The following is a 113,077-nucleotide window of genomic DNA, read 5'->3' on the forward strand; positions in this document are numbered from 1 at the left end:
CTGCGGCTTGGTGGCGGCGTGCAGACGGCTGGGCACATCACGGAAGTGCAGCAGGCCCACCGCGGCCGACAGGCAGAGGATCGCGCCGAGCAGCACGAGCACGAGCACGATGACGTCGGCCACCGACTGCGGCAGCGCGAGATCGAGGAACGGAGTCATGGTGTCGGATTATCCCTTCTCGCGACGTAGCGGGCGACGGCGATCGAGCCGAAGACGCTCACCGCGGCGATGATGAGCATCACCGGGATGTTGCGGGTGTGCCCGTTGAGCGCCATGTCGGCGCCCAGCACGCACATCACCTCGGTCAGCAGCACATCGGATGCCACGGTGCGGTCCAGGATCGACGGGCCGCGCACGATGCGCACCACGCACAGCAGAGCGGCGATGCCGAAGATCACCATGATGGCGATGACGAGGACGTTCATCGGGCGCCTCCCTTCGCGGGCCCCGGGGCACCGGCATCCGACCGCGCCTCGTCCGCCTTCAGCGCCCGATACTGCGCGGGCGTGCCGACCGCGCGCACGATGCGGCGCTCCCAGCGCAGCACCTCCTGACGGAACGCGTCCACGTCGCCGCGCGTGCGCAGGCCGATCACGTGCAGGTAGAGGATGCGGCGGTCGCGGTCGCTCTCCACGACCAGCGACCCGGGGATCAGCGACCCGGTCACGGCGACGTGCGTGGTGACGATGTCATCGGCGTAGCGCAGCGGGATCTCCACGATCGCCGCACCGGGCTGGCGTCGGAAGTCGAACACCTGGATGGCGACGCTGGTCGCACCCATCACCACTGCGCCGAGGAACAGCACGATGAACACCAGGGCGTACCAGAGGTTCACCCGGCCGACCAGTTCGACAGTGGGCAGGCGGAAGACGCGGGTGACGAAGATCGCGACCAGGATGCCGGTGACCAGCGCCAGCGGCGTGAACTGGTGCCACAGCAGCATCCACAGCAGGATCAGCCACAGCAGGAACGGCAGCTGCAGCAGGATGTCGCGGACGACACTGCGCTTCGATTCGGGGCTCATCATCCGGCCTCCTCATCGATCTGCTGCAGCGTCACCGGCTGCAGCAGCCCGGCGCCTATCCGATCGCACAGGGCGTACAGCGGTCCCGCGAACACGGTCAGCGCCAGGGTGACCGCGACCATCCCGCCGGTCGCGACGGTCATGATCGCCGGGATGCGGCGGGTCTCCTGTTGCTCGTCGGCGGCGGGCGCGCTGCCCAGGTACCCGACGCGGCCCTCGATCTCGGCGAGGTCGTCGCCCTCACGCCAGAACGCCAGGTTCCACGCGCGCATCAGCGCGTACAGCGTGAGCAGCGAGGTGAGGATGCCACCGAAGATCAGCACGATCATGATGGGCGTGCCCACGTCGGCCGCGGCCTCGAACAGGGCGATCTTGCCGATGAACCCCGAGAACGGCGGCAGGCCGCCGAGGTTGATCGCCGGCACGAAGTACAGCACGGCCAGCAGCGGCGCCGCCTTCATCAGACCGCTCACTCGCAGGATCGACGTGCTGCCGGCCTTGCGCTCGATGAGCCCGACCGCGAGGAACAGGGTGGTCTGCACGACGATGTGGTGCACGATGTAGTACACCGTGGCGCCGATGGCCTCTTCGGTCGCGATGGCCAGACCGAAGATCATGTAGCCGACGTGGCTGACCAGGGTGAACGACAGGATGCGCTTGAGCTCGGCCTGCGCGACCGCGCCGAGCACCCCGATCACCATGGTCGCCAGCGCGACGATCAGCAGCAGAGTATCGATGCTGTTCTCGGCGAACAGCTGCGTCTCGGTGCGGATCAGCGCATACACGCCGACCTTCGTCAGCAGGCCCGCGAACACCGCCGTCACCGGCGCAGGCGCGGTGGGATAGGAGTCCGGCAGCCAGAACGACACCGGGAAGATCGCCGCCTTGATGCCGAAGGCGATCAGGAGAAGGAGATGCAGCACGAGCTGCGTCTCCTGCGGCAGCTGCGCCACGCGCTCGGCGACCTGCGCCATGTTCACCGTGCCGACCGCGCCGTAGATCATCGCGATCGCGGCGAGGAAGAGGACCGACGAGACCAGCGAGACGACGATGTAGACCGCGCCTGTGCGGATGCGGGACTCGGTGCTGCCCAGGGTGATCAGCACGTACGAGGCGACGAGGAGGATCTCGAACCCGACGTACAGGTTGAACAGGTCACCGGCGATGAACGCATCGAAGATGCCGGCGGCCAGGATCAGGTAGGTCGGGTTGAAGATCGAGATGGGGGTCTCTTCGATGCCGTCGGCGGCGCCCTGCCCGATCGAGAACAGCAGCACCGCCAGCAGCACGATGCTCGAGATGAGCACGAGCAGGGCGGCCAGACGGTCGACGTAGAGCACGATGCCGAACGGGACCGGCCATCCGCCCACCGAGATCGCGAAGGGGACGCCTGCGGCATCCACCGACACCAGCAGCACCGCGGCGATGATCGACACGGCCGCCAGGGTCCCAGCCGTCACCACGATCTGCAGGCGCGGATTGCGCCCGTAGACGAGGGTGATGGCGGCACCGAGCAGCGGCAGCATCACGATGAGGGGGACGAGTGCGCTCATGGGCGGTCCCCCCGATCGGGCATGTCCATCGGCGCATCGTCCTGGATCGCAGGGTGGTCTCGGCGGTGCAGCACGGTGATCGGCGCGGTGACCGTGCCGACGAAGTCCGTGGTGGCCTCCTCCTCTTCCGGAGTGGACTCGTCGTCGAAGAGCTCGTCCTCGGCATCCGTGCGCTCGCGCAGTGCGATGTCGACCTCGTCGTCCTCGACCGTGTCGGCCTGCCCGAGCTGCCAGGAGCGGTAGATCAGGGCGAGCAGGAACGCCGAGACGGCGAAGGTGATCACGATGGCGGTGAGCGTGAGTGCCTGCGGGAGCGGATCGCTCATCGCGCCCTCCTCGCCGAAGAAGGGCGCCTTGCCCGGCACGCCCATCACGATGAGCAGCAACAGGTTGGTGGCGTTGCCCAGCAGCAGGAATCCGATGAGCACGCGGGTCAGGCTGCGCTCCATCATGGCGTAGACGCCGGCGGCGAAGAGCACGGCCATGACGATGATCAGGGTCAGGGAGACATCCATCAGACGCGCACCCCCCGGTTCCGCATCTCGATCGCCTGCCGGTCGACCTCGGCGCCGAGGCTGCGCAGCACGTCGAGCACCAGGCCGATCACCGTCAGGTAGACGCCGATGTCGAAGACGGTCGACGACACGAACTCCAGATGTCCGAGGATCGGGATCTCCGCTTCCCAGACGCTGCTCTGCAGCGGCTGCATGCTGAAGAACATCGGCAGCAGCGCCGCGCCCACGGCAAGGATGAGGCCGAAGCCCAGCAGGCGACCGGCATCCGTCGGCGCCGCGGCGCCGAGCTCCCAGCGCCCGCCGGCGATGTACCGCATGACCAGGGCCATTCCCGCGACCAGGCCACCGGCGAAGCCGCCGCCCGGCCCGTTGTGGCCGGCGAAGAGCAGGTAGATCGAGACGACGATGATCGTGTGGAAGAGCACGCGGACGATGACCTCGAGCAGGATCGAGCGGTTCTCGGCCTTCATCTGCTGCCCGCTCACGAGCCACGCGCGCGGAGCGCCGCGGTTCTCGGCGGTCTGGAAGCGCAGCCCGTCCTCGGTCTCCACCAGGGGACGGCGGGCTGTGGCGCGCCGCTTGGTCTCGGGCAGGTCGCGGGTGGCCGACAGCAGGTCCGCGCGATGCGTGACGAAGACCAGGGATGCCACGCCCGTCGCAGCGAGCACGAGCACGCTCAGCTCCCCCATGGTGTCCCAGCCGCGCAGATCGACGAGAGCGACGTTGACGACGTTCTTGCCATGACCCAGGTCGTAGGCGAGCTGCGGGAAGTCGATCGAGATCGGATCGAACATGCGGGCCTGCGTGGCGATGATCGCCACCAGCGCCATCGTCACGCCGACGCCGATCGCGAGGACCGCGCGGGGGATGCGGCTCACGGATTCGTTGTGCTCGCCCATCCGCGAGGGCAGTCGTCGCAGCACCAGGGCGAAGGTGACCATGGTCACCGTCTCGACGAGGATCTGGGTGAGCGCGAGGTCGGGGGCGCCGCTGGTGGCGAAGAGCACGACCATGCCGAGCCCGGTGACCGAGACCAGGACCACGCCCGTGTAGCGCTTCTGGGCGCGCACGGCGACGATGCCCGCGATCGCCATGACCGGCGCGATCACGATCTGCGCCGGGGTGTGCCAGGCCGACAGGGCCATCCGCTCGGGCGCGGCGCCGACGAGCGCTGTCGCCTCGGCCGCGAGCAGCACGACGAAGATCGTGCCGACGTACAGCGGCAGCGAACCGCGCTGGGTGAGGCTGGTGGTGAGCACCGAGAGGCGGTCGACGCCGCGCATCACGACGTAGTACACATCGCTCGCGGTGAATCGCACCAGACGCGGATGCCGGTCCCAGCCGGAGCGGATGCTGAGCAGGAACACTCCGATGCCGAGGGCGACGGCCCCCAGCGACAGGAACAGGGCCGGCTCGAACCCGTGCCAGAGGGCAAGGTGGCCGGGCTCCGCGCTCACCTGGGCCCCTGAGTCTGTCGAAGAGCTCGAGCCTGTCGAAGAGCTCGAGCCTGTCGAAGGGTTCACCGATCGCGCATACCCCTGGAGCATGACGTCCAGTGCGGGCGCCCCGATGCCCACGGCGATGCTGAGCCCCGCCAGGATGATCGGCGATGCGAGGAATCCGACCGGCGGATCGGGCCATTCCGTCTGCGGCATATATGCCCCGGAGGCATCCTTCTTGCGCCAGAAGGCGCCCCAGAGGAACCGGCATCCGTACGCCGCGGTCAACACGGCCCCGACGATGACGCCGATCAGAGCGACCCAGCCCCAGGCTTCACCGTGCTGCGCGTCTTCGAGGAGCGCGGCGAGGGTGGACTCCTTCGCGACGAACCCGATGGTCGGCGCGACGCCCATCATCGAGGCGATGGAGATGAACGCGGCGGTGGCCATCACGGGCGCCTGCCGACCCACGCCGGAGAGTTCGGTGATGTCTCGGGTGGAGAGCTGACGGTCGATCACGCCGACGATGAGGAACAGGGCCGACTTGAACAGCGCGTGCCCGATCACCAGTGCGAGCCCGGCGAGGGCCGCGCCGGGGGTGCCGTAGCCGATCACGACCGAGAAGAAGCCCAGCTGGCTGACGGTGCCGAAGGCGAGGATGCGCTTGAGGTCGGTCTCGCGCAGCGCCTGGATGCCACCGAGCAGCATCGTGAAGACGCCGAGGGTGATGACGATCGGCCGCCACGGTGCGGACAGCGCGAAGATCGGCGCGAAGCGCGCGATCAGGTAGATGCCCGCCTTGACCATGGCGGCGGCGTGCAGGTACGCGCTGACCGGCGTCGGCGCGGCCATCGCGCCCGGCAGCCAGAAATGGAACGGGAAGAGCGCGGACTTGGAGATCGCACCCACGAGCAGCATCACGACGGCCGCATCCACGATCGGCCCGGTGGGCGCGATCTCGAGCATCTCGCGGATGCTGCCGGTGCCTGCGGCCACGACCAGCAGCACCGCGCCGACGAACAGCACCAGCCCGCCGAGCGTGGTCACCAGCAGTGCCTGCAGCGCCGCACGACGGCTGGCCGCGCGGCGGCGGTAGTGGCCGATGAGCAGGTAGGACAGGATGCTGGTGAGCTCCCAGAACATGACCAGCATGATGAGGTCGTCGGTGAGAACCAGCCCGTACATCGCGCCGGCGAAGCCGAGCAGCACCCCGGCGAACTGGCCGATCTCGGCCGCATCATCGTAGAAGTACCAGCGGCAGTAGAGCAGGACGAGCGCGCCGACGCCGGTCACGATGAGCGTCAGCACCCAGCCGAGCACGTCCATGCGCATCGAGAGATGCAGCCCGAGCTGCGGAATCCATTCGTAGTCCTCGAACGGAACCGTCTTCGGGCTCAGCACTTCGGGAGTGAGGGTGAGCGCGTGCACGAAGGCGGCGGCGGGAACCAGCGCACCGACCACGAACGCCTGTGCTCCGAGCCATCGAACCAGCACGGGGAGGAGGAGGGACCCGAGCAGGAACACGGCGAGGAGCATCAGCATAAGCGGCTCCCTCAAGCTCGTCGAGGCCTTCCGGCGCGGGCGGGCGATTTCGTCCAGTCTACCGGTGCGGCTCTTCGCCGGTTCCCCGGATGCGCGAATTCGTGAGTGCCGGTGCTACGGCAGCAGCGCCTCCAGTTGGGCCACGACGAGATCAGGGCGGGTGAGGAAGGGGTGGTGCCCGGTCGGCAGCTCGACGGCTCGAGTGGCGCGCGCAGCATGGAAGCGCTGCAGCTGCACCGAGGTACTGCGGTCCTCGCCGCAGACGATGTACGTCGAGTCGACGTCCGTCCAGCCGGCGGCGGTGGTCGGCGTCGTGAAGGCCGTGGCCGCCTGCGCCGTGACGCGGTCCCAGCCCTGTCGCTGCGTCTCGGCATCCGCATCCTGCAGGAAGCGGGCGCTGAAGGAAGCGACGTCGTAGCCGGTGACCCCGAGTGTGCCGTCGCCGTTGTCGCCGATCGACACCGGATCGGCCTCCCCGCTCATGATCGCGCCCTGGCTCTGTCCGATGTCGGGCAGATAGGACGACACGAAGAGGAGGTGCTCGACGGCCGGGTGGCGGCCGGCCTCGGCGATCACGGTGCCGCCGTAGGAGTGGCCGACGACGATGGCGGAGTCGACGCGGTCGAGCTCGGCGCGAAGCGCCGCGGCATCCGCGGCCAGACCTCCTGATACCTGCTCGGGCACGCCCTCACCGCAGGACGGCAGCGCGACTGAGCGGCTGCGGACGCCTGTGCGCTGCTCGAGCAGATCGGCAGTGCGGTGCCACCACCACTGGCCATCTCTCACCAGCGCGCCATGGACGAAGATCAGTTCCATCGTGTTCCCTTCACAGAGCACTCGGGAGGGCGAGTCGAGACCGTCAGTCTTCACCGCCCTGGGGTGTGGGTGGGTCCGATCGCACAGATTTCGCCGTCATTACGCTGACCGCGCACCGCACTCGGCGCGCGCACATCTCAGCGTGCGGGTGCCGCCGCGGTCTCGCCCTCACGGAATGTGCACGTGAAGTGCACGGACTCCCCCGGCTCGCCGGCCAGCATTCTGACGACCTGCTCCCCCGCCGCGCGGCCCTTCGCGACGGCGGGCTGCGCGATCGTCGTGAGCCGCAGAGAACCGAGCCCATCGGCGTTGATGCCGTCGAAGCCGACCACGGTGAGCTCCTCCGGCACCTTCAGCCCCAACTCCTCAGCGGCGCGGATCACACCGACGGCGAGCAGGTCGCTCTGCGCGACGACGGCCGTCGGGCGGTCGGCGCGCAGCGCGCCGCCGGCATCCGTCAGCAGCGATCGAGCGGCGACCATGCCGTCATCCACCAGGCTCGCTCCTGCGGTCACGCCCGGCGCATCCGGGTACACCTCGCGGAAGCCTGCGAGCCGGTCGAGCGTCACGTCCACCGTCGCCGCCGCGACGCGCTCGTCGGTGATCGGGCCGCGCTCGCGGTCGGCATCCAGCGGCAGGGTGACGGTCGCGACATCTGTATGCCCGAGGTGGAATACATGCCCGGCGATCTCGGCGCTCGCCCCGCGGTTGTTCAGGGTGATCCGCGGGATCCCCTCGCCGGCATCCCCCTCGATCACGACCACTGGAAGTCCGCGCTGCCGGACGATATCCAGCGCAGCGCGAGTGCGCGCCGAGCATCCGATAAGCACCAAGGCGTCCACCGGCGCCTCGGTGATGGGCGGCGCCTCGCCCTCCTGCGGGTCATCGCGCAACAGCAGGATGCCGGCGCTCACCGCGGCGAGCGCGTCGGTCAGGCCGTCCATCATCGCCGTCGTCACCGGATCGAGGAACGCATGCCGCAGCTCTCCCCCGAGTACGACGCCGACGATGCCGCTGCGTCCGAGCCGCAGCGACGCGGCGCGCGGATCGGGGCCGGCGTAGCCCAGAGCGGATGCCGCTGCCAGCACCTTCTCGCGCGTGGCATCCGCGACATTGACCTTGCCGCTGAAGACCACGGATGCCGTCGAGGTCGACACCCCGGCTTCGCGGGCCACGTCGGCGATGGTCGCACGTCGCGGCGGAACACTGCTCATGCTCCGAGGATAACCCGATCCGGTGGACAGGGATCGAATCGATTCGATACCCTGTTCCGATGGACACCGCGCTCACCCACTCGCAGTTCGTGCGCTGGCGCGCGGCCATCTTCGCCGTCTTCCTGGCCAGCGGCCTCTCGATCGCCACGTGGGCCTCGCGTGTGCCCAGCATCGGCGCCGCGCTCGACATCGACAAGGCGCAGATCGGCCTGCTGCTGCTCGGGATGGGGATCGCCTCCATCATCGGCATCTCGACCGGTCCGCTGGTCATGGCGCGCACCGGCGCACGCCTCGGGATGCTGATCACCATGATCACGTTCGGTGCGGGCGTCTGCCTGGTGGGACTGGGCACCGACGTGTTCGGCTCGATTCCCGTCGTGGTGCTGGGCATGGTGCTTTTCGGCTTCGGCAACGGCTCGGTCGACGTGATGATGAACGTCGAGGCCACCGCCATCGAGCAGCAGATGGGCAGGACGATCCTGCCGGTGTTCCACGCCTTCTTCAGCTTCGGCACCGTGATCGGTGCGGGTGCAGGGGCGCTGGCCGCGCACCTCGGGATGAACGTCGCCGTGCACGCGGGGATCGTCAGCGCCGTGATCGTGCTGGCCGCGGTGGCCTGCTTCTTCCAGGTGCCCGTACGCGAGGCGGCGCTCGACCCCACGCCGGAGGTCACGCCGCGCTGGACCACACGGATGCACACCGCCCTCGAGGCCTGGCGCGAGCCGCGCACCTATGCACTGGGCGTGGTCATGCTCGGCATGGCGTTCGCCGAGGGCGGCGCGAACGACTGGATCGCCCTGGGCGTCGTCGAAGGCCACCACCAGGAGGCCGGGATGGGCGCACTCGCCCTGGCCGTGTTCTCGATCGGCATGACCGTCGTGCGCCTGTTCGGCGGCCCGCTGGTCGACCGCTTCGGGAGCGGGTCGCCGTGCTGCGCGTGCTGTCTGTGGCCGCTGCCGGCGGCATCCTGCTCTTCATCCTCGCCGAACCGTTCCCGCTGGTGCTGCTGGGGGCGGCGCTGTGGGGGATCGGCGCGTCGCTCGGGTTCCCGCTGGGGATGTCGGCCGCGGCCGACGACCCGGCCAAGGCGGCCTCGCGGGTGAGCGCGGCCGCGACGATCGGCTACATCGCGTTCCTCGGCGGCCCGCCCGTCCTCGGATTCATCGCCAACCACATCGGCCTGCTGAACACGCTGTTCATCCTGGTCGCGCTGGTCGTCATGTCGGGTCTGTTCTCGAGCGCGGCGTCGCCGCTGCGGACCGGATCGCCCGTCGCCGCAGAGCACCCCGACCCCGCGACGCGCAAGTAGCGTGGTGTCGACTCGTCGTGCGCGTCTCCACAGCCGTGCCCGGCGATCCGAGTAGGGAGAGATGATGTCAGACGCGCTTCCCGAGGCGACACCGGAGAGCCACGGCCTGCCGGCGGCCGCAGTGCTGCGACTGATCGATGACCTGGAGCAGTCCGGGCTCGACCCGCATGCGCTGGTCATCGCGCGGCACGGTCACGTGCTGTTCCGCGGCGCCTGGCAGCCCTGGACTCCGCACACGCAATCGCTTGTCTACTCGGTCTCCAAGACATTCACGGCGATCGCCATCGGGCTGCTCGAGTCCGATGGCCTCATCGACGTCACCGCTCCCGTCGACCGCTACCTGGACCTGCCGAACCCCCACGGGCTGACTGTGCGCCATCTGCTCACGATGAACACCGGGCACAGCGCTCAGCAGGTCGAGCAGCTGCCGTTCGATGCCGCCGCACTGCTCACGACGGCGCCCGCGCACATCCCGGGGGAGCACTTCGCCTACAACTCCCCGGCGAGCTTCGCGCTCTCGGCGATCGCGACCGCCATCACCGGCCGATCGCTCACCGACCTGCTGAAGGGTCGGCTGTTCGACCCGCTGGGCATCGGCAACCGCTGGTGGAAACCACTCGACGGCATCGACGAGGGTTTCTCGGGGCTGCACCTCGACATCGGCGACCTCGCCCGGATCGGCATCGCGCTGGCGGACGACGGCGTGTTCGACGGGCGCCAGGTGATCCCTCGGGACTTCATCCGCGCCGCGACGACGCCGTGGTCGGACACCAGCGGATCCGAGAGCTCCACCTTGGACTGGACACTCGGCTACGGCTATCAGCTCTGGCGGAGCCGGCACGGCTTCCGGCTCGACGGGGCCTACGGGCAGTTCTCGCTGATCGTCCCGGAGAGCGGGGTGGTCGTGGCGTATCAGGGTGCGACCACCCGCACGCAGGAGACCTTGAATGCGATCTGGCGGCTCGTCGAGTCGTTCCAGGACTCCGCGCTCGCGGAGGACCCCGCCGACGCATCGCGCCTGGCGGACCGCATCGCCGCGCTGGATTCGTGGCGCTCGCGCGATCGGCTGATCGTCGACGCGACGCCGGTCCCGGATGCCGCCGACTGGTCGCTCACGGATGCCGGCGAGGGCCGCTGGATGCTGACGACGCCGCACGGGCCGATCGAGGTCGACGAGGACTGGAGTCGCACCGTGCTCGGCGATGTCGATGGCGATGTCGACGGCGACGGCCAGGAGTCGCTGGCGGTGGCCGCCAGGGGAGAGGCGCGCGCTGACGGCTCCGTCCTGGTGCACCTCGTGGTGCCCACCTCACCGCATCGCCTGATCATCACGCGCGATGCCGAGGGGCTGCATCTCGGCTGGCACGCCGTTCCGCTGTGGGCTCCCGTGATCGACACGCTCCTCGTGCCCGAGCACGTCGCCCGCGTCTACTGACCCTCGCGGGTCGCCCGCCCGTCGCGACGAAGTAGGCTCGTCGGGTGCGTCTCGTCATCGCCCGCTGCTCCGTGGATTACACCGGGCGGCTCAATGCTCACCTTCCCCTCGCCACCCGTCTGCTGGTGCACAAGGGCGACGGCAGTCTGCTCGTGCACTCCGACGGCGGCAGCTACAAGCCGCTGAACTGGATGAGTCCGCCGTGCACGCTCGCCCCCGAGGTTCCGGGCGAGGAGGAGGCCATCGCCGGCGTCGTCGAGGTGTGGCGGGTCACCCACAAGAAGACCGGCGACGCGTTGCGCGTGCAGATCTACGAGATCATCCACGACTCCAACCATGACCTCGGCATCGATCCCGGTCTGCAGAAGGACGGCGTGGAGGCCGACCTGCAGCGGCTGCTGGCCGAGCAGGTCGACCTGATCAGCGAGGGCGGCACGCTGGTGCGCCGCGAGTATCCAACGGCCATCGGTCCGGTGGACCTGATGATCCGGGATGCCGGTGGCGCTGCCATCGCCGTGGAGGTCAAGCGCCGCGGCGACATCGACGGCGTCGAGCAGCTCACCCGCTACCTGGAGCTGCTGGGCCGCGACCCGCACCTGTCGCCCATCACGGGCGTGTTCGCCGCGCAGGAGATCAAGCCGCAGGCGCGCGTGCTGGCCGAGGATCGCGGCATCCGCTGCGTCGTGCTCGACTACGAGGACATGAAGGGCACCGAGTCCGGCGCCCCCCGCCTGTTCTAGCCCCCCGCGTCCCACCCCTCTCCCCTGTCGACAGCACGGGACCTCGCCGAGCGCACGGATTCTTCACGCGGACAGCCCGTGCACTCGACAGCATCCCGTGCACTCGGCGCATCTCGCCACGGTCGCGGGGCGCGCGCGGCCGCAGCCATAGGCTGGATGCATGTCTGAATCGTCCTACTCCTGCATCCTCTGGGACGTCGACGGCACCATCGCCGACGCGTCGGCCGGCATCCTCCCGCGACTGCGTCAGGTCTTCGCCTCCTACGGGCTCGCCGACCCCGACCCCGCCGAGCTGTCGCTGTGGATCGGTCCGCCCATGTACGAATCGTTCCGGCTGCGCGCCGGCATGAGCGATGCGCAGTCGCACGAGGCGGTCGACCGCTATCGCGAGCTCGCGGCGGCCGACGGCTACGCGTCATCCGTCGATCTCTACCCAGGGGGTCGCCGAGGTGCTGCGCGCGGTGCAGGATGCCGGCATCCCGCAGTCCACGGCCAGCACCAAGCCCGAGAACCAGGTGCAGGCGATCCTCGAGCACTACGCACTGATGGATATGTTCACCGCGATCTCGGGCGCTCGCCCCGGACCTGACGGCCGCACCGACGGCAAGTCGTTCGTGATCGCGCAGGCGCTGGAGCGGATGCGGGCGGCCGGCGTCGACACCTCCCGTCCCGTGCTCGTGGGCGATCGTCAGCACGACGTCGAGGGCGGCGCAGAGCACGGCATCCCGGTGATCTTCGTCGGCTGGGGATTCGGCGAGCCCGATGAGGCCGACGGCGCACTGGCGCACGTGACGAGCCCCGCCGAGCTGCAGAGCCTGCTGCTCGGCTGAGCCGCCCTCACGGCTGCCCGGCTCACCCGCCGGCGAAAACGACGGATGTCGGCTCAGATGCGGCATTTCGGCCGACATCCGTCGTTTTCGCCGACATCCGTCGAGGAGAACGCCGCCGCACACGCAGAACTCCCCATCGGAGGCCGCCGAGGCAGCATCCGATGGGGAGTTCGGTTCCCGCCTCAGAGAGGGCGGATGTTCTCAGCCTGCAGGCCCTTGGGGCCCTGCGCCACATCGAACTCGACGCGCTGGTTCTCGTCGAGTGAGCGGTAGCCGCTCGAGGTGATGGCGGAGTAGTGCGCGAAAACGTCGGCGCCACCGTCGTCAGGGGAGATGAAGCCGAAGCCCTTCTCCGAGTTGAACCACTTGACCGTGCCCTGGGTGCTCATTTACTGCCGTTCTGCTTGTTGCTATGCCGACGCAGGATGCACCGACTGCGCTAACGCTATCCCAGCAGACCCGTTGCGCAACAGACGTCGGCAGAAGGTGACCGAAATGTTGCATCCGGACGCTTGCGAAGAATCGACCGATGCGCTGGGCGTCCACGGGGGCGAACGATGCGCCCGAAGACGAGGTTGGCCCCCACCGCGGGGGGAGCGATGGGGGCCGAAGACGACCGGAGGGTGCGTCAGCCTTCAGGATACAACACCGATCCAGAATTTGTCCCCCATATGGGGGACAAAATCTCGATTAAGTGTCATGATGAGAGCGGACCTCCCGTATAGCACACCTAGGGGTGTTCTGCAGGAAGGACCGAAGCGCATGTGTGGATCGTCGAGTGGCTGGGGAGCGCATCACCTACTGGGGTAGATGATTGACGATCGATTTCCCACACGCATGCACCTCCCACTCGAGAAGGGGATGTTCGAAGTCCACGGACCTCGGCATCGCGGGCCGGGAGGCACCTGAGGGGAGATCAGCAGCACGGAGCAGGAGCGGCCGCACAGCGAGGCACCGTTCCTCTCCGGGCTGCACCCCTCGACGAGTGCGCGTGCCGTCGGCTCGTGGTCGTAGTCTGACTCTGACCGCCACTGCCGAGGAGATCGATGACGGCTCCCACCTCGCCTCGTCCGCGCACCTGGACCGCGAGCACCATCGTGTTGCTCATCGTCTGCATCCTCGTGGCATCCGCCGCCGTGACGGCCGCGGCACTCCTGCCCGGCTATCTGCGCGACGGCCCCCGGCGTGAGGCCGAGAGCACCCTGCGCGCCTTCCTCGATGACGCGACGGCGTCGGACGCCGACTGGCAGGACACCGCGAGCACGCAGCTGCAGGCACTCGTTCCGATGGGCGCACCGCTGCTCGGGGAGCGAATCACGGCCGATGCGCTGAAGCTGTCGGCACGCTATGAGATCGGCGAGCTGAGCTTCTCGCGCGACGACCTGCGCCGCAGCGACGTCGCCAGCGCCATCGTCGTCGTGCATTACCGCTACACGATTCTCGGCGAGACGGGACGCGCGTCGGTCACGCAGAAGGTGTGGCTCACGCGCCCCTTCTACTACGGGGACGATCAGCCGCAGCAGGCGGATGCCACGGAATCACCCTCCGCGGTCGGGCCCTGGCGCGTCGCCGGCCTCAGCGTCCCGTCATCCGAGGACGGCAAGGCCCCGGCATCCGAATTCGACCTGGCGTCCGAGGAGCGCCCGTCCGACACGCTCGCGTGCTACGCGCCGGTCAGCGCGCTCGTCCAGGTCGCCGACAACGCGCGGATCGACGGGGTGTTCGCGTCGAGCTGCTTCCTGGGCGAGGACGACGGATCCGACGTGCTGGGCGACGGAGTCGACCCCGCCGCACTGCTCGAGGCCTTCCCCGCCATCACGGATGGCGACCCCGCGAGCCTTCCGCCGGAGCTGATCCGGGTGGATGCCGACATCATGCACGCGATGCGTCCGCCCTTCACGCAGTACCTCATCGGCGATCGCTATGTCGTCACCTTCGCCGCCGTCTCGACCGGTCCGGGCCACGATGCGGTCCGGCTCGTCAGCATCCAGGATGCCGAGGCCGAAGATGAGTGACCTGACGCCGCAGGACGCGACCCCGCCCGTCAGCGACCCGGATGCCGTTAAGGGGCACCCGGATGCCCTCGAGGCACACCCGGATGCCGTCGAGGGGCCCTCGGCGCCGGCGCCAAGACGCCCGCGCGCCAAGCTGATCATCGCACTCAGCACGGCACTGGTGGTCCTGGCCAGCGCAGGGTGGACCGCGTCTCAGTGGCCGACGGCCGTGGCATCCGGCCCTTCCGCCGACTTCACGTCCCCCGATCCGCTGGCGCCGTGGATGCCGGACCACGTTCCGGACTCCGCCCAGTACCCGCACGCCTGGACGTCGATGAACGAGGCGCTGCGCGCCAAGGACCGCGACGCATTCCTCTCCCACGCGACCGGCGACGCGAAGGACCAGCTGGCGCTGTGGTGGGACAACACCGAGAAGCTCGGACGCGGGACGGCGTACATCGTGCCCGCCATCGGCGCCGACGGGGGAGAGGGCGCCTTCCTCGGCGCGGAGCTGGCGTTCTCGTCGCGGCCGCTGCGCGGCAGCGGGGACACGGATGCCGGGTACCGGCTCACCCAGGGGTTCGGATACGACATCTCCACCACCGGCGACGGCGACGACCTGCGCATCACGCGCTTCGAGCCGTGGACGCCGATGCCCTGGGACGAGGGTCCGCTGTACGCCGTCACGCGCGATCATGTCGTGCTCTACGGGATGGCCGATGAGAAGGCGATCGTCGACGCCACCGTCGACACGGCCGAGAAGGGTGCGGTGATGGCGATCGAGGCCATCACCGACCTCGGCGGGTCGGTGCCGATGGTGGGGTTCGTCTCGGGGATCACCGACGACCAGGAGCGCATGGACCGGTGGCAGTTCGGCGATGATGCACCCGAGGGCGATCCGCTCATCGCGGGCTATGCCACGGCGACGAACCGCCCTCCCGGCCGATCCGATCTGTTCGAACCCGACATCGCTGTCGGCGACAACACCTCCGGCGTGCTCGTGATGATGGGTCCGCTCAGCGCCGATCAGCGCCTGACCACGTTCACGCACGAGTTCGCGCACGGGCTGCACTACGCGGCGGCGCCGCTCAGCAGCTTCGACGAGCCCCCGGTGTCCGTGTACGAGGGCTTCGCCACGTACATCGAGCTGCGCACGGGTTTGACCCCGATCGAGTGGCTCCAGGACCGGCGGGTGCAGGATCTGGTCGCCACCCGCGGCGCGGCGGCGATGGACGACGACCTGTTCGGCACCGAGGACGGCTGGCTGTCGTACCTGGCGGCGGGCTCGTATTACCTGTTCCTGGCCGAAAACGGGGGCGACCCGTGGAAGCTCGCGCTCGACGGCGCCGACACCTCGGGCCGGAGCCTGATCGAGATCGCCGGCGACTCGGCCTTCAGCGAGGCCCGATGGAAGGCGTGGGTCGCGTCCCGATAGTGCGGCCGCTGAGCGATGTCAACCCCTTGGGTGTCCGGCCTCGCCGATGTCATGCTGGCCCTTCGACAACCGGAGGCGGAGAACCGCCACCTCACGAAGGGAGCGACTCATGGGACTCATGGACGATGCGAAGCACAACATCGAGAAGGCCGCCGGTAAGGCCAAGGAGCACATCGGCGATGCCACCGACAACGAGAATCTCCAGGCCGAAGGCAAGATCGATCAGGTCAAGGCCGATGCGAAGAAGGTCGGAGACGACGTCAAGGACGCCTTCGACAAGTAGCAGGCCGCATCGCGGACGATGATGGTCCGCGCACGCATGCGCAACACCGACGGGTGCGCCGCCGGTCCCGATGGGGCCGCGGCGCACCCGTCTTCACTCCGAGGAGAACACGATGTCGCGGAGCACGCGGTTCGGTATCGAGGAGGAGTTCGTCCTGCTCGACAGCCGGACGCTCGCGCCGGTCTCCGCGCATGAGCTGCACGACCGGGTGCTCGGCGAGGTCGAGGGCGGCGGAACGCTGGCGCTGGAATTCGTCACGAGCCAGATCGAGGCGGCGACCACGCCGGTCTCGTCCCTCCGGCAGGCGGGGGAGCAGCTCGGTCGGATGCGGCGGATGCTGGCGCAGAATGCGCAGCACGGCACCCTCGTGGCGGCGACCGGGTCACCGTTCATCGTGATCGGGGCCGCGCAGATCTCTCCGAGTCCGCACTACGACGACGTGTCCGATCTGATCGGCCGGCTGGCGTCGGAGCATGTCGTGAACGGGCTGCACGTGCACGTGGAGGTGGCCGACGATGAGGCGAGGGTCCGGGCGCTGCGGCGCGTGCGCGAGCATCTCGCCGTGCTGCTCGCTCTGAGCGCCAACTCCCCGTTCGCGGGCGGCGTGCCCGCCGGACTCGCCAGTTGGCGCAGCACGATGATCCGGCGTCTGCCGGTGTCATGGGGGCCGCCGCCGTTCCGGGACGCGGACGACTACCACCGCACGGTCGATCGGCTGTTGGAGATGGGGGCCCTGCCCGCCCGCTCATCGGTCTCCTGGGCCGTGCGGCTGTCGGCTAGGTACGAGACCGTCGAGACCCGCGTGTGCGACGCGCAGTTGAGTGCCGATGACACGCTGCTGCTCGCCGCGCTCATCCGAGCCCTCGTGGCCGCGGACGACGTCGTCGAGCATCCGATGACGCCCGAGATGCTGGACGCGTCGCTGTGGCTGGCCGCACGGCACGGCATGGACGCCCGTCTGCCGAGCGCCCGGGGCGATGCCCAGGGCGCGTGGTCGGCGGTGGAGCGGATGCTGGACGGCATCGGCCCGGTGCTGGAGGAGCTCGGCGACGCGGAGTTCGTGCGTGCGCACCTCGATCGTGTGCGTGTGGAGGGCACCGGGTCCCAGCGGCAGCTGCGGGCATACGAGGACGGGGGAGCGCACGGGCTCGCCCGGCTGTTCCTTCAGCCCTGAGACCGCGCCGGAGCGCCTGTGCGCGGCATCCGCCGTCGTCAGAGGAGATCGTCCTCGTGGGACCGCGGGCCGTGCGCATCCTGGTTCGCCAGCACCAGCGCGATGATGGTGAAGGCGACCGTGAGGATCCCGGCCGGGTTGGCCACACCGATCGCGACCTCGAGCCATGGCTGCGCGGCACCGGTGAGGATCGTCTGCAGCCCGTCCGGCGTGAGGTCGGGGATCGTGAGGCCGAGCAGCACCCCGCATCCCCATGCCGCGATGACCGTGCCCCGGGTGGACGGCCGAACGCCGAAGCCGCGCGCGGCGGCGCATGTCAGGGCTCGGCCGATGTACACGTGCAGGATGACGATGAGGACGCCGATCAGCAGATAGGCGATGGCGAGCTCCCCGCCGATCCCGAACAGGAACCGGCCGGCGACGATCCAGAGCGCGAGCACCACTCCGGCCAGGAGGACACCGACGCCGCGCGCCGTGCCCGCCTGTTCCACCGGTCCCCTCGAGTCCATGATCCGAGCCTACGAGGGGCCCGGTCGGCGACCGAATCCCCGGGGATCACGCGCCGTCCTCGCACCGCACCCCGGGCCGTGACCCGAGGGTGCAGTGGAGGAGCAGGTCAGTTCAGCGCGGTGAGGATCGCATCGCGGTACGCGGTGGCGCCCGCCGCGTTGGGGTGCATGAAGTCGATGACGTCGGTGGAGTCGCCGCCGAGCCAGGGGGCCTCCGAGCCGCCGATCGCGTGCTCACCGAAGGCGACAGGGGCGAAGGTCACCGTCGCACCCTGTGCGGCGGCGCCCGCCACGGCGGCCTGCAGTGCACTGTTGAGCGCACCGGCTGCGGCATCGACCGCGCCGGCGACGGGGACGGCGGCCGCGTATCCGGGTGCGAACGGGGCGGGGTAGCCGGTCACCACGATCGTCGCGTGCGGAGCTCGGGACTGCACGGCGCCGATCAGGGCGCCCATCTTCGGCGCGATCGTTCCGATGGCCGCGCTGCCCGCGGCAAGCGCGGCCTGGCATGCCTGCGAGGTCAGATCGGGAGCGCACGCGACGAACGCCTGCGCGATCCCCAGGTCGTTCGCGCCTGCGGTGATGGTCACCAGTGTGGTGCCCCGGTTCACCGAGGAGATCTGTGCTCCGAGGACGTCGTCGATCAGAGCGCCCGAGCAGGCCGGCTGACGCAGCAGGTTGTAACGCGGCACGGCATCGAGCTGGGCTGCGTACCCGTTCGGGCTGCGCAGGCAGGGGTCGATGTAGGAGCCGGCTCCCTGGCCGGCGGCGTACGAGTCGCCGAGCGCCACGTACGTCGCGATCGGGGGCGGCGGAGCGGCATAGGCCGGGGCGGCCGCGAGGGGGAGGGCGAGCAGGGCGGTTGCGGCGACGATGAGGGCCGCGAAGCGGCGTCGTTGCCTTGATTTTTCGGGTCTCATGGCCGGATGCTACTCCCGTCGCGGTGCCGCGGACAGGGCATCCTGAGACCGTGGAGCCGGAGCTCGCGTGCCGCACTGATCAAGCCCGCACGGAATGAGAGAGAGCCCCGACCCTTTCGGGCCGGAGCTCTCCGTCATATCTGTGTGCGCGAGGGGGGACTTGAACCCCCACGCCCTTGCAGGCACTGGCACCTGAAGCCAGCGCGTCTACCTATTCCGCCACTCGCGCATCGCCGTGTTCCGGAGAACACAACCTGAAAAGACTATCACGCGCGTGCGCGCGCTTCGAACACCGCCAGGGCCCGACATCAGCCCGGATGACGCCTCCACAGGCGCATATTCAGCGGGGCTGGCTACGATGGCCGTATCCGTCGGCATGCCAGAGGAACCTAGTGGGACTACTTGACAGCTTTGAGAGAGGTCTTGAGCGCGCCGTGAACGGCGCGTTCGCGAAGACCTTCCGCAGCGGCATCCAGCCCGTCGAGATCGCTTCGGCCCTGCGCCGTGAGGCCGACACGAAGGCGGCCGTGGTCAGCCGCGACCGCATCATCACCCCCAGCGACTACCTCGTGCGCCTGAGTCCTGAGGACCACGAGCGGATGCTGACGCTCGGCCACGCGCTGAACGACGAGCTCTTCGCGCTGCTCACCACCCACGCCCGCACGCAGGGCTACAGCTTCGCCGGCGTCCTGCACATCTCTCTCGAGGGCGACGAGCGCGTCTCCACCGGCACCGTGCAGGTCAACTCCTCCTCCGTCGAGAGCAGCGTCTCCTGGCGGGGCGTCATCGAGATCGACGGCCGCCCTCACGATCTGACCAGCGCCCGCACGGTGATCGGACGCGGCAGCGACGCGGACATCACCATTTCGGATGCCGGCTCCAGCCGCCGCCACGCCGAGGTGCTCTGGGACGGCGAGCGCGCCATGCTGCGCGATCTCGGCTCCACGAACGGCACGAAGGTCGACGGACAGAAGGTGCGCGAAGCCGCTCTCACCCCCGGCACCGTGTTCACGATCGGCCGCACCGAGCTGACCTTCCGCGTCGTTCCGGCTTCCAAGGGGGTCTCACGATGAGCGAACTGATGCTGCTGGTGCTGCGCATCGGCTTCCTGGTGCTGCTGTGGTTCTTCGTCTTCGCCGTGGTCTACTCGCTGCGCGCCGATCTGTTCGGCGTGCGCGTGCGCAAGATGCCCGCAGCCGAAGCCCCGGTTCCCGCGCCGATCCATCAGGCCCCGCGCCCCGCCGGAACCCCCGCGAAGGCCGCCACCCGCCTGGTCATCACCTCCGGCCCCAAGGTCGGTCTCGAGGTGCCCCTCAGCGCCACCGATCCGATGTCGATCGGCCGATCGAGCGAGTCGGGCCTCGTCATCCGCGACGACTACACCTCCAGCCATCACGCCCGTCTCTCGCAGCGCGGCGACATCTGGATGCTGCAGGATCTCGGATCCACCAACGGCACGTTCCTGAACGGACAGCGCCTGAGCGACAAGCCCGTGCAGGTGCAGATCGGCACACCCATCAAGGTGGGCGCCACGACGTTCGAGCTGCGAGCGTAGGGGCACCGCACCAGATGGTCTTCGAGGGCTCGAGCGCCGCGATCTCCCACACCGGGAAGGTCCGCTCCAACAACCAGGACTCCGGGTACTCCGGGGCGAACCTGTTCGTCGTCGCGGACGGCATGGGCGGGCACGCCGGTGGCGATGTCGCGTCGACCCTCGCCATCCGCCGCATCGAGAGCCTCGACCACGCCTACGCGAGCACCGACGACGCCCAGGCCGAACTGCAGGCGGCGGCGACCACCGCTGCCGCCGACCTGATCCGCGCCTCGAAGGAGCGCCCCGAGCTCGCGGGCCTGGGCACCACGCTCAGCGCGATCGTGATGTTCGAGGAGTACGCGGTCATAGGCCACATCGGCGACTCGCGCATCTACCTCTACCGCGACGACGCGCTGACGCAGATCACCACCGACCACACCTTCGTGCAGCGTCTGGTCGACTCCGGTCGCATCACGCTCGAAGAGGCCCGCTACCACCCGCGTCGCTCGGTGCTGATGCGCGTGCTCAGCGACATGGACATCGACCCGGACCTGGACATGTTCGTCATGCCCACCCGCCCGGGTGATCGCTGGCTGCTGTGCTCCGACGGTCTGTCGGGCGTGGTCGACGACATCCACATCGCCAAGGCGATGAGCCTGGGTCTCGCCCCTGGCCGCACCGCCGACTACCTGCTCAAGCGGGCGCTCGACGGCGGTGCACCCGACAACGTGACCATGGTGCTCGTCGACGTGGGCGGCGCGCATCCGCTCTCCTCCGGCACACCGACGGTCGTCGGCGCGGCATCCAACCCCTCGGATCTGCCCGTCCCCGCTCCGCGCAGCTCGCTCACCGGCTGGCTTCACCCGGTGCTGCAGGCCGCCAACGAGCCGAGCCACTTCGAACCGGACTCCGACTACTTCGAGGAGATCATCGAAGAGGACCGGCGCCGGCGCACCCGCCGTCGGGCCGCCTGGCTCGCCGCGCTCGTCGTCGCCGTGCTCGCTCTGGTCGGCGGAGGCATTCTCGCCTACAACTGGACCCAGACCCGCTACTTCGTGGGCGCTGACGACGACAGCGTCGTGATCTACCGCGGCGTGCAGCAGAACCTCGGCCCGATCTCGCTGTCCACCGAGATGAAGGACACCTTCATCCTGCTCGCCGACCTGCCGTCCTACCAGCGGGCGGCCGTCGAGCGCACCATCAACGCCCGGTCGCTCGCGGATGCCATGGCCATCACCGATCGCCTGCGGGCCAGCGTGCTCCCCGTGGTTCCCGAGCCCGAGCCCACCCCCACGCCCACTCCGGTGCCCACCACGGCGCCCACGACGGAAGCTCCGGCACCGTGACCGACGTCAGCGCCGACACCAGCGTCATGAGGGCGCTGAAGAAGATCCGGATGCCGCAGAAGCAGCGCAACCGGGAGTTCTGGCTGCTCCTGTTCGCGCTGGTCGTCGCCGGCGCATCGCTCACCCTCGTGCAGCTCGGCGCACGGGGCGCGATCGACCCGATGATCCTCGCCATCGGCGGGGGACTGGCCGTGCTGGCGTTCGCCCTGCACGTGGTGCTGCGGGTCGTGGCATCCGATGCCGACCCGTTCGTGCTGCCCATCGCCACCGTGCTGACCGGCCTGGGCATCGCGATGATCTACCGCATCGACCTCGCGGGCAAGCTCAGCGGCTGGGCGATGTTCTCGAACAAGCAGCTGGCCTGGGCGGCGATCTCGATCGCGGGCGCCATCGCGCTGGTGGTCGCGCTGCGCAACTACCGGGTGCTCTATCGCTTCACGTACCTGTCGGGCCTGGCCGGCATCCTGCTGCTGGTCCTGCCCTTCATCCCCTTCCTCAAGGCACGCGGAGCGACCGCGGACGTCTGGGTCTCGATCGCGGGTGTGTTCTCCTTCCAGCCCGGCGAGCTGGCGAAGATCTGTCTGGCGATCTTCTTCGCCGGCTACCTGGTGCGCACCCGTGAGAGCCTCAGTTCGGTCGGCACGAAGTTCCTCGGCATGACCTGGCCGCGCATGCGCGAGCTCGGCCCGGTGCTGGTGGTCTGGATCCTGTCGCTGCTGATCATCGTCACCCAGCGCGACCTCGGCACCGGCGTGCTCATCTTCGGCATGTTCATCGCGATGCTGTACGTGGCCACCGGCAAGACCAGCTGGGTGCTGATCGGTCTGGTCGGCGTCGCCGCCGGAGCGTTCTTCGCCACCCGGATCCTGGCTTACGTGCAACGCCGGTTCACGAACTGGCTGGACGCCTTCAACCCCGACATCATCAGCGCCAAGGGCGGCAGCTACCAACTGGTGGAGGGCATCTTCGGCCTGGCCCACGGCGGACTCATCGGCACCGGATGGGGTCAGGGCCGCCCGCAGATCACGCCGCTGGCCAACAGCGACTACATCATCCCCAGCCTCGGCGAAGAGCTCGGCATCGTGGGACTGTTCGCCATCCTCTGCCTGTACATGGTGTTCGTCAGCCGTGGGCTGCGCATCGGCCTGGCAGGCCAGGACGACTTCGGCAAGCTGCTCGCGACCGGCCTGTCGTTCACGATCGCCCTGCAGGTGTTCATCATGGTCGGCGGCGTCACACGCGTCATCCCGCTGACCGGCCTGACCACGCCCTTCCTCGCAGCCGGCGGATCGTCGATGGTCGCCAACTGGCTCATCGTCGCGCTGCTGCTGCGCATCAGCGACGGCGTGCGCCGCCAACCGAGGGTGGTGATCGGCTGATGACTAAAGAGTTGAGAAGACTGAGTTTCGTGATCCTCGCGATGTTCATGTCCCTGTTCATCGCCACCAGCTGGATCCAGGTCGTCGACGCCGACAACCTGGCTCAGAATTCGGCGAACACCCGCACGCGCCTGGACAGCTATCAGATCCAGCGCGGCTCGATCATCGTCGACGATTCGGCGATCGCCACCTCGGTGCCGACGGACGACCGCTACCAGTACCAGCGCGTGTACACGGATGCCGAGATGTGGGCCCCCGTCACCGGATACTTCAACCCCGCTCTCCGCGTCTCCACCGGCATCGAGCAGGCGCTGAACGCCGACCTGTCCGGCACCGGCTCGAACGCGTTCTTCGCCGAGATCGAGCGCATCCTCTCCGGCCAGCCGCAGCAGGGCCTCAGCGTCGACCTGACCCTGAACGCCAAGGCGCAGCGCGCCGCCTGGGATGCTCTGCAGGGCCTGCAGGGCGCCGTGGTGGCCATCGAGCCGGCCACCGGTCGCATCCTGGCGATGGCCTCCACGCCGGGCTTCGACACGAACAAGCTCGCCTCGCATGACGGAGCGGCGGTGGACACGGAGCACGACCGTCTGGCCGCCGACCCGACCAAGCCGCTGTACAACCGTGCGATCGCCGGCAACCTCAACCCGCCCGGCTCCACGTTCAAGGTGGTCGTGGCGGCCGCCGCCCTGGCATCCGGCGACTGGACCCTCGAGTCCACACTGCCGAATCCCGCACGCTACACGTTGCCCGGATCGAACAACCAGGTCTCGAACGCGTGGGGCGGCACCTGCGGCGAGGGCCCGACGGCGACGATCGCCGAGGCTCTCCGGCGCAGCTGCAACATCCCGATGGCAGAGCTGGCCGTCGAACTCGGCGACAAGGCGATCCGCGAGACGGCCGAGAAGTTCGGCTTCAACACCGCGTTCGAACTGCCGCTCGAGTCGACCGCCTCCAGTTACCCCGCAGACCTGAACGACCCGCAGACCGCCCTGACCGGCTTCGGTCAGGGGCAGGTGACCGCGACGCCTCTGCAGATGGCGATGGTCGCGGCCGGCGTCGCCAATGGCGGCGCAGTGATGAAGCCCCGGATGGTGGATGCCGTGATCGGCGACGACTTCGCCGTGCACACGCAGTTCACCGATGAGGCGTTCGATCAGGTGCTCAGCGCCGCGGACGCCAAGGCGCTGAGTGCGGTCCTGGTGCAGGGGGTCGATTCCGGGGCGGCGACGGGTGCAAGAATAGACGGCGTCGATGTCGCCGGTAAGACGGGCACAGCGGAGAACGGCTCCGGGCCGTACACGCTGTGGTTCACAGGTTTCGCACCGGCGGAGAATCCGAAGGTTGCGGTGGCAGTCGTCGTCGAAGACGGCGGTGGAAAAGGACAGTCGGGTTCCGGCAATGCGATTGCCGCCCCGATTGCGAAGAAAGTCATAGAGGCGGTGCTGGGCAGATGAGGCCGACGCAGGGTGTGTCGTTCGGTGGGCGTTACGAGCTGCTGTCGCGGATCGCGATCGGCGGCATGGGCGAGGTGTGGGAGGCCACGGACCACGTCATCGGACGCACCGTCGCCATCAAGATCCTCAAGGACGAGTACATGGGGGATCCGGGCTTCCTGGAGCGCTTCCGCGCCGAGGCCCGTCACGCGGCGCTCGTCAACCATGAGGGCATCGCGAGCGTCTTCGACTACGGCGAGGAGAACGGCTCCGCCTTCCTCGTCATGGAGCTGGTGCCCGGCGAGGCGCTGTCCACCGTGCTCGAGCGCGACGGCTCACTGAGCGCGGACAAGACGCTCGACATCGTCGCGCAGACGGCGTCCGCACTGCAGGCCGCGCACGCCGCGGGCCTGGTGCACCGCGACATCAAGCCCGGAAACCTGCTGATCACGCCCGACGGACGGGTGAAGATCACCGACTTCGGCATCGCCCGCATCGCCGACCAGGTGCCGCTGACGGCCACCGGTCAGGTGATGGGCACGGTGCAGTACCTGTCGCCCGAGCAGGCATCCGGCCACGCGGCATCCCCCGCGACCGACATCTACTCGCTGGGCATCGTCGCGTACGAGTGCCTGGTGGGAAAGCGTCCGTTCACGGGCGAGTCGCAGGTCGCCATCGCGATGGCCCAGATCAACGAGAAGCCCCCGGCACTGCCCGCCACCGTGCCCACGCCGGTGCAGAACCTGGTGATGGCGATGATCGCCAAGAAGCCGGCCGAGCGTCCCTCCTCGGCGGCGACCGTGTCGCGCGCCGCGCAGGCGCTGCGCCGCGGTGATCTGAACTCCGCCGCGATCGCCGTGCCGGCCATCGCGGGCATCGGCGTCTCGGATGCCGATGACGCCACCCGCATCCTGACCGGGATGGGCGACGGCGACTCGACCCGCATCCTGCCCACGACCGCGCAGCTGCCGACAGAGCAGGCGGTCGCCACGGAGGAGCCCGCGAAGAAGAAGCGCAGTCCATGGACCTGGCCGCTGGTCGCCCTGATCGCCCTGCTGGTCATCGCACTGGGCGGCACGCTGGTCGGGCTGTTCCTCAACCAGGACGACAAGACGCCGGTGAAGACGAAGTCCTCGTCGTCGGCGCCGTCGACGCCGCCGACGCCGGAGGACACCACTCCGCCGCCGGTGGACGTGGATGCGCTGAATCTCGTCGGCATGACCTGCGATGCGGCGACCGCTCTCCTCGCGGAGAACGAGCTGAAGGCGAACTGCGTCACGGGTGACCCCGCGAGCAACGAGCAGCAGACGGGTCAGATCTACGAGGTCCGCACCGGCGGCAACCAGCCGGTCGGCTCGACCATCGATCTGCTCGTCTACGGCGACCAGGTCTCGATCCCGGCTCCCGAATCGGCACCGAGCATCTCCGGTCCCGTCACCGAGGGCCAGGAGGCGACCGTCAGCTGGAACACCTACGCCTGCCCGTCCGGCACGGACCCGCTCGCCGGATACGAGGTGACCGTCGTGAACGCCACGTTCAACGACGGCTCGACGACGAAGAACTTCACCCCCGGCACCGGCTCCGAGGTGATCACGGTCGACGAGGGCTCCGCCGGCAAGACCGTGACGGCCACCTACCGCGCGTTCTGCGGCGACCGCGCGTCCGGAATGTCGAACTCCGGCACGTCCACCTCCATCCAGCCGGCGCCACTGCTGCCCGTCGATCCCAGCGACGGGCCCACGCCCCCTCCCGCCGACTAGTCAGGTTCGGCCGGGTAATCTGGCAACAGGATTCGAGAAGCAACTGGGGGGACAGGACGTGTCGACAGAGCCGCGCATCCTCGCCGGGCGCTATCGCGTGGACGAGGTCATCGGGCACGGCGGAATGGCCAAGGTGCACCGCGGCTACGATCTGACCCTCGGCCGCGAGGTCGCGATCAAGATCCTCGACCCCGAACTCGCTCGCGACACCGCCTTCCGCACACGGTTCCGGATGGAGGCCCAGGCGGCCTCCCGCATGTCGCATCCGTCGATCGTGCGCGTCTTCGACGCCGGCGACCCTTCAGCATCCGGCGCTTCGGACGCGCAGGCGGGCTCCGAGCCGTACATCATCATGGAGCTGGTGCACGGCACCCTCCTGAAGGACATCATCGCCGCCGGTCCCCTGTCGGTCGAGGATGCGATCCGCTACGCGGACGGCATCCTTGAGGCGCTGGATTACTCGCACCGCGCCGGGGTGGTGCACCGCGACATCAAACCCGGCAACGTGATGGTCACCGACAACGGCACCGTGAAGGTGATGGACTTCGGCATCGCGCGTGCCGTGTCCGACTCCTCGTCGACAGTGGCCGAGACCACGCAGATCATCGGCACCGCTGCGTACTTCTCGCCCGAGCAGGCCAAGGGCGAGTCGGTCGACGCGCGCACCGACCTGTACTCGACCGGCGTGGTGCTCTACGAGATGCTGACCGCCCGTCAGCCGTTCCGCGGCGACTCACCGGTGGCCGTCGCCTACCAGCACGTCAGCGAGACCCCGGTTCCCCCGTCCGAGGTCAACGAGGATCTGCCTCGATCGCTGGATGCCATCGTGCTGCGGGCGCTCGCCAAGGACCCGTACCAGCGGTTCCCGGACTCCGGTTCCTTCCGCGCGGCGCTGCATGCCGTCACCTCGGGCGACGCCCCGTCGAAGAAGCAGATCGGCGCGCTCACCAGCGAGCTTTACGGCGCCAACCCGCGGCAGGCCCAGGAGACTGCCCGGTCGCTGCGCCAGCTGAGCACGGACACCACGATGACCCGCACGCAGTCCGGCCCGCCGGTGGCGTGGATCTGGGCCGGTGTCGCTCTGCTCGCGGTGCTGCTGATCTCGGTGCTGTTCTGGGTTGTCAGCCTGACGGCCCGCCCGGTCGATGTGTCCGGCGCTTCGGTGACCGTCCCGAACCTCGTCGACATGCCGCTCGACCAGGCCGAGGGCGAGCTGAAGGATGCCGGCCTCATCGCCGACGTGCGCGACGAGGCCAGTGCGGACTTCGCCGAGGACCGCGTCATCCGCTCGCTGCCCGGCACGGGTGCGAAGGTGTCTCAGGGCGAGTCGATCATCGTCTACGTGTCCACCGGTTCCGACACGATCGAGATGCCCGTTCTCGAGGGGCTGTCGCAGGATGCCGCCAAGAAGCTCATCACGGACTCGGAGCTGACGCTCGGCACGGTCAGGCAGCAGAACGATCCGCGCGCGCAGGCCGGCACCGTGCTCGAAGCCAGCCAGACCGCGGGCGATCAGGTCCCTCCCGGCACACCCGTGAACCTGGTGGTCGCCAACGGCAAGGTCACCATCGAGGACATGACGGGCTGGACCGTCGAGTCCGCGCAGAAGTCCCTCGAGAAGCTGGCGCTCACCGCCACGCCGACCGAGCTGGGTCCGTGCGCCGACGGACAGTCGCCCAACACGGTGATCTCGATGTCGGCGGCGCCGGGTGAGGTCGACATCCTCTCCACCGTCGAGCTGCGCTACTGCACCGCCGAGTGATCCGCGCGGTCACCGGCTGAGAGCACCCCGGCCAGCCAGTTGGCGAGCAGTCGATGGCCGTCCTCGGTGAGCACGCTCTCGGGATGGAACTGCACGCCGACGATCGGCAGGCTCTCGTGCGCGATCGCCATGATCGTGCCGTGCTCGGCGCGCGCGGTCACGCGCAGCACGCCAGGCAGGTCGGCTTCGGCGAGTGCGAGGGAGTGGTAGCGCCCGGCGGCGAAGGGCGAGCGGATGCCGTCGAACAGCGCCGAGCCGTCGTGAGTCACCTGCGACACCATGCCGTGCATCAGCTCAGGAGCGCGGCCCACCGTGCCGCCGAAGGCCCCGCCGATCACCTGGTGCCCGAGGCACACGCCCAGCAGCGGCATCCGTCTCTCCGCCGCCGCGTGGACGACCGCCGACGACGCCCCGGCATCGCCCGGGGCCCCGGGCCCGGGCGAGATCATCACGGCATCGTACGCATCCAGCAGCAGCGCGTCCTCACCGGCATCCGCCTCGACCATGGTGATCTCGGCTCCCAGCTCCCGCAGGTAGCCGATCAGCGTGTGCACGAAGCTGTCATGGTTGTCGACGACCAGCACTCGTACGGTCATTCCAGATCGACCTCGCCCGGGGAGACGTACGGGCTCACCCAGGGGAACACGTAGAAGAACAGGCCGTAGAGAACGGTGGCCACCACGACGAGCAGGATCAGCAGGCGCACCCACCAGGGTCCGGGCAGCAGGCGCCACAGGGCGGCGTACATCAGGGTGCTCCTTCGGCTGAGGGCGGGGCGACGTCGACTTTCGCGAGAGACGCCGGCGGCCCCTCGGAGCGCGGCTGGAAGCCCTCGAACACGCCGTACGCGATGATGCGCTCGGCGAGAGAGTAGAGCGGCGAGCAGGCCGTGAGGGTGATGTAGCGCTCACCGGTCTGCTGGGCGGGCATCTGCGGCACGTCGGCGAGCACGTCCACCTGCGTGGGCTTCACGTACTCGAGCGTCCGGAAGCGGTAGGTGTACCAGCCGCCGGGAGTCTCGACGACGATGGCGTCGTTCACCCGCAGCTTGTCGAGCTTGTTGAACGGCTTGCCCCACGTGGTGCGATGCCCGGCGAGCGAGAAGTTCCCCACCTCGCCCGGCATCTTCGACTGCGTGTACAGACCGATGCCGATGTGATCGAGCGTCCGCGAGCGGGAGGTGCCGCCGGCGATGTCCTTGACGTAGTCGTCGCCGAACCGGGGGATGCGCATGACCGCGAAGCGCTCGGCGTCGGCCGGATGCTGCAGGACCGGCAGCGCATACTGGGTCCGGCCGTCCGCATCCTCGACCACGGGAGGCGGCTCCGGAGCAGGCGCCTCGGCCCACTCCTGGATCCTCGCAGCACCCTCGGCGTTCTTCTGCGCATCGATGATGATGTCGCCGATCCACATCTGCCAGGCCACGAACAGCAGCACCACGACGCCCGCCGTCAGCAGCAGCTCGCCCAGCACACTGGTGAACGTCGCGCGAGACCGACGTCGCCCGCGACGCGAGGCCCGCCTGGACGCGACAGCATGCATGAGTGGAAGTCTATTCGTCCCCGCTAGACTGAACCTCATGGCACGATCCCGCGTACCCGAAGAGCCCGTCGAGCGCCCCGAGGGCGACACCAACGCCCCCAATGCGGTCTGGTTCAAGCCCGTCATGGTCGGCTTCATGCTGCTCGGGCTCGCCTGGATCCTGGTGTACTACATCTCCGGCTCGCTGTACCCGGTCCCGGGCCTCGGCGGATGGAACCTCGGCATCGGCCTCGGCATCGCCCTGATCGGCTTCCTCATGACCACGCGCTGGCGCTGACCGGGCGCTGCGATTCGAAGGACCTCTCGCTGATGCGAGGGGTCCTTCTTTTTTCTCTCTCTCTACAGATGACGGGCAGAGAGCGGGCGGAGGGATGCTCCCGAAGCGAGCATCGGGGAGGGACCCGCGAAGCGGGAGGGGCACCCGCTCTGCGAGCGGCGGGAGCATCCCGTAGCCCGCGGACGCATGACCTCATCCCCGAAGTTATCCACAAGACTATCCCCAGATGGGGAGAATTACACGGTTGTTATTCACAGGGCGGGATAACCCTGTTAACAACGTCTGATCAGGACAGATAGATCATCGGGGGGATGACGAGCACGAGGATCATCAGCAGCACCGCCACCGCGGACAGCAGCGCGATCTGCCAAGTTCGCTGGGTTCGCTTGCGCGTGCGGGTGTAGATGTACGCCACCAGCGCCCCCACGATCGCACCACCCAGGTGCGCTTGCCAGGCGATACCCCCCAGCGTGAAGCCGAGCACGAAGTTGATGCCGAGCACCACGAGGATCCCGGTGACGTTCGCGCCGACATGGCGACCGATGATCAGCAGTGCGGCCATCAGGCCGAAGATCGCACCAGAAGCGCCCACCGTGGCAGTACGTGGATCCGCGAGGAGCGCGACGGCGACGGAGCCGCCGAGAGCGCTGATCAGATAGAGCGCGAGGTATCTCACGCGTCCGAGCATGGGCTCGAGGCTCTGTCCGAGCATCCACAGCGCGAGCATGTTCAGGCCCAAGTGGAGGAAACCGCCATGCACCAGGGCTGTCGTGAGGAGCCGCCACGGCTCGAAGGGGACGCCAGGCAGATCGAGGTAGACGTAGAGCGGCGCGAAGAGCAGCGCGTTCTCGATCCCGCGCCCGATGCCGGGAACCATCTGCAGCAGGCTGATAGCGGAAGTGACGGCCAGCAGCGCGTACGTCACGACCGGGCGGCCGGTGCGGCCGGCCATGGTGACGGCGCCGGTGGTGCGGCCGCCCCAGCGGCGCTGGGCCTTGCGTTGGGCGGGCGACTGGTTCTTGCGCTGCTCCTTCATGCACTCGGGGCAGATCACGCCGACCGGGCCCTGAGTCTGGCATTCGGGGCAGATCGTGCGCATGCAGCGCTGGCAGAGCACGAAGCTCTGCCGATCCGGATGCCGATAACAGAAGTTGTCTCGATTGCTCGTGAACTCTGGTGTCGTCATCCGGATCGGCTCGGCTCTCTCGTCGGCTCCGAGGAGCCCGTACGGGTGGGTTGCGTCAGGCGGCGACGATGTCGACCGAGTGCAGGACGACGTCCTCCACAGGCTTGTCGCCGGCACCGGTGCGCACGGCGGCGATCTCGTCGACGACCTTCTTGGACGCATCGTCCGCGACCTTGCCGAAGATCGTGTGCTTGCCCTGCAGCCACGGCGTCGGGTCGGTGGTGATGAAGAACTGCGAGCCGTTGGTGCCCTCGGCCTGGCCGGTGATGGCGTTGCGGCGCAGGCCCGCGTTGGCCATGGCGAGGATGTAGGGCTCGGTGAAGTCGAGTTCCATGTTGATCTCGTCGTTGAAGCTGTAGCCGGGGCCGCCGACGCCCTGACCGAGCGGGTCGCCGCCCTGGATCATGAAGTTCGGGATGATGCGGTGGAAGATGACATCCTTGTACAGTGCGCCCTCACCGGGCTTGCCGGTGGCCGGGTGCGTCCAGTCCTTGGAGCCGTCGGACAGGCCGACGAAGTTGGCCACGGTGTTCGGGGCGTGGTCGCCGAACAGGTCGATGACGATGTCACCGTGGTTGGTGTGCAGTGTTGCGACATGAGAAGCGTGAGGCATGCCTCTATTCTCGCAGAGGCGGGCTGTGCGAGAGCGAATAGTCGCACATCTTCAGGACCTGCACCAGATCCCTGCCCGCATACAGTCTCGTCTGGCAAGATGAGTCACCTACGAACTCCGACGGACGGGAGAGCAACGTGAACCTCAACCGCAAGCGCAAGAAAGAACTGCGCAAGCTTCAGGACGATGCGGGACAGCTGTGGGAGGCGCAGCAGGTGCTCGTCGGCCATGCCGCGGATGTCGCCCGCGAGGCGGGCCGACAGCTCGGCAACTTCAACCGCGAGCAGGTTCTGCCTGTCGTGCAGGACACCTATAACCGCCGTGTGGCGCCCACCGTGGACCGCGGGGTCAAGATCGGCCGCCACGTCGTCGACGATAAGGTCGTCCCGATCGTGGGCGGCGTCGTCGGCAGCGCGCTGTCGGCATGGGATGTCGCCAACAACAAGCGCCAGGGGCTGATGCACACGGTCGCACCGGCGCCCAAGAGGAAGAGCATGGGCCTCGGCTCGGTCGTGGCGATCGTGCTCGGCGCCGCTGCAGCGATCGGCGTGGTGGTCGCCGCCTGGCAGGCGCTGCGCGCGGACGACGAGCTCTGGGTCGCAGACGACCCGCTTTCGACGCCCAACGCGTGATCGCTTGAGCGAGCAGAACCAACGGGTGCGCGCCGCGGCGGCCGCTCGAGGTCTCGAGATCGAGATCATCGAGCGGCCGCCCGCGGGCAGCCTGGAGGAGGCCGCGGCCCTGCTGGGCCTGCAGGTCTCCGACATCGTCAAGACGCTGGTCGTCAAACGATCCGACGACACCTTCCTGTTCGCACTGATCCCTGGCGGCCGCTCGATCTCGTGGCCGAAGCTTCGCGCCATCGTGGGCGTGAACAGGCTGCGCCTGCCCGATCCCGCGATCGCGCTTGAGGCGACCGGCTACGAGCGCGGCACGATCGTCCCCATCGGCAGCACGACGGACTGGCCGGTGTACGCCGACGAGACGATCGTGGGTCGGCGCATCGCGATGGGCTCGGGAGCCCACGGCTTCTCGCTGTTCATCGACGCGGACGATCTGATCCGCTCCTACGGTGCCACGGTCGCCGACATCTCCGTTCCGGAGACGGCCCGCGACTGACGCCGCGAGTGCTGCCCTCAGACGGTCTCGACGTCGAGGAACAGGCCGGTGATCTTTCCTCCGGTGGCCTGGATCACCGCGCCGAAGAACGCGCCGCCCTCCGGTGTCGCGGTGCCCGCGGAGGCCTCGTCGTAGCCGTCGAAGGTCAGGGTGATGGTGCGATGCGCCGGCGTGGGAGTGCCGTCCTCCTTGGGCCAGACGCGGCTGGACTCCAGACCGCGCAGTCCGGGCACGGCCCGCGCCTTGGTGAGGATGTCGGGCAGAGCGGCCTCGAGGACGTCGGCCGACTCGAGGTTGTCGATGATGATCTCGACCTTGGTGGACATGATTGTTCCTTCCATCGTTTGTAGAGTTACTAGTTAGTCTACATACGATGGGGAGATCTGTCACTCAGAGGATTCCTGCCATCCTCAATGCGATGTCGACGAGCTTCACGCGCCGCAGTTCGGCCACCTCGGGCAGCGTGAACCATCCGGCCATGTCCGTGGAGCCGTTGGTCTCGAACCGCAGCCGGCCGCCGGTGATGTCGGCCCGGTAGACGATGCGCAGGGTGTGCAGTGGTGAGCTGGCCTTGTGCACGCGCTGCGAGCCCGGGATGACACGGGAGTGGATGCCGAGCAGTTCGGTGGGCTGGACATGGAATCCGGTCTCCTCGCGCAGCTCGCGCCGCACCGCGACCTCGGGATCCTCGCCGTCCTCCAGTCCTCCGCCTGGCATGGTCCAGGCGACGCGTCGCCCCTCGGTCCAGCGTGCGAGAAGGACGCGGCCCTCGTCATCGGTGACGACCGCGTAGGCGGCGACGCGCAGATCCATGACTTCACAGTAACGCCCACCCCGCGCGGCGGACATCGCGGGCATCGATCAGGAATCGAGAAGCACATCCGTGCGACACCCTCGTAGCGTGGATCGCAGACACGAAGGAGACCGAAATGGCTGAGAAGAGCAAGACAGCGAACTTCACCGATGTGGAACTCGCCGCGATGAAGGAGACGGCGGCCGAGCGGCGCACAGCGCGCTCCCGCTCGAAGAAGGACCCCGAGCAGATCCGTCGCGAGGGCGAGGAGGAACTGCTCGGCAAGCTGGCCGAACTCTCGGACGACGACCGCGAGCTCGGCGAGGCGCTGCACAAGCTCGTCACGGAGACCGCGCCGCACCTGGTCCCGCGCACGTATTACGGCATGCCTGCATGGGGCAAGGACGGCAAGGTTCTGTGCTTCTTCCAGGCGGCGTCGAAGTTCAAGGTTCGCTACGCCACATTCGGCTTCGATCCGACCGCGGCGTTGGACGACGGCAACGTGTGGCCGACCTCGTTCGCCGTCACGAAGCTCGGTGCGAAGGAGCTGGACTTCCTGGGCGAGCTGATTCGCCGCGCCGCCTCCTGAGCGATCACGCTGTCCTGAGCCATCACGCGAGATCGAGTGCGTCCGCCGACCGCGTCAGCGCACTCTGGTTCTCAGCGCACGACGGCGGTGACCGATGCCAGCCGCTGCAGCACCTCATGGCTGATGGATCCGAGCAGGAAGCGGCGCACGACGCCGTGCCCACGGCTGCCGACCACGGTCAGACGCGCGCCCTCGGCGAGCTCGTTGATGATCAGCGACGGGAAGCCCTCGGCCACCGCTTCCTCGATCTCCAGGTCGGGGTAGCGGCTGCGCAACCCGCCCAGCGACAGAGCGAGCGCTTCGCGGGCGTTCTGCTCCATCCCATCCCGGTAGCCGTGTGGGCTGACCATCAGGGCGTTGCGCGGTGCGGAGATCGGGGTCCAGACGATGACCGCGGTGAGGGGCTCCCCCAGACGATCTGCCTCGGCTGCGGCGAAGGCGATCGCGTCCTCCGAGACGGGCGAACCGTCGACGCCGACCACGACACCGCTGCGCTCGTCGTCCAGGTCGAAGTCGGGCACGACCACGACCGGGCACTTCGATGCGGCGGTGATGCGGATGCCGTGGGCGCCGCGCGCAGGTCCCTTCCCTGGGCCGCGGTAGTCGCTGCCGATGACCAGCAGAGCGGCATCCTCCGACGCGACGGCGAGCTGCGCGACAGGATCGCCGACCTCGACCCGGGTGGTGACGGTCACCCCCGCCGCGGCGATCCGATCCGCCTCGGCGGCGAGCAGCTGCTCTGTCGCGGAGGTCGCGGCCTGGATCAGGGCGGCCTCGCCGATCATGCCGACCGCACCGCCGACGACGCTCAGCAGTTCGATGCTCTGATGGCGCGCGCTCGCGCGTGCGACGGCCCAGTCGACCGCCCGCCGGCTGTCGGATGCGGCGCTGACCGCGACGATGAGCTTCTCAGACATGGCGACTCCGTCCCCTGGTGGTCCTCACTCTATGCCGTTGTGAGGGGTTCCGCTCGGGCCGCCGCCAGCACCATCGGATGCCGAGGTCAGAGGCCCATTCCGCGCAGGGCGGACTCGAGCCTGGCGACCGTGCCGTCGACGTCGTCGAGCTTGTCGAGCCCGAACAGCCCGACCCGGAAGGTGCTGAACGACTCGGCCTCTCCGCAGTGCAGCGGCACGCCCGCGGCGATCTGCAGGCCCTGCTCGCGGAAGCGGGCACCGGTGCGCAGTGCGGGCTCCGTCGTGTGCACCACGACCACGCTCGGTGCGGCGAATCCGGCGGCGGCGACCGAGGGCAGACCGCGCGCGGCCAGCAGCTCGCGCACTCGGGAGCCGAGCTCGACCTGCGCCGCGCGCAGTGCGTCGAGCCCGCGGTCGCGGGTCTCGATCATCTGCGTGAGGTTGTGCGCGATCGAGTCGGTGGGCATGGTGGCGTGATACGCGGCGGATCCGTCGCGATAACCGTCCGAGATCGCCAGCCAGCGGTTCAGGTCCAGCGCGAAGCTGGTCGGAGTTCCGGATGCCACGGCATCCCGACCCTTCTCGCTGAGCATGACGTACCCCACGCCGGGCGTGCCGCTCCAGCCCTTCTGTGGGGCGCTGATGAGCACGTCGACGCCGAGGTCGCGCATGTCGACCCACATCGCACCGGAGGCGATGCAGTCCAGAACGAGGACGCCGCCGACCTCGTGCACGGCGTCGGCGAGTGCACGCACGTAGTCGTCGGACAGAAGGATGCCGGCGGCCGTCTCGACGTGCGGGGCGAAGACCACCTCGGGCCGTTCGGTGCGGATGCTCTCGACGACCTCGTCGATCGGCGCGGGGCTCCAGACCGCCTGAGAGTCATCGCTGTCGGGGCGGGCGGTGCAGACCGTGACGGCGGACGCGATGGAGCCGGTCTCGAGGATCTGAGACCAGCGGTACGAGAACAGGCCGTTGCGCACGACGAGCGCCTTCTTGCCTGTGGCAAGGTGACGCGCGACGGACTCCATGGCGTAGGTGCCACCGCCGTTGATCACCACCGCGCTGTCGGCGCCGTAGGTGTCGCAGAGGATGCCGAGGGTCTGCTGCATCACGTCGACGAAGCGCGCCGACATGTGGTTGAGGGAGCGATCGGTGAAGACCACCGAGTACTCCAGCAGGCCGTCGGGGTCGATGTCAGCGCGAGGAAGATCCATGTCACCAGGGTTGCACCGCGCGCGAGTTTCGGAAAGCTTCTTCCACGAAGTGGAGTGCGCGACGGCGGCAGGGGTTCGCGGGGCGCATCCCATCCCGCGCGCGGAAGCGGCCATCCGAGCCCTGCGAAGCACCCGCGCAGCGGCGGCCGGCGGTTCTGATCACGATCGGCGCCGCGGCTTACGCTGAAGGGGTGACCGCCGCCGAGGATTCCGCCGCCACCCTGCGCTCGTGGACGCCGATCCGCGAAGCGGACCGCCGCCTTCAGTGCGAGTACGTGGAGTTCGCCGACGAGCCCGCGCACACGCATCGGGAGACCTCGTCCGGGCAGCATCTGACCGCGAGCGCGTTCGTCTTCGACGCGGCTCTCGAGCAGGTGCTGCTCTGCTTCCACGGCAAGGGCCGCTTTTGGGTGCAGCTCGGCGGTCACATCGAGCAGTCGGATGCGTCTCTGGCGGATGCCGCGCTGCGCGAAGCGCTCGAGGAGAGCGGTCTGGACCGGCTCACCCCGGTGCTCGGCGCCCCGGTCGATCTCGACCGCCATGCACTGTCATCCGGCTTCGGCAGCTGCCAGGTGCACTGGGACGTCGGCTTCGCGTTCATCGCCGACCCGGATGCGACGCCCCTGGCCAGCGAAGAGAGTGAGAGTGTCGCATGGTGGCCGGTCGCCGGCCTGCCCGAGGGCAGCGTGTCCGGGCTCGCCGGACGGATCGAGCGCGCGCTCGCGTCGATCAGCGCTGCGTAACGCCCTCAGGCGCTGCGCAGCGGATGCCGCATCCGGTCGCCGAAGAGCCAGCCGAATCCGACGATGATCAGCACACCGTCAACAGCGTGCAGGAACCCGAACCACCTGCTCACTCCGAAGCCCAGCCCCACGAGCAATCCCTGCACGAAGTACAGCAGCAGGAACAGCACAAGTGGAATGACCCACACGCGCCAGTTGGCTCTGGACAGCAGGCCGAGGATCAGCAGCACAGCAGCGATCCCGTAGAGGACCATGCCGTTGATGCCATGCGGTTCGAACGCCGCCATGCCCCACGCCTGATCGCCGGGCTTCTCCTCCGCACCCCAGAAGCCGAGGGCGGCGAGTGCCACCTGCAGCAGGCTGAGGATGAGGCCGAGCAGCGCGACCCATTTGAAGATCTGATCGCATATGACCCGCCAGCCTGCGACGGCCGTGCGCGTCTTTCCGTTGGAACTCATCTGCGATGTTCCTTTCCGGCGCCAGCCGATCCGAAGAAGCGGTCGGGCCCTGTGACTTCACTCTCGTGGTCGTCGGGGTTCCGGCTGGCCGGGGCAAACGCTACTCTTCCGACGGCGCGAGCACCACAGGTCCTCAGAAAACAAGAAGACCCCGCCGAGGCGGGGTCTTCTTCACTGTCTCAACACAGTGTGGAGCCTAGGAGATTCGAACTCCTGACATCCTGCTTGCAAAGCAGGCGCTCTACCAACTGAGCTAAGGCCCCGGACGGGTATTCATTTGGGAGAAAACTGTGGGGCTACCAGGACTTGAACCTGGGACCTCTTCATTATCAGTGAAGCGCTCTAACCACCTGAGCTATAGCCCCGTCAACCTCCAAGACTTTACCGGATCCGACGGGTCAAAGCGAATCGAGCCCGGCCTCTCGCCGGCCGGGCTCGATCCGGTGTCGACGGTCAGTCGGCGGCGGGGTGCAGCCGGACGGATCCCGCGGATACGGACGCGGTGATCCGGTTCGCGCTGTTCGGACTCTGCTGCAGGTGGCTGTCCAGGGAACCGGCACTGACCTCCTGCCGCAGGTCATACTGCTCGTCGGGCAGGGTGAGGTCCAGAGCACCCGCTGAGACCTCGATCGCGACCTCGGACGGCACGGTGTCGAGCGTGGCGACGATGCGTCCTGCGTTGACCGTGAACTCAGCCGTCCGCACGTCGCCGAGGTCGATGTCGGCTCGGCCGGCATTCAGTTCGGCGTCCAGGTCACGAGCAGTTCCGTTCAGGTTCAGCGAACCGGCATTCAGGTTCACATCCAGCTCCCCGAAGTCTCCGTCGACCGACAGCGAGCCCGCCTGCAGCGTGAAGTCAGCGTCGATTCCGCTCAACCGGTCGGGCAGGACCAGCGTCGCCCGCTGGTCACCCCGCATCCAGTCCGGACGGAACCAGTCGAAGCCGTTCTGCGGTCCTCGGACCTTGAGCTCGTCACCATCACGGCTGAGCGACCAGCCGTTCGATGACCCGCCGTCGATCTGCAGCTGCGCCTCCTCGGCGCCGGTGCGGAACTCCACCGTCACCTCGGCCGCATCCACGTTCAGATCGAGCGAGGTCACACCCTGGGTGTCAGCCTGCAGCGATCCGGACTGCGCGCCCATCCCGCTCACCCCGGCCACGGCGGCAGTCGCTCCGGTGCCCAGCAGCACCACGCCGCCGAACACCGCCAGCACTACCGTCAGTGCGCCGATGCTCTTCTTCGTCGTGCCGTTCATCGCACGCCTCCCTGGTTGTCGCGGCCCGCGTCGACGGAGCCGTTGTTCTCGATATGGGCGAGTGCAGCCAGCACTCGTCGGTTGCCGTCTTCGGGATCCAGTCCCAGCTTCTGGAAGATCGAGGTGATGTGCTTCTCGACGCTGGCCTCGCTGAGGAACAGCAGGCCGGCGATCGATGCGTTGGACTTGCCCTCCGCGATCAGCGCGAGCACCGTGCGCTCCCGCTCGGTGAGACGCATCATCCGCTCGTCACGGTTGCGTCGGGTGAGCAGCTGCGCGACGACCTCGGGGTCGAGCACCGTGCTGCCCGCCGCGATGCGCTGCACCGACTCCAGGAACTCGGCCACATCGGCGACCCGGTCCTTGAGCAGGTAGCCGATGGCGCCTCCCTGTGCCGATCCGCCCTTCGCCGGATGAGTCTGGGCCGTGATCAGTTCGCTGGCGTAGCGCTCCTCGACGTACTGGGACAGCACCAGCAGCGGCACGGACGGATGGGCGGCGCGGATCTCCAGCGCGGCACGGATCCCCTCGTCCGTGAAGGTCGGAGGCAGCCGCACGTCGAGGATGCAGAGCTCGGGGTCCTTCTCGGTGACGGCGTCCATCAGTCCGTGAGTGTCGGGGAGGGCGGCGACCACCTCGTGGCCGGCGTCCTCGAGCAGGCGGACCAGTCCCTCGCGGAGGAGAACCGAGTCCTCGCAGATCAGGATGCGCATGGGACCGTCACCTCCAGGCTGGTCGGACCGCCGACGGGGCTGTCGAGACGGAACGTGCCGCCCGCGGCGAGCACTCGATTGGTGATGCCGTCGAGTCCGCCACCGGGCTGCACCTGAGCGCCGCCCATGCCGTTGTCCTCGACGCGTGCCCACAGGCCTCCGTCGCGACTGCGCACGACCACCCGGCACTCGCTGGCGCGGGAGTGCTTGGCCGCGTTGGTCAGCGACTCGGCGATCGCGAAGTAGACGGCGGCCTCGGCATCCCGGCATCCGGCGCCGGTCCCGGTCAAGCCCGGCTCGATGCGCACGTCCAGCTGCACGGGGATGTGCGAGCGTCCGGCGAGGGCCGACAGCGCGGCATCCAGTCCACGGTCGTCCAGCACTGATGTGTGGATGCCGCGAGCCAGCTGACGCAGCTCGGTGATGGCGGCCTTGGTGGAGGTGTGCGCCTCGTCGATAAGGGCCTTGGCGGCGACCGGGTCGGAGTCGATCTTCTGCTGCGCGAGCCCGAGGGTCATGCCGACGGAGACGAGCCGCGGCTGGACGCCGTCGTGCAGGTCGCGCTCGATGCGCGTGCGCTCCAGTTCGGCGGCGCGCACGGCGCCGGCGCGCTGGGCGGTGGTGGTCTGAACCCTGGCGGCCAGTTCGGCCTCGCGGTTCGGCACCACGAGGGTGCGGCTGAGCAGGCGGTGCAGCATCGCGAGTCCGATGATGCCGGCAGTGCAGGCGAGCACGCCGAGGATGCCGACGACCGGCGCCCATTCGACGGCGACGTCGCTGCCGAGGGGACCTGCGGCGACGCCCTGGGTGTGCAGCGGGGTGAACGCGAAGAACGCCGACCAGATCGCGCCCCAGAACAGACGGATCAGGAGTGCGCCGGCGATGCATGCGAGCACGAAGTTGACGATCACCCGCCACATCGGACCGTTGATCGACTGCTTGCCGACATTGCGGAGCCAGCCGCCGAAGCCGGGGTGGGTGCGTGTGGTCCACTGCAGGTCAGGGAGCTCCTCGCCGTACAGGCCGCTGACGCGACGCACCTCGAACCAGGCGACGCCGAACAGTGCGTACACCAGTCCGAGCAGGATGAAGATGCCGATGCCGAAGACGAACAGCATCCCGAGTCCGACGCCGAGCATCGCGCTCAGTGCGGCGAGAATGCCGGAGCCGACCACTCCGAGAGCGGCGAGTTCGAGGATGGTGAGGAAGAGACGATGCGGACGCTTCGCCGTGTCGCCGGCAGTGGCCGGCTGGGAAGAGATGGGGGCGGCCGGTCCGGCTGCGGGAGCGGCCACCTGCGGTGCCGCGGGCGGTGCCGGCGGCTGGGAAGGTGTCGGATTCGTGGTCATGTCAACAAAGCTACGGTGCCCCGCGAGATCGCGACACGGAGGCACCCGGACACCCTGGTTCGGGTTTTCCCTACTCTCGGTCGCCCGCTCGAGGTGCGCGAGGTGGTTCACTGGGCACCATGACGGATTCCGACGCCACTCACGCCGCCGAACCTCATGGCGGTGGCGTGAGTCAGAAGCTCAACTGGCTGCGCGCCGGCGTGCTCGGAGCCAATGACGGCATCGTCTCGGTGGCATCGCTGGTGGTGGGCGTCGCTGGCGCCACGACCGACAATGCGGCGCTGCTGATCGCGGGCCTTGCCGGCCTGGTCGGCGGGGCGATCTCGATGGCGCTGGGCGAGTACGTGTCTGTGAGCAGCCAACGCGACTCGGAGCAGGCCCTCATCCACGAGGAGCGCGAAGAGCTGCGCACCATGCCCGAGGAGGAGCTCGCCGAACTCACCCAGTTGTACCGCGACCGCGGTCTCAGCGAGCAGACCGCCCACCGGGTGGCGGTCGAGCTGACCGAGCACGACGCCCTCGCCGCTCACCTGGAGGTGGAACTCCGCATCGATCAGAACGACCTGGTGAACCCCTGGCACGCCGCGGTCTCGTCGGCGATCGCGTTCACGATCGGTGCGCTGCTGCCCCTGCTCGCCATCCTGCTCCCACCTCCCGAGTGGCGCGTGCCCGTCACCTTCGCCGCCGTGCTCATCGCCCTCGCCGCAACCGGCACGATCGCCGCCAAGGTCGGCGGCTCGAGTCCGGTCCGTGCATCCGCCCGCCTGGTCATAGGCGGCGCGCTGGCCCTGCTCGCCACCTGGCTGATCGGCACCCTCCTAGGCACCACCGGCGTCGTGTAGGGCTTTCCTCTCTCCCCAACTCAGCCTGCGAGCTCGGCGAAGCTCGAGCCCCCTCGTGCAGCTGAGGACGGAGAAATCCCTCTTTCGAGAGCATCGGGGAGGGACCCACGAAGTGGGAGGGGCACCCGTTCTGCGAACGAAAGAGGGATTTCGGAGTCCGACCCACCGGCCGGAGAGAACTCAGTTCGACATGAAACCGACGAGCAGCCCGCCCGTCACCTTCACCGCCAGGTTGTAGATTCCGGCGACGACAGCGCCGAGCACCGTGAAGACGATGAGGTTCAGGATCGAGACGACCGCGCCGAACGCCATCACCTGCGGCAGCCCGATGAGGCTCTGCAGGTCGACCGCCCCGTCGCTGACGGAGTCGAGGATCTCGCCCGCCTGGCTGATCACGTTGGTGGCCTGCAGCACCATGAAGATGAGGAAGAAAGACACCATCGTGACGATCGCGAGGGCCACCGCTCCGAGGAACGACAGCTTCACCGCGGACCAGAAGTCCACGTAGACCAGGCGCAGCCGGACCTGCTTGCCACCGCTCTTGCGGGTGGACTTCTTGGCCAGCTTGTCTGCGACGGTGCTCATCGATCAGCTCTCTTCGGGGGACTCGGCTTCAGGGGCCTGTTCTTCAGGATTCTGGGCTTCTGGATTCTGGGCTTCTGGATTCTGGGCTTCGGTGGCCTGAGACTCGGGTGTCTGCGCCTCTGAGTTCTGAGACTCTGAGTCCTCGGCATCCGTCTCGTCTTCGTCGTCGATGCCGCGCTCACTGTTGCGTGCCACGGCGAGGATGCGATCGTCACCCGTCATCCGGGCGAACACGACTCCCATGGTGTCGCGACCCTTGGCGGGCACCTCGGCCACGGCAGAGCGTACCACCTTGCCGCTGGAGAGAACCACCAAGACCTCGTCGTCCTCGGAGACGATCAGACCGCCCGCGAGAACGCCACGCTCGTCGCTCAGCTTGGCCACCTTGATGCCGGTTCCGCCGCGCTTCTGCACCTTGTACTCCTCGACCTTGGTGCGCTTCGCGTACCCGCCGTCGGTGACGGTGAAGACGAAGGAGTCCTCGGCGACGATGGATGCCGACAGAAGGCAGTCCTCGTCATCCTTGAACTTCATGCCCCGCACACCCTCGGTCGCGCGGCCCATCGGGCGCAGTGCGTCGTCGGTGGCGTGGAAGCGCACGGACATGCCCTTGGCACTGATGAGCAGGATGTCCTCGTCGGCGTTGGCAAGCTTGGCGCTGACCAGCTCGTCGCCCTCGCGCATGCGGATGGCGATCACTCCGCCCTGGCGGTTGGTGTCGTAGTCGCCGAGGCGGGTCTTCTTCACCAGGCCGCCGCGGGTGGCGAGCACCAGGTAGTCCTTCGCCTGGTAGTCGCTGATCGCGAGCACCTGGGCGATCTTCTCCTCGGGCTGCAGCGCGAGCAGGTTCGCGACGTGCTGACCCTTGGCATCCCGACCGGCCTCGGGCACCTCGTACGTCTTGGTGCGGTAGACCCGGCCCTTGTCGGTGAAGACGAGGAGCCAGTGGTGCGTGGTGGTCACGAAGAAGTGCTCGACCAGGTCGTCGGCGCGCAGCTGCGCACCCTTGACGCCCTTGCCGCCGCGGTGCTGCGAACGGTAGTTGTCGCTGCGGGTGCGCTTGATGTAGCCCTCGCGGGTGACGGTGACGACCATCTCCTCGACGGGGATGAGGTCCTCCATCGACATGTCGCCGTCGAAGCCGTGCAGGATGTGCGTGCGGCGCTCGTCCGCGAAGCGGTCGACGATCTCGGTGAGCTCGGTGCGCACGATGTCGCGCTGGCGCGACTCGGTGGCGATGATCTCCTTGTAGTCGGCGATCTTCACCTCGAGCTCGGTCGCCTCGTCGATGATCTTCTGACGCTCCAGTGCGGCCAGGCGGCGCAGCTGCATGTCGAGGATCGCCTGGGCCTGGTCGTCGTCGATCTCGAGCAGGGCCTTCAGTCCCTCGCGAGCCTCATCGACCGTGGGGGAGCGGCGGATCAGCGCGATGACCTCGTCGAGAGCATCCAGTGCCTTCAGGTATCCCTGCAGGATGTGCATGCGGGCCTGCGCCTTGCGCAGCCGGAACCGGGTGCGGCGGACGATGACGTCGAGCTGGTGATCCAGCCAGTTCGTGATGAAGCCGTCCAGCGCCAGGGTGCGCGGCACTCCGTCGACGATCGCGAGCATGTTCGCGCCGAAGTTGTCCTGCAGCGGAGTGTGCTTGTACAGGTTGTTCAGCACGACCTTCGCGACCGCGTCGCGCTTGAGCACGATCACGAGACGCTGACCGGTGCGGTCGGAGGACTCGTCGCGGATGTCGGCGATGCCGGTGATGCGGCCCTCACGGGCCAGGTCGCCGATCTTCACCGCGAGGTTGTCGGGGTTCACCTGGTACGGCAGCTCGGTGATGACCAGGCACGTGCGGCCCTGGATCTCCTCGACCTCGACGACCGCGCGCATCGTGATCGAACCACGACCCGTGCGGTACGCCTCCTGGATGCCCTTGGTGCCCAGGATCTGCGCGCCGGTCGGGAAGTCCGGACCGGGGATGCGCTGGATCAGACCCTCGAGCAGCTCCTCACGGTGAAGGCCCGGGTTCTCCAGCGCCCACAGCGCGGCAGCCGAGACCTCACGCAGGTTGTGCGGCGGGATGTTGGTCGCCATGCCGACCGCGATGCCGATCGAGCCGTTGACGAGCAGGTTCGGGAACCGTGCCGGCAGGACGTCCGGCTCCTGCGTCTGGCCGTCGTAGTTCGGCGAGAAGTCGACGGTCTCCTCTTCGATGTCGCGCACCATCTCGAGCGCGAGCGGAGCCATCTTCGTCTCGGTGTATCGAGGGGCCGCGGCGCCCATGTTGCCGGGGGAGCCGAAGTTACCCTGGCCGAGCGCGAGCGGATAGCGCAGTGCCCACGGCTGCACCAGACGCACGAGGGTGTCGTAGATCGCCGTATCACCGTGCGGGTGGTACTGACCCATCACCTCGCCGACGATACGGGCGCACTTGGAGAACGACTTGTCGGGCCGGAACCCGCCGTCGTACATGCCGTAGATGACACGGCGGTGCACGGGCTTGAGGCCATCGCGCACATCGGGCAGCGCACGGCCCACGATGACGGCCATCGCATAGTCGAGATAGCTGCGCTGCATCTCGGACTGCAGGTCGACCTGGTCGATGCGGCCGTGCTCGTGAGTCGGCTCGGGGCGTTCTTCGTCAGTCATGTGTCTTCTCTTCGGTACTCGGTGCCGGGATCGAGGATGCCGCTTCGCTCGCAGAGGCGGGTCCCTCCCGCTTCGCGGGGCCCTCCCGATGCTCGCTCACGCGGCATCCTCAGTCCCTCATGTTCTGAAGTTGTGTCACCGCCGAGATCAGCGGTGGGTGTGTAAAGGGTCAGATGTCGAGGAAGCGGACGTCCTTGGCGTTGCGCTGGATGAAGGTGCGTCGGGACTCGACGTCCTCACCCATCAGCACGCTGAAGATCTCGTCTGCGGCCGCAGCATCGTCGATGGTGATCTGGCGAAGGGTGCGCGTGGTGTGATCCATCGTGGTCTCCCACAGCTCCTTCGGGTTCATCTCGCCGAGACCCTTGTAGCGCTGGATGCCGGCATCCTTCGGCAGACGCTTGCCGTTCGCGATGCCGTCCTTCATCAGCGCATCGCGTTCAAGGTCGGTGTAGACGTACTGATGCGGGGCGTTGGTCCACTTCAGCCGGTACAGCGGCGGCATCGCGAGGTACACGAAGCCCGCCTCGATCAGGCCGCGCATGTAGCGGAACAGCAGCGTCAGCAGCAGCGTCGTGATGTGCTGGCCGTCGACATCGGCATCCGCCATCAGCACGATCTTGTGGTACCGGGCCTTCTCGATGTCGAAGTCCTCGCCGATGCCCGTGCCGAAGGCCTGGATCATCGCCTGCACCTCACGGTTGCCGAGCGCCTTGTCCAGACGAGCGCGCTCGACGTTGAGGATCTTGCCGCGCAGCGCCAGGATCGCCTGGGTGTGCGGGTCGCGACCCTGCACCGCCGAACCGCCGGCCGAATCACCCTCCACGAGGAAGATCTCGCTGATCGACGGGTCCTTGCTCGTGCAGTCCTTCAGCTTGTCCGGCATCGCCGCAGACTCGAACACGCTCTTGCGCCGAGCGGTCTCGCGCGCCTTGCGGGCGGCGAGGCGGGCGGTGGCGGCATCGATCGACTTGCGGATGATGTTCTTCGCCTGCTGCGGGTTGCGGTCGAACCAGTCGCCGAGCTGATCGTTGACGATCTTCTGCACGAACGCCTTCGCCTCGGTGTTGCCCAGCTTGGTCTTCGTCTGGCCCTCGAACTGGGGCTCGCCGAGCTTGATCGAGATGACGGCGGTGAGGCCCTCGCGCACGTCGTCGCCGGAAAGGTTCTCGTCCTTCTCCTTGAGCAGGTTGTTCGCGCGGGCGTAGCGGTTCACCAGGCTGGTCAGCGCCGCACGGAAGCCCTCTTCGTGCGTGCCTCCCTCGTGCGTGTTGATCGTGTTGGCGTAGGTGAACACGTTCTCGGTGTACGAGGTGGTCCACTGCATCGCGACCTCGAGCGAGATCTTGCGCTCCTTGTCCTCGCTGTCGAAGTCGATGATCTCCTCGTTGACGACCTCGGCCTTGCGGACCTTGTTGAGGTACTCGACGTAGTCGACCAGACCGCGCTCGTAGAGGAACACGTCGGAGGGCTGCTTCGCGGTGCTCGTGCCGTCGACGTTGTCGATCTCGTAAGCGGATGCCGGACGCTCGTCTCGCAGCGCGATGCGCAGTCCCTTGTTCAGGAACGCCATCTGCTGGAAGCGGGTGCGCAGCGTCTCGTAGTCGAACTCGACGCCCTCAGTGAAGATCTCCGGGTCCGGCCAGAACGTGATGAGTGTCCCGGTGCCCTCGGTCTCGCCGACCTGCACGAGTCCCTGCTGCGGGACTCCGCCGTTCGCGAAGCTGTGCCGCCAGATGTGGCCCTGACGCTTGATCTCGACGTCGAACCGCGTGGAGAGCGCGTTCACGACCGACGAGCCCACGCCGTGCAGGCCACCGGAGACCGCGTAGCCGCCGCCGCCGAACTTGCCGCCGGCGTGCAGGATCGTCAGCACCACCTCGACGGTGGACTTGGTCGGGTCGGAGGAGTGCGGATCGACCGGGATGCCGCGGCCGTTGTCGTCCACGCGGACTCCGCCGTCTTCGAGGATCGTCACCTCGATGTTGTCGGCGTAGCCGGCGAGGGCCTCGTCGACCGAGTTGTCGACGATCTCGTACACCAGGTGGTGCAGACCGCGCGGACCCGTGGAGCCGATGTACATGCCCGGGCGCTTGCGGACGGCCTCGAGACCCTCGAGGATCTGGATGTCGTCGGCACCGTAGTCGCCGGGGACCTTCCGGGATTCAGAGGAGGAGGACTCGGTTCCTGCACCCCCTCGGGTCGCTGAGCTCGTCGTCGCGTCGTTGTCGTCAGCAGGGGTTTCAGGTGTCATCAGAAATGATTCTCCACATCGAAAGTACCCTCTCATTCTAGCGGGTTTCCGAGGGGTACATGCGCCTCAAACGCCGTGTACGCGATTCTGAGCGTCTGAGGGGTGGTTCGTGATGTCCTACCCGTAGGTATCCCGTGGGCCTCTTCCCGGCACGACCCGCGGACCCCATTTCCAGGACGGCACATCGGGACCGATAAAGCGGATGTTGACGACGCCGGCATCCGGATAACGGTTGCCGATCTCGGTCATGATCACCGCGCGCATGAACTGCAGATTCTTCGCCCACGCCGTGGAGTCGCACTTCACCGTGAGCACACCGCGCTCCAGCGAGACGGGTTCGGAGTGCTTCGCGGTGTCGGATCCGGCCAGCTCGGCCCACTGGCGCACCAGGTCCTCGGCGGCGAGGGTCTTCTCCCACCCGGAGTCCTTGGTGAGCTTGGCGAGCACATCGCCGAGCATGCCGGGGTCGCGACCCTTCGAGAACGGCGCGTTGTCATCGTCGACCTGGATGCGCTTGCGACGCTTCCAGTTCTTCGAGCTCGGCTTCAGCCCGCGCAGACGCAGGTACGTCGCGACGGTCTCCGGCGGCTGCGGGCCGGTCGCCGCGGGGCGGGCCGCGGGCTGCTGCGGGTCAGTCATCGGCATCCTGGGTCCCTGAACCGGTCGAAGGGCGCTCATCGCTGATCGTGCCGGCGCTGATCCGCACCACGTGACGGTGCAGCTGCTCCGGGATGTCGGCTTCGACCGCGGCCGTGACGATCACCTGCTCGTAGCCTGCGGTCAGCGCCGCCAGGCGCTGCCGACGCTCGGCATCCAGTTCGGCGAACACGTCATCGAGGATCAGCACCGGGTCACCGGCCGGGGACTCGTCTCGCAGCAGGGCAGCGGATGCCAGGCGCAGGGCGAGCGCCACGGACCACGATTCGCCGTGTGAGGCGTAGCCCTTCACCGGCAGGTCGCGCACCCGCAGCACGAGATCGTCGCGGTGCGGTCCGACGAGCGTCAACCCGCGCTCGATCTCCTTGGCGCGCTTGTCCTGCAGCGCCGCGCGGAAGAGATCCTCGATCTCACCGCGGACGTCGGTCTCGGCATCCGGCTCCTGCGATTCCTCGGGATCCCCACCCCGAACCGACAGCGCCCACTCGAGCTGCGGACGATGATCTGCACCGGCGATCGCCGTATACGCCTCCGACAGCGGACCCTGCAGGTCGGTCGCCAACCGGATCCGGGCGTGGATGATCTCCGACCCCAGCGAGACGAGCTTGTCATCCCAGACGTCCAGAGTCGACAGGCCCTCACCGCGAACGCCGCGAGCCCGCGCGGATTTCAGCAGCGCCGTGCGCTGGCGCAGCACACGCTCGTAGTCTGCGATCACACCCGCCATCCGCGGAATCCGCTGAATCAGCAGCTGATCCGCGAATCTTCTGCGCGAGGACGGGTCACCGCGGACGATCTGCAGATCCTCAGGAGCGAACAGCACGACATGCGCGTAGCGGGGGAGCTCATTTGTCTTGGACGGGGAGCCGTTGATCCGCGCACGGTTCGCACCCTGCCGATTCACCTGCACCTCGACGAGGACCGCCCGGCTGCCGTGCTGCAGACGGGCCCGGATGACGGCGAACTCCTGGCCGTCGCGCACCATCGGTGCATCGGACGAGACCCGGTGCGAACCGAGCGTCGCGAGGAAGACGACAGCCTCGGCGAGATTCGTCTTGCCCTGACCGTTGCTGCCGACCAGCACGTTCGGACCCCGATGCAGGGTCAGATCCGCGGTCGCGTAATTGCGGAAGTCAACCAGGTTCAGGTGCTCCACGATCACGGCTTCAGCCTACCTTCGGGGTCAGACGTCGGCTTGTTCACTGTGGGGTTCGGGTTGGGGACCTTCCCTGCGCTCGCAGAGCGGGTACCCCTCCGGTTCCTGAGCGAGCGTAGCGAGACGAAGGGCGCGGGTCCCTCCCCGATGCTCGCTCCGGGAAGATCCCCAACCCTCAGCACCTGATCGGAAGAGGGGGGAGAGAGGGCGTCAGCGCAGCAGCAGGTTCGGCTGCAGCAGGTACTTGAACGAGTCGAGACCAGCCTGGTCGACAGAGGTCTGGCTGGTCACGAGAACCGGGCTGAGCTTGTTGGCGTTGTCGCTCGAGGTGAACGTCACGCGGGTGAACTCGCTCTTGACCGCGCCGAGTGCCTCGAGCAGGTACTGCGGGTTCAGGCCGAGGGTCACCTCGTCGCCGCCGTTCAGGTGCGCGTCGACCGACTCGGATGCGCGGGCCTGCTCGCTGCCCGAGGCATCCATCGTCACGCCGTCGGCGCCGAACGTGAAGCGCAGCGGCGCGGAGCGATCCAGCACCAGAGCCACACGACGGACGGCCTCGATCAGGTCACCGGTGTTCACGACCGCGTAGTGGTCCGTCTGCTCGGGGAACAGTCGGCGCACGGGCGGGAAATTGCCCTTGATCAGGAGAGAGGTCACGGTCTTGTTGCCAGCGGTGAACGCGATGATCTCGCGGTCACCCGCTCCCGAGAACGCGATCTCGATGTTGCCGGCGTGCGCGAAGGTCTTGCCGACCTCGGTCAGAGTGCGAGCCGGGACCAGCGCGGTCTGGTCGGTGCCCTCGCCATCCCAGGGAACGTCGCGCAGCGAGACGCGGTAACGGTCGGTCGCGACCAGGCTCAGGTTCGTGCCCGACACCTCGAGCTGCACACCCGTGAGGACGGGGGTCACATCATCGCGGGATGCCGCGAAGGCCACCTGCGCGATCGCGGTGCCGAAGTCCTCGGCGGGAACGACGCCCGTCGAGCCGGTCACCTCGGGAATCGAAGGGTATTCCTCCACCGGCATGGCGGCCAGCGTGAACCGTGCGGACCCGCAGGTGACGGCGATGCCGCCATCCTCCTCGACGACGACCTCGATGGGTGCGTTCGGAAGCCGGCTCGCGATGTCGGAGAGCAGTCGGCCATGCACGAGGATCGTGCCCGGCTCATCGACGGTCGCCTCGATCGTCGTGCGGGCGGATGCCTCGTAGTCGAAGGCCGAGAGGGTGAGACCGCCGTCGGATGCCTCGATGAGCACACCGGCGAGGATCGGCTGAGGATTGCGCTGTGGCAGCAGCTTCACGACGAAGGACACAGCCTCGCTGAACACATCGCGGTTGACCTGGAACCTCACGGGCGCTCCCTCGTTGTCATTCACGCAGCGGACCTGCTGCAGGCCATCCCATGCTAGTCGTACCGGGCGAAGCCCCCGCTACCCGGATCCGGCGAGGATCCGGGTTCCGTCCACATCCGTCTGGTCATCGGATCGCCCATTACTGAGAGAGATCTCTTAACGGTGTTAACAACTGTGGATTCTGTGGATAACTCCGTGGATATCAACGAAGAGTAGGAAACTACATCCGTGTCACATGTGGACGCCCTGAGGAATCCGCGGGTTTCGGGTGCATCCGAGTCAGAACTGCGAGTGACCGTTATCCACAGGGGAGGCTGCCGGACGGCATCCGATCGTCCGGGTTTCCACAAGTTATCCACAACCCCTGCGGACAACCGCACCGATTCCGCGGGAGCGCAGGCGTGTCGGGGGCGTCAGCGCCGGCTGATCTGCGTGGTGATCTCGGTGACCTGGTTGTAGATCGAGCGGCGCTCCTTCATGAGCTCGCTGATCTTCTTGCACGCGTACATCACGGTCGTGTGATCGCGGTTGCCGAACAACTGGCCGATCTTCGGCAGCGACAGGCTCGTGCGCTCCCGGCACAGGTACATCGCGATCTGTCGTGCGCCCGCGATCTGCTGCGAGCGGCTGGAGCCGTACAGATCGTCGACCGTGAGCTTGAAGTACGCAGCGGTCGCGGTGATGATGTCCGTCGGCGAGATGACGTTGTCATCGGCGGTGTCGATGATGTCGCGCAGCACGGACTGTGCGAGCGAGGTGTCCAGCGCCGAACGGTTCAGGCTCGCGAAGGCGGACACCCGGATGAGAGCGCCCTCGAGTTCGCGGATGTTGGAGGAGACGACCGTCGCGATGTACTCCAGCACCTCATCGGGGATGTGCAGGGAATCGCTCTGCGCCTTCTTGCGCAGGATCGCGATGCGGGTCTCGAGGTCGGGAGCCTGCACGTCGGTGATCAGACCCCACTCGAAGCGGCTGCGCATCCGATCCTCGAATCCGGTGAGCAGCTTCGGCGCGACATCACTGGTGATCACGACCTGCTTGTTGTGATCGTGGAGCTGGTTGAACGTGTGGAAGAACGCCTCCTGCGTCTCGGCGCGGCCCTGCAGGAACTGGATGTCATCGATCATCAGGATGTCGACCTCGCGGTACCTGCTCTGGAAAGCGGCTCCGCGGTTGTTCGCGATCGAGTTGATGAAGTCGTTCGTGAACTCCTCGCTGGAGACGTAGCGCACCTTCACCCCCGAATACAGGGACTGCGCGTAGTCGCCGATGGCGTGCAGCAGGTGAGTCTTGCCCAGACCCGAATCGCCGTAGATGAACAGCGGGTTGTAGGCCTTCGCGGGTGCCTCGGCCACGGCTACCGCTGCGGCATGGGCGAAGCGGTTGGACTGACCGATCACGAAGTTGTCGAAGGTGTACTTCGGGTTCAGACGCGATTCGTGTCGCAGCTGCGTGGGAGCCTCGACGGCTGATTCCAGACGGACAGGCTCCGGCGTCGCGAAGTCGGGGACCGAGATCGGCGCGGTCGGCTGATCTGCGAGCTCGTGGTTCACCACCGTGCGGTAGGACGCGACCTCGTCACCGATCGCCGTGAGCGCCTCCATCAACGGAAGACGCAGACGCTTGTTGATCTGCGCGGCGGTCAGGTCGTTGGGCACATCGAGGTACAGCACTCCGGCCATGACCCCCGCCGGCACCACCAGGCTGAGGAACCCGTGCAGCTGAGGCGAGACGCGCTCATCCTGGGAGAGACGTTCGAGCAGCGTCGACCAGATCGGCACATCGGGGTGGGCTGCAGTGGTCATGGTGCTCCGGGCGAGGTTGTGGAAAGGTCGCCTGAAGCGTGGTCTCCCCCTGTGGATAACGTCGTCTGCCACGGTAGTCACCGCTCGCCGGAACAGCAAGCCGTCCCCGGAAACACGCGGGTGTGTCGTGATCCGTTGAGAAGTCCACAGGTGTGGATAATGGATGTGCGCAACCGGCAGGCAGCGAAAGAGCATCCGTCGGCGGATTTGCCCTGCGCGGCGGCAGGTCGTACCCTTAATCGGTTGACTTATGCCTATTTGGGCAGTACCCCCTGTCTCCGGATGATGAACCCCGGTGACACCATCATTTCCGGAGTGATTCCATGACCAAGCGCACTTTCCAGCCCAACAACCGTCGCCGCGCCAAGAAGCACGGCTTCCGTGCTCGCATGCGCACCCGTGCCGGCCGCGCCATCCTTTCGGCACGCCGCACGAAGGGCCGCACCGAGCTCTCGGCTTGAGCCACAGCCCGGATCCGCTTTGCTCGCCCGGCCGAATCGTCTGACCCGCGGTGTCGACTACCGCCAGGTGGTTCGCCGCGGCGCGCGATGCGGTGGGTCGCGGCTGATCACCTCGGTGCTGCCTGCATCCGAGTTGCGTGGCGCGCGATTCGGGTTCATCATCAGCAAGCAGGTTGGAACCGCCGTGGTTCGCAACACCGTTCGTCGCCGTCTGAAGGCGATCTGTGCGGAGTTCCTGGACACGGTTCCCGAGGGCACGGACATCGTCATCCGTGCCCTTCCCGCATCCGCCGGCGCCGACTTCACCGAGTTGCGCGCGGATGTCGTGCGCTGTCTGAACCGGCTCGTGGCCGGAACGGCGCGAGCATGAGCGCGCTGCCGTCCTATGCATTCGGAACAGCGCGGTTCCACGCATCCGACCTGCTGCGCAGCATCCTGATCCTGCCGCGCAACGCGGTTCTCGCCTTCCTGGTGGCGTACAGGTCTGTCATCTCGCCGCTGTACGGGGACGTTTGCAGGTATTACCCGTCTTGTTCCGCATACGCTGTAGGTGCGGTTCAGCAGCACGGTGCCGTGTGGGGAGCAGTTCTCTCCACGTGGCGCATCCTGCGCTGCAACCCGTGGAGCAAAGGCGGCGTCGACGACGTCCGTCCGCACGCTCACTTCCGATACGAACTGACTCCGCACGGATTCGTCGTACCCGCTCGAAAGGACTGAACAGTGGGTCTTGACCTTCTGCTCGCAAGCACGCCCCCCGCTGACTCGGGTGGGGGATTCGACCTGCTCGGCATCGTGCTGTGGCCACTCAAGTGGGCGGTCGAGCTCATCCTCGTCGCGTGGCACTGGCTGTTCACCGTCGTCGGTCTGTCCGCGGCATCCGGAGTCACCTGGGTCCTGTCGATCATCGGGCTGGTGATCGTCGTCCGTGCAGCTGTCTTCCCGCTGTTCGTGAAGCAGATCAAGAGCCAGCGCAAGATGATGGAGATCGCTCCTGAGCTGAAGAAGGTTCAGGAGAAGTACAAGGGCAAGCGAGACCAGCTCTCCCGCGAGGCCATGAGTCGCGAGACCATGGCGCTGTACAAGAAGCACGGCACCACGCCGATGTCGAGCTGTCTGCCGCTGCTCGTGCAGATGCCCATCTTCTTCGCGCTGTTCAGTGTGCTGCGTGATGTGGGAACGCACGCGAAGGCAGGCGGCGGAGGCGTCGGGATGCTGACGCCCGAGCTCACCAAGGAGTTCTACGACGCGAAGCTCTTCGGCACCGTGTCCCTGCATGAGACGCTCGGAGACGCGTGGTCGGCAGGGAACACCCCGGCCATCGTGCTGCTGGTGATCCTCGTCGTGCTCATGATCGGCTCGCAGTTCTACACGCAGCTGCAGATCATCTCGAAGAACCTGTCGCCCGAGGCCAAGACCGGCCAGGCGTACCAGATGCAGAAGATCATGCTCTACGTCCTGCCCCTGGGCTTCATCTTCTCGGGCGTCTTCTTCCCCCTCGGCGTCGTCGTCTACTGGTTCGTCTCGAACCTGTGGACCATGGGACAGCAGTTCATGGTCATCCGTGAGATGCCGACGCCCGGGTCCGAGGCGGCTCGTGCTCGCGAAGAGCGTCTGGCTCGCAAGGGCAAGGCGATCGCCGCTGACGGCAAGGTCGTTCCGATGGCCGTGTACGAGGCGGAGCAGCAGCGCCTGCTGGATGAGGCAGAGCGCGCGAAGGCCGAGGCCCCCAAGCGCGAGCAGCCCCTGGGCAAGAAGCGTGCGAAGAAGAAGGGGTCCAACTGATGACCGCTGAAGAACTGAAGACGTCGGCGGAGTCGACGGTGGAGGAGCTCGAGCGCGAGGGCGACATCGCCGCGGACTTCCTCGAGGGTCTTCTCGACATCGCCGACATCGACGGCGACCTGAATCTCGATGTCCGACAGGGGCGTGCGTACGTCTCGGTCGAGGCCGAGGGTGACGCGCTGGCGCTGCTGTCGGCCCCGGATACCGTTCAGGCCCTGCAGGAGCTCACACGCCTGGCTGTGCAGAGCAGCACGGGGTCGTTCTCCCGGATGATCCTCGACATCGGCGGATCGCGCGACACGCGTCGCCGGCAGCTCGAGTCGCTGGTGAATGCCGCCGCGGCTCGCCTGGATGACGGCGCCGGCCAGGCATCGCTGCCCGCGATGTCGAGCTACGAGCGCAAGCTGGTGCACGACATCGCCGCGGAGCGGGGCCTTGTCTCCGAGTCGTACGGCGAGGGTGCGGATCGTCATACGGTGATCACCCGCGGCTGAGCTCGTTCGGTGGATGTTTCACGTGAAACGGTGCGGCCCCACCCCGGTCATTGAGCGAGCGAAGCGAGTCGAAATGCCCCGCACGTGGACCGCCCCGGTCATTGAGCGAGCGGAGCGAGACGAAATGCCCCGCACCTGCATCGCCCCCGGTCATTGAGCGAGCGGAGCGAGACGAAATGCAACCCGACCAGGAACTTACATGACTGATTCGCAGCCCGTCGTTGAGGTAGAGCCCGCTGTCGCGGCATCCCTCTTCGGTGACCGCATAGTCCTCGCACGTCAGTTTGCGGCTGCTCTGGTTGCTGAGGGGGAGCTGCGTGGTCTCATCGGCCCGCTGGAGCTGCCTCGGCTCTGGACCCGGCACATTCTGAACTCGGTGATCGCCGCGCCTCTGTTCCAGGGATCCGTCGCTGATATCGGTTCGGGTGCCGGGCTGCCCGGTCTGGTGCTGGCGATCGCGCGTCCGGATGTGCAGTGGACGCTCGTCGAGCCCATGGAGCGTCGGGTCATCTGGCTGAACGAGCAGGTCGCTGCTCTCGGCCTGGACAACGTGACCGTGATGCGTGCCCGTGCAGAGGATGTCGGTCTGGAGTTCGACATCGTCACCGCCCGTGCTGTGAGTGCGCTGCGCACTCTGGTTCCGATCACTGCCCCTCTGGCCAAGGATGGGGGAGAGCTGATCTTCCTCAAGGGTCAGAACGTAGATGCCGAGATCGATGCTGCGCAGAAGGCGTTGAAGAAGCACAAGGTCACGGATGTGGCGGTCGACACCCTCGGCGAGGGTGTCCTCACCGAGACCACCCGGGTCTTCCGCGCCCGCGTGCGCGCCTGACTCGCGACCGGTTACCTCCCAATGGTCACCGGTTGAACCCGTGGATGTTTCACGTGAAACGTCCACGGCATTCTGCCTCCGGTCGGTGAGCGAGCACAGCGAGTCGAAGCGCCAGCGTTTCACGTGAAACATACGGCGCCACCTCCGGTCGTTGAGTGAGCGACAGCGAGTCGAGACGCCCGTGTTCTCCAGGGCGTGGATGGCTGCTGATGTTGCCGCATTTTGTGTCGTCGCATCGACGTTTCACGTGAAACATTGCGCGCCCCCCGGTCGTTGAGCGAGCGATAGCGAGTCGAAACGCCCGATCCTCCAGACGCATCATCTCGACAAGTAGTTCCCCCTCCACAGAGTTCCGTTTCACGTGAAACATCCACAACCATCGGGAACTCAAACTCGGATGTCGTACCAGCCCTCTAGTCTCGCCAGATGACCGGATACGCGTACCTCCTCCGTTGCTCCGATGGGACCTTCTATGCGGGAAGCACGCGCGACTTGTACAACCGCCTCGAGACTCATGCGCAGGGGATGGGCAGCGCGTACACGGCGTGCCGACTTCCGGTGGAGTTGGTTTGGTTCGCGGAGTTTGCCCGCATAGATGACGCCTTTGGATTGGAGAAGCGCATCCAGGGATGGAGTCATGCCAAGAGGCTCGCGTTCATCGAGGGAGGCTTCGATGCCATCAAGGGGTGGAGTTCCCGCGAGCGGAGACTGCGGGCAATTGCTGATCCACCGACCCCCGGTCGTTGAGCGAGCGCAGGGAGTCGAAGCGCACATCCTCAGCCAGAGGGCATTTCGTCTCGTCGCTGGCGCTCCTCGCTCAATGACCGGGAGAGCGATGTTTCACGTGAAACGTGGAGTCCCCTTGCGTGGCATCCGCGTTTCGTCTCGTCGCTGCGCTCCTCGCTCAACGACCGCGGAGTTTCGGTCGTTGAGCGAGCGCAGCGAGTCGAAACGTGGTCCCCACTCCGGGATGTCGGGCATTTCGTCTCGTCGCTGCGCTCCTCGCTCAATGGCCGGGAGGGGGATGTCTCATGTGAAACGTAGATTCCCCATGCACAGCATCCGTGTCCTCGCTCACTGTGGCGGAGTTTCGGTCGTTGAGCGAGCGAAGCGAGTCGAAACGTGCACATCCAGAGGACATTTCGCCTCGTTGCTGGCGCTCCTCGCTCAATGACCGGAGGGTTCGTCGGTGTGGGTCGGTTAGAGTGGTAGACGGTCCCGAAAGGAGTCGATGTTTCACGTGAAACCATCCGACACAGCATCGCCGAACCACGATTTCGGGATGGACACCCCGCTTGCTCGGGAGCTCGCCGACCTCTCCAGTCGCCGCAAAGCACTCCGCGATGTGAGCGTCAGCTTCTCCGGAGACACCCGCATCTTCACGGTCTCGAACCAGAAGGGTGGCGTCGGCAAGACCACGACCGCGGTCAACCTGGCATCCGCTCTCGCCGATCTCGGCGCACAGGTGCTGGTAATCGACCTCGACCCGCAGGGCAACGCCTCCACGGCGCTCAATGTCACGCACACGGCCGACACTCCGAGCATCTACGAGGTCCTCATCGACGACCTCCCCTTCGCCGACATCGTGCAGGGGAGCCCCGAATCACCGAATCTCTTCTGTGCGCCCAGCACCATCCACCTCGCGGGTGCTGAGATCGAGCTCGTATCCCAGGTTGCACGCGAGTTCCGGCTGCGTCGTGCCCTGAGCACCTACCTCGAAGAGCACCCGAAAGACATCGTCATCATCGACTGCCCGCCGTCGCTGGGGCTGCTCACCATCAACGCCTTCACTGCGGCGACCGAGGTGCTCATCCCGATCCAGTGCGAGTACTACGCGCTCGAGGGACTGAGCCAGCTGCTCGGCAGCATCCAGATGATTCAGAAGCACCTCAACCCGGAGCTCGATCTCACCACGATCCTGCTCACGATGTTCGATGCGCGCACGCGCCTCGCGCAGCAGGTGGCTGATGAGGTGCGCACCCACTTCCCGGAACAGGTTCTCGATGCTGTCATCCCCCGTTCCGTGCGAGTTTCCGAGGCGCCCAGCTTCGGTCAGACCGTGATCGCGTACGACGGATCCTCCGCCGGTGCGGTCGCCTATCGTGAAGCAGCGGTGGAGATCGCACGGCGCGACCCGCACGCAGCACAGAAGAAGGAGAAATGATGGCAAAGCGAACGGGACTCGGTCGAGGGATCGGTGCACTCATCCCGACGACGGATCACTCGGAACGCCCTGTCGACGTCTTCTTCCCCGGCGCAGTGAAGGTCAAGCCGGTCGAGTCGACCGAGACCTTCGTCGAGACGCCGTCGGATGCTGCCCTCACTGAGGTCCCCGGCATCCGACTCGTCCAGGTCGACCCGAACAGCATCGTTCCGAACCCCCGTCAGCCGCGCACCCACTTCGACGAGGATCACCTCTCAGAACTGGTGCACAGCGTGCGCGAGTTCGGTGTTCTGCAGCCGGTCGTCGTGCGCAAGAACGCAGCCGGCGAGTACGAGCTGATCATGGGGGAGCGGCGCACCCGCGCCGCCCGCGAGGCAGGTCTCACCGAGATCCCCGCGATCGTCCGCGAGACCGCCGACGAGAACCTGCTGCGCGATGCCCTTCTCGAGAACCTGCACCGGTCGGAGCTGAACCCGCTCGAAGAGGCATCGGCGTACCAGCAGCTGCTCGAAGACTTCGGCATCACCCAGGAGGAGCTGGCCACCCGTATCGGCCGTTCGCGCCCGCAGATCAGCAACACGATCCGCCTGCTGCGTCTGCCGTTGCCTGTCCAGCAGCGCGTCGCCGCAGGCGTGCTGTCGGCAGGTCATGCTCGTGCGATCCTCTCGGTCGACGACCCCGAGAAGATGCAGCGCCTCGCGGACAAGGTCGTCAACGAAGATCTCTCCGTCCGCGCGACAGAGGCAGCAGCGAAGGCCCTGCCCGCCGCCTCGGGAAGCACCTCGAAGCCCCAGGCCGGCGCCCGCCGCGCTTACCTCGATGAGGTGGGCGCGAAGCTCGGCGATCGGCTGAACACCCGTGTCCAGATCTCTCTGGGGGCACGTAAAGGCCAGGTCAAGATAGAATTCGCATCGATTCAGGATCTCAACCGAATCCTCGCCGATCTCGGTGAAGAGGAGTACGGCAAGCGCTGAAGGAGGTCGGGGGAGCGGGCGCGTCGAAGCTGTCGAGCCCGCTCACTCGACCACCGGACGCCCATGCACCGTTTCACGTGAAACATCGCGAAGACAGGTCGACGTTCACTGTGATCTCATCGGCATCCGCTGACACACGCGGGATCCGCGGGCGCGCGGACAGATGACCTCCATACCCACTCACCTGCGTAGGCTGGAATCATGAGCGAATCAGTCCCCCGTCGCGCCAGTCTGGAAGTGCTTCGCGCGGAGGCCACGGACGAACTCGCCGTCCTGATCCAGGAGCGACTCCGCTCCGGTGAGGATCCCTGGGACTTCATGGAGGATCTGCCGAGCGTCGATGAGCTCGTCGTGTACCTGCTCCGGGCTGAGAACATCACCGCGAACGACGGTGTGCGCCCCAACGCCGCGCGCCACTACCGCGTGCTGCGCCAGATCGCCTTGGAGTATCCCGAGCTGACCGGCACCGTCTGGCACATGCTCGGCGAGCAGCGCCACCGCCGCTGGGATCCGACGATCGCTGACGCGTTCTGAGGCGGCCGAGGGTGCTCGCACCATACGATCCGCAGTGGCCGTCGCTGTTCGAAGAGGCCCGAGCAGCGTTGCGCGCGGCAGGAAATGCGGCGTGGGAGATCGAGCCCATCGGTTCCACCGCGGTCCCGGGGATGTCGGCGAAGCCGGTCATCGACATCGCAGTCCGGTCCGACGGCGATTTCGACGACTACCGTCCTCTTCTGGAGGAGGCCGGGTGGTGCGTCGGGAGCAGCGTGCGCACGCATCCGGTGATGATCTTCGCTCCGGACGGCCGACGCACGCGCATCGCCCATTTCTTCACCCCGTCGCAATGGCCGCTGGCCCATCAGAGGGTCCTGCGCGACTGGCTGCGCACTCACCCTGAGGATGCCGCCCTGTATGAGCAGGCGAAGGCGGATGCCGCAGTCAGCGCGACCGATCGTCGCAGCTACAACGACGGAAAGACCCTCGTGATCCAGCAGATCATGGACCGTGCGCGCGCAGCGCGCGGCCTGGCATCCGTCATCGCCTTCGAGAAGTAGCTGTCGGATCCGAACATACAAGAAGCCCGCCACCCCGAAAGGGCGGCGGGCTTCTTCACGTGATCAGCCGGTCAGCCGATGAACGCCTCGAGGTCCTTCTCGAGCGCGAACTTCGGCTTGGCGCCGATGATCGTCGTCTTGACCTCACCGCCGTGGAACACCTTCATCGCGGGGATCGAGGTGATCTGGTACTGCATCGCGAGGTTCGGATTCTCGTCGACGTTCAGCTTGAGGATAGTGATCTTGTCGGGGTTCTCCGACTGGATCTCGTCCAGGACCGGCGAGACCATGCGACACGGGCCGCACCACTCGGCCCAGAAGTCGACGAGAACCGGGCCATCGGCCTGGAGCACGTCCTGCTCCCAGGTCGCCTCGGTGGTTGCCTTGGCAGTCATGAAACTCTCCTTGTCAGTTGTCATCCGGTTGAACACCGGATGCGGTGAAACTGTTCCCGCCGGCTCAGCCGACGATGACCTCTGCGGCCTCAGCGGCCGGCTCCTCGACGGAGGCATCCTCGAGGGATGCAAGGAAGTGCTCCACGTCGAGGGCTGCGACGACTCCGGAACCGGCAGCCGTGGCGGCCTGACGGTAGGTGGGGTCGATCACGTCGCCGGCGGCGAAGATGCCGGGAACGGAGGTCAGCGAGGTGCGGCCGTCGACCCAGATGGTGCCGGCCGGGGTCAGCTCGAGCTTGTCGTGCACGAGGTGGGTGCGGGGGTCGTTGCCGATGGCGACGAAAACGCCCTGCAGGTCGAGATCGCGAGCCGAGCCGTCGACGGTCGAGCGCAGGCGCACGCCGGTGGTCTCGAACTCGCCGAGGATCTCCTCGACCTCGCTGTTCCAGATGAACTCGATCTTCTCGTTCGCGAACGCCCGCTCCTGCATGATCTTCGAGGCGCGCAGGCTGTCCTTGCGGTGGATGACGTAGACCTTCGACGCGAAGCGCGTCAGAAAGGTCGCCTCTTCCATGGCGGAGTCGCCGCCGCCGACCACGGCGATCGTCTTCTCGCGGAAGAAGAAGCCGTCGCAGGTCGCGCACCAGGAGACACCGTGGCCGGACAGTCGCTCCTCACCCTCGATGCCGAGCTTGCGGTACGCGGATCCGGTCGCGTAGATGATGGTGGATGCCTCGTGCACGGCGCCCGAGCCCAGCACGACCTTCTTGACAGGGCCAGACACGTCCAGCTCCACGACGTCGTCGTACAGCACCTCGGTGCCGAACCTCTCCGCCTGCTCCTGCATCTTGACCATCAGATCGGGGCCCTGGATGCCCTCGGGGAAGCCCGGGAAGTTCTCGACATCCGTCGTCTTGGTCAGCTCGCCGCCGACCTCGACGGAGCTTGCGACCATGAGCGGCTGCAGGTTCGCGCGCGCCGCATAGATCGCGGCGCTGAACCCGGCCGGACCCGAACCGATGATGATGACCTGACGCATTGAATCTCCTCTGCCGGCAGACGGAACATCGGATGCGATGAACCCGCCACGACTGCTTAAACCAATGGTAACCGGGGGACATTCCCTCGGGCTGAGCGCTCGACATCCGGATCTGAGCCGCGTTGCGGAGCCCGGCTCGGCATCCGGGATCAGCGGGAGGGCAGGAACCGCGTGACGAGACCGCGGGGGGAGGCCAGTTCGGGCGCCCGGATGACGATGAGGACGAGCGCGTAGACGATCACGGCCACGAGGCCGATGACTCCGGTGCCGACCGCGCCGAGCAGCTTGTCGACGAAGACCGAGCCGGTCTGGCCCGCGGTCCACCCGTCGTCGGCGCCCATCAGCACGAACACTCCCCAGCCGGCGAACCCGGCGGGAATCGCGGCGATCGTGAAGCGCAGCATCGACAAGAGCGTGCGAGGCAGTTCGAGACCCCCCAGCCGGTTGCGCAGGATCCAGATGGCGATCACGGTCTGCACGATGCCGGCGATGGACTGTCCGAGAGCCACTGCGGCGGCGAGCTGACCGAGCGGCGCGAGGGCGGCGGCGAGCAGCGAGAACCCGATGATGAGCGCGACCTGAACGAGGGTGAAGAGGAACGGCGTGCGGGTGTCTCCATAGGCGTAGAAGGTGCGCTGCACGATGAACAGCAGCGACAGCGGCACGAGCCCGACGAGATAGCAGATCAGTACCGGGGCGGCCTGCACGGCCTGTTCGGGGCTCTCGGTGAAGATGCGCGTCGCGGGGACAGCGGCCACGGCCAGAGCGACGCCGGAGCCGACGACGAACAGCAGCACGAAGCGCATGCATCGGGCGACGTCGCTGCGCACCTCGTCGTCGCGCTGCGCGGCCGCGTGCTCGGCGATCTGGGTGAAGTAGGGGGTGCCGATCGAGATCGCGAAGATCGAGTACGGCAGCATGAACACCAGCCAGGCGGCCATCATCAGGGCTGTCGAGGGGTGATCACCGGACGCCGCTGTCACGACCTGCGTCTGGATGAGTCCGGCGATCTGCCCGGCGATGACCATCAGGAAGGTCCATCCGGCCAGCGAGCCGACCTGGCCGAGTCCGACACCGCGCCAGCGGAAGTCGGCGCGCAGCTTCAGCCCGGTGCGCTTCCAGGCGAACAGCAGCAGCGCACCCTGCAGGGCGATGCCCGCGGTGGCCGTGCCGCCGAGGACGGCGATCATCGAGGGGTCCCACGTGCCGACCTGGTTGCGGTTCCCACCGAACAGGGCGATGAACACGAGGAATCCGAGGATGGAGATGATGTTGTTCGCGACCGGGGTCCACGTGTACGGGCCGAACACGCGCTTGGCGTTGAGGGTCTCGCCGATCAGTGCGTACAGGCCGTAGAAGAAGATCTGCGGCAGGCACCAGTACGCGAACGCGGTGCCCAGCGCCAGCTGCTCCGGGGTGAACTTCTCGGCATAGAGCATCACCAGCCAGGGTGCGAGCAGCATCGCCAGCACGGTCGCACCGAGGAACACCACGGTGCCGAGCGTGAACAGCTTGGAAATGTAGGCCCGGCCGCCGTCCTTGTGCACGGCGGACTTGACGATCTGCGGGATGATGACGGCGGTCAGGATGCCGGTCTGGATGATCGTGAAGACGTTGTTGGGTAGCTGGTTGGCGACGGCGAACGCGTCGGCGGGGCGCCCGAAGCTGCCGATCGCCGCGACGAGCACGATCGTGCGCACGAGCCCGGTGATGCGTGAGATCAGGGTCCCCGCGCCGAGGATGGCGCTGGCTCGGCCGAGACTGGTCACTCGTCCTCCTTGGTCGGGGCGGGTTCGGTCACAGCGGCATCCCCGTCAGCATCCCCCGCGTCCCGGCGCCTCCGGCGCACCGTGCGGATGAGTCCGAAGACGAACAGCAGCCCGATCGCGGCACCCAGGATGCCGATGCCGATGCCCTCCCAGTCGGCGCGCAGCGTGACATCCGCTGAGGTGGACTGGCCGATGGCGACGCCGTTCGCACTGGTGAGACGGAAGGCCACCTGCACCTCGCCGCTGGCCACACGCGCCTCGATCGGCACGTCGACGCGGGCGACGCTGGCGCCGATCACCTCGACCGGAGTCGTCGGCGCGATGTCCAGTCGGGGATCGGAGGGCTGGCTGTGCAGCACGACGCGCACGGTCCACGGCAGGTCGTTGCGCACCCAGACCGGCAGCGGAGCGGCCGACGTGATCAGCTGCACGGGCTTGGGCTGCTGGATGCTGACCGAACGCAGCGTGGTCTGCACGCTCTTGGCCCGGGCGGCCGTGCTCGCGACGAATTCGTCGGAGGATGGGCCGACGCCGATGGTGCGCAGCATCCGGATGCGCTCGGGCGCCAGCAGCACGGCGGGCACATCGAGGATCGACGAGAACGCCTGCAGTCGCTTCTCATCGGCGAGCATGCTCTTCAGGCCGGCAGCGCGTGTGGTGTCGGCGGTGCTGGTGAGCCTGGCGGGGGTGGCGGGCGTGGACTTGAGCGAGGACAGACTCACCGTGGGGGAGGCGAACGCGCTCAGCAGGTCGCGCACGGCGACCGGGGAGCGCGTCTCGGAGCGGTCGAGGCCGACCAGGACCGTCGGGGACTTCTGCTCGGCGAAGAAGAGGTGTCCGGCCGCACCGGCGAGCTCGCGGGCGATCGCGGGGGCGTCGGTCAGCTCCGCCGCCGCGGACAGGCGAGCGGATGCCGCCGCATCAGTCACCAGCACATCGTGCCCACTGCCGCTGTGCTCGCCGACTGTGCTGTGCGCTGCGGCCCCGTTCGAGACGGAGGTGGAGGGCAGGATCGTGGTCGCCGTCCCGCCCAGGTAGGAGTTGAACGCGTCGAGGTCCTCGTCGACCACGTCGGGGCGCGGCCACACGATGTGGGTCTGCGCTCCCGAGACGGCGGACAGTGCCGCGTTGTCGGGAAGGACGGGCGCCGCGGAGGGCGTGGTGGTCGGCTCGGGCGTCGGACCGGGGGTGCTCGGCGGGAAGTCGTCGGGCTGCAGCAGCGGCGTCAGATCGAGCGGTCCGAGCAGGCCGGGCTGTGCGGCGTGGGCCTGCGTGGCGGCATCGGCGTCGCCGAACTGCAGGGTGAACACGTCGTTCGGCAGGCGCTGCAGACGTTGCAGCCAGTCGACGGCGCTCTGCGGGGCTCGCGCGCCCAGAACCCGGATGGATGCCGGAATCGCCGGGTCGACCGCGAGGATCGCCGATGTACCGGTGACCGCGTCGAGCTGACCTGTCAGGTCACCGTCCGCAGCGGTCAGTGCCGTCAGCTCCTCCGCGGTCAGGAGCCCGCCTGCCGCGGGGGTGGCGGTGATGGGGATGAGCACCCCGACGACGGGTGTCCCGGGGGCCGACACCACAAGGACTGTGGTGGCGGAGAGGTTCCAGACGGTCGTGTCGGCGTCGTCGGTGGACGCACCGGTCAGTCGCGCACGCACAGGGTAGACGCCGGGCTTCAGGCTGCCGAGGCTCACGGCATCCGCGATCATGTCGACTGTTCCGGTCGTTCCGCGGGACAGTGCGGGCGACGGACCGGTCGCGACCGAGTGGAAGTCGCCGGATGCGGCGCCGTCGTCGAGCCAGGCATCCAGTGCCCCGCCGTCGCGCAGCGGCGTGCTGTCCACCTCCAGCGACACGGAGCCGGCACTCAGCGCGTCGTCGCTGTGGTTCGCGACCGTCACAGTGCTCACCAGCGGGCCGCCCGGATCGATGGACGCCTCGGTCGACACCATCAGCTCGACGCCGGCGGTCTCGGGCTCCGGGTCATCGGCGGCCGTGGCCGGCAGGGCGCCGACGAGGGCGCCGCTCAGCGCGAGGGAGCCGACGACGAACACCGCGGCGAGTCGGCTCAGCAGCCTGGACGCGCGCGGGCGGGAGCCGTCGCGGGGGGAGATCGCAGTCATAGTTCAGGTCGGCCGTGCCGAAGGATCGGCACAGTCGACGCCCCCGATTCTAGGCGGCGAGCGGGCGGGAACCCTGAAGGCGCGTAGAGTGACGGCCGTGCCGGATCATGCCCAGCCCTTCCCCGACCTCGTGCTCGCGCAGGCGCTCGCCGCCGATCTGGACGCCGCGGACTTCCGTTCCGACCCGCTGCGCGGGCTGTGGGGCGAGGAGGCGGACGATGCTCTCGCGCGCGGTCTCCGGGAGCCGATCCTGCGGGTGATCGCCGATCAGACGGGTCCTGCCGCGACGCTGGGACGCCTTTTCGTGCTCGGGATGCCGCAGCCGCAGGATGCCGTGCAGCGGGCGCTGCCGCGACTCGGGGTCGACGGGCTGGTGACCCTCGGGCTCGCGAGCGCACAGGGGGACTCGGGTGGTGGGGGCGGCGAGGTGGTGCCGGTGGCGAGCATCCGGCCGCAGTCCTTCGTGGACGTCGACGGTGTCGGCGAGTGGTGGATCGCCAGCGACCTCGACGAGATCGCCCTGGGCACCTCGCTTCCGGCGGACCATGTTCTCGGGGTGGGCGGTGCGTCCCGCACTCTCGCGGAGCTGGTGATTCCGGAACCCGTTGAGCGCGCCCTGGATCTGGGCACCGGATGCGGCATCCAGGCGCTGCTGGTCTCCCGGCACGCGCAGGTCGTGGTCGCGACCGACATCTCCGAGCGGGCTCTCGCTTATGCCGAGCTGAATGCGCAGCTGAACGGCGTGCACAACATCGAGTTCCGTGCGGGCAGCATGTTCGAGCCGGTGGCCGGGGAGGCGTTCGACCTGATCGTGTCGAACCCGCCCTTCGTCATCACGCCGAGGGCCACGGGCGTGCCCGAGTACGAGTACCGCGACGGCGGTCTGGTCGGCGATGCGCTGGTCGAGCAGTTCCTGCGCTCGGCGCCCGAGCACCTGCGGCCGGGCGGGATCGCGCAGCTGCTGGGCAACTGGGAGTCGCGCGGCGGCACGGCCGGGCTGGACCGCGTGAGCTCATGGGTCGGTGAGGATCTGGATGTCTGGGTGATCCAGCGCGAGGAGCTCTCGCCGCTGGCGTACGCCGAACTGTGGATCCGCGATGGGGGCACGCTGCCGCGGGATGCCGGGTTCACCCGTCTGCTCACCGCCTGGCTCGATGACTTCGCCGCGCGTAGCGTGACCGCGATCGGCTTCGGCTACATCCTGCTGCGCCGTCCGGATGCTGAGGGCGGCAGTCGCCTTCGCCGCTTCGAGACGGTCACCCAGCCGGTCTCCAACCTCGGTCGCGCCCTCGGGGCGGGGCTGGCTGCGCATGAAGTGCTGGCCGACGGCATCCCGGACACACTGGTCGTCGCCGCCGACGTGACCGAGGCCCGCCATCACATGCCGGGCAACGGCGACCCCAGCGTGATCGAACTGCGTCAGGGCGGCGGCTTCGCCCGCACGATCGGCGTCGACTCCGCGCTCGCCGGATTCGTGGGCGCCTGTGATGGGGAGCTGACGGTGATCCAGATCGTGCAGGCACTGGCTGACATCTTCGAGGTGCCGCTGGAGGACCTCTGGGCCGACCTGGAGCCCCGCATCCGCCGCCTGGTCGAGGACGGGCTGCTGCTTCCGGCATCGTGACACGCGTGTCCGCGGAGGTTTCAGGTCGCAGTTCGTCCCGCTTCGAGGCGGTCATTCCGGGACGAATCGCGACCTGAAGCACACCGGCGCCGCGATAATGGGACCAATCGCGACCTGGAGCGCGGCTCCCCGCGGCTCTCGCGGAATAGCATCCACAGTGCATTCGTTTGGATAGAACATGAAGGCTTTCGGATTCCTCTCCTTCGGGCACTACGCAGACGTGCCCGGTTCCGTCACGCGCACGGCCGGCGACATGCTGCGACAGAGCATCGAGCTCGCCGAGGGCGCCGATGAGATCGGGGGTGAACGGCGCCTACGTGCGTGTGCACCACTGGGCCCGCCAGGCGGCGTCTCCGATTCCGCTGCTGACGGCCATGGCCGCACGCACGAAGCGCATCGAGGTCGGCACCGGCGTGGTCGACATGCGCTACGAGAACCCGTTCCAGTTCGCCGAGGAGGCCGCGGCGCTGGACTACATCGCCGACGGGCGCCTGGCCCTGGGCATCAGCCGTGGCTCACCCGAGACCGCGCTGCGCGGCTACGAGGCCTTCGGCTACGTGGACGGCGAGGACACCGAGCGCGGCAGCGTGATGGCCCGCGAGAAGTTCGACCTGTTCCTGCGCATCATCGACGGTGAGCGCATCGCCCCCGGCGACCCGCGCATGGTCGGCGCCGGTCAGTACCTGGCCATCGAGCCGCAGTCGCCCACGCTGCGCGACCACATCTGGTGGGGAGCGGGCTCCCGCGCGACAGCCGAGGACACCGGCCGCAAGGGCTTGAACCTGATGAGCTCCACCCTGCTCACCGAGGCCACCGGTCAGCCGTTCCACGAGCTGCAGCGCGAACAGATCGACCTGTTCCGCGCCGCGTACAAGGATGCAGGGCACACCGGCTCCCCGCGCGTCTCGGTCAGCCGCAGCGTCTTCCCGCTCGTCAGCGCCAAGGACCGCGCCTACTTCGGTATGCGCTCGTCGGAGAACGGCGACCAGATCGGCATCATCGACGGCTACCGGTCCACCTTCGGCAAGACCTACGCCGCCGAGCCGGATGTGCTCATCGAGCAGCTGCTCGCCGACGAGGCTGTGATGGCCGCCGACACGCTCATGCTCACCATTCCGAACCAGCTCGGCCCGGAGTACAACCTGCACGTGCTGCAGGCCTTCGCCGAGCACGTCGCCCCGGCTCTGGGCTGGAAGCCGAACACCGAGGGCCCCGTCCAGGGCGATCCGGTCGCCTGACACTCGCGTCGTCTGCCCCGCGCGCTCCGCGAGAAACCACATTCCGCATGACAAACCACGTCTCAACGGGTGTCTCATGCAGAATGTGGTTTCTCGGGTGACGGAGTGCGCGACGCTGATCGCACGAACGCGCCCCACCCGCCCCGGTAACCTGGAACCCATGCTCAACATGGCCGAAGGCCTGGCCCGCCTCGGCGCGCTCGCCGCGAATCCCGTCGTCGCGACGCTCGCCGACGCCTTTGCCGGCGCCGGTTTCGAACTCGCCGTGGTCGGCGGTCCCGTGCGCGATGCGATCCTGGGCCGCCCGATCCACGACCTCGACTTCACCACGAACGCCCGCCCCGACGACATCCTCCGCATCGTCAAGCCGATCTCCAGCACGCACTGGGACATCGGCCGCGCGTTCGGCACGATCGGCGCGAGGGTTCAGGGCGAGCAGGTCGAGATCACCACGTACCGCGCAGACAGCTACGACGGCGTCACCCGCAAGCCCGTCGTCGAGTTCGGCGACAGCATCGACGGCGACCTGCTGCGCCGCGACTTCACCGTCAACGCCATGGCCCTGCAGATTCCTGCCGTGAAGCTCATCGACCCGACCGGTGGCGTGGAGGACCTGGTCGCAGGCCGCCTGCGCACCCCGATCGACCCGCAGGTCAGCTTCGGCGATGATCCGCTGCGGATGCTGCGCGCGGCGCGTTTCAGCGCGCAGCTCGAGTTCGAGGTCGACTCCGACACCCTGGGTGCCATCGAGCAGCTGCGTCAGACGCTGAAGATCGTCAGTCCCGAGCGCGTGCAGAGCGAACTGATCCGGCTGATGCAGACCGACGACCCCGTGCGCGGCATCCGCGTGCTGGTCGACACCGAACTCGTCGAGGAGTTCCTCCCCGAGGTCAGCGCGCTGCGCCTCGAGGTGGACGAGCACCACCATCACAAGGACGTCTACGAGCACTCGCTCACCGTCCTGCGCCAGGCCATCGAGCTGGAGCACGCGCGCAACCCCGGCGCCGCCCCCGACGTGCCGCTGCGACTGGCCGCGCTGCTGCACGACATCGGCAAGCCGCGCACCCGCAAACTGGAGCCGGGCGGGGCAGTGAGCTTCCATCACCACGACGTGGTCGGCTCGCGCATGGCGCGCAAGCGGCTGCAGGCGCTGCGGTTCGACGGCGACACCACGGATGCCGTCGCCACCCTCATCGAACTGCACCTGCGCTTCTTCGGCTACGCGGAGGGCGCGTGGACCGACAGCGCCGTGCGCCGCTACGTGCGCGACGCCGGCGACCTGGTCGAGCGGCTGCACATCCTGGTGCGGGCCGATGTGACCACCCGTAACAAGCGCAAAGCGGCACGCCTGGCATCCGCCTACGACGACATCGAGCGGCGCATCGCCGAGCTGCGCGAGCAGGAGCAGCTCGACAGCATCCGCCCCGAGCTCGACGGCAATCAGATCCAGCAGATCCTGGGCATCGCCCCGGGTCGCGAGGTCGGCGAGGCCTACAAGTTCCTGCTCGAGGTGCGTCTGGATGAGGGAATCATCGGTGCGGATGCCGCCGAGCAGCGCCTGCGCGACTGGTGGGCCACGCGGTCGGAGTGACCCGCGTGACGCGTGTGTCGGTCTCGTTACGATCCTGACCGATCGGTTGGGTAAGTCCATGCCCGTGATTAGATTTGAGCCGAACCGCGTCGATGATCCGCGCGGAGTACCCGAACCATGACAGGGCAGGTCATATTCATGAAGATCTCCAGGGGCCGTATCGGCCTTGCGATCGGGGCGCTCGGCGTCTCGGCACTCGTCCTCTCCGGATGCGCCACCAGCACCGGCGATACCGGCGGCGACACCGGTGATGCGAAGGGCGGCGACATCGTCGTCGGCACCACCGACAAGATCACCTCGCTCGACCCGGCCGGCTCCTACGACAACGGCTCGTTCGCAGTGATGAACCAGATCTACCCGTTCCTGACGAACAGCAAGTACGGCACCGCCGAGGTCACCCCCGACATCGCCGAATCGGCGGAGTTCACCTCGCCGACCGAGTACACGGTCAAGCTCAAGTCGGGCCTGAAGTTCGCCAACGGCAACGACCTCACCTCGAGCGACGTGAAGTTCTCGTTCGACCGCATGGTGAAGATCGCCGACCCGAACGGCCCGTCCTCGCTGCTGGGCAACCTCGCCTCGGTCGCGGCTCCCGACGACACCACCGTCGTGTTCACGCTGAAGAACGGCAACGACCAGATCTGGCCGCTGATCCTCTCCAGCCCGGCCGGTCCGATCATCGACGAGGACGTCTTCTCACCCGACGCCGTCACCTCCGACGACGACATCGTCAAGGGCGAGGCGTTCGCCGGTCAGTACACGATCGACTCGTACAAGCTCAACGAGCTGGTCTCCTACAAGCCGAACCCCGACTACAAGGGCGTGCTCGGCGCGGCCGAGAACACCGGCGTGCAGACCAAGTACTACGCCGACGCCTCCAACCTGAAGCTCGCGATCGGCAACGGCGACATCGACGTGGCCTTCCGCAGCCTGTCGGCCACCGACGTCGCCGACCTGGCGACGAACGACAAGGTGCAGGTCGTCGACGGCCCCGGTGGAGAGATCCGCTACATCGTCTTCAACATCAACACCATGCCGTTCGGGGCGACCACCGCCGAGGCCGACCCGGCGAAGTCGCTCGCCGTCCGCCAGGCGATGGCCGACCTGATCGACCGCGCCGCGGTGGCGAAGAACGTCTACAAGGACACCTACTCCCCGCTGTTCTCCTACGTGCCCGAGGGCATGCCCGGTGCGACCACGCCGCTGAAGGACATGTACGGCGACGGCAACGGCGGACCGGACGTCGACAAGGCGACCAAGGCGCTGGCGGATGCCGGTGTCACCACCCCCGTCACGCTGAACCTGCAGTACAACGGCGACCACTACGGCCCCTCGTCGGGTGACGAGTACGCCGCGTACAAGACGCAGCTCGAGAAGGGCGGCCTGTTCAAGGTCAACCTGCAGCAGACCGAGTGGGTGCAGTACTCCAAGGACCGCAGCTCCGACGTGTACCCCGAGTACCAGCTCGGCTGGTTCCCGGACTACTCGGATGCCGACAACTACCTGTCGCCGTTCTTCCTGAAGGAGAACTTCCTCGCGAACCACTACGACAACCCTGCCGTCAACGACGCCATCGTCAAGTCGCAGACCGAGACCGACTCGGCCAAGCGTCTGGAGCAGATCGGCCAGATCCAGGAGATGGTCGCCAAGGACCTCTCCACGCTGCCGATCCTGCAGGGCAAGCAGGTCGCGGTGGTCGGGAAGGATGTCACGGGCACCACGCTCGACGCCTCCTTCAAGTTCCGCTACGCACCGCTGAGCAAGTAACGCGTTCCACACCCGGGGGTGCTGCCTCACCGCAGCACCCCCGGGTCGTGCTCGCCCGAAGAACGCAAGAAGAGGTACCCGAATGGCCGTCGACATCGGCGAGGCTCTCGTCCCCGTTCAACCCCGCAGTCGCTCCAAAGGCGGAGGACTCTGGCGCTACGTCCTTATCAGGCTTCTGCTGATCATCCCCACGGTCCTCATCCTGGTGAGCACCGTCTTCTTCCTGATGCGGATCACCGGCGATCCCATCACCGCCGCTCTCGGCGGCCGGCTGCCCGCCGACCAGCTGCAGGAGCGCATCCATGCCGCAGGCTACGACCGGCCGCTCTGGCAGCAGTACGTGGAGTACCTCGGCGCCATCCTCCGCGGTGACTTCGGCACCACGATCACCGACCGCCGGCCCGTGGTCGAGATCATCCTGCAGTACGGCTCCGCGACCCTCGAACTCGCGATCTACGCGCTGCTCGTGGCGCTGATCATCAGCATCCCCCTGGGCCTCGTCGCCGCCTACCGCCGCGACCGCTGGCACGACGCGGTGCTGCGCGTGATGGCGATCCTCGCCTACGCGACGCCGATCTTCTTCGCGGGCCTGCTGCTCAAACTGATCTTCGCGGTGTGGCTGGGATGGCTGCCGGTCTCAGGACGCGGCAACACCCGCACCGAGCTGCTGATGGCCGGACTCGACACACCGACCGGCATCTATCTGCTCGATGCGATCCGCCTCGGCAACGGCCCGGCCATCGCCGACGTCCTCCAGCACGCGATCCTCCCCGCGATCGCGCTCGGCCTGCTCACCGCCGGTGTGTTCCTGCGACTGATCCGCACCAACGTGATCGGCACGCTCGGTCAGCAGTACGTCACTTCAGGCCGCTCCCGCGGCGTCAGCGAGTACCGCCTGGTCACCAAGCACGCCTACCGTCCGGCACTCATCCCGATCATCACGGTGATGGGCCTGCAGATCGCCCTGCTGCTGGCGGGCGCGGTGCTCACCGAGACCACCTTCGAATGGAAGGGCATCGGCTTCATGCTCGCCGAGTACCTGAAATCGCGTGACTTCGTGGCGGTGCAGGGCATCGTCGTGATGATCGCCGTGGTCGTCGCGGTGACGAACTTCATCGTCGACATCATCGCGGCGTTCATCGACCCGAGGGTGAGGTACTGACATGTCCGCGATCCCCGACTCCTACGACCAGATGCCGACCCCGCAGACCGCGGTGCTCGCCGCGACGCCGCCGCGCAAGAAGCGCTGGACGGAGAAGCTCCCCGTCATCTCGCAGCTGCGCCAGAGCGTCGGCCTGCAGCGCGGGATGCTGGTGACCGGCCTGGTGATCACCGCGGTGTTCATCGTGGTCGCCGTCCTCTCCCCGCTGATCGCGCCGTACACCTGGGCGCAGCAGCAGACCGCCGACGGCGTCTCGTTCGGCACGCAGCAGGCGCCCAACAGCCTGAACCTGCTCGGCACCACCGTCTCGGGCTTCGACGTGCTCTCGCGCGTGCTCTGGGGCGCGCAGACCGCACTGCTCGTGATCATCGCCGCCATCGTCTGCTCGATCTTCATCGGCATCGCGCTCGGCCTGGTCTCCGGCTACTTCGGCGGCTGGCTCGACCGCATCCTCGTCGTGATCGCCGATGCCGTCTACGCGTTCCCCTCGCTGCTGCTCGCGATCGTCATGTCGATCGTCATCAGCCGCGGACAGTCCACGCTCTTCGGCGGGATCATGGCGACCGCGATCGCGATCACCGTGGTCTTCGTGCCGCAGTACTTCCGCGTGATCCGTGCGGAGGTCGTGCGTGTGCGCGCCGAGCCGTTCGTCGACTCGGCGAAGGTGATCGGCGTGCCGACCAGCCGCATCCTGCTGCGCCACGTGCTGCGCAACTCGACCCGCTCGCTGCCGGTGATCATCACGCTGAACGCCTCCGAGGCGCTGCTGACCCTTGCGGGCCTCGGCTTCCTGGGCTTCGGCATCGAGGCGACCGCCGCCGCGGAGTGGGGCTACGACCTCAACCGCGCCGTGCAGGACGTGACCAGCGGCATCTGGTGGACGAGCGTGTTCCCCGGCGTCGCGATCGTGCTGGTCGTGCTGGGCGTCACCCTGGTCGGTGAGAGCCTGAACGACCTGAGCGACCCGCGACTGCGCACGCGCCGTCGCGCGGGGGCGAAGAAGAAGGCCACCACCGCGAGCGAAGGAGCACAGTCGTGACGAACGCACCGATGGAAGTGGCGGAGATCCGCGACCTGCGGGTCGTGTTCGCGACCGACGGCGAGCCCGTCGAGGCCGTCAAGGGGATCACGCTGTCCGCTCATGCGGGCGAGGTGCTCGCGATCGTCGGCGAGTCCGGCTCCGGCAAGACGGTCACCGCGAACACCCTGCTCGGGCTGCTGCCCGAGACGGCCACCACGTCCGGTGCGGTGATCGTGCGCGGGCGCTCGGGCGACGAGACCGACATCGTCCACGCCGGGCAGCACCGCTTGAGGGAGATGCGCGGGCGGGATGCCGCGATGGTGTTCCAGGAGCCGTCGACCGCGCTGAACCCGGTGTACACCGTGGGCTGGCAGATCGCCGAGGGTCTGCGAGCGCACACGAAGATCTCGAAGAAGGAAGCCAGGGCGCGCGCCATCGACATGCTGCATCGCGTCGGCATCCCCGAGCCCGAGCAGCGCGTCGACCACTTCCCTCACCAGTTCTCCGGCGGGCAGAAGCAGCGCATCGTGATCGCGATGGCGCTGGTGCTCGATGCCGGGCTGATCATCGCCGACGAGCCGACCACGGCTCTCGACGTCACGGTGCAGGCCGAGATCCTCGAGCTGCTGCGCACCTGTCGCGACGAGTTCGGTGCGACGATCGTGCTGATCACGCACAACATGGGTGTGGTGGCCGATCTCGCCGACCGCGTCGTCGTCATGTACCAGGGCGACATCGTCGAGGAGGCGCCCGTCGCCGAGCTGTTCGCGAACCCGCGCGAGGAGTACACCCGCAAGCTGCTGGCCGCCGTGCCGCACGTCGGGCAGGGCAAGTCGGCGACCGCGCCGGCGGCATCCGCCGTGGTCACTCCGCAGGATGAGCAGCACGTCGCCCCGCCGGTTCCCGAGGGCAGCCTGATCGTCGCGACCCGGGCCGAGATCGGCTATCCCGGACGTTTCGGACGCAACCCCGTCATCGCCGTGAAGGGCATCGACTTCCACGTCGGTCCCGGCGAGGTCGTCGGTCTGGTCGGCGAGTCCGGTTCGGGCAAGACGACGATCGGGCGCGCGGTCGTGGGCCTGACCACGGTGCTCGGCGGCTCGCTGACCGTGCTCGGGCAGGAGATGCGCGGCGTCAAGAACCGCACGCTCGCCCCGCTGCGCCCGCAGATCGGGTTCGTCTTCCAGGACCCGGCGACGAGCTTCAACCCGCTGCTGACGATCGCCGAGTGCATCGCGGAGCCGCTGATCGTGCACGGTCGCGCGTCGAGCGTGCAGTCCGCGCGGACGCGCGTGAACGAGCTGCTGGATGCCGTGCGGCTGCCGGTCAACTTCGGCGACCGGTACCCGCACGAGCTCTCCGGCGGCCAGCGCCAGCGCGCCTCGCTGGCCCGCGCGCTCGCGCTGGACCCGAAGCTGCTGATCGCCGACGAGCCGACCAGCGCCCTGGACGTGTCCGTGCAGGCGACGGTGCTGGAGCTGTTCGTGCAGCTGCAGGCCGAGCTGGGCTTCGCGTCGCTGTTCATCAGCCACGACCTGGCCGTGATCGACGCGGTGGCGGATCGGATCATCGTGCTGCAGCAGGGCCGCATCATGGAGCAGGGCACCACCGCCCAGGTGCTCGGCGACCCCCGCGATCAGTACACCCGTGAGCTGCTGACAGCACTGCCGGTGCCCGATCCGGTGGCGCAGGCCGAGCGGCGCGCGCAGTGGCAGGCCGTGCGCCGGCACTGAGCTGATCAGTCCCCGCGTTCAGCCGATCGGCTCAGCGGAGCTCGGGGATGATGATCTCGATCTCGTTCTCGAGCAGTTCGAGATCCTTCCCGTTGAAGGTCATGAACGCGGCACCGAGGGCGTACGCGTGCCCTGCGAGTATGACGTCCTTGCTTCGTGCATGGGCCGGACGCGTCGGTGCGACGACCGCAGCCATGCGTCCATAGCCCTCGGCCGCATCGCGATCGAACGGCAGCCAGGGGATACGAAGAAGGTCTTCGACATGCCCGAGCTCCTGCGTCCGTCGGCGCCGTGTGGTCAGGTCCGGTGCGTGTTCGATTCCGAAGCGGAGTTCGGCGAGCGAGAGGGCGCTGATCGCGAGCGAATCCTCCACTGACGCGAGCTCGTCGATGCGGATCAGGGCGTTCGTGTCGAGGAGGATCACTTGCCCTGCTCGTTCCGCAGTCGTTGCAGGTGCAGCTCGGCACGTTCCCAGGGGTCCATGAGCTCCTCATCGGACACCGTGTACGCCAGCCGTTCGGCCTCGATCTCCTGCGCCCAGTCCTGCGCAGCGCGCCGCTGGTCGGGGGTGCGCGGGTTCGCGGCGATCCGCGCCACGACCTCGTGCATGGGTACGGATCGACGTGACGCGACGTCGCGCGCGAGCCCGGCTTCCAGCCCGCTGTCCTTCGGTCCATCGTCCGCAGCGAGCCGACCGAGCGCTTCGCGGATCTCGGCCTCCATCGAGCGCCCGTTGCGCTTGGCGCGCTTCTTCAGCGCTTCGACGACTTCGTCGCTGAGATTGCGGATCGTCACTGCAGCCATGATGCACCTCCCGCTGGCATTGTGCTGGCACAGTCGACGCTAGCACAATGCCAGCACGCATCAGCGCAGGAAGAACATCCCGATCGCGCCGAACAGTTGCGGTACGAGCATGAAGCCGAGCACCACGATGAACGCGATGATCGTCACCCAGGAGACGCCCTTCTTCAGGCGCCGTCCCTGGAGGGCGACTCCCGGCGGGGGAGCGAGCATCCCGGCAGGGGGCGCGAACGGCAGCGATCCGGCAGGTGCGGAGGGGGTGCCGGGAACCGCTGCGAAACCCTGCGGGACGGACGCCCCCGGAGGCAGCGGCGCACCCGCGGGCAGAGAGGGTGCAGGCGGAGCGGCAGGCGCCGTCTGAGCCTGAGCCTGCCGCAGCCGGTCGTCGCGCCAGCGCGCCCACTGGTCGAACTTCGTCATCAGCGCGCCGACCGCTCCGAACAGCCACGCCCAGGTCGCGGCATCCGTGGTCGAGGCGGGGCGCTGCATGTAGAGGAACATCCAGTCGTCGACGATCTCCACGTCGAGCTGCGCGGCGTGATCGATGAAGCGCGCCATGATGTCGGGCGTGAACAGGTACAGCGCGTCGGCCTCGTATCCCTGCGGGCAGTACAGCGTGAAGTACTTGTCGAAGTCGCCCTCGAGCGACAGGCGCTGGTCGCGGGAGAACGAGGCGGGCAGGTTGGTGCCCAGGGTGTTGTTGCCGAGCGCGTCGAGCACGATGTTCGGCAGGGGCACGTCGAGCTTGACGGCCACGTAGCCCCAGGTGTGCGTGGACTTGTTCTTGCCCGAGCCGGTCGTGTACCTGTAGTTGCCGAACTCCACGAATCGCGGCTGGTATCCCCTCAGCAGGGAGGACGACTGCCGCGACGACCCGCGCCCGAAGATCATGCCGGGCAGCTGCGGGTCGGCGATCTCGTGCTCGTAGACCATGCCGTTCGCGGTGGCGAAGTGGGCGAGCCGGTAGGCGGTCTCGCGGCTGCGCCGGTATGAGCGGATGCCGAGGGGGATGCCGATCGCGGCGAACCCGACGACGAGGAGCAGCGGCAGAGTGAATGCGAAGCCGACCCCACCGCTGTCGCGGAAGGCGAGTGAGCCGACCAGCAGGAACACCAGCGCTATGCCGGCGAACATCAGGCCGACGAAGACGAGCAGGACGATCGCGAGCACGTTCGCGCCGGAGGTCGGGTGCTTCGCCTTGAGCTGCCGCCAGAACTCGCTCACTGCACCGGAGCCGACCGGATCGGTGAGCGGCTTCGTATCGAAGGGGTACGCCTGCGCGGGTGCGGGGGTCGTCATCGGTTCACCTCATCCATCCGTAAACGGTACCTGGTGCGGCCACCGGTTCTGGCGGGGTGCGTTTAGCGGGTATATCCTGATGATGACGAATGGATATACGGAGGAAACGATGACGAAGACCCTCATAGACATCGACGACGCTCTGCTGGCTCGCGCGATGGAGCTGACCGGGGCCGCCACGAAGAAGGCCGCTGTCAACGATGCGCTGGCACAGGTGGTGCGTCGCATCGAGGCGCTGGGCTACATCGACATGATCAGCGGAGGAGTCGCGGTCGATCTCGATGATTCGAGCGTGATCGACGCCGCGCAGCGATGAGGCAGATCTTTCTCGTCGACAACTCGGCACTGCAGCGGCTGCACCGCTCCGACGAGGTCGCGTCGGCTCTGACCGAACTTCTGTCGATCGGCGAGTTGGGTGGATGCCTTCCGCAGCTGTTGGAGGAGGGGTACTCCGCACGGTCGGCTGCGGAGCACCACCTCATCCGATCTGCGAACGCGCGCGCCAGGATCTTCCTCCCTCCGGATGCCGAGGTCGCGGCGCTCGCGCTCGACCTTCAGAGCAGGCTGTTCGCCGCCGGCATCGGGAGGGCTGTCGGTGTGAGCGATCTGCAGATCGCCGCAACGGCCATCGGCCACACCACCGACGCGCAACGTGTGACGGTGGTGCACTATGACGCCGACTTCGAGCACGTGGCGCGCGTCGCACCCGAATTCCGTCACCGGTGGATCGTACCTCGCGGGTCCGTGGCCTGAGCGCGTGCCCGCCGTCCTCCCTGGCATGATCGATGGGTGACTGAGACTCAGACCCTGCCCTCGCTGGACGGACGCACCTTCGCGATGGTGTCCTCGACCACCTCGGCGGTGAACGCCGATGCGCCGAGTGTGTTCCGCTACTTCGAGCGGGACGGCGTGATCTGGGGCGACTACACGGGTGACACGGTGACCTTCGGCCGCGTCGTCGGCACCCGCTCCGGCGACAGCATCCACGTCTCTTTCGTGCACGTCCTGGCCGCGACCGGAGAGGTCGTGACCGGTGAGGGCGACAGCGACATCGAGCAGGGCGAGGACGGGATGCTGCGTCTGGTCGAGCACTACGAGATGCACGGCGCGCCGCAGCTCAGCATCTGCGTGGAGTCCGCCACGGCCTGACCTCCGGCATCCGCTTCTCAGGCCGCTCAGCGCGGCGGAAGCGTGTCGCGCCCTGCCGTCGCCGGCGTCCACTGCGTCATCCCGAGCGGCGCGTCCAGGCTGCGCTCGGGCAGATCGGACGGCAGCACGTACGGCCGGCGGATGACCTCATCGAGCACGACCACGCTGACCACCGTGCGCACCTCGGGCAGCTGCGCGATCACCCCGGTGGAGAACTCGTGCACGCCGCTGACGTCGGTGGCGCGGATCAGCAGCATCGCGTCGTGCTCGCCGGTCGTCACGGCGCAGTACTCGATGTCGGGCATGTCGGCGATCTGCGCGCGGAACGAGCCCCACGCCTGCGGGTAGACGGTCACGAAGATCATCGCCCCGATCGACAGTCCCGCGCGTGCCGGATCGACCCGGGCGCTGAACCCGGTGATCACCCCGTCGGAGACCAGCGACTCCACGCGGGTGTACGCATTGGCCCGGGAGATGCCGACCTTCTCGGCCAGCGCGGCGATCGAGATGCGGCCGTTCTCGCGCAGAAGATCCAGGATGCGATAGGAGACCGGATCGAGCACCCCGGCACTTCGTCCAGATTCCCCGTTGTGATCCGCATCATTGCTGGACATTCTGCTTCCCTACCTTGATCATCCGAACAGACTTTGTCTTCATGACGCAATGTCATTGGACAGATCGTCGCACATCATGGGAATGTGATGAAGGTCGTCCATGATCGGATGATCCGGACCCCGAATCCACCCTGCCAATGGAGGTATCCATGCTGTCGACGTTGCGCAAGTCGGCGATCGCCCTGGGAGCTGTCGCGCTCCTCGCCATCACCGGCTGTTCCGGAGGCAACTCCGCGAACAGCAACGACGGCGGCTCGAATTCCGCCGGCGGCTCGCTGGTGGTCGACACGGCCTTCTCCATCGAGACCGCCGACCCGGGTCACAGCTACGACCCGACCGGCAACATGCTCGCCAAGGCGATCTACGAGACCCTCGTCGACTTCAAGGGCTCCGACGTCTCCACGCCGATCCCGGGCCTTGCCTCGTGGAAGGCGAACGACACCGCCACCGAGTTCACCTTCACGCTCGAGGACGGCCGCGTCTTCTCGGACGGCTCCCCGGTCGAGGCGAAGGACGTCGTCTTCTCGCTGCAGCGCATCCAGGGCATGGCCGAAGCCAAGCCGAACTTCCTGCTCACCGGCGTGACCATCAAGCAGGTCGACGACAAGACGATCGGCTTCACCACCGAGACGCCGCTGCTGCAGCTGCCCGCGATCCTCGCGAACCCGGCTCTCGGCATCGTCAACTCCGACGTCGTGATCGAGAACGGCGGCTCGACCGACGGAACCGACACCGCGCAGAAGTACCTCGACGGCGCCTCTGCGGGCTCCGGCCCATTCGTGCTGGACACCCTCGACCTCAGCTCGCAGATCGTGCTGAAGAAGAACGAGAAGTACAACGGCGACGAGAAGCCGGCCTACGACCGGGTCGTCATCCGCAACGTCACCGAGAGCGCCACGCAGCTCGCCAACCTCAAGGGCGGCGACTCCATGGTCGCCATGGACCTCAACGGCGACCAGGTCGCCGGCCTCGGCGACGGCATCAAGGTCGACTCGGTGCCCTCCGGCCAGACCATCTTCCTGCTGCTGAACCAGTCCACCGGAGTCGCGGGAGACCTGGCGAACGTCAAGCTCGCCGAGGGCATCCGCTACGCGCTGGACTACCCGAAGCTGCTCGAGCTCGCTGGTGCCGGCGCGGTGCAGGCCACCGGCGTCATCCCGCCCGGATTCGAGGGCGCGCTCGACAAGGGCGTCACCCAGGACCTGGCCAAGTCCAAGGCGGCGCTCGCCGAGGCCGGCTACACCGGCCAGACGCTCAAGCTGCAGTTCCCGAACGACTACCCGGTCGGCGGCGTGGAGTTCACCCCGCTCGCCGAGCGCATTCAGGCGCAGCTGAAGGACGCCGGAGTGACCGTCGAGCTCGCCCCGGCGCCGTTCGCCACCGAGCTGGACGCCTACGTCAACGGCACCGAGGGCTTCGGCCTGTGGTTCTGGGGCCCGGACTACGCCGACTCGGCGAACTTCCTGCCCTTCGCGCCCGGCCTGAAGGTCGGACTGCGCTCCGGCTGGGAGGCATCCGCCGATCCCGAGATCGCGGGCCTCGCCGCCGGTGCCGCCAGCGCGACCGACCCCGAACAGCGCTCCGCCGCGTTCACGGAGTTCGCCGAGCAGATGCAGGCCAAGGGCCCGTTCGTGCCGATGATCGTGCCCGGTCGCAACATCGCCACGTCCGACAAGGTCGACGGCGCCGTGTACAACTCCGTCTGGGAGATGGACATCGCCGAGATCACGCCGGCCGGCTGAGCTGACCGCAGTGATGACGACAGTGGCTGTGCAGACCCGCGCGCAGCGGAAGAGATCGCCCCTCGCGGGGTACCTGCTGCGCCGGGCCGGCACGTCGCTGCTGCTGCTCATCGGCGTCACGATCGTGACGTTCCTGCTCACGAACCTGGTGCCCGGAGACCCCGTCTCCGCGGCACTGGGTGAGGGGGCGTCGCAGAACCCCGAGACCCGCGCGGCCTTCATCAAGGCGCAGGGCCTGGATCAGCCCCTGTTCGTGCAGTACTTCATCTACATGGGCAAGCTGCTGCACGGCGACCTGGGCGTCTCGCTCGTCACCGGCAGGGCGGTCACCGCGGATCTCGCGACCGCGGTGCCCGCCACCATCGAGATCGCCATCTGCGCGATCATCCTCAGCCTCGCCGTCAGCCTGGTTCTCGGCACGCTCGCCGCCTACCGTCGCGGTCTGGTCACCGATCAGATCGTGCGGGTGGTCACCCTGATCGGCCTGAGCGTGCCGACGTTCTGGCTGGCGCTGGTGAGCTTCTACGTCTTCTTCCTCAATCTGCGCATCGCGCCCGGTTCCGGCCGCGTCTCGCCGTCGATCATCCCGCCGCCCCGCGTGACGGGCATGTACACGATCGACTATCTGCTCAACGGTGACGGGGTGGGCTGGGCGGATGCCATGGCGCACCTGGCCCTGCCGGTGATGGTGCTGTCGCTGGTGACCATCGGCCTGCTCACCCGGTTCATCCGCACCTCGGTGCTGGAGGTGCTCGCCAGCGACTACGTGCGCGCCGCGCGCGCCAAGGGCCTGCCCGCCATGCGCGTGATCGTCGACTACGTGCTGCGCGGTGCGGCGCTGCCGGTGCTCACCGTCGTCGGCGTCGCCTTCGGATCGCTGCTCAGCGGCACCGTGCTCGTCGAGTCGGTGTTCGCCTGGCCGGGACTGGGAACCTACGCCTACAACTCGGCGGCCAACCTCGACCTGCCAGGCATCATGGGCGTCGGCCTGGTCGTCGGCATCATCTACCTCGTCATCAACTTCGTCGTCGACCTGCTGTACGGCGTGCTGGACCCGAGAGTGAGGATCGCATGAGCGCCCGGGAACCGCGGATGCCGATGCGGCTGAAGCTCCGCTGGCCCAGGGCCTGGCGCACGCCGCTCGGCGTGATCGGCACGGTCGTCGCCGTCGCCTGGATCATCATCGCCTTCACCGCGCAGTGGTGGGTGCCGTTCGAGCCGAACGCGCAGGCGCTGCCGCGACTGCAGGCCCCCGGCATCGACACCCTGCTCGGCACCGACGGCAACGGCCGCGACATCTTCTCGCGCCTGATGACCGGCGCCACCGTCACGATCCCGCTGGCCCTGTCGCTGGTGATCGCGGCGCTGCTCATCGGCACGATCATCGGTGCGCTCGCCGGATACTTCGGCGGCTGGATCGACGAGACGCTGATGCGCATCACCGACCTGTTCATGGCCTTCCCGACGGTGATCCTCGCGATGGTCGTGGCCGCATCGCTCGGCCCGTCCCTGTTCAATGCGGTGATCGCCGCCGTCGTGGTCTCCTGGCCGCAGTACTCGCGCGTGACACGCAGCATCGTGCTGTCGCTGCGCACCCAGAACTATGTGATCGCCGGACGTCTGCTCGGCCATTCGCCGGCCAGGACCCTGATCGTCGACATCCTGCCGAACATCGCCGGACCCCTGCTGGTGCTCGCCACCCTCGACATCGGCGCCGCGATCCTGCTCCTGTCGGGACTGTCGTTCCTCGGCCTCGGCGCGCAGCCGCCGATGGCCGAGTGGGGTTCCATGATCTCCGCCGCGATGCAGAACTTCGACGCCTGGTGGCTGGGAGTCTTCCCGGGCCTCGCCATCCTCACGGTCGTGCTGGCGTTCAACTTCCTCGGCGACGCGATGCGCGACGTGCTCGATCCCACCGCGGAGGTCACGCACGACAAGCAGAGCGAACTGGCCGCATCGAGCGGAGGCGGCGCATGAGCATCCTCGACATCCGCGACCTCACCGTCGACATCGGCCGCCCGCTCGTGAAGGGACTGTCGCTGCAGGTGGACGCCGGGAGCATCCACGGCCTGGCCGGCGAATCGGGCTCAGGCAAGACGCTCACCGCCATGTCGGTGCTCGGCCTGCTGCCGCGGCACGCCCTCACCGGCGGATCCATCCGGCTCGGCGACACGGAGCTGCTGGGTCTCGGGCGTCGCGCGCTCAACCGCATCCGCGGGCGCCGGATCGCCATGATCTTCCAGGACCCATCGGCGTCGCTGCATCCGCAGATCCCCGTGGGCCGTCAGCTCACCGACCATATGGGAGTGCACCTCGGGCTGCGCGGCCGGGCCGCGCGCGAACGCGCCGTCGAGCTGCTCGAGCGCGTGCAGGTCGCGAACCCCGAAGAGGCGCTGCGCCGCTACCCGCACCAGTTCTCCGGCGGACAGCGTCAGCGCATCGCGATCGCCTGCGCCCTGGCGTGCGACCCCGACGTGCTGCTGGCAGACGAGCCGACCACCGCGCTCGACGTGACGGTGCAGGCAGGCATCCTGAGCCTGCTGCGCGACCTGGCCGACGAGCGTCAGCTGGCCGTGCTGCTGGTCACCCACGACCTGGGCGTGATGAGCGCCATCGCCGATGTGGTCACGATCATGAAGGACGGCCGGGTGGTCGAGCACGCCGACCGCGCGACGCTGTTCCACGACCCGCAGCACGAGTACACCCGGCAGCTGCTTGCCGCGCTTCCGGGCTCAAGCATCGAAGGAGAGGACCACGATGTCTGAGCGCACATCCCACCCGGTGGTCCTCGACGCGCGCGACATCGTCGTGCGCTATCCAGGCAACCCGCCCGTGGTGGCCGTGAACGAGGTCTCGCTGCAGGTGCACGCCGGTGAGACGGTCGCCCTGGTCGGCGAGTCCGGCAGTGGCAAGTCGAGCCTGGCCCGCGCGGCCGTCGGCATCGAGAAACTGGGCGGCGGCTCGGTGCGCTTCCTCGACGGCGAGGTCATGCCGATGGGCATCCGCCGCAGGCCGCAGCGGCTCACCGGCATCCAGATGGTCTTCCAGGACCCGTCGACGTCGCTGAACCCGCGGCGTCGGATCGGCGATCAGATCGCCGACGGCATCGCCACGGCCCGTGCCCGCGGCGCCGAGGGGTCCCGTGTGGAGGAGTGGCTCGAGAAGGTCGGACTGCCCGCGGCATCCGTCTCGAAGTACCCGCACCAGTTCTCGGGCGGGCAGAAGCAGCGCATCGCGATCGCCCGTGCGCTCGCCGCGCGCCCGCAGCTGCTCGTCGCCGACGAACCGATCTCGGCGCTGGACGCCTCCACCCAGACCAGCGTGGCCGCGCTCATGCGCGACCTCGTCTCGGAGGCCGGGGCCGGGATGCTGTTCATCTCGCACGACCTCGCAGTGGTGCGCCGCATCGCCGACCGCACCTTCGTGATGTTCTCCGGCCGGGTGCTGGAGTCGGGACCGACGGATCTCGTCTGGGCCGACCCGCAGCATCCGTACACGCAGGCGCTGCTCGAGGCCATCCCCGAGCCCGATGGCGCGGGCCGCATCCCCGCGACGCCATCGGCCGCAGAGCGGGCGATCTGGGCCGACGTGCCCGCCGTCGCCCGCTGAGATCGAGTCACCTGACGTTCACCCGGACGTCGCCCGCGCGTCAACGGCGCACTGCACCATGAACCGGTGGCAGCCCCATCCGTGACCGTGATCGTGCCGGCGAAGGATGCCGGCGCATTCATCGGCACGACGCTGGAGACCCTCACCCGCCAGTTCGAGGACCGGTCCGCGCTCAAGCTCGTCGCGATCGACGACGGCTCGAGCGACGACACGGGTGCGATCATGCGCCGTCACGCCCAGGACTTTCCGCATGCGGAGGTGATCGTCAACCCCGAGCCGCGCGGGCTCGCCACCGCACGAAACCAGGGGCTGGCGCACGTCGAAGGGGAGGCGTTCTGCTTCCTCGACGGTGACGACTGGATGCAGTCGGGCCGCCTGCCGGTGCTGGCCAGGGCGCTGCACGACATGGACTGCGACTTCGTGCGCACCGACCACGTCACCGTGAAGCGCTCCGAGCGGCGACTCGTGCGCGCGCCGTTCACCCACCGCGGCGTCGTCGCCGACCCGCGCGACGCGATCCTGCCCGCCGACGATCGCAGCATGGTCGACTATCCCTACGCGTGGGCCGGGATGCTGCACCGCCGCGTGCTCGATCAGGGCCTGGCCGGCTTCAGCGACGGGCTGTTCACCGCCGAGGACCGGCCGTGGATCTGGCGGCTGCACCTGAACGCGACCTCCTTCGCGGTCGTCGACGCCCCGCACCTGCTCTACCGGCGCGGCCTGTCCGACTCGCTGTCGAAGACGCTCGATTCCCGCCAGCTGCACTTCGCCCGAGCGTTCGGCGAGGTACTCGATCTCGTCGAGGCCGACCGGGAGGCCGAGCGGATGCTGCCCAAGGCCGTCTTCAGCGTGCTGACCCTCAGCTCCCATCATCTGGTCCGTGCACGGCGGATGCAGCCGGCGGTGCGCAGGGAGCTGCGCTCCGGCATCCGCACCCTGCTGGCGCGTCTGCCGCGCGACCAGGCCGAGGCCGTCGTCGCGCGCATCGGCGGCCCGCGCCGGCGCGTGCTCGCCCGGGTGCTGAGGGAGGTCGGGCACGCATGATCCAGCTGTTCCTGCTGCACAGTCCGTACGGGCTGATGACCGCCGCGGCCGCGATCGACGCCGGACTGCTGGGCGATGCCGCGGAGCGCATCCTCGTGCCGACGAACACCGCGGCCGTTCCCGAGACGGCCACCGATCTCGCGACCGTGCCTCGGTTCGCGTCGCTGCGGGCGCGCTTCGACCGGGTCGAGCCGCTGGACCCGCTGGTCGACCCGCGGCATCCGACCGCATGGGTTCCCGACGAGCAGGACCTGCCGATGCTGGAGCGCCTGTTCCGGCGGGCGTGGGATCTCGGCGACGCCGAGCTCGAGGTGTTCGTGCAGTCGCCGCAGGTGGCTCCCGCCCGCACCCTCATGGCCCTGTTCCGCGACGCGCGACTCGGCGTGATCGGCGACGGGCTGATGACCTACTCACCCATCCGCAGTCGCCTGCCCCGGCGGATCACCGAGCGCGTCACCCGGGTCGTGCACCCGGACGTGGTTCCCGGAGTCGAGCCGCTGGTGTTCGTCGAGACGGGCGCCTCCCGCGTGCCGGTACCCGCCGCGGCGTTCGGGGTCGCGCTGCAGGAGGTCGGCGATGCTTCGCCGGATGCCGCGCTCGACGCCCTCGCCGCCGACGGCGCACGCACCGGCCTTGTGCTCGGACAGTACCTCGCCGCGCTCGGGTTGATCTCGGCATCCGAGGAGCAGGACATGCAGGCCGAGATGATCGACCGGGCCGCGGATGCCGGTGTGCAGCGCGTCGTGTTCAAACCGCACCCCTCGGCGCCGCCTGCGCTGACCGAGGCGCTGTCCGCGCGTGCGGCGGTGCGCGGCCTCGCTTTCGCCGTCTACGCAGGCGATCAGCCCGCGGAGTACGTCGCGCATCGGCTCGCGGCCACCGACGTGATCGCGGGTTTCTCGACGGCCCTGCCGACCGTGCGCGCGATCGCCGGCACCCGCACGCACGCCGTCGGCACAGACACCGTTCTCGCGCGGCTTCGTCCGTACCCGAACAGCAACCGGATGCCGGTGACTCTCGTCGACGCGATGGCCCGCGGCCGATATGAGGAGCCCGGCAGGCTGCAGCAGCTCGTCGATGCGGTCGGCTACGCGATGCAGCCCGAGATCCTCGCGCACCTGCGGGATCCGGCCGCCGAGTTCCTGGCCGAGCTCGATCCGATGGAACGCGAACGGTACGTGCCGCCGGCGCGACTGCGCGCCGTGGATCTGCCGGGCGCACCGATCCCGACGCGGCTGCAGCGCGCACTGGCCTCGACCGGCGGGGTCGGACGGGTGGAGGAGCTGCGGCTCACGGCCGCGGGGGCGCGGAACCGAGCTGCACGAGTGTGGAAGGCGGCGAGAGGCCGATGAGCCAGCATGAAGCATCCGAACGCGGCCTGACGGTCGCGATCATCCCCGCCCGCGGCGGATCGAAGGGCGTGCCGGGCAAGAACCTGCGCAGGGTCGGCGGGATGCCGTTGATCGAGCGGGCCGTGCGGGCGGCATCCGCGGCATCCGGCGTCGACCTCGTCGTCGTCAGCACCGACGACGAGCGGATCGCGGCCGTCGCCGAGGGTGCGGGCGCACGGGTCGTCGCGCGGCCGGCAGACCTGTCCGGCGACACGGCGACCTCCGAGAGCGCCCTGATGCACGCGCTGGACATGCTCGAAGCCGACGGCATCCGGGTCGGCACGATCGTGTTCGTGCAGGCGACGTCGCCGTTCATCCCGAGCGAGGGCATCGCCGAGGCCGTCGACCACATCGTCTCCGGACGCTTCGACAGCGTGTTCTCCGCGCACGAGACCTACGGGTTCCTCTGGCGTCGGGATGCCGACGGGCATGCGGTCGCGATCAACCACGACGCCGCGCACCGCCCCCGCAGGCAGGACCGCGAGCCGCATCACCTGGAGACCGGGGCGTTCTACGCCTTCGATGCGGCCGGGTTCCGCCGCTTCCAGCACCGCTTCTTCGGGCTGGTCGGGATCGTCGACGTGCCCGAGCGCACCGCCATCGAGATCGACGACGAGCATCAGCTCGCGGTCGCCGAGGCGCTGGCTGCGGCAACTGCGGGAGTTGACGCCGGAGCAGCGGATGCCGCGATCACGGCATCCGCCCTCGTCACCGACTTCGACGGCGTGCACACCGACGACACCGCCACGGTCGACAGCGAGGGACGCGAATCGGTGCGCGTGAGCCGTGAAGACGGCATGGGCGTCTCGCGGCTGCGCCGCGCCGGCATCCCGATGCTCATCCTCTCCACCGAGCAGAACCCCGTCGTCGCCCGCCGAGCCGAGAAGCTGCAGGTGCCGGTGCTTCACGGCATCGACGACAAGGCCGCCGCGCTCACCGCATGGGCGACGGAGAACGGCATCCGTCTGGCCGACATCGCCTACGTCGGCAACGACGTGAACGACCTGGGCTCGCTCGGCATCGTCGGCTGGCCGATCGCCGTCGCGAACGCCCACCCCGAGGTGAAGGCAGCAGCGCGTGTGGTGCTCACCCGCCGCGGCGGCGAGGGAGCGGTCCGCGAGGTCATCGAGCGGATGCTGCCCCGCTGACTTCCTGCTCCCGTTCGTCGCACGGGCTTCCGCGAACGGTCACCGGCGCGTCCTTCCCGGTTCACCTGGCGCACGTACACCTGGAAGACAGGATCGGAGTACCAACGGAACGGAGCGTCCTCATGACCGTCAGCATCGCAGACCGTGTGATCGGTGAGGGCCGACCCACCTACGTCATCGCCGAGATCGGACTGAACCACAACGGTGACGTCGAGATCGCCAAGCAGCTCATCGACGTCGCCCGTGCCGCCGGCGCGGATGCCGTGAAGTTCCAGAAGCGCACCCCCGAGATCGCCACGCCCGAGCACATGCGCGACGTGCCGCGCGAGACGCCGTGGGGCACCATGAGCTACCTCGACTACCGCCGCCGCGTGGAGTTCGGACGCGACGAGTACGTCGAGATCGGCGACTACGCCACCCTGGCCGGACTGCACTGGTTCGCCTCGCCGTGGGATGTGCCCAGCGTCGAGTTCCTCGAAGACCTGAACGTCGTCGCGCACAAGGTGGCATCTGCGAGCCTGACCGACACCGAGCTGCTGCAGGCGCTGCGCGACACGGGCAAGCCCGTCATCCTCTCCACGGGAATGTCGACCATCGAGCAGGTCGACCGCGCCCTGGACACCCTCGGCACTGATCGCACCATCCTCATGCACGCCACCTCCACGTACCCGATGGAGTCCGGCGAGGCGAACCTCAAGATGATCTCCACGCTGCGCGACCGATACGCCGGCGTGCCCGTCGGCTACTCCGGCCACGAGCGCGGACTGCAGATCTCGCTGGCCGCCGTCGCGCTCGGCGCGGTCGCCGTGGAACGCCACATCACCCTCGACCGCGCCATGTGGGGTTCCGATCACGCCGCCTCGCTGGAGCCGGGCGGCCTGGAGCGCCTGGTGCGCGACATCCGCGTGATCGAAGAAGCACTCGGCGACGGCGTCAAGCGGGTCTACCCGGGCGAGCTGGCGCCGATGGCCAAGCTGCGCCGCGTCGGGGCATGACCTACCCGGGCAGCCGGGAGCCCCGGCTGCGCGTGGTCGCCATCGGCGATGCCGACTCGTTCGTGAAGTGGGCGGCGCACCTGATCGACCGCCTCGACGACATCAGCCAGCACCTGCTGCTGGTGGACACTCCGCTGGTGGTCAGCGACGCGCAGAAGGATGCCGCGCTCGCGGACACCCGCTTCGCCACGCGCCAGCAGTCGGTCAGCCGCGTCGCCTTCAGTGCGGTCGTCGAGTGGCTGGCGCGGGATGCGCCGGATGTCGTGGTGCTGGCCGGCCGTGCGCCGTTCGTGCGACTGATGAGCCGGGAGATCGACCGCCTCGCACGCCGACCGGTCGTGGTGAGCGGCCTGCCCGGGATGTCGATCCCCGCGCTGCGCGGCGCACTGGAGTACCGACGGCACTGCGACCTGATGGTGGTGCACTCCCGCCGCGAGGTGGCCGCGTACGCCCGGCTCGGGCGCACCATCGGCGTCTCGGTTCCGATCGCCCTCGCCCGGCTCCCTTTCGCGCAGCGCTCCACCGAGCGGCAGGGCGGGACGGACCTCGTGTTCGCCGCGCAGGCCCTCGTGCCGCAGTCCCGCGATGACCGGCGTCGGATCGCGGAGATCCTGCGCCTCGCGGCCGTCGCCGACCCCACCAGACGCGTGGTCGTGAAGCTGCGCTCCCGGCCGGGTGAGGTCGAGGCGCACCGGGAGCGCGACGGCTACACCGAGCTGCTGGAGAACGCTCCCGAGAACCTCGTCTTCTCGTTCGCGCCGATGTCCGAGGCGCTCGCCACGGCGGAGGGGCTGGTCACCGTCAGCTCCACCGCGGCGATCGAAGCGCTCGCCGCGGGCGTGCCCGTGATCGCCCTCGACACCTTCGGTATCCGGCCCGAGCTGCTCAACAGGGTCTTCGAGGAGAGCGGCCTGCTGGGCAGCGCGGATGACGTGGTGGCCCGGCGGTTCCGGCATCCGGACCCCCGCTGGGCGACCACCAACTACTTCCACGACCCGCGGGACTCGCTCTGGTGGGATCAGGCGCGACGGCTGGTCGCTCTGCGCCGACAGGGGATGCTGCCCGCCCGCGTCGTTCCGCAGCCGCGCGGCGGTGCGCTGCACGCCGCGTGGCACCGCCGGAACGTGCTGGGCGCGCACGACCGCTCCGTCTCCGGGCGGGTGGCGGGGTTGCTCGTCACTCCGGCCATCGCCGCTCTCATCGCGCTGAAGCGCCGGCGGGGTGGCCGGGATGCCGTGCCTGCTGAGGGCGGGACGATGGATGCCGGTACGCAGGACTTCCTGCTGACGCCGAGCCCGCTGCGCGAAGCGATCGGCTGACCGTTCAGGTCGGGGTCCGCACTCACAGCCGGGATCCGGTAGACTTCTGAGGTTGTCTGCCCGGCGGCGCCTTGCCGAAGGAGCAGACGACATGCACACACCCTCCTGCTTCCGGGAAAGCCCCGGGAGCCGTTCTAGTCCGAAGGAGGTGGGTAAGTGACGCACCAGTACGAGCTCATGGTCATTCTGACCCCCGAGCTGGACGAGCGCCAGGTTGCCCCCAACCTCGACAAGTTCCTGAAGGTCATCACCAACGATGGTGGCTCGATTGACAAGGTCGATGTCTGGGGCAAGCGCCGTTTCGCCTATGAGATCAACAAGAAGAACGAGGGCATCTACGCCGTCGTCAACTTCACCGCGACGAGCGAGGCCACTCAGGAGCTCGACCGCCAGCTGAAGCTGAGCGAGCTCGTCTTCCGCACCAAGGTCCAGCGCGCCGAAGAGGCGCAGGCCATGGTCGCAGCCGAGGCGAAGCGCGCAGCCGAGAAGGCAGCTCGCAAGCCCAAGGTCGCGAAGGCGTAAGGCATCATGGCCGGCGAAACCGTCATCACCGTGGTGGGCAACCTCACCGCAGACCCCGAGCTGCGTTACACGCAGAACGGCCTGCCGGTGGCGAACTTCACCATCGCTTCGACTCCGCGCACGTTCGACCGCCAGGCCAACGAGTGGAAGGACGGCGATGCGCTGTTCCTTCGCGCATCGGTCTGGCGCGAGTTCGCCGAGCACGTGGCAGGGTCGCTGACCAAGGGCATGCGCGTCATCGCGCAGGGCCGCCTGCGTCAGCGCTCCTACCAGGACCGCGAAGGCAACCAGCGCACGTCGATCGAGCTGGAAGTTGACGAGATCGGTCCGTCGCTGCGATACGCGACGGCACAGGTCACGCGGGCCGCATCCACCGGCGGTGCCGGTGGCGGGCAGTCCCGTCCGCAGCAGCAGCAGGTCTCGGACGAGCCGTGGTCGACCCCCGGCTCCTCGAGCGCTGACGCCTGGAGCACTCCGGGCAGCTTCGGCGACGACACCCCGTTCTAATGTTCCGGATGTCGGAGCCTGTCGAAGGCTCCACGGCATCCGATCTCATCATTTAAGGAAAACTCATGGCTGGAAAGTCGAGCGGCGACCGCCGCAAGCCGCGGAAGGGTGGCAAGCCCACCGCTCCCGCGAAGTCGATCCGCGTGGGCGTCATTGATTACAAGGACGTCGCAACGCTTCGCAAGTTCGTGTCCGAGCGTGGAAAGATCCGCGCCCGTCGTATCACCGGTGTCTCTGTGCAGGAGCAGCGTCTGATCGCCAAGGCGATCAAGAACGCTCGCGAGATGGCTCTCCTGCCCTACGCCGGCGCTGGCCGCTGAGGGGTACGGACATGTCTAAGCTGATTCTCACGAACGAGGTCGCCGGGCTCGGTAGCGCCGGTGACGTCATCGAGGTCAAGAACGGGTACGCCCGCAATTACCTCATCCCCCAGGGCTTCGCGGTTGCGTGGACCCGTGGTGGCGCCAAGCAGGTCGAGTCGATCCAGGCCGCCCGCAAGGCTCGCCAGATCCACGACCTCGATGAGGCCACCGCGCTGAAGAACAAGCTCGAGAGCACCAAGGTTCGCCTGGCTGTCAAGGCCGGTGGCGAGGGCCGTCTGTTCGGTTCCGTCAAGACGGGCGATGTGGCCGACGCCGTCGCCGCAGCCGACCTCGGCTCGATCGACAAGCGCAAGGTGCACATCGCCAACCCGATCAAGGTCGTTGGTCTGCACGAGGCGACCGTTCGTCTGCACGACGACGTCACCGCCGTGATCACCCTTCAGGTGGTCGCAGCGAAGTAATTTCGCCGCACGCGTCGGACGCCCCGTCCTCTTCGGAGGGCGGGGCGTTCTGCATCTTCGGTGACGACCAACCGGAATATCGGTCTTCACATACTGGCTCCATCCGTGTAGCCTCCCGAGTGAGAAGACCCGGGGGGTGATTCCGTTGCAGTCAGGTGACCTGTTGTCGCGAAGCGGAATCCGCGCCGGCATGCGCCTCGGGCTCTTCGGTCTCGCCGTCGGCGCGGTCTGGCTCGCGATGAGCCTGTTCACCGGAGCTCAGGGAGCATCGGCAGCCACCGGCGAATCGGATGCCGGATTGCTGGATTCCCTGGTCAGCCAGGTGACGGATTCGGCGACTGTCTCGGTTCAGACGGTGACTGCTCTCCCGTCAAGACGGTGACTGCTCCCGTTCACGCGGCGGTCGCCCCGGTGGTCGCGAAGGTCGCGACGGTGCCGAACGCTGCGGCGTCCCCGCGTGCTGTCGCGGAGGTCGTGGCACGAGTGTCGGAAACCGTCGCGCAGGTCCCCCCTGTGGTGGTCGCCGCGGTTGAGACCGCACCGCAGGCGGTCGCCAAGGTGGTTGCGGCCATCCCCGCATCTCTCGACTCCCTGGAAGCAGCGGATATCGCTGCGCCGGTCACGGGGCTGCTCGACACGATTGTGAACGAGACGGTCGGCCAGTTGCCTCTGGCTGGTGATCTGCTCGGTGACGCGCCGACCCGAGAGCTGCTCGCACCGGTCGTCGGTGGGGTGGCCGGTGTCGCGGATGCCGTCCGCAGTGGCGCGTCGCCGGCCGGGCTTCTGCCGGCCCCGACGGAGACGGTCCGCGCGCTCACGCCGGTGCCTGCACCGGCATCCGTAATGCGTGGATTCGCCGAGGGTTCAGTTCTCGTGCCAGTGCCGATGTCCCAGACGGATCCCCTCGTTGTGTTGCACGACGAGGGGAGTCCTCTCGACGCGCCCACGGGTGGCGAGCTGCCGCCCGTGGTGCCCGCTGCTCCCGCACCTGCCGGTGGTTCGGGGACGAGCGCGGGCGGGTCCGCCCCGTCGGGCGGGACCATGATCTCGGATGCGGCATCCGCTGCATCCTTCCACGAGGCCGCGGCCTCTCTGGCGCTGAGCACCGTGCGCGACGAACTGCCGTCGTCGCCGGTGTTCGACACCGACTCAACCCCTGACTAAGCGAGGAAGGCGCCACGCTTCATGCGTGACGCGCGATTCATGACGTGAATCCACTCTTCTTCGTACTCAGAAAGGGTTAGACATGAACAAGTATGTTTCGCGAAGCCTGCTTCTCGTGGGTTTCGCAGGTGGCCTCTGGGCCGCCGGTACTGGTGCCGCCGCTGCCTCTGAACCTCCCGAGGGCGACTCCTCGGCGATCATCGATGTCCAGTTGCCTCTCACGCTCGAGGGCCAGGTCGTTCTGTCGACAGGAGCGTCCGCCCCGGACGCGTCGGCCGTGAAGCCGAAGCCCACTGCGAGCGTGTCGGTCGATCTTGATGCCGTCGTCGGCGTCGTGACCGGTGAGAAGGCGGTCGCCGCGGTCTCGGCGCCGGTGACGGTGTCGGTGAAGGCGGCTCCGGTGAAGGCGGCTCCGGTGAAGCCGGCGGGCGCTGCGCACTCGAACGATTCTCCGGGAGGGCCCACGGGCGCCCGAGGAGTCGTCGACGCGTCGGCGCAGGCGACGGTGAAGGCGAACGCGGTGAGCGTGTCCGCCGACGCGAGATCGCAGGGCTCGACGATGGCAGCGACAGGTGAAGATGGCCGCGGCGGCAGCGCCGGGATCAACACGGGCGGGGCAGTCGCCACGGGCCCGAACACCACGGTGACGCATCATTCGGGCGTCGCGGGCGGGGGCAAGGTCGGCGGTTCCGGCATCGGTGTCGCATCCGGCGGACAGTTCGTCCTAGGGATCACGACTCCGGTCTCGGGCGTCGGCGACGTTGTCGGAGATCCACCGACTGTGCCTTCGTTGCCTTCGTTGCCGGCGTTGCCGGCGTTGCCCGTCTTGCCGGGCGAGCCCACCGGTCCTGTCCTCGACCTGGGTGGCCTGGTCGGCGGCGTCGGTGACTGTCTGTGCAAGGCGCCTGGCGATCTGGTCGAGGCTGTCGGGGGTCTGATTCCGGGCGTTCCTGCGCTGCCGGGACTTCCGAGCGCTCCTTCGGTTCCGAGCCTTCCGGCTGTTCCGGACGTGGATGGCCTCATCGGCACCCTCGGTGGGTTGGTACCGCAGCTGCCGGCTGTTCCCGGCGTTCCTTCGGTTCCGGGTGTTCCGGATCTTGGAGGGGTTGTCGGAGATGCTGTTGGCACTGTCGGTGGCCTGGTTCCGGGCGTTCCCGCGCTGCCGGGACTTCCGAGCGTTCCTTCGGTTCCGGGTGTTCCGGATGCTGGTGTGATCGGCGGTGTTCTTGACTCCGTCGGTGGCGCTGTCGATTCTGTCGGCGGCCTGGTTCAGGGTCTGCCGGAGCTGCCTGGTGTTCCTTCGGTTCCGGGTCTTCCCAGTGTTCCGGATCTCGATGGTGTCGTTGGCACGATCGCTGATACCGCAGGCCAGCTGCCTGTCGTGGGTAGTCCGGTGGCCCAGGTCGTTGACACTGTCGGCGGTCTGATCCCGGGTCTTCCCGAGCTGCCTGGTCTGCCTGGCGTTCCTTCCGTCCCGGGTCTTCCCGGTGTTCCGGATCTGGGAGGGCTTGTCGATGGTGCTGTTGGCACGCTCGGTGGACTGATTCCGGGTCTGCCTGAGTTGCCTGGTGTTCCGTCGGTTCCGGGTCTTCCCGGTGTCCCGGATGCTGGCGTGATCGGTGGTGTTGTTGACATGGTCGGTGACGCTGCAGGTCAGCTGCCTGTCGTTGGGGCTCCGGTCGCCCGGGTCGTCGATACTGTCGGTGGCCTGATCCCGGGTCTGCCTGAGCTGCCTGGTGTTCCGTCGGTTCCGGGTCTTCCCGGTGTCCCGGATGCTGGTGTGGTCAGTGGTGTTGTTGACACGGTCGGTGGACTGATTCCGGGGCTTCCGGAATTGCCGGGTACTCCTGGCGTTCCTTCGCTCCCGGGTCTCCCGGGTCTTCCGGATGCTGGTGTGATCGGTGGTGTCGTTGACACGGTCAGTGACGCTGCAGGTCAGTTGCCTGCTGTGGGTGGTCCTGTGGGTGAGGTCGTCGACACCGTCGGCGGTTTGATTCCGGGTCTCCCGGGTCTGCCTGAGCTGCCGGGCGCTCCGGATGCTGGTTTGATCGGTGGCGTCGTTGACTCCGTCGGTGACGCTGCCAGGCAGTTGCCTGTCGCGGGCGGTCCGGTGGCCCAGATCGTCGACACTGTCAGCGGACTGGTCCGGGGTCTTCCAGAGCTGCCGGGTCTGCCTGGTGTTCCTTCGGTCCCGGGTGTTCCGGGTCTGGGAGAGGTTGTCGATCGTGCCCTTGGCACGCTCGGTAGCCTGATCTCGGGTTTGCCGGAGTTCCCGGGTACTCCTGGCGTGCCGTCGGTTCCGGGGCTCCCGGATGCTGGTGTGATCGGTGGTGTCGTTGACACGGTCGGTGACGCTGCAGGTCAGGTGCCTGTTGTTGGTGGTCCGGTGGCCCAGGTCGTTGACACTGTCGGCGGCCTGATCCCGGGTGTACCCGAGTTGCCGGGTGTTCCTTCGGTTCCGGGTCTTCCCGGTGTCCCGGATGCTGGTGTGATCGGCGGCGTCGTTGACTCCGTCGGTGACGCTGCCAGCCAGTTGCCTGTCGTGGGTGGTCCGGTGGCCCAGATCGTCGACACTGTCCGCGGCCTGGTCCCGGGTGTTCCCGAGCTCCCGGGTCTGCCTGGTGTTCCTTCGGTCCCGGGTCTTCCCGGTGTTCCGGATCTGGGAGGGCTTGTCGATGGTGCTGTTGGCACGCTCGGTAGCCTGATCTCGGGTCTGCCGGAGCTGCCGGGTACTCCTGGTGTTCCTTCGGTTCCGGGGCTGCCGGATGCCGGTGTGATCGGTCGTGTCGTTGACACGGTCGGTGACGCTGCAGGTCAGTTGCCTGTTGTTGGTGGTCCGGTGGCCCAGGTCGTCGATTCCGTCGGCGGTCTGATCCCGGGACTTCCCGAGCTGCCGGGTACTCCCGGTGTGCCTTCGGTTCCGGGTCTTCCGGATGCTGGTGTGATCGGTGGTGTCGTTGACACGGTCGGTGACGCCGCCGGTCAGTTGCCTGCTGTGGGTGGTCCGGTGGCCCAGGTCGTTGACACTGTCGGCGGTCTGGTCCCGGGTGTGCCTTCGGTTCCGGGTCTTCCTGGTGTTCCGGATCTGGGAGAGGTTGTCGATGGTGCTGTTGGCACGCTCGGTGGTCTGATCCCGGGTCTTCCCGAGCTGCCGGGTGTGCCTTCGGTTCCGGGGCTCCCGGACGCTGGCGTGGTCAGTGGTGTCGTTGACACGGTCGGTGATGCTGCTGGTCAGTTGCCTGCTGTGGGTGGCCCTGTGGGTGAGGTCGTCGACACCGTCGGCGGACTGGTCCCGGGTGTGCCTTCGGTTCCGGGTCTTCCGGATGCTGGTGTGATCGGTGGTGTCGTTGACACGGTCGGTGACGCCGCCGGTCAGTTGCCCGCTGTGGGTGGCCCTGTGGGTGAGGTCGTCGACACTGTCGGCGGACTGGTCCCGGGTGTTCCTTCGGTTCCGGGTCTTCCTGGTGTTCCGGATCTGGGAGAGGTTGTCGATGGTGCTGTTGGCACGCTCGGTGGTCTGATCCCGGGTCTTCCCGAGCTGCCGGGTGTGCCTTCGGTTCCGGGGCTCCCGGACGCTGGCGTGGTCAGTGGTGTCGTTGACACGGTCGGTGATGCCGCCGGTCAGTTGCCTGCTGTGGGTGGCCCTGTGGGTGAGGTCGTCGACACTGTCGGCGGACTGGTCCCGGGTGTTCCTTCGGTTCCGGGTCTTCCTGGTGTTCCGGATCTCGGAGAGGTTGTCGATGGTGCTGTTGGCACGCTCGGTGGTCTGATCCCGGGTCTTCCCGAGCTGCCGGGTGTGCCTTCGGTTCCGGAGCTTCCGGATGCTGGCGTGGTCAGTGGTGTCGTTGACACGGTTGGTGATGCTGCTGGTCAGTTGCCTGTTGTGGGTGGTCCGGTCGGTACGGTTCTCTCCATGGTGGCCAGCTTGGCTTCGGCGCCTTCAGGTGCTGGCGACCCTTCGGTTCCGGAGCTTCCGGATGCCGGTGTGATCGATGGTGTTGTTGGCACGATCGCTGATACCGCTGGCCAGATGCCCGTTGTTGGGGGTCCGGTGGCCCAGGTCGTCGATTCTGTCGGCGGTCTGGTCCCTGGCGACCCTTCGGTTCCGGGTCTTCCGGATGCCGGTGTGATCGGTGGTGTCGTTGACACGGTCAGTGACGCCGCAGGTCAGCTGCCCGTTGTGGGTGGTCCGGTCGGTACGGTTCTCCCCATGGTGGCCAGCTTGGCTTCGGCGCCTTCAGGTGCTGGCGACCCTTCGGTTCCGGGTCTTCCGGACGCTGGCGTGGTCAGTGGTGTCGTTGACACGGTCGGTGATGCTGCCGGCCAGTTGCCTGTTGTGGGGGGTCCGGTCGGTACGGTCCTCTCCATGGTGGCCAGCTTGGCTTCGGCGCCTTCAGGTGCTGGCGACCCCTCGGTTCCGGGACTTCCGGAGCTTCCGGATGCTGGTGTGATCGGTGGTGTCGTCGACACCGTCGGTGATGCTGCCGGTCAGCTGCCCGTAGTGGGCGTTCTCTTCAGCCAGGTCGTCGATTCCGTCAGCGACCTCGTCGAGGGTTCCACCCCGACGGATCCCGGTTCCTCGACGGATCCCGGTTCCCCGACGGATCCGGGTGCCCCGGCTGATCCCGGTACCCCGGGTGAACCCGGAGCCCCGGGCATCCCCACTGACCCGGTGTCGCCGATCGGACAGCCGGCCACAGTCGGTCCGGCGGGCGACCCGCACATGGCGGCGGCGGCCTATTTCCCGTCGCGTTCGGACTCGAGTTCGTCCAGTGGCCCAGCCACTCTGGCGAACACGGGGAGCAGTGACCTGTCCGTGCTCGGACTGGGCGCTGCGATGTTCCTGATGCTCGGCTCGCTCGTGTTGGTGAGGCGGCGTCAGCAGAACTGATCGGAGGGTATGACGGCCGTGGCCGCGCCAGGGGGAGGGGCGCGCCACGGCCGTCATCATGCCGTCCAGTGCTGCCATTGGCATGGGAACCCCGCCTGATCTCGTGCCCGTCGTCGGTGACCTCCGAAGCCCACCCTCCTCCTTCCGTGTCGTGGGAGCGCGCCCATGCAACTCTTGACATGCGGAGAAACATGCGCGTACTGTCGCTATGAAATCAATTGAGAGCGCTCCCACCACTCGCAATGCAAGCGCTCCCACACCTACCCCACGCACAAGGAAGTGAATCCGTGAACGCATCACGAAGCAGGATCGTCGCATCCCTCGCCGGCGTCGCCGCGCTGGCTCTTGTCGCCACCGGCTGCTCCGCGGCCGACGCAGGCGACGCAGGCAGCGGCGACGAGAAGATCACCCTCTCGATCACCACGTTCGGCACGATGGGCGTCGAGGCCGCCTACGAGCAGTACATGGACGAGCACCCGAACATCACCATCGAGGCGACCAACCTCGAGGGCGGCGGCGCGGCGCGTGACGACGCCTACGCGAAGATCGCGGCCGGCACCGGGCTCAGCGACATCGTCGCGATCGAAGAGGGCTGGCTCGGCACGATCGCCGAGGTCTCGGATGCCTTCGTCGACCTCCGCGACTACGGCATCGAAGACGTCAAGGACAGCTGGCTCGACTGGAAGTACGAGCAGGGCACCACGACCGACGGCCAGGTCATCGGAGCCGGTCTCGACATCGGCCCCCAGGGCCTCTGCTACCGCGGAGACCTCTTCAAGGCGGCAGGCCTGCCCAGCGATCGCGACGAGGTGGCAGCGTACTTCGGCGGCGAGGACGCCACCTGGGACCGCTTCTTCGAGGTCGGCCAGGAGTACGTCGAGAAGTCCGGCAAGGCGTTCTACCACAGCCCCCGATTCTTCTGGAACTCCTTCGTGAACCAGCAGAAGGAGGGCTACTACAAGAAGGACGGCGAGACCCTCAACATCAAGGACAACAAGGTCCTGAAGGAGCAGTTCGCCAAGATCGTCCAGGCGGAGAAGGACGGCCTCGGCGCCGGCCTGCCCGGCTGGGACGTCGGACCCGAGGCCAAGGCCGGCGACTACGCCGTGTACATGTGCCCGAGCTGGATGCTCGGCATCGTGCAGGGCTACTACGACGAGGGCACGACCGACAGCGGCTGGGACTTCGCCAACGTGCTGCCCGGCGGTGCCGCGAACTGGGGCGGCGCGTTCCTCGGCGTCGCAGCATCCTCCGAGCACCCCAAGGAGGCCGCTGAGCTGGCTCTGTGGCTCGCATCGCCCGAGCAGCAGGCCAGCGCCTTCGAGAAGGCCGGTCCCTTCCCGAGCACGCCCGAGGGTCAGAAGCTCGTCGGCGATACCAAGAGCGCCTTCTTCAACGACGCACCTGTCGGCGAGATCTTCGCAGAGCGGGCGAAGGGCGTCGTCGCCCAGGTCAAGGGACCGGAGGACTCCAACATCCAGGACAACGTCTTCGGTCCGATCTTCGACCGCGTCAGCCAGGGTGAGGTCACCGACCCCGACAAGGCGTGGGACGAGGCCATGACACTGCTCGACCAGCTCGTCGGCTGATCGACCCGGGTGGCCCGGCGCAGCGCGCCGGGCCACCCGCACCACCCCTCCACCCTCGTATCGCGGATTGGTTTGACGATGACCACCTCACCGGGACGCACCGCCCGACCTTCACTGACCTTCCGTCAGAAGGTCAGTCGCTTCGACTACACCTACTCCCCGTACTTCTACGTCGCCCCGTTCTTTCTCCTGTTCGCGCTGATCGGCGTCTTCCCGATCGCGTACACGCTGAACGTGTCGCTGTACCAGTGGCACCTGCTCAAAGGGCAGGGCGACTTCGTCGGGATCGACAACTACGTCTCGGTCCTCACCGATCCGTTCTTCTGGAACGCGTTCGGCAACACCATCAGCATCTTCCTGCTCTCCGCCATCCCGCAGCTGATCGTCGCCACCATCGTGGCCGCGCTGCTGGATCAGGCCATCCGGGGCAAGACGTTCTGGCGCATGAGCATCCTGCTGCCCTACATCGTCGCCCCCGTCGCCGTCACGGTGATCTTCCTGCAGGTCTTCAACCAGTTCCACGGCCCCATCGCGGGCATCCTGGAAACTCTCGGACTCGACCCCGTCCGCTGGGCGTTCGACGTCTTCCCGTCGCACGTCGCGATCGCCACCATGGTGAACTGGCGCTGGACCGGATACAACGCCCTGCTGCTGCTCGCGGCAATGCAGGCCGTCCCGCGCGACGTCTACGAATCGGCCACGCTGGACGGCGCGAGCAAGGCCCGCCGCTTCTGGTCCATCACCATCCCGATGATCCGCCCCACCCTGATCTTCGTGGTCATCACCGCGACCATCGGCGGTCTGCAGATCTTCACCGAGCCCAAGCTGTTCGACGGCCGGACCAACGGCGGCAGCGACCGTCAGTTCCAGACCATCGTCCTCTACCTCTACGAGCTGGCGTTCCCAAGGCGCGACTTCGGCCGCGCATCGGCCACCGCCTGGATCCTCTTCGTCGTCATCGTGCTCGTCGGTCTGCTCAGCTACGCGGTCACCCGCGCGGTGCGCACTGCCGACACGAAGACGGCTCGGATCGCCCGCGGCTCCGTCAGCACCGAGCAGGGAGTGTCATGACCGCCACCGTCACGCCGCCGCAGGCGACGAAGCCCTCATCGAGTGATCAGCCGGTCTCCGTCGAGGAGCGCCGCTCGCGCCGTCGGCGGTTCTACGAGCGTCCGGGTGTGCTCACCTACGCGCTGCTGGCCGCATTCTTCGCCGGATCCGCCTTCCCGCTGTGGTGGTCCTTCGTGATCTCCAGCAGACAGTCGTCGGACACGAACCTCGTTCCGCCTGCGATCCTGCCCGGACCGAACTTCCTCAGCAACGCGGCGAAGGTGTTCGACACCGTGCCGTTCCTGCTGGCGCTGCTGAACAGTGTGATCATCTCGGGCGCGATCACCATCTCGGTGGTGTTCTTCTCCACTCTGGCCGGATACGCGTTCGCCAAGCTGCGCTTCCGCGGCCGCACCGGACTGCTTCTGACGGTGATCGCGACGATGGCGATCCCCACCCAGCTCGGCATCATCCCGATGTTCATGCTGATGGCCGAGTGGAAGTGGACCGGAACCCTGCAGGCCGTGATCGTTCCAGGCCTGGTGACCGCGTTCGGCGTGTTCTTCATGCGCCAGTACCTGGTCGACGTCATCCCGGACGAGCTCATCGAGGCCGCCCGCATGGACGGCGCCAGCATGTGGGGCACCTTCCGGCACGTCGCCATCCCCGCGGCGCGACCCGGGATGGCGGTGCTCGCCCTGTTCACCTTCATGGCGTCGTGGACCGACTACCTGTGGCCGATGCTCGTGCTCGGGCCGCGGAATCCGAACGTGCAGACCGCTCTGGCAGCCCTCAGCGCCGCCGGCGGGCAGAATCCTGACAACGCCATGGTGCTCGCGGGAGCCGTGCTCTCGGTCGTCCCGCTTCTCATCCTCTTCGTCGTCGCGGGCCGACAGCTCGTGGCGGGAATCATGCAAGGCGCAGTGAAAGGCTGACATGACCATCGAGATCAATGCCCACACCCGCGAGAGCCCGGCGATCCCGGCGACGCAGGGAGACCCCGACTACCGGGACAGCGGGCTCGTGTTCCCGGCGGACTTCGTGATCGGCGCGGCCACCGCCGCCTACCAGATCGAGGGTGCTGCCACCGCGGACGGCCGCGGGCCGTCCATCTGGGACACGTTCAGCGCCACACCGGGCAAGGTCGTGAACGGCGACACCGGTGCCGTGGCCGATGACCATTACAACCGCCTCGAGTCCGACCTCGACCTGATGGTCGAGATGGGCCTGGAGGCCTACCGGTTCTCGATCTCCTGGCCGCGCGTGCAACCGCTGGGCTCGGGTGCCGTGAACCAGGCGGGACTCGACTTCTACGGTCGCCTTCTCGACGGGCTGATCGCCCGCGGCATCCGCCCGGTCGTCACGCTCTACCACTGGGATCTGCCGCAGCCGCTGGAGGATGCCGGAGGCTGGACCAACCGCGAGACCGCCTACCGGTTCGCGGAGTACGCCCGCATCGTCGCCGAGGCCCTCGGTGACCGCGTGCCGGCGTGGACGACACTGAACGAGCCGTGGTGCAGCGCCTTCCTCGGCTATGGTTCCGGCGGTCACGCGCCGGGCCGCACCGACGGCGCGGACGCGCTCGCAGCCATGCACCACCTGAACCTCGCCCACGGTCTCGCAGTGCAGGTGCTGCGTGAGGTGACGCCCCAGGCCGAGGTCTCGATCACCCTCAACTTCCACGTCGTGCGCTCGGAGGACGGCGTCGACGGCGCGGACACCGAGGCCGTGCGCCGGATCGACGCGCTCGCGAACCGGTCGTTCACGCAGCCGCTGCTCACCGGCGGGTACCCGGTCGATCTGATCGAGGACACGAAGTCGGTCACCGACTGGTCGTTCGTCCTCCCCGGGGATGCCGAGACCATCCGCCAGCCGCTCGACAGCCTCGGCGTGAACTACTACTCCACGGCGCGGGTGCGTCTGTGGGACGGCGTCTCGCCGCGCGAGCACGCCGACGGGCACAGGAGCGCCCGCGGCTCGGCCTGGCCCGGCAGCGAGCACGTCGAGTTCCTCAGCCAGCAGGGTCCGTACACGGCCATGGGCTGGAACATCGCCCCCGACGGTCTCGAGCACCTGCTGCTCTCGCTCAGCAGGCAGCATCCCGATCTGCCGCTGCTGATCACCGAGAATGGCGCGGCCTTCGAGGACGAACTGGTCGGCGATCGTGTGCAGGACGACGAGCGCGTCGACTACCTGCGCCGCCACTTCACCGCCGCTCATCGGGCGATGCGGCAGGGCGTCGATCTGCGCGGATACTTCGTCTGGTCGCTGTTCGACAACTTCGAGTGGAGCTACGGGTACAGCAAGCGCTTCGGGATCGTGTACGTCGACTACGAGACCCACGAGCGCACCGTCAAGGACAGCGGACGGTGGGTGCAGCGGCTGATCGAAGGCCACGTGATCCCGGACTGAACCGCATGCCGGCATGGCGTACGGTGTAGAAGTCCCACCTCCGATGGAGGATCCACGAACGCACCCGACGGGCAGCAGGAGACAGACGTGATGAAGGAGCCGGCCCCGGCGGCGCAGCCCTGGATCCCGACCCTGGAAGAGGTCGCGGCCCTCGCCGGTGTCTCGAGCTCCACCGCGTCGCGCGTGATCAACGGGTCGCCGCGGGTGACCGAGCAGACCATCGCCCGGGTGAACGCGGCGATCGCCAAGGTCGGCTACGTGCCCAACCGCGCTGCGCGCAACCTGGCGAGCCGCCGCACGCAGACGGTCGCGATGATGATCCCCGAGCGCACGGCCGAGTTCTTCGCCGATCCCTACTTCGCCGAGGTCATCCAGGGTGCGGCCATGTACGCGTCGTCCACCGAGTACTCCCTGACGCTGCTGATCGAGTCCGAGAAGGACCCGGAGAAGACCCATCAGTTCCTGCGGCGGGGCAATGTGGACGGCGCACTGATCCTCTCGCACCACAGCGCCTCGTCGTCGTATCGGGAGCTCGCACGGACCCTTCCCGTGGTCTTCGGAGTGCGCCCTCCTGGAGAGGTGGGCGACGAGATCCACATCGTCGATGTCGATAACCATGCCGCCGCCGCGCTCGGAACTCAGCATCTCGTCGACCGTGGTCGCACACGCATCGCCACCATCACCGGCCCGCTCGACACGTTCGCCGGGCATGAGCGGCGGCGCGGCTGGAGCGAGACGCTCGCCGCGGCAGGGCTCGAGCCTGCAGGCGACGAGGAGGGCGACTTCACTCCGGCCAGTGGTGCCGCCGCGGCACAGCGCCTGATCGCGGCGGATGCGCCCTTCGACGCGATCTTCATCGCCTCCGCTCAGATGGCCTATGGGGCGATGCCCGTGCTGAAGGAGAGCGGGCTGGACGTGCCCGCCGACGTGGCCGTCGCCACGATGGACAACAACGTCTTCTCGACCGGCACCACACCGCAGCTGACCACGGTCGACCTGCACACCGCGGCGAAGGGCGCTGCGATGATGGCGACGGTCGTGCGCCTGATCAAGGGCGAGCACATCGGCACCCAGACTCTGGTGCCGATGGATCTCGTCGAGCGCGCGTCCACCGCGATCTGACACGCCTCTGCGGCTGAGAGAGGCGGGCGCCTCGCGAGGGGATGCGAGACGCCCGCCACCAGGCGGCCGGCGCTGGGATGCCGTGAGCCGCCTGAGTTGCGGCGCCGTAGGGGAGGGGATCCCCACGGCGCCGCGGGATGCCACCTGTGCGCAGGACGCTCGAAAGCGTCACGGGGCGCAGTGGGCGGCATCCGATCCACCGGTGGTGCGTTCCTTCCCCCGAAGGTCGCACAGCACCGGTGGAGGTCGCTAGGCCGCTCGGTGGCGGGAGGCGTCCGTGCGGACGCGAAGCGCTGAATCGCGCATATCAGTTCTCCTGATGGTCGTTCGGGTCATGAGGGGCGCGAGAGCGCGCTCGATCGGCGGGACGACACACTGGTCGCCCGAGACCCGGATCAGTCGGGAGAGTCGTCGGTGCTTCCTGCGGGGCCGGATGGCAGCACATCGTCACCGGCGTGCGCCGCGGTCAGCAGAAGCCCGAGCACATCGCTCGCGTGAGTGGTACCGGGAACGACCCCGGGCGCTGCCGTGGTGCCGGCCGCGGCGGATGCGACGGACGGCGCAGTGGCGGGCTGGTGATGCGTGCTGGTGCCGTCCGAGTCGAACGGCGAGCGTCCGGAGGTGTGCTCGGATGCCGCGGGTGAGAGTCGCGGAGGCGGCTGCGGTGCGCACCGGAGCGGATGCCGCGAGCGAGGCGTGCTTCGCGACCTGGAGGTGCGCCATGGGAGCGGCGGTGGGTGCCGGGTGGTGGTCCGCGTGCGTTGCGCGCGGGTGCTTCGCCGGTGCGCCGTGAGCCCGCACGGGCACTGCAGCACGGGCCTGGCGGGCGTGGCTCGCGATCTTCTTGGTGATCTTCGTGGCGTCCTGCAGAATCGAGCGCGCTTCGGGCTTCTGGTGCAGAGCGGACGTGACCTGCGCGGTGATGGACTTAATGGCCTCAGTGGGCTCCGGAGCCGCGACGAGCTGCGAGGGCGCGGCCTGCTGGGGCGCTGCCTCTCGGAGGGCGGTGACGACGGGCGCGGTCGGAGCTGTGATGACGCGCAGAACCTCGGATGCGGCCTGCGTGACCCCGTGTGCCGAGCGCTCTGCGGCCTGCGGAGATGTTTGATGCTGTGAGTGCTTCGCCGAGGGGCCGGGAGTCTCATCTGCATGCGCCGAGGAGCCGCTGAGGAACACGCTGAAGGCGGCCCAGATGAGCACGCCGAGGCCGACCAGCAGCCACATCGATCGGCTGCGGTTGTCGACAGACGTGAACCGCACTTCTTCCTCCCCCACCCCAGCGATATTCCGCCAGAACGGCTTGAGTGACCTTACAACGTCCACGGCTCCATGTCCACACGGATGGAGAACGTGCACAAAGTGCTGACGGCTGGGCAGAATCACCCCTTGACTTTCCCCAGGTTCTGCACATGTGCCACCGCAGGGGCAAACCTTAAATCTTCGCTTGAAGTCGAATCCCGTCCACAGGATGGGGAATACATGAAGCGCAGGTGAGAGCGCGAAAACGGGTCGGATATCTATGCTCTCCACCGAGTTGTCCACAGCCGCTCTGCACAGACACTCCCGAGTTGTCCGCAACCTCTCCACAGAGTTATCCACAGGGTGTGTTGCGTGGGTGGAGCGCTGCTCGTAGCTTGAGTGAGACCGCATGTCCGAGGTGCGTGATTCGCTGTGTGCACGACCGCACGGACGTCGGTCGTATGGCTGACGGCATGTGATCGCATCACCGTCGCCGGGGGAGGAGCAGGGTGTCGATCGCTGATATCTCGAACGAGCGGCTGGGCGGGTCGCGTCCGCCTGAGCGCACCCCTCCGCACGACCTGCTGGCCGAGCAGAGCGCATTGGGCGGAATGCTCCTGTCGAAGGACGCCGTCGCGGATGTGATCGAGACGCTCAAGGGCGCCGACTTCTACGTTCCCAAGCACGAGCTGATCTTCGAGGCGATCCTCTCGCTGTACTCGCACGGCGAGCCCACCGACGTGGTGGCCGTGACCGACGAGCTCATCAAGACCGGCGAACTGGGCCGAGCTGGCGGTGCGGATTACCTGCACACCCTCACCTCGATCGTGCCGACCGCCGCGAACGCCGGCTACTACGCGGGCATCGTCTCCGAGCGCGCGATCCTGCGCCGCCTGGTCGACGCCGGCACCCGCATCGTGCAGCTCGGCTACGCGGGCGAGGGCGATGCCGCCGACATCGTCAACAATGCACAGGCCGAGATCTACTCGGTGACCGGTTCGGAGACGGCCGAGGACTACGTGCCGCTGACGGTCGCGGTCGACGCCGCGGTCGAGGAGATCGAGGCGGCCAACGGCCGTGACGGCACGATGACCGGCATCCCGACCGGCTTCCGCGAACTCGACGAACTGACCAACGGCCTGCACGGCGGGCAGATGATCGTCGTCGCCGCGCGACCCGCGATGGGTAAGTCGACGCTGGCACTGGACTTCGCACGCGCGGCCGCGATCGGCCACAACGAGCCCTCCATCTTCTTCTCTCTCGAGATGGGCAAGAGCGAGATCGCGATGCGTCTGCTCAGTGCCGAGGGCGCGATCCCCCTGCAGAACATGCGCAAGGGAACGCTCGACCCGCGTGACTGGACCACGGTCGCCGCCACCCGCGGTCGCATCAACGACGCGCCGCTGTACATCGACGACAGCCCGAACATGACCCTGGTCGAGATCCGGGCGAAGTGCCGCCGGCTCAAGCAGCGCGAGGGTCTGCGGCTGGTCGTCATCGACTACCTGCAGCTGATGACCAGCGGCAAGCGGGTCGAGTCGCGTCAGCAGGAGGTGTCGGAGTTCTCGCGTGCGCTGAAGCTGCTCGCCAAGGAGCTGCAGGTGCCCGTGATCGCCCTGTCTCAGCTGAACCGTGGCGCCGAGCAGCGGTCGGACAAGAAGCCCGCGATCAGCGACCTGCGCGAGTCCGGCTCGATCGAGCAGGATGCCGACATGGTCATCCTGCTGCACCGCGAAGCGGCCTACGACAAGGACATCCGTCCGGGCGAGGCCGACCTGATCGTCGCCAAGCACCGAAACGGACCCACCGCCACCATCACCGTCGCCTTCCAGGGCCACTACTCGCGCTTCATGGACATGGCCCCCGGCGACTTCGGCGGAGGCGGCGGAGGCGGCGGGGACTTCAACTGAGGTGCGTCTGATCCTCGCTCGGTGCCGGTGCCGGTGCCGGTGCCGGTGCCGGTACCGGGGGACCGACTTCGCGCGGCTGCGCGACGCGACCGCACAGCTCTGAGGGGCGAACGGCGTTCCGCTTCAACCAGTCGCGACCGTCGCCGTCAGCTCGACGCGTCGATCTACGGCATCCGGGTCCATGAAGGCGACCAGGCGCCCGCCCTCGGCGATGAGCTCGTCCGCGACCGAAGCCTGGAGCGCGCGGTAGGGCCGAACGGTCAGCGTCGCGGTGTCGCCGTCGCGCGCGATCGTCCAGTCGCCACCGGTGAATCCGTCGATGAGCACGACGGACGGCACCGGGCCGTGGGGTCGGTGGGAATGGACGGCGAAGTCGTCGGTGATCACACGGCTGCGGTCGGCATGCGAGAGCAGCAGGTTGTCGAAGTCGTACAGAAAGCGCGGGGGTGCCGGGGTCTCGGCATCCGGTCGCGGCGCATCGGGCAGGTCGAACAGCTCCTGCCCGTCCTCGCTCCGGAACGTCACCAACTCCGCGCGCAACGGGTCGATGACCTCGCGCAGACGCGTCAGTCCCGACCACCGCTGCACATCGGCGACGGTCGCCGGACCGAACGCCGCCAGAAAGCGCAGCACCACCTGCGCGACGGGCTGCGCCGCTGACATGTCCGGGCCGAGCCAGGCGTCAGCGGTGGTGTGCGCGATGGGCCCGCTGCGTCCCCACAGCCCACGCGGCGGCACCTGCACCAGCGGCAGCAGATTGCGCACGGCGTACGCGAGCGTGGTCGGCGGCACGTCGGGCCACTGGTTCTGCAGACGTGCGCCCAGCTGCTTCGCCGTCATCGACTGCTCGGCGAGCAGCGCTGCGCCGGCCGATGCCAGCTCTTCCGCATCCACCCCGCGGATCGGGCGCCCGTGCGTACCGTTCGCGAACAGGTCGCGGTCGAGAACGGGCTGAACCGCGGCGCGTAGCCTGCGGACGTCGGATGCGGTGACGAGGTGGATGGTCGAGCGCATCAGCGCGACGCGCACCAGGCCGCGCTCGGCCAGCATCCCGGACGCCTGCTCGGCTCGGAAATCGGCGATACGGCTCCACAGCCCGACGTACCAGCTGTGCGGGGTCTGCGCCTGCAGGCCGACGAGGTGCTCCACCACCTCGTCGACCGGCCGGTCCGCGCGCTGAAGCAGCAGCTGCCTCGCCAGGGTGGCGCGGTTGAGTTCTCGCTGCCTCAGCACGGCGGTCATGGCGTTCAGCCTCGCAGACCCGCAGAAATCAGGCTCGCCTGTTGAGCGAGCATCCCCAGATCGACGACTGACCCGGGCTCGAACGGCAGCTCCATCCGATCTCTCGTCCTGTCCCGATAGCGAGGGATCAGGTGCACGTGGAAGTGGAAGACCGTCTGCCAGGCGGCCGCACCGGTGCAGTTCAGCAGGTTCACGCCGTCGGCTCCGAGCTGCGCAGGAATGACCTTCGCGATCCGCTGGGCGGCTAGAACCGTCGCGGTGAGGTCTTCGGCTGGGATGGCGAGGAGATCTGCGCTGTGACGCTTCGGGATGACGAGCAGATGGCCGTCTGAGCCCGGGTCGATGTCCATGAAGGCGAGCGTGGTCTCGTCCTCGGCGACCTTGGCGCAGGGCAGTACCCCGGCGACGATGTCGCAGAAGATGCAGCTCGAAGGATCTGCGGGCGTGCTGTCGGTCATTCCCCCATGATGCCCGCCCTCCGGCATCCGCACGCATGAAAGGAGAGGCCGCAGTCAGCGACCTCCCCTTCGGGACATTCCTGTGTGCACTCAGATCACGGTCGAGCCTCCGTCCGCCACGAGCTCCATGCCGTTGACGTAGCTGGAGTCGGCTGAGGCGAGGAAGAGTGCCGTGCTGGCGATCTCCTCCGGCTGGCCCATCTCGCGCCGCGGGATGACGGACTCGAAGACCGCCATCATCTGTGCGTCCAGGTTCTTCTCCATCATGGGGGAGGAGACCTGGCCCGGGGTCAGCACGTTCACGCGGATCCTGCGGTCCCGCAGCTCGGCGACCCACACCCGTGCGTACGCAGGAAGCGCCGCCTTGCTGCCGGCGTACGCGGCCCAGTCAGGGTAGCCCCGGACGGAGGCGTTCGAGCCCGTCATGATGATCGACCCGTTGTCGTTGAACAGCGGCAGAGCCTTCTGCACCGTGAACAGTGTGCCGCGCGCGTTCACCGAGAACGTGGCGTCGAACTGCTCCTCGGTGATCTCGCCCAGCTTCTGCGGCCCGCCGTCGCCTGCGCTCGCCCACAGGACATCGATCGAGCCCTTCTCCTGTCGGACGGTCTCGAACAGGTGGTCCAGGTCATCGAGCTTCGCCGAGTCCGCCACGACGCCTGTCACGTTTCGTCCGATCTGCTTCACGGCCTCGTCCAGAGCATCCTGGTGTCTCCCGGTGATGAAGACGTATGCGCCCTCCTCGACGAACAGCTTGGCGCCCGCGAGCGCCATTCCGCTCGTCGCCCCGGTGATCACTGCGATCTTGCCGTCGAGCTTTCCCACGCTCAGTTCCCTTCTGCGATGTTGACGCCCAGCGAGAAGCCGATGCCCAGGCTGCCGCGGGCCAGGCCCATCTCCAGCAGCCCTGCGCCCTCGAGCCAGTGCGCCATGGACAGATCGCCCGCGTCGCGCGGGCGGAGTCCGAGGCTGTTGATCAGATCCGCCACCTGCGCCTTGGCCTGCGCGTCGTCACCGGCGAAGAACACGTCCGCCGGCTCGCCTGATGCGACGATCTGGCTGAACAGGGTGTTGAAGCCCTTGATCACTCGGGTGCTGGCGGGGGTGGCCTCGTCGACGAGCTTCGCGACCGAGGTGTCATCCGGCACGGCCAGGCCGGTGCCGGTGGCGTTGAACGGGTTCGTGATGTCGATGACGATCTTGCCCGCGAGGGCCTCGCCGAACTCCTCGGCGACCGGGACGGCACTGGCGAACAGCACCGCGAGGAAGACGATGTCTCCGGTCGGTGTCGAGCCCCAGGCTCCGGTCGTGACGTCCGCACCAAGGCTCTTGGCGAGCGACGCGGCCTTGGCCTGGTCCCGCGAGATGATCTGGACGGTGTTGCCGCCCCTGATCGCCCGACGGCCGATGCCGCGGGCCATGTTCCCCGCGCCGATGATGGTGATGCTGCTCATGATGTGCTCCTTCGTGCGTGTCTGCGGACTGTCGAGGGATCTCGGCGGCCGGTGGATGGAGCGTCTAGGTGAGGCACCCCTCCGGTTCGTGTACAAGAACCGGAGGGGTGCCTCAGGTATTCCAAGGATTTCGGAGTAGATTGACGACATGACCATCAGCGAGGTGAGAGGGCGGCCCCTGCGACGCGACGCGCAGGTGCGCTACGACCGACTCGTCGCTGCCGCGCGCGCGGAGTTCGCCGCACGCGGCATGGACGCGTCGCTGGAGAGGATCGCCCGGGATGCCGGCGTCGCGATCGGCACGCTGTACCGCCACTTCCCGACCCGGATGGATCTGCTCCTGGCGGCGTTCGAGCCCCGGCTGCGCGAGTTCCTGGGCGAAGCGGAGACGGCTCTGCAGATCGAGGACCCGTGGGATGGCTTCGTCGGCTATCTGGAGAACCTCTTCCGTCTGCAGGCCGGCGACCGCGGTTTCAACGACTTCCTCTCGCGCCGATTCCCGGGCAACGCCGCGACCGAGAGCATCCACGACGAGATGTGTCTGCAGATCGAGCAGGTGCTCGCTCGCGCCCAGGATGCCGGCCGCGTGCGCCCCGACATCACCCGGGCCGACATCGTGAATCTCATCTGGTTCAACGGCCGGATGATCGATGCCACCAGAATCGCGGCCCCGAACGCGTGGCGACGTCAGCTGCACATCATGCTCGACGCCTATCGGGCCGAGCGCGCACATCCGCTGCCCGACCCGCCCATGACCGACGAGCAGCTCTACGACGCCATGGTGCAGCTCAACTCGGCGGACCAGGGGCGCTGAGACCGGGCGCGCGGTCGTACTTCGAAGTGCCGCTTGACATCTCGTTGGTCCTGCTATTAGATCGGTCTAGTAAACCCGCCAAAGTGACCAGGAAGACCGGATCGATGCCGACCCAGACGCTCGCCAATGACGACCACGCGCGTTCGATGATCGCCGCATCCGATCTGTCCTCGGCGGTGGTCTACCAGGTGTATCTGCGCTCGTTCCGCGACGGCAATGGTGACGGGATCGGCGACCTGCCCGGTCTCACAGACAGCCTCTCTGAGATCGCGGTCATGGGCTGCGAGGCGATCTGGCTCAACCCCTGCTACTCCTCGCCGCAGAGCGACCACGGCTACGACATCTCCGACTACCGTTCGATCGAGCCGGCATACGGCACTCTCGACGATTTCGACGCGATGGTGGCCGAAGCGCATCGACTGGGACTGCGGGTGCTCATGGACATGGTCGCCAACCACTGCTCGTCGCAGCACGTCTGGTTCCAGGAGGCGCTTGCCTCGACCCCGGGCAGCGCGGCACGGGAGCGGTTCCTGTTCCGTGACGGGCGCGGCGCGGACGGTGAGCTCGAGCCCGGCAACTGGCAGAGCGTGTTCGGCGGCCCCGCATGGACCCGCATCACCGAGCCCGAAGGCACTCCAGGGCAGTGGTACCTGCACTCCTTCGACGCTCAGCAGCCGGACCTCAACTGGCGCAACGCCGAGGTGCGCCGCGACTTCGAGGACGTCCTCCGCTTCTGGTTCGACCGGGGGGTGGACGGCTTCCGCATCGACGTCGCGCACGGCCACATCAAGGCCATCGATCTGCCCGATCACCCGGGAGCGGAAGACGGTACCGGCGGGCACAACTACGCGATGTGGGACCAGCCCGAGGTGCACGAGATCTATCGTGCCTGGCGTGCCGTCGCCGACTCCTACGACGAGCCGAAGTACTTCGTCGGCGAGATCTGGGTTCCGACAGCAGAGAGCCTGGCGAACTACTTGCGCCCCGATGAGTTGCATCAGGCATTCAGCTTCGACCTGCTCGTGCAGCCCTGGAACGCCAGCCGGTTGCGCCTGGCCGTCGAATCGGGTCTTCGCATTGCGAAGGGCAGCCCGGCGTGGACGCTGGCAAACCACGACGTGCACCGCGCGGTCACCCGCTACGGGCAGGAACAGGCCCTGGAAGCCCCCCTTCCCACGGACATGATCGCCGCGGCTCGCCGCACCGGAGAGGTGGATGTCGAACTCGGCACACGCCGCGCGCGTGCCGCATCCGCGCTTCTGCTCGCACTGCCAGGAAGCGTCTATCTCTATCAGGGCGAGGAACTCGGACTGCTGGAAGCACTCGATCTGCCCGACCACGCCCGGCAGGACCCGATCTGGGTGCGCTCCGATGGCGCTGAACTCGGCAGGGACGGATGCCGAGTGCCGTTGCCCTGGTCGGCCGAGGGTGCGAACCTCGGATTCAGCGTCGGCGAGACTGCATCCACGCCCTGGCTTCCTCAGCCGGACTGGTTCGCGTCGTACGTCCGTGACATCCAGGTCGACGATGCCGACTCGATGCTGAACCTGTATCGACGCCTGCTCGAGAACCG

Annotated in this window: 111 protein-coding genes, 3 tRNA genes and 2 pseudogenes (2 of these 116 only partly in view); 69 read left to right on the forward strand and 47 right to left on the reverse strand. The window is 67.9% G+C overall.

The genetic code is table 11. The annotated features are described in order from the left end of the window. The 8 genes from mnhG to QF046_RS11250 all read right to left on the reverse strand — a co-directional run. On the reverse strand, positions 1–159 hold the beginning of the coding sequence (mnhG, locus tag QF046_RS11215) for a monovalent cation/H(+) antiporter subunit G (protein ID WP_307369741.1). Its footprint begins 234 nt before the window's first position; only the first 159 of its 393 coding nucleotides appear in the window; the start codon lies at positions 157–159; its stop codon lies off the left edge, out of view. Next, complete coding sequence (locus QF046_RS11220; protein WP_307369743.1) at positions 156–425, reverse strand: monovalent cation/H+ antiporter complex subunit F; 270 nt, start codon at positions 423–425, stop codon at positions 156–158. The genes mnhG and QF046_RS11220 overlap by 4 nt, the downstream gene beginning before the upstream one ends. Continuing rightward, positions 422–1,027, reverse strand: coding sequence for a Na+/H+ antiporter subunit E (locus QF046_RS11225; RefSeq protein WP_307369745.1), 606 nt, complete (start codon positions 1,025–1,027; stop codon positions 422–424). Before QF046_RS11225 ends, QF046_RS11220 begins: the two co-directional genes overlap by 4 nt. After that, complete coding sequence (locus tag QF046_RS11230; RefSeq protein WP_307369747.1) at positions 1,024–2,577, reverse strand: Na+/H+ antiporter subunit D; 1,554 nt, start codon at positions 2,575–2,577, stop codon at positions 1,024–1,026. Before QF046_RS11230 ends, QF046_RS11225 begins: the two co-directional genes overlap by 4 nt. Beyond that, positions 2,574–3,092, reverse strand: coding sequence for a Na(+)/H(+) antiporter subunit C (locus QF046_RS11235; protein ID WP_307369749.1), 519 nt, complete (start codon positions 3,090–3,092; stop codon positions 2,574–2,576). Before QF046_RS11235 ends, QF046_RS11230 begins: the two co-directional genes overlap by 4 nt. Then, positions 3,092–6,073, reverse strand: a complete 2,982-nt coding sequence (locus QF046_RS11240; RefSeq protein ID WP_307369752.1) for a Na+/H+ antiporter subunit A — start codon at positions 6,071–6,073, stop codon at positions 3,092–3,094. Before QF046_RS11240 ends, QF046_RS11235 begins: the two co-directional genes overlap by 1 nt. Positions 6,074–6,187: 114 nt before the next feature. Beyond that, complete coding sequence (locus QF046_RS11245; protein WP_307369753.1) at positions 6,188–6,889, reverse strand: alpha/beta hydrolase; 702 nt, start codon at positions 6,887–6,889, stop codon at positions 6,188–6,190. Between the two features lie 137 nt (positions 6,890–7,026). After that, positions 7,027–8,103, reverse strand: a complete 1,077-nt coding sequence (locus QF046_RS11250; RefSeq protein WP_307369755.1) for a LacI family DNA-binding transcriptional regulator — start codon at positions 8,101–8,103, stop codon at positions 7,027–7,029. Between the two features lie 59 nt (positions 8,104–8,162). On the opposite strand from QF046_RS11250, the gene QF046_RS11255 reads away from it, so the two are divergent. The 6 genes and pseudogenes from QF046_RS11255 to QF046_RS11280 all read left to right on the forward strand — a co-directional run bounded on the left by QF046_RS11255 (position 8,163) and on the right by QF046_RS11280 (position 12,417). Further along, on the forward strand, positions 8,163–9,206 hold the full coding sequence (locus QF046_RS11255) for an MFS transporter (protein WP_307369757.1): 1,044 nt from the start codon (positions 8,163–8,165) through the stop codon (positions 9,204–9,206). After that, the gene (locus QF046_RS11260) at positions 9,203–9,412 is read left to right on the forward strand and encodes a hypothetical protein (RefSeq protein WP_307369759.1); all 210 of its coding nucleotides are present in this window, start codon (positions 9,203–9,205) and stop codon (positions 9,410–9,412) included. The genes QF046_RS11255 and QF046_RS11260 overlap by 4 nt, the downstream gene beginning before the upstream one ends. Positions 9,413–9,473: 61 nt before the next feature. Then, entirely contained in the window at positions 9,474–10,847 is a 1,374-nt protein-coding gene (locus tag QF046_RS11265; protein ID WP_307369761.1) for a serine hydrolase, read from the forward strand. Between the two features lie 44 nt (positions 10,848–10,891). Beyond that, complete coding sequence (nucS, locus tag QF046_RS11270) at positions 10,892–11,587, forward strand: endonuclease NucS (protein WP_307369763.1); 696 nt, start codon at positions 10,892–10,894, stop codon at positions 11,585–11,587. A 160-nt stretch (positions 11,588–11,747) separates the two neighbouring features. After that, a pseudogene (locus QF046_RS11275) lies at positions 11,748–11,957 on the forward strand (HAD hydrolase-like protein); the annotation flags it as partial. A gap of 79 nt (positions 11,958–12,036) precedes the next feature. Continuing rightward, complete coding sequence (locus QF046_RS11280; RefSeq protein WP_307369765.1) at positions 12,037–12,417, forward strand: HAD hydrolase-like protein; 381 nt, start codon at positions 12,037–12,039, stop codon at positions 12,415–12,417. 182 nt (positions 12,418–12,599) lie between these two features. Here the strand turns inward: QF046_RS11280 and QF046_RS11285 are convergent, their stop codons facing one another. After that, positions 12,600–12,806 carry a cold-shock protein gene (locus QF046_RS11285; protein WP_087131957.1) on the reverse strand — a complete coding sequence of 69 codons (207 nt, stop codon included), beginning with the start codon at positions 12,804–12,806 and terminating at the stop codon, positions 12,600–12,602. Positions 12,807–13,463: 657 nt separating this feature from the next. Between QF046_RS11285 and QF046_RS11290 the strand changes: the two genes are divergently transcribed. From QF046_RS11290 to QF046_RS11305, 4 genes are all read left to right on the forward strand, one after another. After that, on the forward strand, positions 13,464–14,432 hold the full coding sequence (locus QF046_RS11290) for a hypothetical protein (protein WP_307369769.1): 969 nt from the start codon (positions 13,464–13,466) through the stop codon (positions 14,430–14,432). Continuing rightward, positions 14,425–15,846 carry a hypothetical protein gene (locus QF046_RS11295; RefSeq protein ID WP_307369771.1) on the forward strand — a complete coding sequence of 474 codons (1,422 nt, stop codon included), beginning with the start codon at positions 14,425–14,427 and terminating at the stop codon, positions 15,844–15,846. Before QF046_RS11290 ends, QF046_RS11295 begins: the two co-directional genes overlap by 8 nt. A gap of 109 nt (positions 15,847–15,955) precedes the next feature. Further along, positions 15,956–16,129, forward strand: a complete 174-nt coding sequence (locus tag QF046_RS11300) for a CsbD family protein (RefSeq protein ID WP_307369774.1) — start codon at positions 15,956–15,958, stop codon at positions 16,127–16,129. Between the two features lie 112 nt (positions 16,130–16,241). Next, entirely contained in the window at positions 16,242–17,303 is a 1,062-nt protein-coding gene (locus QF046_RS11305) for a YbdK family carboxylate-amine ligase (protein ID WP_307369776.1), read from the forward strand. A 38-nt stretch (positions 17,304–17,341) separates the two neighbouring features. Here QF046_RS11305 and QF046_RS11310 read toward each other — a convergent pair whose 3' ends face one another. The 3 genes from QF046_RS11310 to QF046_RS11320 form a co-directional block, all read right to left on the reverse strand. After that, positions 17,342–17,812, reverse strand: coding sequence for a hypothetical protein (locus tag QF046_RS11310; protein WP_307369778.1), 471 nt, complete (start codon positions 17,810–17,812; stop codon positions 17,342–17,344). 107 nt (positions 17,813–17,919) lie between these two features. Then, positions 17,920–18,732 carry an SGNH/GDSL hydrolase family protein gene (locus QF046_RS11315; protein WP_307369780.1) on the reverse strand — a complete coding sequence of 271 codons (813 nt, stop codon included), beginning with the start codon at positions 18,730–18,732 and terminating at the stop codon, positions 17,920–17,922. Between the two features lie 145 nt (positions 18,733–18,877). Beyond that, positions 18,878–18,961 (reverse strand) — tRNA-Leu (locus QF046_RS11320). Positions 18,962–19,124: 163 nt separating this feature from the next. On the opposite strand from QF046_RS11320, the gene QF046_RS11325 reads away from it, so the two are divergent. From QF046_RS11325 to pknB, 7 genes are read left to right on the forward strand one after another with little or no spacing between them, the layout of a single operon-like run. Beyond that, positions 19,125–19,805 carry a DUF3662 and FHA domain-containing protein gene (locus tag QF046_RS11325; protein ID WP_307369783.1) on the forward strand — a complete coding sequence of 227 codons (681 nt, stop codon included), beginning with the start codon at positions 19,125–19,127 and terminating at the stop codon, positions 19,803–19,805. Beyond that, positions 19,802–20,287, forward strand: coding sequence for an FHA domain-containing protein (locus tag QF046_RS11330; protein ID WP_307369784.1), 486 nt, complete (start codon positions 19,802–19,804; stop codon positions 20,285–20,287). The genes QF046_RS11325 and QF046_RS11330 overlap by 4 nt, the downstream gene beginning before the upstream one ends. 14 nt (positions 20,288–20,301) lie before the next feature. Next, complete coding sequence (locus QF046_RS11335) at positions 20,302–21,612, forward strand: PP2C family serine/threonine-protein phosphatase (RefSeq protein WP_307369786.1); 1,311 nt, start codon at positions 20,302–20,304, stop codon at positions 21,610–21,612. A gap of 26 nt (positions 21,613–21,638) precedes the next feature. Continuing rightward, positions 21,639–22,991, forward strand: a complete 1,353-nt coding sequence (locus tag QF046_RS11340) for an FtsW/RodA/SpoVE family cell cycle protein (RefSeq protein ID WP_307372816.1) — start codon at positions 21,639–21,641, stop codon at positions 22,989–22,991. Then, entirely contained in the window at positions 22,991–24,445 is a 1,455-nt protein-coding gene (locus tag QF046_RS11345) for a penicillin-binding protein 2 (RefSeq protein ID WP_307369789.1), read from the forward strand. The genes QF046_RS11340 and QF046_RS11345 overlap by 1 nt, the downstream gene beginning before the upstream one ends. Then, positions 24,442–26,184 carry a protein kinase gene (locus QF046_RS11350; protein WP_307369791.1) on the forward strand — a complete coding sequence of 581 codons (1,743 nt, stop codon included), beginning with the start codon at positions 24,442–24,444 and terminating at the stop codon, positions 26,182–26,184. Before QF046_RS11345 ends, QF046_RS11350 begins: the two co-directional genes overlap by 4 nt. A 58-nt stretch (positions 26,185–26,242) precedes the next feature. Next, positions 26,243–27,946, forward strand: a complete 1,704-nt coding sequence (gene pknB, locus QF046_RS11355; RefSeq protein WP_307369793.1) for a Stk1 family PASTA domain-containing Ser/Thr kinase — start codon at positions 26,243–26,245, stop codon at positions 27,944–27,946. Here the strand turns inward: pknB and QF046_RS11360 are convergent. From QF046_RS11360 to QF046_RS11370, 3 genes are read right to left on the reverse strand one after another with little or no spacing between them, the layout of a single operon-like run. Further along, positions 27,928–28,542: an aminodeoxychorismate/anthranilate synthase component II gene (locus tag QF046_RS11360; protein WP_307369795.1), complete on the reverse strand. Its 615-nt coding sequence runs from the start codon at positions 28,540–28,542 to the stop codon at positions 27,928–27,930. The genes pknB and QF046_RS11360 overlap by 19 nt on opposite strands. After that, a complete protein-coding gene (locus QF046_RS11365; RefSeq protein WP_307369798.1) occupies positions 28,539–28,694 on the reverse strand; it encodes a hypothetical protein in 156 nt (51 codons plus the stop codon). Before QF046_RS11365 ends, QF046_RS11360 begins: the two co-directional genes overlap by 4 nt. Beyond that, positions 28,694–29,488, reverse strand: a complete 795-nt coding sequence (locus QF046_RS11370) for a class E sortase (RefSeq protein ID WP_307369801.1) — start codon at positions 29,486–29,488, stop codon at positions 28,694–28,696. The genes QF046_RS11365 and QF046_RS11370 overlap by 1 nt, the downstream gene beginning before the upstream one ends. Before the next feature lie 37 nt (positions 29,489–29,525). Between QF046_RS11370 and QF046_RS11375 the strand changes: the two genes are divergently transcribed. Next, on the forward strand, positions 29,526–29,765 hold the full coding sequence (locus QF046_RS11375; protein ID WP_307369804.1) for a cell division protein CrgA: 240 nt from the start codon (positions 29,526–29,528) through the stop codon (positions 29,763–29,765). Positions 29,766–30,051: 286 nt separating this feature from the next. On the opposite strand, the gene QF046_RS11380 is transcribed toward QF046_RS11375, so the two are convergent. Together QF046_RS11380 and QF046_RS11385 are read right to left on the reverse strand one after the other, a co-directional pair. Further along, on the reverse strand, positions 30,052–30,951 hold the full coding sequence (locus QF046_RS11380; RefSeq protein ID WP_307369806.1) for a rhomboid family intramembrane serine protease: 900 nt from the start codon (positions 30,949–30,951) through the stop codon (positions 30,052–30,054). Positions 30,952–31,006: 55 nt separating this feature from the next. Then, entirely contained in the window at positions 31,007–31,564 is a 558-nt protein-coding gene (locus QF046_RS11385) for a peptidylprolyl isomerase (protein WP_307369807.1), read from the reverse strand. A 137-nt stretch (positions 31,565–31,701) separates the two neighbouring features. Here QF046_RS11385 and QF046_RS11390 point away from each other — a divergent pair, with 137 nt between their 5' ends. After that, positions 31,702–32,196: a DNA helicase gene (locus tag QF046_RS11390; RefSeq protein WP_307369809.1), complete on the forward strand. Its 495-nt coding sequence runs from the start codon at positions 31,702–31,704 to the stop codon at positions 32,194–32,196. Between the two features lie 4 nt (positions 32,197–32,200). Further along, entirely contained in the window at positions 32,201–32,683 is a 483-nt protein-coding gene (locus QF046_RS11395) for an aminoacyl-tRNA deacylase (RefSeq protein WP_307369811.1), read from the forward strand. A 17-nt stretch (positions 32,684–32,700) separates the two neighbouring features. Here QF046_RS11395 and QF046_RS11400 read toward each other — a convergent pair whose 3' ends face one another. Further along, a complete protein-coding gene (locus QF046_RS11400) occupies positions 32,701–33,009 on the reverse strand; it encodes an EthD family reductase (protein ID WP_307369813.1) in 309 nt (102 codons plus the stop codon). Between the two features lie 64 nt (positions 33,010–33,073). Beyond that, on the reverse strand, positions 33,074–33,496 hold the full coding sequence (locus QF046_RS11405) for an NUDIX hydrolase (protein ID WP_307369815.1): 423 nt from the start codon (positions 33,494–33,496) through the stop codon (positions 33,074–33,076). A 116-nt stretch (positions 33,497–33,612) separates the two neighbouring features. On the opposite strand from QF046_RS11405, the gene QF046_RS11410 reads away from it, so the two are divergent. After that, positions 33,613–34,065: an iron chaperone gene (locus QF046_RS11410; protein WP_307369816.1), complete on the forward strand. Its 453-nt coding sequence runs from the start codon at positions 33,613–33,615 to the stop codon at positions 34,063–34,065. 71 nt (positions 34,066–34,136) lie between these two features. On the opposite strand, the gene QF046_RS11415 is transcribed toward QF046_RS11410, so the two are convergent. Both QF046_RS11415 and QF046_RS11420 read right to left on the reverse strand, forming a co-directional pair. Then, entirely contained in the window at positions 34,137–34,982 is an 846-nt protein-coding gene (locus QF046_RS11415; protein WP_307369818.1) for a universal stress protein, read from the reverse strand. An 86-nt stretch (positions 34,983–35,068) separates the two neighbouring features. Further along, entirely contained in the window at positions 35,069–36,199 is a 1,131-nt protein-coding gene (locus QF046_RS11420; RefSeq protein WP_307369821.1) for an aminotransferase class V-fold PLP-dependent enzyme, read from the reverse strand. Positions 36,200–36,390: 191 nt separating this feature from the next. Here QF046_RS11420 and QF046_RS11425 point away from each other — a divergent pair, with 191 nt between their 5' ends. Continuing rightward, positions 36,391–36,942: an NUDIX hydrolase gene (locus tag QF046_RS11425; RefSeq protein ID WP_307369822.1), complete on the forward strand. Its 552-nt coding sequence runs from the start codon at positions 36,391–36,393 to the stop codon at positions 36,940–36,942. Between the two features lie 5 nt (positions 36,943–36,947). Here the strand turns inward: QF046_RS11425 and QF046_RS11430 are convergent, their stop codons facing one another. From QF046_RS11430 to QF046_RS11455, 6 genes are all read right to left on the reverse strand, one after another. Beyond that, positions 36,948–37,400, reverse strand: a complete 453-nt coding sequence (locus QF046_RS11430; protein ID WP_307369824.1) for a hypothetical protein — start codon at positions 37,398–37,400, stop codon at positions 36,948–36,950. Positions 37,401–37,590: 190 nt separating this feature from the next. After that, positions 37,591–37,663 (reverse strand) — tRNA-Ala (locus tag QF046_RS11435). A 28-nt stretch (positions 37,664–37,691) separates the two neighbouring features. After that, positions 37,692–37,765 (reverse strand) — tRNA-Ile (locus tag QF046_RS11440). A gap of 88 nt (positions 37,766–37,853) precedes the next feature. Beyond that, complete coding sequence (locus QF046_RS11445) at positions 37,854–38,657, reverse strand: DUF4097 family beta strand repeat-containing protein (RefSeq protein WP_307369827.1); 804 nt, start codon at positions 38,655–38,657, stop codon at positions 37,854–37,856. Continuing rightward, complete coding sequence (locus QF046_RS11450; protein ID WP_307369828.1) at positions 38,654–39,370, reverse strand: response regulator transcription factor; 717 nt, start codon at positions 39,368–39,370, stop codon at positions 38,654–38,656. Before QF046_RS11450 ends, QF046_RS11445 begins: the two co-directional genes overlap by 4 nt. Continuing rightward, positions 39,358–40,719, reverse strand: coding sequence for a sensor histidine kinase (locus QF046_RS11455; protein WP_307369830.1), 1,362 nt, complete (start codon positions 40,717–40,719; stop codon positions 39,358–39,360). Before QF046_RS11455 ends, QF046_RS11450 begins: the two co-directional genes overlap by 13 nt. A 119-nt stretch (positions 40,720–40,838) precedes the next feature. On the opposite strand from QF046_RS11455, the gene QF046_RS11460 reads away from it, so the two are divergent. Then, a complete protein-coding gene (locus QF046_RS11460; protein ID WP_307369832.1) occupies positions 40,839–41,561 on the forward strand; it encodes a VIT family protein in 723 nt (240 codons plus the stop codon). Between the two features lie 180 nt (positions 41,562–41,741). Here the strand turns inward: QF046_RS11460 and QF046_RS11465 are convergent, their stop codons facing one another. From QF046_RS11465 to dnaA, 7 genes are all read right to left on the reverse strand, one after another. Beyond that, entirely contained in the window at positions 41,742–42,146 is a 405-nt protein-coding gene (locus tag QF046_RS11465; protein WP_307369835.1) for a DUF3566 domain-containing protein, read from the reverse strand. 3 nt (positions 42,147–42,149) lie between these two features. Continuing rightward, a complete protein-coding gene (gyrA, locus tag QF046_RS11470) occupies positions 42,150–44,789 on the reverse strand; it encodes a DNA gyrase subunit A (RefSeq protein WP_307369838.1) in 2,640 nt (879 codons plus the stop codon). 169 nt (positions 44,790–44,958) lie between these two features. Beyond that, on the reverse strand, positions 44,959–47,043 hold the full coding sequence (gene gyrB / locus QF046_RS11475) for a DNA topoisomerase (ATP-hydrolyzing) subunit B (protein ID WP_307369841.1): 2,085 nt from the start codon (positions 47,041–47,043) through the stop codon (positions 44,959–44,961). Between the two features lie 117 nt (positions 47,044–47,160). Beyond that, entirely contained in the window at positions 47,161–47,688 is a 528-nt protein-coding gene (locus tag QF046_RS11480) for a DUF721 domain-containing protein (protein WP_373425710.1), read from the reverse strand. Beyond that, positions 47,675–48,862 carry a DNA replication/repair protein RecF gene (recF, locus tag QF046_RS11485; protein ID WP_307369847.1) on the reverse strand — a complete coding sequence of 396 codons (1,188 nt, stop codon included), beginning with the start codon at positions 48,860–48,862 and terminating at the stop codon, positions 47,675–47,677. Before recF ends, QF046_RS11480 begins: the two co-directional genes overlap by 14 nt. A 204-nt stretch (positions 48,863–49,066) precedes the next feature. Continuing rightward, on the reverse strand, positions 49,067–50,209 hold the full coding sequence (dnaN, locus tag QF046_RS11490) for a DNA polymerase III subunit beta (RefSeq protein WP_307369850.1): 1,143 nt from the start codon (positions 50,207–50,209) through the stop codon (positions 49,067–49,069). 413 nt (positions 50,210–50,622) lie between these two features. Beyond that, on the reverse strand, positions 50,623–52,014 hold the full coding sequence (gene dnaA / locus QF046_RS11495; protein WP_307369852.1) for a chromosomal replication initiator protein DnaA: 1,392 nt from the start codon (positions 52,012–52,014) through the stop codon (positions 50,623–50,625). Positions 52,015–52,337: 323 nt separating this feature from the next. Here dnaA and rpmH point away from each other — a divergent pair, with 323 nt between their 5' ends. From rpmH to QF046_RS11550, 11 genes are all read left to right on the forward strand, one after another. Continuing rightward, positions 52,338–52,475, forward strand: a complete 138-nt coding sequence (gene rpmH, locus QF046_RS11500) for a 50S ribosomal protein L34 (protein WP_241927151.1) — start codon at positions 52,338–52,340, stop codon at positions 52,473–52,475. Then, positions 52,414–52,845, forward strand: coding sequence for a ribonuclease P protein component (rnpA, locus tag QF046_RS11505; RefSeq protein WP_307369855.1), 432 nt, complete (start codon positions 52,414–52,416; stop codon positions 52,843–52,845). Before rpmH ends, rnpA begins: the two co-directional genes overlap by 62 nt. After that, positions 52,842–53,192 (forward strand): membrane protein insertion efficiency factor YidD, encoded by a 351-nt coding sequence (gene yidD / locus QF046_RS11510; protein ID WP_307369857.1) that lies wholly within the window; start codon positions 52,842–52,844, stop codon positions 53,190–53,192. Before rnpA ends, yidD begins: the two co-directional genes overlap by 4 nt. Before the next feature lie 3 nt (positions 53,193–53,195). Continuing rightward, positions 53,196–54,257, forward strand: a complete 1,062-nt coding sequence (gene yidC, locus QF046_RS11515; protein WP_307369859.1) for a membrane protein insertase YidC — start codon at positions 53,196–53,198, stop codon at positions 54,255–54,257. Then, the gene (locus QF046_RS11520) at positions 54,257–54,751 is read left to right on the forward strand and encodes a R3H domain-containing nucleic acid-binding protein (RefSeq protein WP_307369862.1); all 495 of its coding nucleotides are present in this window, start codon (positions 54,257–54,259) and stop codon (positions 54,749–54,751) included. Before yidC ends, QF046_RS11520 begins: the two co-directional genes overlap by 1 nt. 199 nt (positions 54,752–54,950) lie before the next feature. After that, positions 54,951–55,583 (forward strand): 16S rRNA (guanine(527)-N(7))-methyltransferase RsmG, encoded by a 633-nt coding sequence (gene rsmG / locus QF046_RS11525; protein ID WP_307369864.1) that lies wholly within the window; start codon positions 54,951–54,953, stop codon positions 55,581–55,583. Positions 55,584–56,009: 426 nt separating this feature from the next. Next, positions 56,010–56,330 (forward strand): GIY-YIG nuclease family protein, encoded by a 321-nt coding sequence (locus QF046_RS11530; RefSeq protein WP_307369866.1) that lies wholly within the window; start codon positions 56,010–56,012, stop codon positions 56,328–56,330. 535 nt (positions 56,331–56,865) lie between these two features. Beyond that, entirely contained in the window at positions 56,866–57,747 is an 882-nt protein-coding gene (locus tag QF046_RS11535; protein WP_307369868.1) for a ParA family protein, read from the forward strand. Next, entirely contained in the window at positions 57,747–58,721 is a 975-nt protein-coding gene (locus QF046_RS11540) for a ParB/RepB/Spo0J family partition protein (RefSeq protein WP_307369870.1), read from the forward strand. Before QF046_RS11535 ends, QF046_RS11540 begins: the two co-directional genes overlap by 1 nt. Before the next feature lie 201 nt (positions 58,722–58,922). Then, positions 58,923–59,255, forward strand: a complete 333-nt coding sequence (locus QF046_RS11545) for a tryptophan synthase subunit alpha (RefSeq protein WP_307369873.1) — start codon at positions 58,923–58,925, stop codon at positions 59,253–59,255. Between the two features lie 11 nt (positions 59,256–59,266). Next, entirely contained in the window at positions 59,267–59,776 is a 510-nt protein-coding gene (locus tag QF046_RS11550) for a GrpB family protein (RefSeq protein ID WP_307369875.1), read from the forward strand. Between the two features lie 71 nt (positions 59,777–59,847). On the opposite strand, the gene trxA is transcribed toward QF046_RS11550, so the two are convergent. The 4 genes from trxA to QF046_RS11570 all read right to left on the reverse strand — a co-directional run bounded on the left by trxA (position 59,848) and on the right by QF046_RS11570 (position 65,099). After that, entirely contained in the window at positions 59,848–60,171 is a 324-nt protein-coding gene (trxA, locus tag QF046_RS11555; protein WP_307369877.1) for a thioredoxin, read from the reverse strand. A gap of 64 nt (positions 60,172–60,235) precedes the next feature. Then, complete coding sequence (gene trxB / locus QF046_RS11560) at positions 60,236–61,210, reverse strand: thioredoxin-disulfide reductase (protein WP_307369879.1); 975 nt, start codon at positions 61,208–61,210, stop codon at positions 60,236–60,238. A 149-nt stretch (positions 61,211–61,359) separates the two neighbouring features. After that, positions 61,360–62,979, reverse strand: coding sequence for a murein biosynthesis integral membrane protein MurJ (gene murJ / locus QF046_RS11565; protein WP_307369881.1), 1,620 nt, complete (start codon positions 62,977–62,979; stop codon positions 61,360–61,362). Continuing rightward, a complete protein-coding gene (locus QF046_RS11570; RefSeq protein ID WP_307369883.1) occupies positions 62,976–65,099 on the reverse strand; it encodes a DUF6049 family protein in 2,124 nt (707 codons plus the stop codon). The genes murJ and QF046_RS11570 overlap by 4 nt, the downstream gene beginning before the upstream one ends. A gap of 88 nt (positions 65,100–65,187) precedes the next feature. On the opposite strand from QF046_RS11570, the gene QF046_RS11575 reads away from it, so the two are divergent. From QF046_RS11575 to QF046_RS11605, 7 genes and pseudogenes are all read left to right on the forward strand, one after another. Further along, entirely contained in the window at positions 65,188–66,723 is a 1,536-nt protein-coding gene (locus QF046_RS11575) for a methyltransferase (protein ID WP_373425713.1), read from the forward strand. 178 nt (positions 66,724–66,901) lie between these two features. Next, positions 66,902–67,961 (forward strand): annotated as a pseudogene (locus tag QF046_RS11580) (LLM class flavin-dependent oxidoreductase). Positions 67,962–68,121: 160 nt separating this feature from the next. After that, positions 68,122–69,552, forward strand: coding sequence for a CCA tRNA nucleotidyltransferase (locus QF046_RS11585; RefSeq protein ID WP_307369887.1), 1,431 nt, complete (start codon positions 68,122–68,124; stop codon positions 69,550–69,552). A gap of 138 nt (positions 69,553–69,690) precedes the next feature. Further along, positions 69,691–71,319, forward strand: coding sequence for an ABC transporter substrate-binding protein (locus tag QF046_RS11590; RefSeq protein WP_307369889.1), 1,629 nt, complete (start codon positions 69,691–69,693; stop codon positions 71,317–71,319). Between the two features lie 82 nt (positions 71,320–71,401). Beyond that, the gene (locus tag QF046_RS11595; protein WP_307369891.1) at positions 71,402–72,481 is read left to right on the forward strand and encodes an ABC transporter permease; all 1,080 of its coding nucleotides are present in this window, start codon (positions 71,402–71,404) and stop codon (positions 72,479–72,481) included. A gap of 1 nt (position 72,482) precedes the next feature. After that, positions 72,483–73,520: an ABC transporter permease gene (locus QF046_RS11600; RefSeq protein WP_373425714.1), complete on the forward strand. Its 1,038-nt coding sequence runs from the start codon at positions 72,483–72,485 to the stop codon at positions 73,518–73,520. A gap of 11 nt (positions 73,521–73,531) precedes the next feature. Continuing rightward, positions 73,532–75,235 (forward strand): ABC transporter ATP-binding protein, encoded by a 1,704-nt coding sequence (locus QF046_RS11605; RefSeq protein WP_307372819.1) that lies wholly within the window; start codon positions 73,532–73,534, stop codon positions 75,233–75,235. A 31-nt stretch (positions 75,236–75,266) separates the two neighbouring features. Here the strand turns inward: QF046_RS11605 and QF046_RS11610 are convergent, their stop codons facing one another. Genes QF046_RS11610 through QF046_RS11620 form a run of 3 tightly spaced genes read right to left on the reverse strand, consistent with a single transcriptional unit; the run spans position 75,267 to position 77,335 of the window. Continuing rightward, on the reverse strand, positions 75,267–75,659 hold the full coding sequence (locus QF046_RS11610) for a PIN domain-containing protein (RefSeq protein WP_307369893.1): 393 nt from the start codon (positions 75,657–75,659) through the stop codon (positions 75,267–75,269). Next, positions 75,656–76,039 (reverse strand): ribbon-helix-helix protein, CopG family, encoded by a 384-nt coding sequence (locus tag QF046_RS11615; protein WP_307369895.1) that lies wholly within the window; start codon positions 76,037–76,039, stop codon positions 75,656–75,658. Before QF046_RS11615 ends, QF046_RS11610 begins: the two co-directional genes overlap by 4 nt. 60 nt (positions 76,040–76,099) lie before the next feature. After that, positions 76,100–77,335, reverse strand: coding sequence for a hypothetical protein (locus QF046_RS11620; RefSeq protein ID WP_307369896.1), 1,236 nt, complete (start codon positions 77,333–77,335; stop codon positions 76,100–76,102). A gap of 109 nt (positions 77,336–77,444) precedes the next feature. On the opposite strand from QF046_RS11620, the gene QF046_RS11625 reads away from it, so the two are divergent. The 3 genes from QF046_RS11625 to QF046_RS11635 are packed head-to-tail and all read left to right on the forward strand — an operon-like array spanning position 77,445 to position 78,484. Further along, positions 77,445–77,651 (forward strand): type II toxin-antitoxin system VapB family antitoxin, encoded by a 207-nt coding sequence (locus tag QF046_RS11625; protein WP_307369897.1) that lies wholly within the window; start codon positions 77,445–77,447, stop codon positions 77,649–77,651. Then, positions 77,648–78,088, forward strand: coding sequence for a PIN domain-containing protein (locus tag QF046_RS11630; RefSeq protein WP_307369899.1), 441 nt, complete (start codon positions 77,648–77,650; stop codon positions 78,086–78,088). The genes QF046_RS11625 and QF046_RS11630 overlap by 4 nt, the downstream gene beginning before the upstream one ends. Positions 78,089–78,124: 36 nt before the next feature. Next, entirely contained in the window at positions 78,125–78,484 is a 360-nt protein-coding gene (locus tag QF046_RS11635) for a hypothetical protein (protein ID WP_307369901.1), read from the forward strand. Between the two features lie 26 nt (positions 78,485–78,510). Here the strand turns inward: QF046_RS11635 and QF046_RS11640 are convergent, their stop codons facing one another. Further along, positions 78,511–79,047: an Lrp/AsnC family transcriptional regulator gene (locus QF046_RS11640; RefSeq protein WP_307369903.1), complete on the reverse strand. Its 537-nt coding sequence runs from the start codon at positions 79,045–79,047 to the stop codon at positions 78,511–78,513. 200 nt (positions 79,048–79,247) lie between these two features. Between QF046_RS11640 and QF046_RS11645 the strand changes: the two genes are divergently transcribed. From QF046_RS11645 to QF046_RS11750, 22 genes are all read left to right on the forward strand, one after another. Continuing rightward, positions 79,248–80,840 carry an ABC transporter substrate-binding protein gene (locus tag QF046_RS11645; protein ID WP_307369905.1) on the forward strand — a complete coding sequence of 531 codons (1,593 nt, stop codon included), beginning with the start codon at positions 79,248–79,250 and terminating at the stop codon, positions 80,838–80,840. Between the two features lie 13 nt (positions 80,841–80,853). Continuing rightward, positions 80,854–81,915: an ABC transporter permease gene (locus QF046_RS11650; RefSeq protein WP_307372822.1), complete on the forward strand. Its 1,062-nt coding sequence runs from the start codon at positions 80,854–80,856 to the stop codon at positions 81,913–81,915. Beyond that, a complete protein-coding gene (locus QF046_RS11655; RefSeq protein WP_307369907.1) occupies positions 81,912–82,817 on the forward strand; it encodes an ABC transporter permease in 906 nt (301 codons plus the stop codon). The genes QF046_RS11650 and QF046_RS11655 overlap by 4 nt, the downstream gene beginning before the upstream one ends. Continuing rightward, positions 82,814–83,605 carry an ABC transporter ATP-binding protein gene (locus tag QF046_RS11660; RefSeq protein ID WP_307369909.1) on the forward strand — a complete coding sequence of 264 codons (792 nt, stop codon included), beginning with the start codon at positions 82,814–82,816 and terminating at the stop codon, positions 83,603–83,605. Before QF046_RS11655 ends, QF046_RS11660 begins: the two co-directional genes overlap by 4 nt. Next, entirely contained in the window at positions 83,598–84,449 is an 852-nt protein-coding gene (locus QF046_RS11665; protein ID WP_307369912.1) for an ABC transporter ATP-binding protein, read from the forward strand. Before QF046_RS11660 ends, QF046_RS11665 begins: the two co-directional genes overlap by 8 nt. A 66-nt stretch (positions 84,450–84,515) precedes the next feature. After that, complete coding sequence (locus QF046_RS11670) at positions 84,516–85,493, forward strand: glycosyltransferase family 2 protein (protein WP_307369914.1); 978 nt, start codon at positions 84,516–84,518, stop codon at positions 85,491–85,493. Beyond that, the gene (locus QF046_RS11675; RefSeq protein WP_307369916.1) at positions 85,490–86,845 is read left to right on the forward strand and encodes a polysialyltransferase family glycosyltransferase; all 1,356 of its coding nucleotides are present in this window, start codon (positions 85,490–85,492) and stop codon (positions 86,843–86,845) included. The genes QF046_RS11670 and QF046_RS11675 overlap by 4 nt, the downstream gene beginning before the upstream one ends. Continuing rightward, on the forward strand, positions 86,842–88,032 hold the full coding sequence (locus tag QF046_RS11680) for an acylneuraminate cytidylyltransferase (protein WP_307369918.1): 1,191 nt from the start codon (positions 86,842–86,844) through the stop codon (positions 88,030–88,032). Before QF046_RS11675 ends, QF046_RS11680 begins: the two co-directional genes overlap by 4 nt. Before the next feature lie 122 nt (positions 88,033–88,154). After that, the gene (locus tag QF046_RS11685) at positions 88,155–89,027 is read left to right on the forward strand and encodes an N-acetylneuraminate synthase family protein (RefSeq protein WP_307369921.1); all 873 of its coding nucleotides are present in this window, start codon (positions 88,155–88,157) and stop codon (positions 89,025–89,027) included. After that, entirely contained in the window at positions 89,024–90,346 is a 1,323-nt protein-coding gene (locus QF046_RS11690) for a DUF6716 putative glycosyltransferase (RefSeq protein ID WP_307369925.1), read from the forward strand. Before QF046_RS11685 ends, QF046_RS11690 begins: the two co-directional genes overlap by 4 nt. 156 nt (positions 90,347–90,502) lie before the next feature. Beyond that, positions 90,503–90,868, forward strand: a complete 366-nt coding sequence (gene rpsF, locus QF046_RS11695; protein ID WP_307369927.1) for a 30S ribosomal protein S6 — start codon at positions 90,503–90,505, stop codon at positions 90,866–90,868. Between the two features lie 6 nt (positions 90,869–90,874). Beyond that, entirely contained in the window at positions 90,875–91,375 is a 501-nt protein-coding gene (locus tag QF046_RS11700) for a single-stranded DNA-binding protein (protein ID WP_307369928.1), read from the forward strand. Positions 91,376–91,440: 65 nt separating this feature from the next. After that, positions 91,441–91,695, forward strand: coding sequence for a 30S ribosomal protein S18 (rpsR, locus tag QF046_RS11705; protein WP_307369931.1), 255 nt, complete (start codon positions 91,441–91,443; stop codon positions 91,693–91,695). Positions 91,696–91,706: 11 nt separating this feature from the next. Then, positions 91,707–92,159 (forward strand): 50S ribosomal protein L9, encoded by a 453-nt coding sequence (rplI, locus tag QF046_RS11710; protein ID WP_307369934.1) that lies wholly within the window; start codon positions 91,707–91,709, stop codon positions 92,157–92,159. Positions 92,160–92,322: 163 nt separating this feature from the next. Further along, the gene (locus QF046_RS11715; RefSeq protein WP_307369936.1) at positions 92,323–92,541 is read left to right on the forward strand and encodes a hypothetical protein; all 219 of its coding nucleotides are present in this window, start codon (positions 92,323–92,325) and stop codon (positions 92,539–92,541) included. Next, complete coding sequence (locus tag QF046_RS11720; protein ID WP_307369938.1) at positions 92,538–93,323, forward strand: hypothetical protein; 786 nt, start codon at positions 92,538–92,540, stop codon at positions 93,321–93,323. The genes QF046_RS11715 and QF046_RS11720 overlap by 4 nt, the downstream gene beginning before the upstream one ends. Before the next feature lie 82 nt (positions 93,324–93,405). Then, complete coding sequence (locus QF046_RS11725; protein ID WP_307369940.1) at positions 93,406–98,214, forward strand: LPXTG cell wall anchor domain-containing protein; 4,809 nt, start codon at positions 93,406–93,408, stop codon at positions 98,212–98,214. A gap of 287 nt (positions 98,215–98,501) precedes the next feature. After that, a complete protein-coding gene (locus QF046_RS11730; protein WP_307369942.1) occupies positions 98,502–99,803 on the forward strand; it encodes an extracellular solute-binding protein in 1,302 nt (433 codons plus the stop codon). A 78-nt stretch (positions 99,804–99,881) separates the two neighbouring features. Further along, on the forward strand, positions 99,882–100,874 hold the full coding sequence (locus QF046_RS11735; RefSeq protein WP_307369945.1) for a carbohydrate ABC transporter permease: 993 nt from the start codon (positions 99,882–99,884) through the stop codon (positions 100,872–100,874). Further along, the gene (locus QF046_RS11740; RefSeq protein ID WP_307369948.1) at positions 100,871–101,788 is read left to right on the forward strand and encodes a carbohydrate ABC transporter permease; all 918 of its coding nucleotides are present in this window, start codon (positions 100,871–100,873) and stop codon (positions 101,786–101,788) included. The genes QF046_RS11735 and QF046_RS11740 overlap by 4 nt, the downstream gene beginning before the upstream one ends. Position 101,789: 1 nt before the next feature. Then, positions 101,790–103,265: a GH1 family beta-glucosidase gene (locus tag QF046_RS11745; protein WP_307369950.1), complete on the forward strand. Its 1,476-nt coding sequence runs from the start codon at positions 101,790–101,792 to the stop codon at positions 103,263–103,265. 90 nt (positions 103,266–103,355) lie between these two features. Beyond that, on the forward strand, positions 103,356–104,387 hold the full coding sequence (locus tag QF046_RS11750; protein WP_307372824.1) for a LacI family DNA-binding transcriptional regulator: 1,032 nt from the start codon (positions 103,356–103,358) through the stop codon (positions 104,385–104,387). Between the two features lie 447 nt (positions 104,388–104,834). Here the strand turns inward: QF046_RS11750 and QF046_RS11755 are convergent, their stop codons facing one another. Further along, on the reverse strand, positions 104,835–105,647 hold the full coding sequence (locus QF046_RS11755; RefSeq protein ID WP_307369953.1) for a hypothetical protein: 813 nt from the start codon (positions 105,645–105,647) through the stop codon (positions 104,835–104,837). Between the two features lie 488 nt (positions 105,648–106,135). On the opposite strand from QF046_RS11755, the gene dnaB reads away from it, so the two are divergent. Continuing rightward, positions 106,136–107,536, forward strand: a complete 1,401-nt coding sequence (dnaB, locus tag QF046_RS11760) for a replicative DNA helicase (RefSeq protein WP_307369955.1) — start codon at positions 106,136–106,138, stop codon at positions 107,534–107,536. Positions 107,537–107,659: 123 nt separating this feature from the next. Here the strand turns inward: dnaB and QF046_RS11765 are convergent, their stop codons facing one another. The 4 genes from QF046_RS11765 to QF046_RS11780 all read right to left on the reverse strand — a co-directional run bounded on the left by QF046_RS11765 (position 107,660) and on the right by QF046_RS11780 (position 110,690). Then, the gene (locus QF046_RS11765; protein WP_307369957.1) at positions 107,660–108,778 is read right to left on the reverse strand and encodes a winged helix DNA-binding domain-containing protein; all 1,119 of its coding nucleotides are present in this window, start codon (positions 108,776–108,778) and stop codon (positions 107,660–107,662) included. A 5-nt stretch (positions 108,779–108,783) separates the two neighbouring features. After that, complete coding sequence (locus QF046_RS11770; protein ID WP_307369959.1) at positions 108,784–109,236, reverse strand: HIT family protein; 453 nt, start codon at positions 109,234–109,236, stop codon at positions 108,784–108,786. 90 nt (positions 109,237–109,326) lie between these two features. Next, positions 109,327–110,061: an SDR family NAD(P)-dependent oxidoreductase gene (locus QF046_RS11775; RefSeq protein ID WP_307369961.1), complete on the reverse strand. Its 735-nt coding sequence runs from the start codon at positions 110,059–110,061 to the stop codon at positions 109,327–109,329. 2 nt (positions 110,062–110,063) lie between these two features. Next, a complete protein-coding gene (locus QF046_RS11780) occupies positions 110,064–110,690 on the reverse strand; it encodes an NADPH-dependent F420 reductase (protein ID WP_307369963.1) in 627 nt (208 codons plus the stop codon). 148 nt (positions 110,691–110,838) lie between these two features. Here QF046_RS11780 and QF046_RS11785 point away from each other — a divergent pair, with 148 nt between their 5' ends. Further along, entirely contained in the window at positions 110,839–111,504 is a 666-nt protein-coding gene (locus QF046_RS11785) for a TetR/AcrR family transcriptional regulator (RefSeq protein ID WP_307369964.1), read from the forward strand. Positions 111,505–111,587: 83 nt separating this feature from the next. Beyond that, on the forward strand, positions 111,588–113,077 hold the 5' portion of the coding sequence (locus QF046_RS11790) for a glycoside hydrolase family 13 protein (RefSeq protein ID WP_307369966.1). Its footprint extends 229 nt past the window's final position; only the first 1,490 of its 1,719 coding nucleotides appear in the window; it begins with the start codon at positions 111,588–111,590; its stop codon lies beyond the right edge, outside the window.

This window comes from Microbacterium sp. W4I4 (assembly GCF_030816235.1).
In the GTDB taxonomy this organism is placed as follows: Bacteria; Actinomycetota; Actinomycetes; order Actinomycetales; family Microbacteriaceae; genus Microbacterium.

Excerpts from the sequence above, each read along its gene's own strand:
- QF046_RS11220 (WP_307369743.1), bottom strand. The coding sequence starts at position 425 with ATGAACGTCCTCGTCATCGCCATCATGGTGATCTTCGGCATCGCCGCT.
- QF046_RS11225 (WP_307369745.1), bottom strand. The coding sequence starts at position 1,027 with ATGATGAGCCCCGAATCGAAGCGCAGTGTCGTCCGCGACATCCTGCTG.
- QF046_RS11230 (WP_307369747.1), bottom strand. The coding sequence starts at position 2,577 with ATGAGCGCACTCGTCCCCCTCATCGTGATGCTGCCGCTGCTCGGTGCC.
- QF046_RS11235 (WP_307369749.1), bottom strand. The coding sequence starts at position 3,092 with ATGGATGTCTCCCTGACCCTGATCATCGTCATGGCCGTGCTCTTCGCC.
- QF046_RS11240 (WP_307369752.1), bottom strand. The coding sequence starts at position 6,073 with ATGCTGATGCTCCTCGCCGTGTTCCTGCTCGGGTCCCTCCTCCTCCCC.
- QF046_RS11245 (WP_307369753.1), bottom strand. The coding sequence starts at position 6,889 with ATGGAACTGATCTTCGTCCATGGCGCGCTGGTGAGAGATGGCCAGTGG.
- QF046_RS11250 (WP_307369755.1), bottom strand. The coding sequence starts at position 8,103 with ATGAGCAGTGTTCCGCCGCGACGTGCGACCATCGCCGACGTGGCCCGC.
- QF046_RS11255 (WP_307369757.1), top strand. The coding sequence starts at position 8,163 with ATGGACACCGCGCTCACCCACTCGCAGTTCGTGCGCTGGCGCGCGGCC.
- QF046_RS11265 (WP_307369761.1), top strand. The coding sequence starts at position 9,474 with ATGATGTCAGACGCGCTTCCCGAGGCGACACCGGAGAGCCACGGCCTG.
- QF046_RS11285 (WP_087131957.1), bottom strand. The coding sequence starts at position 12,806 with ATGAGCACCCAGGGCACGGTCAAGTGGTTCAACTCGGAGAAGGGCTTC.
- QF046_RS11290 (WP_307369769.1), top strand. The coding sequence starts at position 13,464 with ATGACGGCTCCCACCTCGCCTCGTCCGCGCACCTGGACCGCGAGCACC.
- QF046_RS11295 (WP_307369771.1), top strand. The coding sequence starts at position 14,425 with ATGAGTGACCTGACGCCGCAGGACGCGACCCCGCCCGTCAGCGACCCG.
- QF046_RS11300 (WP_307369774.1), top strand. The coding sequence starts at position 15,956 with ATGGGACTCATGGACGATGCGAAGCACAACATCGAGAAGGCCGCCGGT.
- QF046_RS11305 (WP_307369776.1), top strand. The coding sequence starts at position 16,242 with ATGTCGCGGAGCACGCGGTTCGGTATCGAGGAGGAGTTCGTCCTGCTC.
- QF046_RS11310 (WP_307369778.1), bottom strand. The coding sequence starts at position 17,812 with ATGGACTCGAGGGGACCGGTGGAACAGGCGGGCACGGCGCGCGGCGTC.
- QF046_RS11315 (WP_307369780.1), bottom strand. The coding sequence starts at position 18,732 with ATGAGACCCGAAAAATCAAGGCAACGACGCCGCTTCGCGGCCCTCATC.
- QF046_RS11330 (WP_307369784.1), top strand. The coding sequence starts at position 19,802 with ATGAGCGAACTGATGCTGCTGGTGCTGCGCATCGGCTTCCTGGTGCTG.
- QF046_RS11335 (WP_307369786.1), top strand. The coding sequence starts at position 20,302 with ATGGTCTTCGAGGGCTCGAGCGCCGCGATCTCCCACACCGGGAAGGTC.
- QF046_RS11340 (WP_307372816.1), top strand. The coding sequence starts at position 21,639 with ATGAGGGCGCTGAAGAAGATCCGGATGCCGCAGAAGCAGCGCAACCGG.
- QF046_RS11345 (WP_307369789.1), top strand. The coding sequence starts at position 22,991 with ATGACTAAAGAGTTGAGAAGACTGAGTTTCGTGATCCTCGCGATGTTC.
- QF046_RS11350 (WP_307369791.1), top strand. The coding sequence starts at position 24,442 with ATGAGGCCGACGCAGGGTGTGTCGTTCGGTGGGCGTTACGAGCTGCTG.
- QF046_RS11360 (WP_307369795.1), bottom strand. The coding sequence starts at position 28,542 with ATGACCGTACGAGTGCTGGTCGTCGACAACCATGACAGCTTCGTGCAC.
- QF046_RS11365 (WP_307369798.1), bottom strand. The coding sequence starts at position 28,694 with ATGTACGCCGCCCTGTGGCGCCTGCTGCCCGGACCCTGGTGGGTGCGC.
- QF046_RS11370 (WP_307369801.1), bottom strand. The coding sequence starts at position 29,488 with ATGCATGCTGTCGCGTCCAGGCGGGCCTCGCGTCGCGGGCGACGTCGG.
- QF046_RS11375 (WP_307369804.1), top strand. The coding sequence starts at position 29,526 with ATGGCACGATCCCGCGTACCCGAAGAGCCCGTCGAGCGCCCCGAGGGC.
- QF046_RS11380 (WP_307369806.1), bottom strand. The coding sequence starts at position 30,951 with ATGACGACACCAGAGTTCACGAGCAATCGAGACAACTTCTGTTATCGG.
- QF046_RS11385 (WP_307369807.1), bottom strand. The coding sequence starts at position 31,564 with ATGCCTCACGCTTCTCATGTCGCAACACTGCACACCAACCACGGTGAC.
- QF046_RS11400 (WP_307369813.1), bottom strand. The coding sequence starts at position 33,009 with ATGTCCACCAAGGTCGAGATCATCATCGACAACCTCGAGTCGGCCGAC.
- QF046_RS11405 (WP_307369815.1), bottom strand. The coding sequence starts at position 33,496 with ATGGATCTGCGCGTCGCCGCCTACGCGGTCGTCACCGATGACGAGGGC.
- QF046_RS11410 (WP_307369816.1), top strand. The coding sequence starts at position 33,613 with ATGGCTGAGAAGAGCAAGACAGCGAACTTCACCGATGTGGAACTCGCC.
- QF046_RS11415 (WP_307369818.1), bottom strand. The coding sequence starts at position 34,982 with ATGTCTGAGAAGCTCATCGTCGCGGTCAGCGCCGCATCCGACAGCCGG.
- QF046_RS11420 (WP_307369821.1), bottom strand. The coding sequence starts at position 36,199 with ATGGATCTTCCTCGCGCTGACATCGACCCCGACGGCCTGCTGGAGTAC.
- QF046_RS11430 (WP_307369824.1), bottom strand. The coding sequence starts at position 37,400 with ATGAGTTCCAACGGAAAGACGCGCACGGCCGTCGCAGGCTGGCGGGTC.
- QF046_RS11445 (WP_307369827.1), bottom strand. The coding sequence starts at position 38,657 with ATGAACGGCACGACGAAGAAGAGCATCGGCGCACTGACGGTAGTGCTG.
- QF046_RS11450 (WP_307369828.1), bottom strand. The coding sequence starts at position 39,370 with ATGCGCATCCTGATCTGCGAGGACTCGGTTCTCCTCCGCGAGGGACTG.
- QF046_RS11455 (WP_307369830.1), bottom strand. The coding sequence starts at position 40,719 with ATGACCACGAATCCGACACCTTCCCAGCCGCCGGCACCGCCCGCGGCA.
- QF046_RS11460 (WP_307369832.1), top strand. The coding sequence starts at position 40,839 with ATGACGGATTCCGACGCCACTCACGCCGCCGAACCTCATGGCGGTGGC.
- QF046_RS11465 (WP_307369835.1), bottom strand. The coding sequence starts at position 42,146 with ATGAGCACCGTCGCAGACAAGCTGGCCAAGAAGTCCACCCGCAAGAGC.
- gyrA (WP_307369838.1), bottom strand. The coding sequence starts at position 44,789 with ATGACTGACGAAGAACGCCCCGAGCCGACTCACGAGCACGGCCGCATC.
- gyrB (WP_307369841.1), bottom strand. The coding sequence starts at position 47,043 with ATGACACCTGAAACCCCTGCTGACGACAACGACGCGACGACGAGCTCA.
- QF046_RS11480 (WP_373425710.1), bottom strand. The coding sequence starts at position 47,688 with ATGCCGATGACTGACCCGCAGCAGCCCGCGGCCCGCCCCGCGGCGACC.
- dnaA (WP_307369852.1), bottom strand. The coding sequence starts at position 52,014 with ATGACCACTGCAGCCCACCCCGATGTGCCGATCTGGTCGACGCTGCTC.
- rpmH (WP_241927151.1), top strand. The coding sequence starts at position 52,338 with ATGACCAAGCGCACTTTCCAGCCCAACAACCGTCGCCGCGCCAAGAAG.
- yidD (WP_307369857.1), top strand. The coding sequence starts at position 52,842 with ATGAGCGCGCTGCCGTCCTATGCATTCGGAACAGCGCGGTTCCACGCA.
- QF046_RS11520 (WP_307369862.1), top strand. The coding sequence starts at position 54,257 with ATGACCGCTGAAGAACTGAAGACGTCGGCGGAGTCGACGGTGGAGGAG.
- rsmG (WP_307369864.1), top strand. The coding sequence starts at position 54,951 with ATGACTGATTCGCAGCCCGTCGTTGAGGTAGAGCCCGCTGTCGCGGCA.
- QF046_RS11530 (WP_307369866.1), top strand. The coding sequence starts at position 56,010 with ATGACCGGATACGCGTACCTCCTCCGTTGCTCCGATGGGACCTTCTAT.
- QF046_RS11535 (WP_307369868.1), top strand. The coding sequence starts at position 56,866 with ATGGACACCCCGCTTGCTCGGGAGCTCGCCGACCTCTCCAGTCGCCGC.
- QF046_RS11540 (WP_307369870.1), top strand. The coding sequence starts at position 57,747 with ATGGCAAAGCGAACGGGACTCGGTCGAGGGATCGGTGCACTCATCCCG.
- QF046_RS11545 (WP_307369873.1), top strand. The coding sequence starts at position 58,923 with ATGAGCGAATCAGTCCCCCGTCGCGCCAGTCTGGAAGTGCTTCGCGCG.
- trxA (WP_307369877.1), bottom strand. The coding sequence starts at position 60,171 with ATGACTGCCAAGGCAACCACCGAGGCGACCTGGGAGCAGGACGTGCTC.
- trxB (WP_307369879.1), bottom strand. The coding sequence starts at position 61,210 with ATGCGTCAGGTCATCATCATCGGTTCGGGTCCGGCCGGGTTCAGCGCC.
- QF046_RS11570 (WP_307369883.1), bottom strand. The coding sequence starts at position 65,099 with ATGACTGCGATCTCCCCCCGCGACGGCTCCCGCCCGCGCGCGTCCAGG.
- QF046_RS11585 (WP_307369887.1), top strand. The coding sequence starts at position 68,122 with ATGCTCAACATGGCCGAAGGCCTGGCCCGCCTCGGCGCGCTCGCCGCG.
- QF046_RS11590 (WP_307369889.1), top strand. The coding sequence starts at position 69,691 with ATGAAGATCTCCAGGGGCCGTATCGGCCTTGCGATCGGGGCGCTCGGC.
- QF046_RS11595 (WP_307369891.1), top strand. The coding sequence starts at position 71,402 with ATGGCCGTCGACATCGGCGAGGCTCTCGTCCCCGTTCAACCCCGCAGT.
- QF046_RS11600 (WP_373425714.1), top strand. The coding sequence starts at position 72,483 with ATGTCCGCGATCCCCGACTCCTACGACCAGATGCCGACCCCGCAGACC.
- QF046_RS11605 (WP_307372819.1), top strand. The coding sequence starts at position 73,532 with ATGGAAGTGGCGGAGATCCGCGACCTGCGGGTCGTGTTCGCGACCGAC.
- QF046_RS11615 (WP_307369895.1), bottom strand. The coding sequence starts at position 76,039 with ATGGCTGCAGTGACGATCCGCAATCTCAGCGACGAAGTCGTCGAAGCG.
- QF046_RS11620 (WP_307369896.1), bottom strand. The coding sequence starts at position 77,335 with ATGACGACCCCCGCACCCGCGCAGGCGTACCCCTTCGATACGAAGCCG.
- QF046_RS11625 (WP_307369897.1), top strand. The coding sequence starts at position 77,445 with ATGACGAAGACCCTCATAGACATCGACGACGCTCTGCTGGCTCGCGCG.
- QF046_RS11630 (WP_307369899.1), top strand. The coding sequence starts at position 77,648 with ATGAGGCAGATCTTTCTCGTCGACAACTCGGCACTGCAGCGGCTGCAC.
- QF046_RS11645 (WP_307369905.1), top strand. The coding sequence starts at position 79,248 with ATGCTGTCGACGTTGCGCAAGTCGGCGATCGCCCTGGGAGCTGTCGCG.
- QF046_RS11650 (WP_307372822.1), top strand. The coding sequence starts at position 80,854 with ATGACGACAGTGGCTGTGCAGACCCGCGCGCAGCGGAAGAGATCGCCC.
- QF046_RS11655 (WP_307369907.1), top strand. The coding sequence starts at position 81,912 with ATGAGCGCCCGGGAACCGCGGATGCCGATGCGGCTGAAGCTCCGCTGG.
- QF046_RS11660 (WP_307369909.1), top strand. The coding sequence starts at position 82,814 with ATGAGCATCCTCGACATCCGCGACCTCACCGTCGACATCGGCCGCCCG.
- QF046_RS11665 (WP_307369912.1), top strand. The coding sequence starts at position 83,598 with ATGTCTGAGCGCACATCCCACCCGGTGGTCCTCGACGCGCGCGACATC.
- QF046_RS11675 (WP_307369916.1), top strand. The coding sequence starts at position 85,490 with ATGATCCAGCTGTTCCTGCTGCACAGTCCGTACGGGCTGATGACCGCC.
- QF046_RS11680 (WP_307369918.1), top strand. The coding sequence starts at position 86,842 with ATGAGCCAGCATGAAGCATCCGAACGCGGCCTGACGGTCGCGATCATC.
- QF046_RS11685 (WP_307369921.1), top strand. The coding sequence starts at position 88,155 with ATGACCGTCAGCATCGCAGACCGTGTGATCGGTGAGGGCCGACCCACC.
- QF046_RS11690 (WP_307369925.1), top strand. The coding sequence starts at position 89,024 with ATGACCTACCCGGGCAGCCGGGAGCCCCGGCTGCGCGTGGTCGCCATC.
- QF046_RS11700 (WP_307369928.1), top strand. The coding sequence starts at position 90,875 with ATGGCCGGCGAAACCGTCATCACCGTGGTGGGCAACCTCACCGCAGAC.
- rpsR (WP_307369931.1), top strand. The coding sequence starts at position 91,441 with ATGGCTGGAAAGTCGAGCGGCGACCGCCGCAAGCCGCGGAAGGGTGGC.
- rplI (WP_307369934.1), top strand. The coding sequence starts at position 91,707 with ATGTCTAAGCTGATTCTCACGAACGAGGTCGCCGGGCTCGGTAGCGCC.
- QF046_RS11725 (WP_307369940.1), top strand. The coding sequence starts at position 93,406 with ATGAACAAGTATGTTTCGCGAAGCCTGCTTCTCGTGGGTTTCGCAGGT.
- QF046_RS11735 (WP_307369945.1), top strand. The coding sequence starts at position 99,882 with ATGACCACCTCACCGGGACGCACCGCCCGACCTTCACTGACCTTCCGT.
- QF046_RS11740 (WP_307369948.1), top strand. The coding sequence starts at position 100,871 with ATGACCGCCACCGTCACGCCGCCGCAGGCGACGAAGCCCTCATCGAGT.
- QF046_RS11745 (WP_307369950.1), top strand. The coding sequence starts at position 101,790 with ATGACCATCGAGATCAATGCCCACACCCGCGAGAGCCCGGCGATCCCG.
- QF046_RS11750 (WP_307372824.1), top strand. The coding sequence starts at position 103,356 with ATGAAGGAGCCGGCCCCGGCGGCGCAGCCCTGGATCCCGACCCTGGAA.
- QF046_RS11765 (WP_307369957.1), bottom strand. The coding sequence starts at position 108,778 with ATGACCGCCGTGCTGAGGCAGCGAGAACTCAACCGCGCCACCCTGGCG.
- QF046_RS11770 (WP_307369959.1), bottom strand. The coding sequence starts at position 109,236 with ATGACCGACAGCACGCCCGCAGATCCTTCGAGCTGCATCTTCTGCGAC.
- QF046_RS11780 (WP_307369963.1), bottom strand. The coding sequence starts at position 110,690 with ATGAGCAGCATCACCATCATCGGCGCGGGGAACATGGCCCGCGGCATC.
- QF046_RS11785 (WP_307369964.1), top strand. The coding sequence starts at position 110,839 with ATGACCATCAGCGAGGTGAGAGGGCGGCCCCTGCGACGCGACGCGCAG.